The 115,343-nt window shown below is 56.2% G+C and carries 101 protein-coding genes, 2 tRNA genes and 1 pseudogene (2 of these 104 cut by a window edge); 68 read left to right on the plus strand and 36 right to left on the minus strand.

From position 1 onward, the window contains the following. The 3 genes in view from HMPREF1627_RS08165 to HMPREF1627_RS08175 are tightly spaced (at most 36 nt apart) and all read right to left on the minus strand, a layout consistent with a single transcriptional unit that may run on beyond the window. Positions 1-664 carry the 5' portion of an LCP family protein gene (locus tag HMPREF1627_RS08165; RefSeq protein WP_034502802.1) on the minus strand. The gene continues 602 nt to the left of window position 1, outside the view, so only the first 664 of its 1,266 coding nucleotides appear in the window; the start codon lies at positions 662-664; its stop codon lies beyond the left edge, outside the window. A gap of 36 nt (positions 665-700) precedes the next feature. Then, positions 701-2,053 carry a hypothetical protein gene (locus HMPREF1627_RS08170; RefSeq protein WP_234305293.1) on the minus strand — a complete coding sequence of 451 codons (1,353 nt, stop codon included), beginning with the start codon at positions 2,051-2,053 and terminating at the stop codon, positions 701-703. Positions 2,054-2,057: 4 nt separating this feature from the next. Then, positions 2,058-3,689: a C39 family peptidase gene (locus HMPREF1627_RS08175; protein WP_234305294.1), complete on the minus strand. Its 1,632-nt coding sequence runs from the start codon at positions 3,687-3,689 to the stop codon at positions 2,058-2,060. A 41-nt stretch (positions 3,690-3,730) separates the two neighbouring features. Between HMPREF1627_RS08175 and HMPREF1627_RS10575 the strand changes: the two genes are divergently transcribed. The 12 genes from HMPREF1627_RS10575 to HMPREF1627_RS08235 all read left to right on the plus strand — a co-directional run bounded on the left by HMPREF1627_RS10575 (position 3,731) and on the right by HMPREF1627_RS08235 (position 16,416). After that, positions 3,731-3,985, plus strand: a complete 255-nt coding sequence (locus HMPREF1627_RS10575) for a hypothetical protein (protein ID WP_199805892.1) — start codon at positions 3,731-3,733, stop codon at positions 3,983-3,985. A gap of 91 nt (positions 3,986-4,076) precedes the next feature. Next, positions 4,077-5,084, plus strand: coding sequence for a glycosyltransferase (locus HMPREF1627_RS08185; protein WP_034502805.1), 1,008 nt, complete (start codon positions 4,077-4,079; stop codon positions 5,082-5,084). Then, positions 5,081-5,941 carry a glycosyltransferase gene (locus tag HMPREF1627_RS08190; protein WP_034502806.1) on the plus strand — a complete coding sequence of 287 codons (861 nt, stop codon included), beginning with the start codon at positions 5,081-5,083 and terminating at the stop codon, positions 5,939-5,941. Before HMPREF1627_RS08185 ends, HMPREF1627_RS08190 begins: the two co-directional genes overlap by 4 nt. 58 nt (positions 5,942-5,999) lie before the next feature. Then, complete coding sequence (gene glf / locus HMPREF1627_RS08195; RefSeq protein ID WP_034502807.1) at positions 6,000-7,166, plus strand: UDP-galactopyranose mutase; 1,167 nt, start codon at positions 6,000-6,002, stop codon at positions 7,164-7,166. After that, a complete protein-coding gene (locus tag HMPREF1627_RS08200) occupies positions 7,163-8,041 on the plus strand; it encodes an ABC transporter permease (RefSeq protein ID WP_034502809.1) in 879 nt (292 codons plus the stop codon). Before glf ends, HMPREF1627_RS08200 begins: the two co-directional genes overlap by 4 nt. After that, the gene (locus tag HMPREF1627_RS08205) at positions 8,041-8,769 is read left to right on the plus strand and encodes an ABC transporter ATP-binding protein (RefSeq protein ID WP_034502811.1); all 729 of its coding nucleotides are present in this window, start codon (positions 8,041-8,043) and stop codon (positions 8,767-8,769) included. The genes HMPREF1627_RS08200 and HMPREF1627_RS08205 overlap by 1 nt, the downstream gene beginning before the upstream one ends. 29 nt (positions 8,770-8,798) lie before the next feature. Further along, on the plus strand, positions 8,799-10,799 hold the full coding sequence (locus tag HMPREF1627_RS08210) for a DUF6541 family protein (protein WP_034502813.1): 2,001 nt from the start codon (positions 8,799-8,801) through the stop codon (positions 10,797-10,799). 92 nt (positions 10,800-10,891) lie between these two features. Then, complete coding sequence (locus HMPREF1627_RS08215; RefSeq protein WP_052040903.1) at positions 10,892-12,850, plus strand: glycosyltransferase; 1,959 nt, start codon at positions 10,892-10,894, stop codon at positions 12,848-12,850. A gap of 97 nt (positions 12,851-12,947) precedes the next feature. Next, positions 12,948-14,084 carry an acyltransferase family protein gene (locus HMPREF1627_RS08220; RefSeq protein ID WP_081940801.1) on the plus strand — a complete coding sequence of 379 codons (1,137 nt, stop codon included), beginning with the start codon at positions 12,948-12,950 and terminating at the stop codon, positions 14,082-14,084. Between the two features lie 172 nt (positions 14,085-14,256). Beyond that, positions 14,257-15,228: a glycosyltransferase gene (locus HMPREF1627_RS08225; protein ID WP_052040905.1), complete on the plus strand. Its 972-nt coding sequence runs from the start codon at positions 14,257-14,259 to the stop codon at positions 15,226-15,228. A 17-nt stretch (positions 15,229-15,245) separates the two neighbouring features. Continuing rightward, positions 15,246-15,686 (plus strand): GtrA family protein, encoded by a 441-nt coding sequence (locus HMPREF1627_RS08230; protein WP_034502819.1) that lies wholly within the window; start codon positions 15,246-15,248, stop codon positions 15,684-15,686. A gap of 49 nt (positions 15,687-15,735) precedes the next feature. Beyond that, positions 15,736-16,416 (plus strand): hypothetical protein, encoded by a 681-nt coding sequence (locus tag HMPREF1627_RS08235; protein WP_034502820.1) that lies wholly within the window; start codon positions 15,736-15,738, stop codon positions 16,414-16,416. A gap of 34 nt (positions 16,417-16,450) precedes the next feature. Here HMPREF1627_RS08235 and HMPREF1627_RS08240 read toward each other — a convergent pair whose 3' ends face one another. Next, positions 16,451-17,215, minus strand: a complete 765-nt coding sequence (locus tag HMPREF1627_RS08240) for a TIGR03089 family protein (protein ID WP_034502822.1) — start codon at positions 17,213-17,215, stop codon at positions 16,451-16,453. A 274-nt stretch (positions 17,216-17,489) separates the two neighbouring features. Between HMPREF1627_RS08240 and HMPREF1627_RS08245 the strand changes: the two genes are divergently transcribed. The 3 genes from HMPREF1627_RS08245 to HMPREF1627_RS08255 are packed head-to-tail and all read left to right on the plus strand — an operon-like array spanning position 17,490 to position 22,217. After that, entirely contained in the window at positions 17,490-17,786 is a 297-nt protein-coding gene (locus tag HMPREF1627_RS08245; RefSeq protein ID WP_034502825.1) for a WhiB family transcriptional regulator, read from the plus strand. After that, positions 17,786-20,827, plus strand: coding sequence for a glycosyltransferase family 2 protein (locus tag HMPREF1627_RS08250; protein ID WP_034502826.1), 3,042 nt, complete (start codon positions 17,786-17,788; stop codon positions 20,825-20,827). Before HMPREF1627_RS08245 ends, HMPREF1627_RS08250 begins: the two co-directional genes overlap by 1 nt. Positions 20,828-20,846: 19 nt before the next feature. Continuing rightward, entirely contained in the window at positions 20,847-22,217 is a 1,371-nt protein-coding gene (locus tag HMPREF1627_RS08255) for a DUF5719 family protein (RefSeq protein ID WP_234305296.1), read from the plus strand. A gap of 29 nt (positions 22,218-22,246) precedes the next feature. On the opposite strand, the gene HMPREF1627_RS08260 is transcribed toward HMPREF1627_RS08255, so the two are convergent. Further along, positions 22,247-22,666 carry a metallopeptidase family protein gene (locus tag HMPREF1627_RS08260; protein ID WP_034503642.1) on the minus strand — a complete coding sequence of 140 codons (420 nt, stop codon included), beginning with the start codon at positions 22,664-22,666 and terminating at the stop codon, positions 22,247-22,249. 94 nt (positions 22,667-22,760) lie between these two features. On the opposite strand from HMPREF1627_RS08260, the gene HMPREF1627_RS08265 reads away from it, so the two are divergent. After that, complete coding sequence (locus tag HMPREF1627_RS08265; RefSeq protein ID WP_034502828.1) at positions 22,761-23,270, plus strand: DUF3499 domain-containing protein; 510 nt, start codon at positions 22,761-22,763, stop codon at positions 23,268-23,270. Here HMPREF1627_RS08265 and HMPREF1627_RS08270 read toward each other — a convergent pair. Continuing rightward, positions 23,267-24,106 (minus strand): RDD family protein, encoded by an 840-nt coding sequence (locus HMPREF1627_RS08270; protein ID WP_034503644.1) that lies wholly within the window; start codon positions 24,104-24,106, stop codon positions 23,267-23,269. The two genes, HMPREF1627_RS08265 and HMPREF1627_RS08270, sit on opposite strands and share 4 nt — an antisense overlap. Before the next feature lie 19 nt (positions 24,107-24,125). Between HMPREF1627_RS08270 and HMPREF1627_RS08275 the strand changes: the two genes are divergently transcribed. Then, positions 24,126-25,115, plus strand: coding sequence for a stage II sporulation protein M (locus tag HMPREF1627_RS08275; RefSeq protein ID WP_034502830.1), 990 nt, complete (start codon positions 24,126-24,128; stop codon positions 25,113-25,115). A gap of 1 nt (position 25,116) precedes the next feature. On the opposite strand, the gene HMPREF1627_RS08280 is transcribed toward HMPREF1627_RS08275, so the two are convergent. The 5 genes from HMPREF1627_RS08280 to HMPREF1627_RS10880 are packed head-to-tail and all read right to left on the minus strand — an operon-like array spanning position 25,117 to position 30,512. Continuing rightward, positions 25,117-26,415 (minus strand): DUF58 domain-containing protein, encoded by a 1,299-nt coding sequence (locus HMPREF1627_RS08280; protein ID WP_234305297.1) that lies wholly within the window; start codon positions 26,413-26,415, stop codon positions 25,117-25,119. Positions 26,416-26,450: 35 nt separating this feature from the next. Further along, positions 26,451-27,428, minus strand: coding sequence for an AAA family ATPase (locus tag HMPREF1627_RS08285; protein ID WP_034502834.1), 978 nt, complete (start codon positions 27,426-27,428; stop codon positions 26,451-26,453). After that, complete coding sequence (locus HMPREF1627_RS08290; RefSeq protein WP_052040906.1) at positions 27,425-28,579, minus strand: DUF4350 domain-containing protein; 1,155 nt, start codon at positions 28,577-28,579, stop codon at positions 27,425-27,427. The genes HMPREF1627_RS08285 and HMPREF1627_RS08290 overlap by 4 nt, the downstream gene beginning before the upstream one ends. Then, positions 28,576-29,208 carry a DUF4129 domain-containing protein gene (locus tag HMPREF1627_RS08295; protein WP_034502836.1) on the minus strand — a complete coding sequence of 211 codons (633 nt, stop codon included), beginning with the start codon at positions 29,206-29,208 and terminating at the stop codon, positions 28,576-28,578. Before HMPREF1627_RS08295 ends, HMPREF1627_RS08290 begins: the two co-directional genes overlap by 4 nt. After that, positions 29,208-30,512 carry a glycerophosphoryl diester phosphodiesterase membrane domain-containing protein gene (locus HMPREF1627_RS10880; protein WP_034502838.1) on the minus strand — a complete coding sequence of 435 codons (1,305 nt, stop codon included), beginning with the start codon at positions 30,510-30,512 and terminating at the stop codon, positions 29,208-29,210. Before HMPREF1627_RS10880 ends, HMPREF1627_RS08295 begins: the two co-directional genes overlap by 1 nt. A gap of 173 nt (positions 30,513-30,685) precedes the next feature. On the opposite strand from HMPREF1627_RS10880, the gene mtrA reads away from it, so the two are divergent. The 5 genes from mtrA (at position 30,686) to hpf (ending at position 36,365) form a co-directional block, all read left to right on the plus strand. After that, positions 30,686-31,369, plus strand: coding sequence for an MtrAB system response regulator MtrA (gene mtrA, locus HMPREF1627_RS08305; RefSeq protein WP_034502841.1), 684 nt, complete (start codon positions 30,686-30,688; stop codon positions 31,367-31,369). Next, positions 31,366-33,060 carry an MtrAB system histidine kinase MtrB gene (gene mtrB / locus HMPREF1627_RS08310; protein ID WP_234305298.1) on the plus strand — a complete coding sequence of 565 codons (1,695 nt, stop codon included), beginning with the start codon at positions 31,366-31,368 and terminating at the stop codon, positions 33,058-33,060. The genes mtrA and mtrB overlap by 4 nt, the downstream gene beginning before the upstream one ends. Before the next feature lie 4 nt (positions 33,061-33,064). Further along, entirely contained in the window at positions 33,065-34,783 is a 1,719-nt protein-coding gene (locus tag HMPREF1627_RS08315; protein ID WP_052040907.1) for an LpqB family beta-propeller domain-containing protein, read from the plus strand. A 173-nt stretch (positions 34,784-34,956) separates the two neighbouring features. Next, complete coding sequence (locus HMPREF1627_RS08320) at positions 34,957-35,535, plus strand: hypothetical protein (RefSeq protein WP_234305299.1); 579 nt, start codon at positions 34,957-34,959, stop codon at positions 35,533-35,535. Positions 35,536-35,708: 173 nt separating this feature from the next. Further along, positions 35,709-36,365 (plus strand): ribosome hibernation-promoting factor, HPF/YfiA family, encoded by a 657-nt coding sequence (gene hpf, locus HMPREF1627_RS08325; protein WP_034502843.1) that lies wholly within the window; start codon positions 35,709-35,711, stop codon positions 36,363-36,365. 65 nt (positions 36,366-36,430) lie between these two features. Here hpf and HMPREF1627_RS08330 read toward each other — a convergent pair whose 3' ends face one another. Beyond that, positions 36,431-37,105, minus strand: coding sequence for a FadR/GntR family transcriptional regulator (locus HMPREF1627_RS08330; RefSeq protein ID WP_034502845.1), 675 nt, complete (start codon positions 37,103-37,105; stop codon positions 36,431-36,433). Between the two features lie 427 nt (positions 37,106-37,532). Here HMPREF1627_RS08330 and secA point away from each other — a divergent pair, with 427 nt between their 5' ends. After that, positions 37,533-40,343, plus strand: a complete 2,811-nt coding sequence (secA, locus tag HMPREF1627_RS08335; protein ID WP_034502847.1) for a preprotein translocase subunit SecA — start codon at positions 37,533-37,535, stop codon at positions 40,341-40,343. Positions 40,344-40,416: 73 nt separating this feature from the next. Here secA and HMPREF1627_RS10815 read toward each other — a convergent pair whose 3' ends face one another. Together HMPREF1627_RS10815 and HMPREF1627_RS08345 are read right to left on the minus strand one after the other, a co-directional pair. Further along, positions 40,417-40,884: an Rv3235 family protein gene (locus HMPREF1627_RS10815; RefSeq protein WP_034502848.1), complete on the minus strand. Its 468-nt coding sequence runs from the start codon at positions 40,882-40,884 to the stop codon at positions 40,417-40,419. A gap of 426 nt (positions 40,885-41,310) precedes the next feature. Continuing rightward, on the minus strand, positions 41,311-41,517 hold the full coding sequence (locus HMPREF1627_RS08345) for a helix-turn-helix domain-containing protein (protein WP_034502850.1): 207 nt from the start codon (positions 41,515-41,517) through the stop codon (positions 41,311-41,313). A 258-nt stretch (positions 41,518-41,775) separates the two neighbouring features. On the opposite strand from HMPREF1627_RS08345, the gene HMPREF1627_RS08350 reads away from it, so the two are divergent. Continuing rightward, positions 41,776-42,249, plus strand: a complete 474-nt coding sequence (locus HMPREF1627_RS08350) for a DUF6912 family protein (RefSeq protein ID WP_034503654.1) — start codon at positions 41,776-41,778, stop codon at positions 42,247-42,249. A gap of 40 nt (positions 42,250-42,289) precedes the next feature. Here the strand turns inward: HMPREF1627_RS08350 and HMPREF1627_RS08355 are convergent, their stop codons facing one another. Genes HMPREF1627_RS08355 through HMPREF1627_RS08375 form a run of 5 tightly spaced genes read right to left on the minus strand, consistent with a single transcriptional unit; the run spans position 42,290 to position 49,430 of the window. Continuing rightward, entirely contained in the window at positions 42,290-45,349 is a 3,060-nt protein-coding gene (locus HMPREF1627_RS08355) for an AAA family ATPase (protein ID WP_034502852.1), read from the minus strand. After that, a complete protein-coding gene (locus HMPREF1627_RS08360; protein ID WP_034502853.1) occupies positions 45,346-46,554 on the minus strand; it encodes an exonuclease SbcCD subunit D in 1,209 nt (402 codons plus the stop codon). Before HMPREF1627_RS08360 ends, HMPREF1627_RS08355 begins: the two co-directional genes overlap by 4 nt. 47 nt (positions 46,555-46,601) lie before the next feature. Then, entirely contained in the window at positions 46,602-47,672 is a 1,071-nt protein-coding gene (gene rsgA / locus HMPREF1627_RS08365) for a ribosome small subunit-dependent GTPase A (RefSeq protein WP_034502854.1), read from the minus strand. Further along, a complete protein-coding gene (gene aroA, locus HMPREF1627_RS08370; protein ID WP_034502856.1) occupies positions 47,665-48,975 on the minus strand; it encodes a 3-phosphoshikimate 1-carboxyvinyltransferase in 1,311 nt (436 codons plus the stop codon). Before aroA ends, rsgA begins: the two co-directional genes overlap by 8 nt. Next, positions 48,972-49,430, minus strand: a complete 459-nt coding sequence (locus tag HMPREF1627_RS08375; protein ID WP_034502858.1) for a hypothetical protein — start codon at positions 49,428-49,430, stop codon at positions 48,972-48,974. Before HMPREF1627_RS08375 ends, aroA begins: the two co-directional genes overlap by 4 nt. Before the next feature lie 223 nt (positions 49,431-49,653). Here HMPREF1627_RS08375 and HMPREF1627_RS08380 point away from each other — a divergent pair, with 223 nt between their 5' ends. The 3 genes from HMPREF1627_RS08380 to HMPREF1627_RS10950 all read left to right on the plus strand — a co-directional run bounded on the left by HMPREF1627_RS08380 (position 49,654) and on the right by HMPREF1627_RS10950 (position 50,734). Further along, positions 49,654-50,271 (plus strand): sigma-70 family RNA polymerase sigma factor, encoded by a 618-nt coding sequence (locus HMPREF1627_RS08380; protein ID WP_106406403.1) that lies wholly within the window; start codon positions 49,654-49,656, stop codon positions 50,269-50,271. Next, positions 50,261-50,566, plus strand: a complete 306-nt coding sequence (locus tag HMPREF1627_RS08385; RefSeq protein WP_034502859.1) for a hypothetical protein — start codon at positions 50,261-50,263, stop codon at positions 50,564-50,566. Before HMPREF1627_RS08380 ends, HMPREF1627_RS08385 begins: the two co-directional genes overlap by 11 nt. Positions 50,567-50,659: 93 nt before the next feature. After that, entirely contained in the window at positions 50,660-50,734 is a 75-nt protein-coding gene (locus HMPREF1627_RS10950) for a 50S ribosomal protein bL37 (protein WP_106406425.1), read from the plus strand. 73 nt (positions 50,735-50,807) lie between these two features. Here HMPREF1627_RS10950 and HMPREF1627_RS08390 read toward each other — a convergent pair whose 3' ends face one another. Together HMPREF1627_RS08390 and HMPREF1627_RS08395 are read right to left on the minus strand one after the other, a co-directional pair. Then, positions 50,808-51,410: a GDSL-type esterase/lipase family protein gene (locus HMPREF1627_RS08390; protein WP_034502860.1), complete on the minus strand. Its 603-nt coding sequence runs from the start codon at positions 51,408-51,410 to the stop codon at positions 50,808-50,810. 15 nt (positions 51,411-51,425) lie between these two features. Further along, positions 51,426-55,142: a multifunctional oxoglutarate decarboxylase/oxoglutarate dehydrogenase thiamine pyrophosphate-binding subunit/dihydrolipoyllysine-residue succinyltransferase subunit gene (locus HMPREF1627_RS08395; RefSeq protein ID WP_034502862.1), complete on the minus strand. Its 3,717-nt coding sequence runs from the start codon at positions 55,140-55,142 to the stop codon at positions 51,426-51,428. A 225-nt stretch (positions 55,143-55,367) separates the two neighbouring features. On the opposite strand from HMPREF1627_RS08395, the gene HMPREF1627_RS08400 reads away from it, so the two are divergent. The 4 genes from HMPREF1627_RS08400 to HMPREF1627_RS08415 all read left to right on the plus strand — a co-directional run bounded on the left by HMPREF1627_RS08400 (position 55,368) and on the right by HMPREF1627_RS08415 (position 59,461). After that, positions 55,368-56,681, plus strand: coding sequence for a hemolysin family protein (locus HMPREF1627_RS08400; protein ID WP_034503659.1), 1,314 nt, complete (start codon positions 55,368-55,370; stop codon positions 56,679-56,681). Continuing rightward, a complete protein-coding gene (locus HMPREF1627_RS08405) occupies positions 56,678-57,739 on the plus strand; it encodes a hemolysin family protein (protein ID WP_034502864.1) in 1,062 nt (353 codons plus the stop codon). Before HMPREF1627_RS08400 ends, HMPREF1627_RS08405 begins: the two co-directional genes overlap by 4 nt. Before the next feature lie 61 nt (positions 57,740-57,800). Continuing rightward, entirely contained in the window at positions 57,801-58,667 is an 867-nt protein-coding gene (locus HMPREF1627_RS08410) for a M23 family metallopeptidase (RefSeq protein WP_081940804.1), read from the plus strand. A gap of 2 nt (positions 58,668-58,669) precedes the next feature. Further along, positions 58,670-59,461 (plus strand): glycerophosphodiester phosphodiesterase family protein, encoded by a 792-nt coding sequence (locus tag HMPREF1627_RS08415; protein WP_034502866.1) that lies wholly within the window; start codon positions 58,670-58,672, stop codon positions 59,459-59,461. A gap of 58 nt (positions 59,462-59,519) precedes the next feature. Here HMPREF1627_RS08415 and HMPREF1627_RS08420 read toward each other — a convergent pair whose 3' ends face one another. Further along, positions 59,520-60,935, minus strand: a complete 1,416-nt coding sequence (locus HMPREF1627_RS08420; RefSeq protein ID WP_034502869.1) for a sodium:proton antiporter — start codon at positions 60,933-60,935, stop codon at positions 59,520-59,522. Between the two features lie 173 nt (positions 60,936-61,108). Here HMPREF1627_RS08420 and HMPREF1627_RS10955 point away from each other — a divergent pair. Continuing rightward, positions 61,109-61,792, plus strand: a pseudogene (locus HMPREF1627_RS10955) (sulfite exporter TauE/SafE family protein); the annotation flags it as partial. A 40-nt stretch (positions 61,793-61,832) separates the two neighbouring features. Here HMPREF1627_RS10955 and HMPREF1627_RS08425 read toward each other — a convergent pair. Further along, a tRNA-Arg gene (locus HMPREF1627_RS08425) sits at positions 61,833-61,905 on the minus strand. A 110-nt stretch (positions 61,906-62,015) separates the two neighbouring features. Between HMPREF1627_RS08425 and HMPREF1627_RS08430 the strand changes: the two genes are divergently transcribed. Then, positions 62,016-62,453, plus strand: a complete 438-nt coding sequence (locus HMPREF1627_RS08430) for a ribose-5-phosphate isomerase (RefSeq protein WP_034502870.1) — start codon at positions 62,016-62,018, stop codon at positions 62,451-62,453. Positions 62,454-62,461: 8 nt separating this feature from the next. Here HMPREF1627_RS08430 and HMPREF1627_RS08435 read toward each other — a convergent pair whose 3' ends face one another. Further along, the gene (locus HMPREF1627_RS08435; RefSeq protein WP_034502872.1) at positions 62,462-63,694 is read right to left on the minus strand and encodes an Nramp family divalent metal transporter; all 1,233 of its coding nucleotides are present in this window, start codon (positions 63,692-63,694) and stop codon (positions 62,462-62,464) included. Positions 63,695-63,809: 115 nt separating this feature from the next. On the opposite strand from HMPREF1627_RS08435, the gene argS reads away from it, so the two are divergent. Next, positions 63,810-65,489 carry an arginine--tRNA ligase gene (gene argS / locus HMPREF1627_RS08440; protein WP_034502874.1) on the plus strand — a complete coding sequence of 560 codons (1,680 nt, stop codon included), beginning with the start codon at positions 63,810-63,812 and terminating at the stop codon, positions 65,487-65,489. A gap of 104 nt (positions 65,490-65,593) precedes the next feature. On the opposite strand, the gene HMPREF1627_RS08445 is transcribed toward argS, so the two are convergent. The 3 genes from HMPREF1627_RS08445 to HMPREF1627_RS08455 form a co-directional block, all read right to left on the minus strand. Further along, entirely contained in the window at positions 65,594-66,976 is a 1,383-nt protein-coding gene (locus HMPREF1627_RS08445; RefSeq protein ID WP_052040908.1) for a dihydrolipoyl dehydrogenase family protein, read from the minus strand. A gap of 90 nt (positions 66,977-67,066) precedes the next feature. Next, on the minus strand, positions 67,067-69,568 hold the full coding sequence (gene hrpB / locus HMPREF1627_RS08450) for an ATP-dependent helicase HrpB (protein WP_052040909.1): 2,502 nt from the start codon (positions 69,566-69,568) through the stop codon (positions 67,067-67,069). Between the two features lie 22 nt (positions 69,569-69,590). Continuing rightward, positions 69,591-70,469: an aldose-1-epimerase gene (locus HMPREF1627_RS08455; protein WP_034502878.1), complete on the minus strand. Its 879-nt coding sequence runs from the start codon at positions 70,467-70,469 to the stop codon at positions 69,591-69,593. A 211-nt stretch (positions 70,470-70,680) separates the two neighbouring features. Between HMPREF1627_RS08455 and HMPREF1627_RS08460 the strand changes: the two genes are divergently transcribed. Genes HMPREF1627_RS08460 through HMPREF1627_RS08470 form a run of 3 tightly spaced genes read left to right on the plus strand, consistent with a single transcriptional unit; the run spans position 70,681 to position 73,364 of the window. Then, positions 70,681-72,006, plus strand: coding sequence for an aminopeptidase C (locus tag HMPREF1627_RS08460; RefSeq protein WP_034503665.1), 1,326 nt, complete (start codon positions 70,681-70,683; stop codon positions 72,004-72,006). A 21-nt stretch (positions 72,007-72,027) separates the two neighbouring features. Beyond that, positions 72,028-72,738 (plus strand): gamma-glutamyl-gamma-aminobutyrate hydrolase family protein, encoded by a 711-nt coding sequence (locus HMPREF1627_RS08465; RefSeq protein WP_034502880.1) that lies wholly within the window; start codon positions 72,028-72,030, stop codon positions 72,736-72,738. Next, positions 72,735-73,364, plus strand: a complete 630-nt coding sequence (locus HMPREF1627_RS08470) for a sugar O-acetyltransferase (RefSeq protein ID WP_034502882.1) — start codon at positions 72,735-72,737, stop codon at positions 73,362-73,364. Before HMPREF1627_RS08465 ends, HMPREF1627_RS08470 begins: the two co-directional genes overlap by 4 nt. 76 nt (positions 73,365-73,440) lie before the next feature. On the opposite strand, the gene pflA is transcribed toward HMPREF1627_RS08470, so the two are convergent. The 3 genes from pflA to pflB all read right to left on the minus strand — a co-directional run bounded on the left by pflA (position 73,441) and on the right by pflB (position 76,904). Next, entirely contained in the window at positions 73,441-74,322 is an 882-nt protein-coding gene (gene pflA, locus HMPREF1627_RS08475; RefSeq protein WP_034502883.1) for a pyruvate formate-lyase-activating protein, read from the minus strand. 137 nt (positions 74,323-74,459) lie between these two features. After that, positions 74,460-74,711, minus strand: a complete 252-nt coding sequence (grcA2, locus tag HMPREF1627_RS08480; RefSeq protein ID WP_009409237.1) for an autonomous glycyl radical cofactor GrcA2 — start codon at positions 74,709-74,711, stop codon at positions 74,460-74,462. 72 nt (positions 74,712-74,783) lie between these two features. After that, entirely contained in the window at positions 74,784-76,904 is a 2,121-nt protein-coding gene (pflB, locus tag HMPREF1627_RS08485) for a formate C-acetyltransferase (protein ID WP_034502885.1), read from the minus strand. Positions 76,905-77,119: 215 nt separating this feature from the next. On the opposite strand from pflB, the gene HMPREF1627_RS08490 reads away from it, so the two are divergent. The 26 genes from HMPREF1627_RS08490 to HMPREF1627_RS08610 all read left to right on the plus strand — a co-directional run bounded on the left by HMPREF1627_RS08490 (position 77,120) and on the right by HMPREF1627_RS08610 (position 102,083). Then, a complete protein-coding gene (locus HMPREF1627_RS08490) occupies positions 77,120-78,559 on the plus strand; it encodes a homoserine dehydrogenase (RefSeq protein WP_234305300.1) in 1,440 nt (479 codons plus the stop codon). A 20-nt stretch (positions 78,560-78,579) separates the two neighbouring features. Continuing rightward, positions 78,580-79,545 carry a homoserine kinase gene (thrB, locus tag HMPREF1627_RS08495; protein WP_034502886.1) on the plus strand — a complete coding sequence of 322 codons (966 nt, stop codon included), beginning with the start codon at positions 78,580-78,582 and terminating at the stop codon, positions 79,543-79,545. 254 nt (positions 79,546-79,799) lie between these two features. Further along, on the plus strand, positions 79,800-81,458 hold the full coding sequence (rho, locus tag HMPREF1627_RS08500; protein WP_234305314.1) for a transcription termination factor Rho: 1,659 nt from the start codon (positions 79,800-79,802) through the stop codon (positions 81,456-81,458). 106 nt (positions 81,459-81,564) lie between these two features. Continuing rightward, positions 81,565-83,238 carry a DUF5129 domain-containing protein gene (locus tag HMPREF1627_RS08505; RefSeq protein WP_081940806.1) on the plus strand — a complete coding sequence of 558 codons (1,674 nt, stop codon included), beginning with the start codon at positions 81,565-81,567 and terminating at the stop codon, positions 83,236-83,238. Positions 83,239-83,441: 203 nt separating this feature from the next. Continuing rightward, positions 83,442-83,663: a 50S ribosomal protein L31 gene (gene rpmE, locus HMPREF1627_RS08510; RefSeq protein ID WP_034502888.1), complete on the plus strand. Its 222-nt coding sequence runs from the start codon at positions 83,442-83,444 to the stop codon at positions 83,661-83,663. Between the two features lie 88 nt (positions 83,664-83,751). Next, a complete protein-coding gene (prfA, locus tag HMPREF1627_RS08515) occupies positions 83,752-84,852 on the plus strand; it encodes a peptide chain release factor 1 (RefSeq protein WP_034502891.1) in 1,101 nt (366 codons plus the stop codon). Continuing rightward, positions 84,849-85,718: a N5-glutamine methyltransferase family protein gene (locus HMPREF1627_RS08520; protein ID WP_034502893.1), complete on the plus strand. Its 870-nt coding sequence runs from the start codon at positions 84,849-84,851 to the stop codon at positions 85,716-85,718. Before prfA ends, HMPREF1627_RS08520 begins: the two co-directional genes overlap by 4 nt. Before the next feature lie 6 nt (positions 85,719-85,724). Beyond that, on the plus strand, positions 85,725-86,369 hold the full coding sequence (locus HMPREF1627_RS08525; protein ID WP_034502894.1) for an L-threonylcarbamoyladenylate synthase: 645 nt from the start codon (positions 85,725-85,727) through the stop codon (positions 86,367-86,369). A 19-nt stretch (positions 86,370-86,388) separates the two neighbouring features. After that, complete coding sequence (locus tag HMPREF1627_RS08530) at positions 86,389-87,522, plus strand: glycosyltransferase family 4 protein (protein ID WP_052040910.1); 1,134 nt, start codon at positions 86,389-86,391, stop codon at positions 87,520-87,522. Then, positions 87,519-87,950, plus strand: a complete 432-nt coding sequence (locus HMPREF1627_RS08535) for a hypothetical protein (protein ID WP_052040911.1) — start codon at positions 87,519-87,521, stop codon at positions 87,948-87,950. Before HMPREF1627_RS08530 ends, HMPREF1627_RS08535 begins: the two co-directional genes overlap by 4 nt. A 98-nt stretch (positions 87,951-88,048) precedes the next feature. After that, positions 88,049-88,936 (plus strand): F0F1 ATP synthase subunit A, encoded by an 888-nt coding sequence (atpB, locus tag HMPREF1627_RS08540; protein ID WP_234305301.1) that lies wholly within the window; start codon positions 88,049-88,051, stop codon positions 88,934-88,936. A gap of 48 nt (positions 88,937-88,984) precedes the next feature. After that, positions 88,985-89,188 (plus strand): ATP synthase F0 subunit C, encoded by a 204-nt coding sequence (gene atpE / locus HMPREF1627_RS08545; protein WP_009409252.1) that lies wholly within the window; start codon positions 88,985-88,987, stop codon positions 89,186-89,188. Continuing rightward, complete coding sequence (locus HMPREF1627_RS08550) at positions 89,188-89,751, plus strand: F0F1 ATP synthase subunit B (protein WP_009409253.1); 564 nt, start codon at positions 89,188-89,190, stop codon at positions 89,749-89,751. Before atpE ends, HMPREF1627_RS08550 begins: the two co-directional genes overlap by 1 nt. Next, on the plus strand, positions 89,751-90,539 hold the full coding sequence (locus HMPREF1627_RS08555; protein WP_034502896.1) for a F0F1 ATP synthase subunit delta: 789 nt from the start codon (positions 89,751-89,753) through the stop codon (positions 90,537-90,539). The genes HMPREF1627_RS08550 and HMPREF1627_RS08555 overlap by 1 nt, the downstream gene beginning before the upstream one ends. A gap of 38 nt (positions 90,540-90,577) precedes the next feature. Then, on the plus strand, positions 90,578-92,218 hold the full coding sequence (gene atpA / locus HMPREF1627_RS08560; RefSeq protein WP_034502899.1) for a F0F1 ATP synthase subunit alpha: 1,641 nt from the start codon (positions 90,578-90,580) through the stop codon (positions 92,216-92,218). A gap of 2 nt (positions 92,219-92,220) precedes the next feature. After that, positions 92,221-93,150: a F0F1 ATP synthase subunit gamma gene (locus HMPREF1627_RS08565; RefSeq protein WP_034502900.1), complete on the plus strand. Its 930-nt coding sequence runs from the start codon at positions 92,221-92,223 to the stop codon at positions 93,148-93,150. Between the two features lie 26 nt (positions 93,151-93,176). Then, on the plus strand, positions 93,177-94,625 hold the full coding sequence (gene atpD / locus HMPREF1627_RS08570) for a F0F1 ATP synthase subunit beta (RefSeq protein WP_019126158.1): 1,449 nt from the start codon (positions 93,177-93,179) through the stop codon (positions 94,623-94,625). Between the two features lies 1 nt (position 94,626). Beyond that, on the plus strand, positions 94,627-94,893 hold the full coding sequence (locus HMPREF1627_RS08575) for a F0F1 ATP synthase subunit epsilon (protein WP_034502902.1): 267 nt from the start codon (positions 94,627-94,629) through the stop codon (positions 94,891-94,893). Between the two features lie 64 nt (positions 94,894-94,957). Then, positions 94,958-95,356 carry a DUF2550 family protein gene (locus HMPREF1627_RS08580; protein WP_034502904.1) on the plus strand — a complete coding sequence of 133 codons (399 nt, stop codon included), beginning with the start codon at positions 94,958-94,960 and terminating at the stop codon, positions 95,354-95,356. Positions 95,357-95,386: 30 nt separating this feature from the next. Further along, positions 95,387-96,085 (plus strand): endonuclease NucS, encoded by a 699-nt coding sequence (gene nucS, locus HMPREF1627_RS08585; RefSeq protein ID WP_034502907.1) that lies wholly within the window; start codon positions 95,387-95,389, stop codon positions 96,083-96,085. A 7-nt stretch (positions 96,086-96,092) separates the two neighbouring features. After that, entirely contained in the window at positions 96,093-97,169 is a 1,077-nt protein-coding gene (locus HMPREF1627_RS08590; RefSeq protein ID WP_234305302.1) for a DNA glycosylase AlkZ-like family protein, read from the plus strand. Between the two features lie 86 nt (positions 97,170-97,255). Further along, positions 97,256-98,446, plus strand: a complete 1,191-nt coding sequence (locus HMPREF1627_RS08595) for an N-acetylglucosamine-6-phosphate deacetylase (protein WP_034502909.1) — start codon at positions 97,256-97,258, stop codon at positions 98,444-98,446. Between the two features lie 68 nt (positions 98,447-98,514). Next, positions 98,515-98,739, plus strand: coding sequence for a hypothetical protein (locus HMPREF1627_RS10820; protein WP_072455524.1), 225 nt, complete (start codon positions 98,515-98,517; stop codon positions 98,737-98,739). A 115-nt stretch (positions 98,740-98,854) separates the two neighbouring features. Beyond that, the gene (locus HMPREF1627_RS08600; protein WP_034502910.1) at positions 98,855-100,132 is read left to right on the plus strand and encodes a hypothetical protein; all 1,278 of its coding nucleotides are present in this window, start codon (positions 98,855-98,857) and stop codon (positions 100,130-100,132) included. 1 nt (position 100,133) lies between these two features. Next, a complete protein-coding gene (locus HMPREF1627_RS08605) occupies positions 100,134-101,147 on the plus strand; it encodes a hypothetical protein (RefSeq protein ID WP_034502913.1) in 1,014 nt (337 codons plus the stop codon). A gap of 15 nt (positions 101,148-101,162) precedes the next feature. Continuing rightward, a complete protein-coding gene (locus HMPREF1627_RS08610) occupies positions 101,163-102,083 on the plus strand; it encodes a tetratricopeptide repeat protein (protein WP_034502915.1) in 921 nt (306 codons plus the stop codon). Positions 102,084-102,168: 85 nt separating this feature from the next. Here HMPREF1627_RS08610 and glgB read toward each other — a convergent pair whose 3' ends face one another. From glgB to glgX, 4 genes are all read right to left on the minus strand, one after another. Beyond that, positions 102,169-104,355, minus strand: coding sequence for a 1,4-alpha-glucan branching protein GlgB (gene glgB / locus HMPREF1627_RS08615; protein ID WP_034502918.1), 2,187 nt, complete (start codon positions 104,353-104,355; stop codon positions 102,169-102,171). A gap of 36 nt (positions 104,356-104,391) precedes the next feature. After that, positions 104,392-106,446 carry a maltotransferase domain-containing protein gene (locus HMPREF1627_RS08620; protein ID WP_420705313.1) on the minus strand — a complete coding sequence of 685 codons (2,055 nt, stop codon included), beginning with the start codon at positions 106,444-106,446 and terminating at the stop codon, positions 104,392-104,394. Positions 106,447-106,524: 78 nt separating this feature from the next. Next, positions 106,525-107,625, minus strand: a complete 1,101-nt coding sequence (gene trpS, locus HMPREF1627_RS08625; protein ID WP_034502922.1) for a tryptophan--tRNA ligase — start codon at positions 107,623-107,625, stop codon at positions 106,525-106,527. 18 nt (positions 107,626-107,643) lie between these two features. Next, a complete protein-coding gene (glgX, locus tag HMPREF1627_RS08630) occupies positions 107,644-109,926 on the minus strand; it encodes a glycogen debranching protein GlgX (RefSeq protein ID WP_034503684.1) in 2,283 nt (760 codons plus the stop codon). Positions 109,927-110,028: 102 nt separating this feature from the next. Here glgX and HMPREF1627_RS08635 point away from each other — a divergent pair, with 102 nt between their 5' ends. Genes HMPREF1627_RS08635 through mnmA form a run of 4 tightly spaced genes read left to right on the plus strand, consistent with a single transcriptional unit; the run spans position 110,029 to position 114,208 of the window. Then, a complete protein-coding gene (locus HMPREF1627_RS08635) occupies positions 110,029-110,838 on the plus strand; it encodes an electron transfer flavoprotein subunit beta/FixA family protein (RefSeq protein WP_034502924.1) in 810 nt (269 codons plus the stop codon). Then, positions 110,835-111,827 carry an electron transfer flavoprotein subunit alpha/FixB family protein gene (locus tag HMPREF1627_RS08640; RefSeq protein ID WP_034502928.1) on the plus strand — a complete coding sequence of 331 codons (993 nt, stop codon included), beginning with the start codon at positions 110,835-110,837 and terminating at the stop codon, positions 111,825-111,827. The genes HMPREF1627_RS08635 and HMPREF1627_RS08640 overlap by 4 nt, the downstream gene beginning before the upstream one ends. 12 nt (positions 111,828-111,839) lie before the next feature. Next, positions 111,840-113,033: a cysteine desulfurase family protein gene (locus HMPREF1627_RS08645; RefSeq protein WP_034502932.1), complete on the plus strand. Its 1,194-nt coding sequence runs from the start codon at positions 111,840-111,842 to the stop codon at positions 113,031-113,033. Then, positions 113,030-114,208, plus strand: a complete 1,179-nt coding sequence (gene mnmA / locus HMPREF1627_RS08650) for a tRNA 2-thiouridine(34) synthase MnmA (RefSeq protein WP_034502936.1) — start codon at positions 113,030-113,032, stop codon at positions 114,206-114,208. Before HMPREF1627_RS08645 ends, mnmA begins: the two co-directional genes overlap by 4 nt. Before the next feature lie 22 nt (positions 114,209-114,230). On the opposite strand, the gene HMPREF1627_RS08655 is transcribed toward mnmA, so the two are convergent. Continuing rightward, positions 114,231-114,311, minus strand: a tRNA-Leu gene (locus HMPREF1627_RS08655). Between the two features lie 90 nt (positions 114,312-114,401). Here HMPREF1627_RS08655 and bcp point away from each other — a divergent pair. Then, positions 114,402-114,878, plus strand: coding sequence for a thioredoxin-dependent thiol peroxidase (bcp, locus tag HMPREF1627_RS08660; RefSeq protein WP_034502939.1), 477 nt, complete (start codon positions 114,402-114,404; stop codon positions 114,876-114,878). Positions 114,879-115,025: 147 nt separating this feature from the next. Here bcp and HMPREF1627_RS08665 read toward each other — a convergent pair whose 3' ends face one another. Next, on the minus strand, positions 115,026-115,343 hold the 3' portion of the coding sequence (locus HMPREF1627_RS08665) for a hypothetical protein (protein WP_034502943.1). It continues 237 nt past the right edge of the window; only the last 318 of its 555 coding nucleotides appear in the window; its start codon lies off the right edge, out of view; its stop codon occupies positions 115,026-115,028.

The following is a 115,343-nucleotide window of genomic DNA, read 5'->3' on the forward strand; positions in this document are numbered from 1 at the left end:
CATCGATGTCTTCGGGGATGTCGAACCAGACCCCACCCAAAGCGTCGATGAGGCCTCGGAAACCGTGGAAATCAACGACGACGAAGCCGTCGATGTTCACGCCGGTCAACTGTTCCGTGGTCGCCTCGGTGCAGGCAATACCGCCTGCGATATCGGTGTCATTCGAACCGGTAGAGAAAGCAGAGTTGAACATTCCGGTGTAGGCGGAAGAAACCGTGCCATCTGAGCGCTTACACGCGGGAATGTCCGTAATGAGATCTCGGGGAATTGATACGACCTGAACCCGCGTGCGATCTGCGGAAATGTGCATAAGCATGGTCGTATCGGAGTGAATTGATGAAAGCTCCGCAGCGTCACCATTGGCGTCATCACCTTGGTTCTGGCGTGAGTCAATTCCAGAGATGAGGATATTGACGGGGCGTCCCTCGAAGGAATCGGAAGGCGCGGCGGTCTCGGTGGAGTTCGCGTTGCCCAGACCCTGGGTATTGATGGAGTTTGACGCAAGCTGGTTGCCGAAATCGCGGTAAATGAAGAAAGCGGTGGAAACCAGCAGGAGGACGCAGGAGAAGGCAACCAAAGAAATCACTCGTGCTGCACCACTCTTAAATGGGAGCGTTGCCGAGTGAGCAATCGGTCGCGCAATGCGTGATTGTGGAGTACTCATCGCCTTTATCATATCGTTACTTGAAGAAAGGGCGCGCTATTTTTCGGCGAATTCTCCAAGTTTCCACTCAACGGCACCCGTGGCGGTGAGGGAAGGAATAAGGACTGCTCGTCCCTGCGCAGCGATGACAGGGCGTGAGTAGCCGGGGGTTTCCCCTAAGCGCGTGATCTGGCCGCTTTCCCATGAACGCAGGTACATCTGTGCATTGTTCGCCTGCGATCCGGCGCCCCACACGATTGCCTCTTCACCGATGGACACCCAAGGAGTTCGGGAATCGACCATGATCCACTGCGTGGGATAGTCCGCGGACTTACTGTCCCAGACTCCGAGGTAGGACGAGGCCGCGGAAGACGTCGTTGATGGACTAACGAGGACCGCATGGTGATCTCTGGCGGCGTAGAGCCCACTGATTCGATAGTCCTGTGATTTCAGGTCGAAGTGGGTGGTGACCCCTGAGAAATCCGTGCCGCTGAGCGTGACAACGCGAGAGGGGGCCGGTGAGTCCTTCGTAGTTGCAATCACGCTGAGTCCCTGCTCAGAGAGCGCGGGGTAGGCCCCAAAGAGAAGAATCTGCGGTTTGTTGGAGCTCGTTGAAGCGTCCAGGCTCTGAGTGACGATCAGTGAGTAATCTCCGTGATCAGTTGAGGCTTTTGCGCCGTAAAACGCATGTGTCCCATCGCTGACAGGGGGCAGCTCACCTGAGCTCCGGGGACTGTGAGCGGGAAGATCCGACCACGTCATCACGGTATGCAGACGTTGCTCGTCCATATTCCAGGAGTAAATCGTCCACGGAGCAAAGACATTGTCCTCTTGGTGGTCTCCGGTTGAGGAAGAAGAAACCTGCCGTCCGAGGAAAGTAATCCAGGGACCGCTTTGTGTCCCGTCGAGGGGTTCAACGTAGTTGCCGTCTTCTCGAAGTAAATCCGGCGAGAGCTCGCGTGTCCCTTGTGGGGAAAGAATCGCTGGCTTGTAGGAGTACAGGTCGCTCGGGTCATGTGTTGAGGACCCAAAAACCTGGGAGCCGTCGATGGGAAGAGAAGGAATCTGCCGGAAATCCCCGCCTAGTGTCCATTTCTCATCTACGGAAGATGCCTGGCTTTGCCCCGATGGAGACAATTCGCATGGCTGATCGCTTGCGTGCATCACGACAAGATCAAAAGGAAGAGAGAGATCTGTGCATACACGCTCGCGAGGATCCTCCAGCGCGGACTGCGCAACGAGAGGCTCGAAGACGCCGTCCATCTGACGAGGCGATACACTCGCGCTCGCCGAGGCCGAGGAATCCCCACTCCCTCCGCTTGCGCAGCCGCTAAGGGCGACAAGAGCGCAGGCACTGAGGAAAGCAAAGCGACGCAGGGATGCGCGGCCTCGGCGATGAAGGGAAGGCACCGACTTAGCGGGCACTGTAGATGCCAATGTGTTCGCGGCCGTCACGCTCAACCTCGGTTTGGAGGAAGTTTTGCGTGAAGGAAGGGAGGTGGTACCAGAACTGTTCCTCGCCGCCCCAGAGGTAGTGGACGCCCGGATCGGCAATACGCATCGAATCAGTGTTGGCGTCGTATGAGGTAACAACCATGATGTGGGAGAAGGTGGAGTTCGGGTGACCGTTGTAGTGGGGGCCACCTCGGCGTTCTTGAGCATCAACAGCCGTCGGCAATCCCTTGGAGAAGGATGCCTTCACGGAATCGCGGACCTGCTCAACCGAAGGAGTGTGAATCGTCGTATAGGCATCGCGGCCCAGCCAACGATTCATCCCGTACTCGAAACGACGGTCATGGAAGCTCGTGTAGCCGTATCCCACGGTGTTCATATAATCGCGGCTTGCTACGGCGTTGATGCTGAGCGGCGTTCCCTGTGCGGAGTGGTGAGCGCCGATCGCGTTGAGGATCATCCAACCACTGGTCGGACCGCAGAAATAGTTATTAGGCTGCCCGGCCCACGTGACATTGAAGTCATTGGTCTTCTCTAGAACTCCGTCTTCGAAGTTCTGCTTGTGACGGTTTCCGTCCCAGTAGGGTTCGGAGGTCGGGTATCCCAGGTGGCCACGTTCGTAACCGTGATTGCCGTATTCGGCAAGCAAATCCAGGGGAACAGCGTGAGAGCCAGAGCGCGGTGACCAGTATGCGGTTCCGCCTTGGAAAATTTGGTAGACGCCGCCGTTCGCGGAAGGCGTTTCATCTGAGGAGGGATAGCCCAGCTCTCCGCGCTCCCAGTTGTAGAAACCGTAGGTCCCCATGATTGCGTCGTGGACGAAATAGGAATCCGAGCCGGGGTGCCAGTATGCGGTTCCACCTTGGAAAATCTGGAACACGCCACCGTTAGCGGACGGGGTTTCATTGCTCAGCGGGTAGCCGTAGCGTCCCCATTCATATCCGGCGCGTCCGTATGCTCCCAGCATTGCGTCGTGCACGTAGTAGGTGCCAGTGCGGGGGTGCCAGTATGCGGTTCCACCTTGGAAAGTCTGATACACGCCGCCACCTGCGGTAGTGGTCTCTTCGCCCGTCGGGTAGCCCATCTGGCCGCGTTCCCAGCCCTGAGCTTCCCACAGGTTACGGATACCACCGGTCACCCGGTGCGCGCCGGTGGATGGGTGGAAGTAGATTGAGCCACCGGTAAAGTGTTGGTATGCGCCGCCATTGGCAGCGTCCTTCATCTCATCGCTCAAGGGCCAGCCTAGAGAGCGCCCCTCCGCTTCTGCGGTTTCGTAGCGTTCGAGGATTTTGCCCCAAATAGGGTGGGCGCCGCCTTGGCTGCTCCATCGAATTTGGCCGTTTTCATAGCTTTGGAGCGCGCCGCGAATTCCTGCGATCGTCTGGTTCTCTTCGTCAGAGGTCGGGAAACCGAGGGGGCCGTTTTCCCACTTTTGTGCGCTGTAGGCACTGTGGATTCCGTCGCGCGAGGCATGCGCACCGTACTGAGCAGTCCAGTAGATTTGGCCGCCGCGGTAGAACTGGATGAAAGCGCCGTCGCGGAGGGGAACTAGCCCAGAGGTGGCGCTGCCAAGTACGCCGTTTTCTCCGCCCAAGTCCTGCCAACGCTGACGGATTACGTCAGCGGGGGAGATCGATGTGGGGGGGGGGTGCAGTAACCGTGGTAGTGGTGGGCGCGGCCTCGTCAGGGGTTGCGTGTGCCGAGGCCGTGGGGGAAGTTGATGGCGTCGCCTCACTGGCCGCGGTGCTGACCGACGGGGAGGGGGATGGTGAAGCGGAAGAAGAATCTGCGTGTGTTGTAGGGGCAAGTGTAAGCGCAAACAGTGCTGACACTGCACAGGTTGATGCGATAGATGAACGCTTCATGAAGAAGTCTCCCGGGGGGCAATGAAACTTACTCTTCAAACACCCTAACTCAAGCGATATCGAGACAGGTGAGCTTGGCTTGGCAATTTCATCACAATTGCCCGTAGGCTTATCTCATGAGCAATCCACGAGTCATCGCCGTCGTCGTTGCATGGAACCGAGCAGCACTTTTACGTGAAACTCTTGATGGGCTTGCCGCTCAGACCCGCCCTCTCGACGGCGTTGTTGTGGTTGATAACGCGTCCAGCGACGAGACTCCGCAACTCATTGCCTCTCACCCCGTTGTTTCCAACGTCGTCACTTTGCCGCAAAACTACGGTGGCGCTGGTGGTTTTGCTGCCGGAATTGCTAGGGCAATGACTGTGGGTGCCGACCTCGTGTGGATCATGGATGACGACACGATCCCGACCCCAACCGCGCTTGAAGTTCTCTTGCAAACCCGCGAGGCCTATCCCGGCACACCGGCCGTTTTGGCATGTCGAGCCGATTGGATTGACGGACGCGAGCACCCGATGAATGCGCCTCGTGAGCGCTTCTTGATCTCGCGTGAGCTTCGTGAACACGCGGCTGCCGTTGGTGCGCGTCAGATTCGCACGGCCTCTTTCGTTGCGATCATGATCGATGCTCGCGCGATTGAGGAAGAAGGGCTTCCTGAAGCCGCCTACTTCTTGTGGAATGACGATTTTGAATACACTGCGCGCCTACTCAAGGGACGGGTGGGGCTTTACGTGGATGGCGCACGCGTTGAGCATCGGACGAAGACTTTTGGAAACTCCACTGCCGACCCGGGGCCGCGTTTCTACAACGAAGTTCGTAACAAGGTCTGGGCGCTTGGTACCTCGTCTGGTTTTGGGCTCTTTGATCGCTGTGCTTTTGGGGCGGCGACCGCACTGCGCTGGGCAAAGATGCTTGCGGCGTCTTCCGATCGCTCGGCTGCTGTGGATTACCTGCGAGAGGGTTTGCGTGATGCGTGGCGTCCGCCTTTGCGCTCAAGCGAGATCCTTCATCTGACGGAAGTTGCCGATGAAGTCGCTGCTCTTGAACAGGGCCGGCGCGCTTGCGGGTGCGGCTGCGGATGTTCCTCTTCTGGAGCGCGTGAGTGCTCTAAGGGGGAGCATCAATGACAGTCGGCGATTTCTCAGTACTTCTCCCTGTCTATGCAGGTGACCAGCCGGAGTTTTTCTTCCGTGCTGTTTCCAGCGCAACGCGGCAACAGGAGCTCTCTCCCAAGCAACTCGTGGTTGTGTGTGATGGCCCCGTTGACGAGAGCATTTCCGACTTCCTTCACCGTGCCTCGCGAGGGGAAGAAACCGATGTACTGGGGCACATCGACGTTCGAGTCGTGCGACTCAAGCACAATATGGGACTGGCGAATGCGCTCAATATCGGCCTTGCGCACTGCTCCCACGACATCGTCGCTCGCGTTGATGCCGACGATATTTCGCTTCCTCAGCGCTTCGCGATCCAGATTCCTCTGGTTGAAGGAGGGCTTGGGCTCCTGGGATCTGCGATTCAAGAATTCAGTGACGACGAGGCCGAGGCTGGGCTTGTGCGCTCCATGCCAACCAGCGAAGAAGAGATCCGTCGGGTCATTTCCTATCGTTCGCCTTTCGCGCACCCCTCAGTTGTGTACCGCAAGAGTGCGGTCGAGGCAGTTGGAGGATATGAGCATCTCCAATTGATGGAGGACTACCTTTTGTTTGCGCGAATGGTGGCTGCAGGTGTTCCCTGCGGGAACGCCCCTGAAGTTCTGGTCCGTTATCGCGTGGGATCGGGCGCCTATAAGAGGCGTGGGGGGAGACACATGTTGCGCTCAGAAATGCGTCTGCAAAAGATCTTCCGCAACGAAGGCATCGTTTCCAATGCTCAATTTGCCCGAAACCTGGCCATTCGCGGTGGCTATCGCCTGATTCCCACCGATCTACGTCAACTGTTGTATCGAGGCGTTGGAAAGATGCGTTGGTTCGTGTCGAAGGGCTAAAGAAACGATTCACTCAGTTCTTTCGCTTATACTGACTGGGATTGAAAGGAGTTCGACCGTGAACTATGACCTCGTTGTCGTCGGATCTGGCCTTTTCGGCCTGACAATTGCTGAACAGGCCGCATCCCGCTGGGGCCTCCGTGTCGCAATCGTTGAGCGTCGCTCGCACCTTGGTGGCAATGCCTACTCTGAGATTGATCCGGAAACCGGTATCGAAGTTCATAAGTACGGCGCACACCTCTTCCACACTTCCAATGAGCGTGTGTGGGAGTACGTCAATCGTTTCACCTCTTTTACCTCTTACGTTCACCGCGTATGGACCACCGTTGACGGCGTTGTCTACCCGATGCCCGTGAACCTGGGAACCATCAACCAGTTCTTCTCCGCCGCCTACGGCCCGGACGAGGCCCGTGCGCTCATTGCCCAGCAGGCAGCAGAAGTTGACGGCCAAGAGATCACCGACTTCGAATCCAAGGGCGTTTCCCTGGTAGGTCGCCCCCTCTTCGAAGCCTTCTTCAAGAACTACACCGCCAAGCAGTGGCAGACCGATCCCAAGGATCTTCCCGCCTCGATCATTTCGCGTCTTCCCGTGCGCTACAACTACGATTCGCGCTACTTCAACGATAAGTACGAAGGCCTGCCGGTGGATGGCTACACCGCGTGGATGGAACGCATGGTGGCCTCGGACCTCATCGATGTCTACTTGGATACCGACTTCTTCGATCCCGAGAACCCGCTGAACAAGGCTGCGGTCGTCGGCAAGGTTCCGGTTGTCTACACCGGCCCGGTTGATCGCTACTTCGACTACTCGGCAGGTGACCTGTCCTGGCGCACCGTCGACTTCGAAAAGGAAGTCGTCGACACCGGTGACTACCAGGGCTGCTCCGTTATGAACTACGGCGATATCGATGTTCCCTTCACGCGAATCATCGAATTCCGCCACTTCCACCCTGAGCGTGACTACCAAGACAAGAAGACCGTGATCTTCCGCGAGTTCTCACGCTTTGCTGATCACGGCGACGAGCCCTACTACCCGGTGAATACCGCGCAGGATCGCGAGCGCTTGGAGCAGTACCGTGAGCTTATGAAGAATGAAGACCGTGTCTTCTTCGGGGGCCGCCTGGGTACCTACAAGTACCTGGATATGCACATGGCCATCGCTTCGGCACTGACGATGCTCGATAACGAGCTTGCCCCCTTGTTCGAGGATGGGACCACTCGTTGAGTAACATCGCATCGCAGCAATTCCAAACCCCGGGCAAGTCATCGGGACTGATCGAGGTTTTCCGTCAGCCCTATCTGACCAGCCTGATCGTTCATAAGGAACTGCGGGCACGCTATCGCGGCTCGATCTTTGGAATGCTGTGGAGCTACGCGAAGCCGCTGACCCAATTCTTGGTCTTCTACTTCGCGCTGGGCGTTTTCATGAAGATGAACCGCGCCGTGGAGAACTATGTGATCTACATGTTCTCCGGCGTGGTTCTCATGAACTATTTCTCGGAGGTTTTTGGCAACGCAACCCGATCTGTTGTCGGCAACGCTCCGCTGGTGAAGAAGATCTATCTTCCCCGAGAGCTCTTCCCGATGTCGGCGATGTGGGTCGCACTTGTTCACTTCCTCCCACAGGTCGCTGTTCTCTTCGTTGGTGCCCTCCTTTTTGGCTGGCATCCGACGGTGTGGGGAGTTCTGGCAATCCTGGCGGCCTTCCTCATCGTGTCGATGTTCGCACTGGGAATCGGCCTTTTCTCTGGCGCACTCAACGTGTTCTACCGCGATTCAGAGAACTTCGTCGATCTGATCTTGATGATGGCCACCTGGGTGTCTCCCGTCTTGTACACGTGGTTTAGCGTGCGAGACGTTTTGGATGCCCACGGCTGGCACTGGCTGTGGTGGGTGTACGAGGCCAATCCGCTGACCATTGCGGTTGAGCTTTTCCACTATGGTTTCTGGCAGCCGACGCTGGTTGATACTGCTGCGAATCCCTACCTCCCCAATCTGGGACTCTGGACGGGAATTGCTCTTCTGATTTCTCTTGGCGCCGTCATCTTTGGCGAGGTCTCTTTCAGGCGCATGGATCCCAAGTTTGCCCAGGAGCTGTGATGACTGAAGTTATTCGCGTTGATGATGTTGTCAAAGAATTTGCGTTGCGTAATACGCATACCTTGAAGGATCGTTTGGTCTGGAGCCTGACGGGGCGCCGCAACCAATTGGTCAATCACTTCCGTGCCCTTGACCACGTGAGTTTCACGGTTGAACAGGGGGATTCGATTGGCCTGATCGGCTTCAACGGTTCGGGTAAATCGACCATGCTCAAGCTGATCTCCGGTGTCATCACGCCGGATGAGGGCTCGGTGGGATACCGCGGACGCATGGCTGGCCTTATTGAAGTCGGTGCAGGCTTCCACCCGGACCTAACGGGCCGCGAAAACGTCTTTCTGAACGGCGCAATTCTGGGCATGAGTAAAGAGCAGATCGAAGCTGCTTTTGACGATATTGTCGCCTTTTCAGAAATTGAGAAGTTTATCGACACCGAGGTGAAATTCTATTCCTCGGGTATGTTCTTGCGTTTGGCTTTCGCCGTTGCGGTCCACACCAGCCCGGACATCTTCTTGGTTGATGAGATTTTGGCTGTGGGCGACGAGCCCTTCCAACGCAAGTGCCTTGACCGTATCCATGAAATGCAAGAGCAAGGGACCTCCTTGGTGATTGTGAGCCACGACCTTGACCTGATTGCGCGCCTGTGCAATAGGGGAGTGCTGCTCCACCACGGTGAGCTTCTTGTAGACGGCACAGCACAAGAAGCAGTCGATCGACTGCGTTCCTTGTAACAGGCTTTTCACGTAGATCAGGAGAGAAAATGGCATGGCTCTCGGTGATCGTTCCGGCGCTTGTGCTGGCTGCGATCCTGTACGTTCCCGGAATTGCGGTTAACGCTCTTTTCCTGCGTAAACGTCTCTATACGGTCGGTTTCGCACCCGTGACGGGAGCGGCGATCTTGGGCTTCGCGTCACTTGCGAGCGGCGTTATTCCAGGACACTGGAGCCTGAAGTTTGTGCTTTGCTGCGAAGTCGGTGTCTTCGTCGTGGTTGCGGGGATCATGTGGTTGTGTGGTTCGAGGCCGAGGCATTGGCTTGAAAATTATAAGAGGCTTTTCTCGGGCTGGGCGGGTTCGCGCGCCATCGCTCTGGTCGGTGCACTGATTGTTAATGCCGTGATCGCAATCGGAGTTTTCATTCGCTCCGTTCCTTCTCCCCAGGCTTTCTTCTCAACCTACGACACCCCCTTCCATATGTCGGTGATCCGCTGGCTGATCGAAAGCGGTGACGGATCCTCACTTCATAGCGCAGCTGTTGACGGGACCGTTGGCTCACACTTCTATCCCGCTCTGTGGCACGGCTGGGTATCTATGGTGATTTCCGGCTTGGGAACCCCAATGACGGTTGCGATTAACGCATCGTGCTTGGTGGTTTTGCTGACCATTTGGCCTCTTTCTTCTGCCGTGCTGACGGACGTGCTTTTCGGGAAGAAGGTGCGTCTGTCGCCGGTTTTTGCTGTTCTGGTTTCTTCTCTGTTTGCGGCATACCCGTGGGGATTGCTTGCTTTCGGCGTCTTGTACTCAAACTTCTTCTCCTACGCGCTTGCGCCTGCTTACCTTGCGGCATTTGTTGTTTTGCTTCGAGGCGTGCTTATGAAGCAATTCAAGGGTGCTGAGCTCTGCGGTCTGATTCTGATCGCTATTGGTGGTTTTGCAGCCATCGCTTTGGCTCAGCCCAACTCGGTCTTCACCCTTGCGGTCATTCTCTTCCCCTATGTGGTTGCTCTTGCCTTCAACCAGGTGCGTCGTCGCAGCGGGAGCATGATTAAGGCAACTTTGACCGCACTCGTGCTGATCGTTCTTGCAGCTTGCTTGTGGTATGCGCTGTATAAAGCCCCGTTCATGCAACGCACTGTGACGTGGCGTTGGGATTCCTTCCAAAGTCCGAAACGCGCGATTGCAGCGGTCCTTCTTCTCTCCACGAATGCAGCATCCGTGCGTTTGGCTGCCCAGTGGCTTCTTGCTATTGGCGTCGCCATCGGTGGTCTTCTTGCCATCCTCAAATATCGACGGGCGTGGCTTGTTATTTCCTATGCATCTATCGCTGCCCTCTATGTGTTGTGTGCGGGCTTTGAAGGGCACATCCGAAATATAGCGACGGGCTTCTGGTATCACGACTCCTATCGCCCCGCCGGTGCGATGTCAATCCTTGCAGTTCCGCTGATGGCGCTTGCTCTTGCGTGGCTGAGTGAAAATCTTGTGAAGACATCACATCCCAAGGGAGCTGCTCTTCGCTTGATTTCCTCGGCGCTCGTCTATGCTCTGATCGCTGCGGTCACGCTGACTGGGGGGAATATCAAGTGGCGCATTACTACGATGCAAGATAATGCCGAAGACCGAGCAAGCCACTACACCTATTCTGACGAGATTGCTTTTATGGATGAAGCGCGTCAGATCACCGGTACCCGCGACAAGGTGGCGAATGATCCCTTCGATGGATCGATGTTTGGATACGCGACCAGCGGATTGCCGGTCGTCTTTACGTCGATGCCAGGTAACTGGATTGGGCAGATGAAACCGGATACTACTGTCATCATAGATGACTTGTACAAGGTTTCCGAAGACCCTCAAGAAGTTTGTCCCGTGATCCAACAGGAAAATATCCGCTACGCGATTGTTCTTGAGCGTCATCGACAGATCTTTGATGAACACTCGCCTTGGACCGGCATTCGGAATATTACTCCGGAAACACCCGGTTTTGAGCGTGTTCTGGAACGCGGACCATACAGCCTTTACAAGATCACTGCCTGCGGTCTTGGCTAAGAGTCAACGCCTCTGCGGTGCTGTGACATAGATTTTCTTCCGTTTTCTCACATAGACTTGCCACATAAGTGCACACATTGAAGGAGTGTCGCGTGAAAGAAAAAAGTGAAGCGGTCGCTGAAGGAACTGTGACCGAACAACAGTGGGTTCCTGTTCAGCGCGTAGTGTTTCCAGGAGAAAGCGACACTTCGTTGTGGCCGCTCTATGTGGACTGGGGAGTTGCCCCTTCCAGTGCGGCGCTGAGTGCTTCGCAAGGAGACGAGAAGGCCCTGACTCTTCGTCAGTTTGAGATGCCGCGCGGCGTCGATGCGACACGCACGTCAATGCTCATTCCTGCTCGTGAACGTCTCTCGCTTGCAACCTACTTCAACGCATTCCCTGCCTCTTACTGGCAGCGGTGGACGGATGTCCGTAACATTCGTCTGACTTTGAAGCTGTCAAAGAGGGCCGTTGTTGAGGTCATGCGTTCTTCTGCGCGCGGTACTTTTACTCCCGTTGCAACTCGCGCTGGCTCTGGTGAGCTGAGCTTTGACATTCCGCTGAACCGTTTCGGTGACGGTGGTTGGATCTGGCCGGAAATCACCGCTCTCAAGGAAGACGTCGAACTTGAATGGGGAACCTGGTCAGTTCCTTCTCGTGAAGGTGACCGCCACGCAAATGTGACCGTGGGTATTACCACCTACAACCTTCCCGAGGACTGCTTGACTCAGGCTGAGCGCTTCCAAGCTGAACCCGAGGTCCTTGACCACATTGCTGAGATCCTGATCGTTGATCAAGGCAATAAGAACGTGAAGGACTGCGAGCGTTACCCGCGTCTGCAAGAGGAACTGGGAAGCAAGCTCCGTGTCATCGAGCAGGCGAACCTCGGCGGTTCTGGTGGCTTCTCTCGCGGCATGTACGAGATGCTCAAGAACCCCGATTCGGACTATGTCTTGCTGCTCGACGATGACGCCGTCATCGAGCCTGAAGGCTTGCTTCGCGCCCTCGCCTTCGCAGAGCACACGCTGACCCCGACGATTGTCGGCGGCCACATGTTCAATGCAAATGAGCGTACGATCTTGCACTCAATGGGTGAGACTATCGATGCTCACAAGTTCTGGTGGGGAGCTGTCAACCCGGAACTTGCAACGGTTGACTTGGCTCAGCGCACCATCCGCAATGATCCTCGCCTGAACCGCCGCATCGATGTCGCCTACAACGGTTGGTGGATGTGCTTAATCCCCAAGCCCGTTGTTGCTGAGATTGGCCTGTCCCTCCCCTTCTTCATCAAGTGGGATGACTCCGAATATGGTCTGCGCGCCGCAGAGCACGGGTTCCCGACGGTCTCTTTGCCTGGCGCTGCCGTGTGGCACGTGCCGTGGACCGAGAAAGACGACGGTCTGGACTGGCAGGCTTACTTCCACCAGCGCAACCGTTGGGTTGCAGCGCTGCTGCACTCTCCCTACCCGCGCGGTGCATCCTTCCCGAAGACTTCGCTGGCCTCGGACGTTCGCGCGCTGCTCTCGCTGCAGTACTACAGTGCAGATCTGCGCCGCCAAGGACTCAAGGATGTCTTGCTTGGCCCGGGTCACCTGCACCCGTCGATGCACACCCGAGCTGCAGAGGCACGCGCAAAGGCAAAGGAATACACCGACGCACGCCTGATGACCGAGGCTGCAGACTTCCCGGTAGTGCACCGTAAGAAGCCCGCTCCGGTCGGCACCAAGCCTGATTCACGCGCCCAGTTCATCTCGAAGGCAATCGCTGGTATCACCAAGCAATTCCTGCCTGAAGGTGAACACCGCGAGGATCGTGTTGAGGATGTTCTCTCCAGCACGGATGCTCGTTGGTGGAGGCTTGCAAACCTCAACTCTGCTCTGGTGTCGAACGCGGAAGGTTCTGGTGCGTGGCGCTACCAGCGCGATGCGAAGCACTACCGTCGTGCTCTGGCAGAGAGCATTGCGCTCCACGCGGAGCTCATTCGTCGTTGGGCCTCGCTGAGCCGTGAGTATCGGGAAGCTCTTCCCGAATTGGTTTCTGTCCAGGCTTGGGAAAAGACTTTCGGTCTGTGAGATAAGGGAAGGTGTGAGCAGCTCAAACTGCTCACACCTTCCCTTATTCGCGCGAATCTAAGTTCTTGATCTGTCGATCAGAGGTGGAAAGAACAAAATGAGTGCTGCACAAATAGGGAAGCCAGCGACGAAACGTCATTGGGAACTCGAACTTCTCCGCATATTTTCGATGTTTCTCATTGTTGCGACGCACTATTTTGCTTCTGATGATTCTCCCTCACGCATAGATCCAGCACTCGCCCAGTCATGGAAATCAGCGCTCCACGCGGTCACAATCATGCCGGGGCAAGTAGGCGTGACAATTTTCGTTCTCATCTCGGCCTACTTTTTATCGCGTAGTACACGCAGCCCGTTCACACGAGTAGCAAAGATCTGGATTCAGACCTTCATTTATTCATGTGGATTATGGGGTGCTTACTTTGTTCTGTCGCACTTTGTGGGATCCAGTCAATATTTTGTCAATCCTCGTTCTATCCTGATGTCTGTTTTCCCGGTGACATTCGGAGCGTACTGGTTCATCAGTGCATACGTTGTGATGGTGATTGTCGCGCCTTATATCAATATTCTTCTTGACGCGACCTCAGCTCGCCAGCACGGGGCACTGCTGTGCCTATCACTATGGATTACCTTTATCTGGCATATTCTGAATCCTGCGAACACATGGGCTTTTACTGATGCGTCCTATCTGTGCACTCTCTATCTCATCGGGGCTTTGATTCGTCGACACGAAGATCGCTTGCCTCGCGTACGTTGGTATTTCGCGATGGCGATCATGATACTCTGCGCGCTCATTTGCATGGTTGGTACGCATACAATTGCTGTTTCTTCTTTCCTTAGGGAACAGTTGTACTACCCAGGAAATCTCTTCACAGCCGGTACAGGGGCGTCTCCGATCCTTTCCGTGATTTGTGGTGTGCTCATTTTCCTCATGACACTTCAGTACATTTCAAGCCGTACGCATGCATCGACGCATGAGAGAATTTCCTCCCTTGTCCTGACACTTTCTCCGGCGACTTTTGGTGTCTATCTTCTTCACGAGAATTTTATTTTTAAGCCCCACCTGTGGGGACTTGTTTTCTCGGTTCCCAGCCCTAGCGGAGTATGGCGACTTGCATATGCCTCTTTGAGCATCGTGCTCATTTACCTCGTGCTTTTAGCTGTATGTTTCGTAATTTTCCGGCTCGTTGTCCAGCCTTGCGAAAAGGCTTTTCTGAAAGTGCTTTCCCGGTCTTAGAGTGTGGGGGAGCGGTTGCTTCTTCCTTGACGAATACCTGAGCACAAACAGTCGTTGGTTCCCTTGGGTGTCAAATAAGTTAACTGTCCACGCGAAGCGCTGTTAGAAAACAGACTTGCCGGGGGTGCTGTCTCGCTAAATTGCAGTGATCTTCGCTAGGCTATACGCATGAGTGCAGGTTCTGCCTGCAACCCCCGATGTCGGAGTAAAGGAATTCAAGGTGCGTATCGCAGCAATCGTCCCGTGCTACAACGAAGAAGCCGCAGTTGGCACAGTTGTCACGGACCTGAAAAATGCAGTTCCCGGAATTGAAGTCTACGTTTACGACAACAATTCTTCGGACCGCACCGCTGAAGTTGCAGCCGCAGCAGGCGCAATCGTTCGCACCGAAACCCGCAAGGGTAAGGGCAATGTTGTGCGTCGTGCCTTCGCAGACATCGACGCCGATGTTTACGTGATGATCGACGGCGACGATACCTATGATGCTTCGGCCGCACCCGAGATGATCGATCTGCTCGTTCGTGAAAACCTTGATCACGTTCTGGGCTGCCGCGTTGACGACAAGGACAACTCCGCCTACCGCCCGGGCCACGCCCAGGGCAATAAGATGTTCAACTCCCTAGTCGGATTCCTCTTTGGTGACACTGTTACCGACATGCTCTCCGGCTACCGGGTTTTCTCTCGCCGTTTCGTGAAGTCCTTCCCGGCGCTCTCTCGTGAGTTCGAAATCGAAACCGAACTCACGGTCCACTCCATGGCATTGCGCGTTCCTCAGGCCGAGTACGGCGTCGGCTTCAAGGACCGCCCCGCAGGCTCAGAATCCAAGCTGCGTACCTTCCACGATGGCTTCCGTATCCTCGGGCTGATTGGCCGCCTGGTTGCGCATGAGCGCCCCATGGCCTTCTACGGAATCTTCTCCGCAATCTTCATGCTCCTGGCCCTGTGCTTTGGAGGCCCTGTCATCTGGCATTTCATCCAGGCGGGCAATGTCCCCAAGCTGCCCAGCGCTGTACTGGCATCCTCACTGGTAATAGTCGGCGTTTTGTCCTTCGTGGTTGGACTACTTCAATCGGGTAACTTGAAGACCCGCCGAGAGGCCATGCGCTTGGCGTACCTGCGCTACTCCTCGGTACTCCCGAACTGATAAGCGACAACGCATCTATGAACGTCTTTCAAAAGGCGTGGAAGCGTCTTCTTGAAGCAGGTTCCTTCTACCGTTACCTCTTGGTGGGTGTTGGAACCTCGCTTCTGGACTTTTCGCTCTTCTCGCTGCTCTCGGTGGGCTTCGATCTGCCGGTGATCCCGTCGAATATCACCTCAACGATTATCACCGTATGCGTGAGCTACTGGATTAACCAGCACTTCGTCTTCCAAGCAAAAGGTTTTTCCTGGGCCTCGTTCTTCTCTTTTGCGGGATTAACGCTGTTCACGGGAATGGTCCTTCAATCTGCCATCATTTGGGCGATTGTCCACGGTCTTCCCGCTCTTGGATTGGGACTCTCGCTGTCCTTACTCAAACCAGCGGCAAAGATCGTTGCCATGGGCACTGGAGCGGTGTGTAACTACTTGGGGTATAGGTTTATTTTTACGCGCAATAAGTAGATATACTTCCTTCCAACGCATCCCAAACAATGCTGTTGGAGGTTCTGTCATGCGTGCTCCCATCATCAAAGTGTCTGCCGTCGCCTTCATTGCTCTGTTTAGCCTTACTCTGACTTCCTGCAGGGCACACACAGACGGCGGGAGTGCGCAGAACTTGCCGGTGGCCTCGGCAAGCGAAAACGGAACGCAGGCGGGCGCGCAAAGCGAGGCTTCCCAAGGTTCTTCCCCCACGGCCTCGACGCAAAGTGCCACGGCGAATACCCAAGGTGGGGGAATGACCCCAACTCTCGGCACGATTCCCCAGGGGGCAACCCGCTTGGATGATACGGGGGATGCCAAAGGAATCTGGGTGAATTCGCCCTCTGGAAACATTCATTGCTTGTTCTCCAGCGACCTTTTGCAACTATGCGTGGTTGATTCCTATCGAGTAGATAAGCCCTATGGCGATGCGGTGCTATTCCCGGGTTCGAAACCGATAGCGAAAGATACCATCGTTTTTGCAGGTTATTCCGAAGATGAGGAAATGCCAGAAATTGCCGCTCGTCGCGATGGGCCGCTTCCCACGAACCAGGGTGAGCGTTTGCGAACCCTTGCCTATGGCGAAACCGTTTACGCAGGCAATGACGTGTGTGCCAGCACAAACGAAGCAATGGTGTGCTGGGATATCGAAACCGGTGACGGTGCTCGCATCAATCGTGCGGGAACAGAGATCTTCCACCTGAAGAAGTGATGAGGTTATCCTCGCGCCACTCAAGGACTGCTGATCAGCCCCTTGCATGCGGCGCTTTCAGCTCCTCATCCACAGTAAGTTGGACCTTCTCGCTGGCGAAGATCTCCTGAGCCTTCTGGGCGCCATAATGCGACTTGTCGACGACCACTACGCTGTGGCCATCCATCCACAGGCGCGTAAGTAGGGGAGCACTTGGGAAGTTCTCGGTGTACAGGCCGAGGCGCGTCGGCATTCCCAGTGCCGAGGCCGCATTGAACAGGGCATCTTCGTCGGCGTCTACTTGTGCGATGTAGTCATCTAGGGCAGGCGCGCTCTCCAGTGCCTCGTACTCAAATTGATCGCTTTGTGCCATGAGTTCGGCCAGTGCGTCAAGGATCCCAGCGGGTAAAGAACCTCTCCAACGCATTGCCAGGGGAGCGGTGGAGTGGGCCAGGCGCCATGCTGCAGTGCTTGCTTCAAGGGCCGCAAGATCATCACACACGTACACATCGAAGCTGAAAGTGATGCTGGGGGAATCCTGAGAAATAGTGTCAGTCCGGGTCTCCCAACCCATGAAATTAGCGCTGACCTGCCAAAACGTACTCTGCCAGCCCGCTGGGAGGTTAATGAGGATGCGCGGAGTATTTTCATCGCCGCCAAAGAGGTCGGGGCTCAGGTCTGATGCAAGTAAATTCGCCATTTTCGCGACCCAGCGAGCTGCCACGGGACCCGAAATTTCATCTCGAAAACTGTGATAGTGGGTCAAAATTGGGCGATTCGCGTTCTGGGTAACGGAGAGAAAATGTGAGATAGCTTGCATGGAAAAAGGGTAGCTGAAACGGCGGAAATATGCTGTTTTTGCCTCAAATTCTCAGGAACTGTTCAGAAAGATGTTCAGGTTTTGGCTTAATTCCGCGGAAACGGCGGTTTCATGCGCTTTTGGACTTGCGCAAAGTGTCAATTCGTGCAGTGTTTTCAAGCCCTATTTTCGCCGCCTTCTTTAACCTCAATCGGCTTGACAGGTGCGAACGACACGCGTGTAATTCTCGTATTGACCTTTTTGTTACAAACCATCACACAGAGGGGAAAATATCGTGTGGAACATTCTGGGTGAAGGACCAATCCAGTGGTCCGACACTTCCGATGTCGAAGACCTTCCCTTCTCCGACGGCCCCCTTGCCTGGCAACAGCACGCGCTGTGCGCGCAGACCGATCCGGAAGCATTCTTCCCTGAAAAGGGAGGTTCAACTCGCGAAGCCAAGGCAGTTTGTCAGTCCTGCGAGGTGCGTCAGCAGTGCCTCGAATATGCTCTGGCCAACGATGAACGCTTTGGTATCTGGGGCGGCCTGTCTGAGCGCGAACGTCGTCGTCTGCGTCGCTCGGCCATCTAATGGTGCGCACGAGCCCCTCCTATGAGGGGACTGTTGCAGCAATCATCGTCGCACGGGGAATGACCCCCGCGCTGCGTTCGCTTCTTGACGCTCTCGACAAACAATCTCGACTCCCAGACCAGCTCATCGTCTGCGATGTTCGTGCTCCCCGCACTTCACCGTTATCCTCCGGTCAGGTCATCGTCGCTGAAGACCTCCCAGAAGGAGCGCTTCTTTTTTCCGCCGGCCGAACTCGAAATCTCAGCGATACCCTTGCCAAACTGGCTAAGGACAAAGAATGCGGGCAATCGCTGCACGGTCATGATTGGCTCTGGGTCTTACATGATGACTGCGAGCCATCCCCGAACTGCCTCGAAGAGCAACTGAAAGCTGCAGGCCAAGGCCCCTCTATCGCAGCTGTTACTCCAAAGATTTTTCGCCCGGATGGAACTCTGTGCGAGTTGGGAATCCACGCGACATCTTCGGGACGTCGAGTCCCCGAAGTTTTCGATGGTGAGATCGATCAGGGCCAGTACGACGGAACAAGCGATGTGCTTGCCGGAGGCAGTGCGGGACTCCTTGTCCTAGCAAAGGCATATTCGCACGTTGGCGGTTTTGATCGCGCACTCGGCCCCTTTAATGAGGGCCTCGAACTGTGCTGGCGCCTCCACCGAAGCGGCTACCGCGTTGTCGCAGCCCCCGACGCTCACCTCACGCACCTTCAGCTGTCCTCCCCGCGCAAACTCCGCACGGCCTCGGCACTGCGTATTCGTCGCTCAAGTGAGTTCTACTTTGCAACGCTGATTTCCAGCCCCGTGTCTCTCATTGCGAAGGCCCTGGCCTCCCTCGTGTGGATCCCTCTCACGTGTCTGGGTCTTCTCCTGTGCGGGCGAGCATCATCAGCCTATGCGCGCTTCTTTGCATGGCTCGGGCTCTTCGCTCATTTCCCCCACATTCTTGCCGCCCGCTCGCGCCACAGTCGTTGCGCAAGCCAACCGCGCTCCAGCTTGCGCCCCCTGCTCACAAGCCGCTGGGATGCCACGCGAATGCGGCGCGTACGGCGCAGTGCTCACCTTGACGATACGCAGGGATCATGGAAAGACACTCTGCGTGAAAAACGCAGGAGTGATCTTGGAGTGCGCCTCATCACCTGCGTGGGTCTTCTCTTCCTAAGCTTGTGGATCTTCCGCTCGGACCTCGGCGGGATCAGCGGGGGAGCGTGGCGGAGCCTACCCGAAAGCTTCACCGACCTGTGGACCTACGCTTGGTCCGGCTGGCTTCCTGCAGGCGATGGAAACGCGCACGCGCTCGATCCGATCGTCCTGATCTGGAGCATCGTCTGCGCTCCCTTTGCGCTAATCCGCATCGCCCCTACGACTGTTCTCCATATTTTCCTTATCTGTGCCCCCGCATGGGCCGCATGGAATATGGACACTCTTGCGTCGCGCTTCACGAGTAACTCGACCATTCGCGTCGCGCTCATGTGCCTTTGGGCGGCAATGCCCAGCGCACTTATGGCGATGATGAGCGGGCGAATGGCCTCGCTCATTGTCCACGTCTTTCTTCCCCTGTGGTTTGCCTCCCTGCATGATCTCTCCCGCGGTGAGAGCTTCACAATGCGTCGCCCGTGGGCGCGCGCCGCGATTGTCGGAGCAATCCTCATCACCGCATACCCGCTTCTTGCTCTTATTGCACTGCTTGCATTGGCGCGTGTGCCCGCGCGCGCCTCGACGCTTCTTCCGGGCCTGCTTCTGATCCTTCCCTTCCTTATCGACGCCGCACTCACGCGCGCATGGCCGGCCCTCCTCGTCCCTGCCGAGGCCGCTGCTTCCTTCCAGCGATCGCCCTATGGTTTGGGCGCGTGGGGACTCCCCGCAGCTTCCTCGCTTCAGTGGATGGGCATTTCAACGCTGGTTCTGGCCTGCGTGTGGGCCTGGGCTGTGTTCGCTCTCCTTCGAACAATTCGTCAGCGTCGAGGCGAGGATTCCTTCCCCGCGACTCTTCCGCTCCTGATGGCCGGAGTTGTTGCAGCTGGTTTGGCTGCGCTCCTCGTTTCACACCTTGCGGTTGACTCCGATAGCTCCGCGATCTTCGGCTGGGGAGGCGCACTGACCAGTCTCCAAATGCTGCTCCTGATTCTGGTGGTCCTCAGTTGCGGCGAGGAAACACGATCCGCGTCAAAGTTTGAGCGCCTCGCATTGACAAGCGTGGCGTGCATCGCCTTGATTCCCTTCCTTGTCATGAGTGCCTCGGCTTGGCTTCCTCTTATTCCTTCAGATCAGTGGAGCGCGCGCTCCGCGGGCACCCAGGTCCCGCTCGTGTCCCGCTACGCGCAAAACTCCTCGAGGGACGCGCGAGTTATGGCCATCAACATTGGCGCCGACGGTGACCTCGACGTACGAATCTGGCGCGAGGCGGGTCCAGCTTGGAGCGAGCACTCCACCGTGGCCTCGTGGATTAAATTGCAGGAGCGACTGAACGCGAGCAGCGACGCTGCATCCGCACAATTGTCCACATCAATCGCAACGCTGGTTTCATTCCCGGATGATGCGACTGCCAGGCACTTGGCTCTTCACGACATCGACACGATCATCGTGAAGTCCTCAGGCCCCGCCGCCGCATCCATGACACAAACCTTGGATCGCGCGCCGGGAATTGAAAAAATTGGTGAAACAGAAGCGGGAAGCGCATGGAGAGTGCGCCCCGATGGAAGCAAGCCCGCGCGGCTGTGCTTTGCCGAGGCCTCGAAAGATGCTCCCTGCGGTGAGCTTGCTAGCGGGGTTATCGGCGCCCGAACACACGTTCCTGGCCCAGGCGTTATGCGACTTGCTGAACGATCCAATCCTCATTGGACTGCCACGCTCAACGGGAAGCGTTTGAGCGCAGCTGAGCCGACGAACGGCTGGGGACAAGCCTTCACGATTGCCGAAGCTGGCGAAGTGACTCTTAGCTACTACTCTCCGCTGATCCTTGCATGGAAGATTACCTGCGTAGTGGGCGCAGTGATTCTTCTTGCCGCGTTCCTTCGAGGAAGAAAGGACGAGTATGACAACGCCGAATAGAAAGCGCATACTCGCCCTGATGAGTGTTCCAGCCGCACTTGTGCTTCTGGGCGCCGGATCCTGGGGAGCGGGCCGCGTATTTCATGATCCTTCGCTTCCCTCTGCGCAGGTCGTTCACGCCAGTCCCGAGACCCTCAATTACGCATGTCCGCCAGGGATCATTAACCCCTTTGATCTTGACGGAAAAGTTGCTTCTCCTACCCTGTGGAACTCGGCTGGAACAATAGAGAAAAAGCGGAATTTTGAGGTATTGCACGCAGATACATCTGCCAAAACGCTTCCTGCATCGCTGGGAGTTCTTGGCCAGGGTGGGGGAGAACTGCGCGGTTTGAGCATGAGCTCGTGTCAGCTGCCTTCAACAGATCAATGGAGCGTTCTGGGGTCCTCAACGACGGGCGAAGACCTTGTCCTCACTTTCGCCAATCCCAACTCTTCTCCTTCTGTGGTGAGTGTGGAGGCCTTTGGACTCAACGGGCCACTTGACGTGAAGACTCACCAACTCACTGTTCCCGCACATTCGACGCAATCCGTGCTGGCTGGCGGCCTCTTCCCTGAAGAAACTGCCCTTGTTCTTCACGTTCGCGCTGATGGACAAGGAGTGGCCACATGGACTCAGAGCTCAGCCATGCAGGGGGAAACGCCCAAGGGGACGACGACAATTCCCGCCGCGCGGCCTCGTGAAGAGACCTTGCTGCAAGGCGTGTCCATTCAGGGGACAAGCACCCTGCGCCTCTTTGTTCCTCCCTCGGGAAACTCCGATGATGCTAACGCACATGTCAGCCTGAGCTACACGAGCGAGGCCGGGACCTTCAACCTCCCCGGTGGAGAGATGGATATCAGCACGGGAACGGTCGTCGATGTCCCACTGAATGGAATGACTGATGACCGCTATACGTTGCGTGTCCGCGGTGATCGAGCCTTGGTGGCACAGATTGTCACGAACACAGAGCAAGAAGAATATGCGGAAGGCTCCCGCTGGACAATGCGTTCCAGCATCGCGGCTTCTCCCGCTCTGATTCGAGCGGAGCTTCCCTCCTCACAGCGCGTTGAATCGATGGTACGCGAAAGTCTGAGCGCCACCGCACTTCGAGCAACTGCCCAAGAAAAACCCAGCGGTGTCAGTGAAATCCACTCACGGCTCATTATCACTCCCGTGCATTCGCAAAGCGGAGTCCAGCTCAGCGTTGGTACGCAGACGGTGACCGTAGAAGCGGGGAAGACCCTGAGCATGGATCTTCCATCTAGCGATTCTGTGGTCCTGGAATCTCCCAGCCAAGTCGCTGTAGCACTCGAGGTAGAGGCGCAAACTCCCAGCGGAACTTTGCGCGCACTGTGGCCACTGAGCGCGGATGATGTGGAGCAGGCCTCGGCTGCAATTACCATCAACTAGCGCCCGGCATGCGCAAGATACTCGCGCACCTAGGAAAGCGAATCCAAGTCCTGCGGGGAAATGTAGAGAACGTGTGAGATTCTCTCGGCGATCAGGGTGCGAAGCGCCCCGTAGAGGTCCTGGGAGGGAACACGCATAGCCACCGGGAGCCGGTAGATAACAATGCGGTCTCCCAATCCCTTGCGGCGGTCGGCAGGAAAAACTCGTGCAAGAACAACGCCGTGCTCTTCCCAGGAGGCCGGATCTGAGGGCGGAACATCTTCCGTGGCAAATTCGATGCGGGCAACTTCGGGCCAACGCTCGCTGAGCTCGTTAATGACCGCAGCAACAGTGGCATCAAAAATCTCCCGACGAGTCTTCCACGCGGGGAGCGCTGGAAAAAGACGCACATAGCGTGGGTGACGACCGTGCCGATCGCGCGAACGAGGAAAAGCTGATGGGAGAGCCATAAACACAAGCCTAACCCGCGTGGAGGCCGACCCAGCTCAAGACCTGCCGACGCGGGGGACCCAAGGGGACGTAAAAATGCCGTATTGTAGAGCGGTGATCTCGGTTCGACACTGTTCTAAACCCGGCTGCTCACGGCCGGCTGTTGCCACATTGACCTACGACTACTCGGATTCCACCGCAGTCGTCGGGTCCCTGTCAGCTTCCGCAGATCCTAACGCCTACGATCTATGCGAGAACCACGCCAATAGCCTGACGGTTCCTCGTGGATGGCAGATCGTTCGCCTGCAGACCAACTTTGAGCCGGCACCACCCTCGGGTGACGACCTCATGGCTCTTGTCGATGCGGTGCGTGCGGCCGCCGCTCATACCCGCAATCGATCTCACGAGGCCGAGCAGCAGAGCGCGCAAACGCAAGCTTCACCGTCTACCCCGGCCGCGGCCTCGTCCCCGGCTGAATTTGGTCCTTTTGCGCAACGTGGTAAAGAAGAAGTGGCAGAACCCTCGAGTCCTCTTGATCCAAATTCCCCGTGGGCGCGTAGACGCGCGCAATTCCGCCTGATCACCGATGAACAAGCGGAACAAGGAACAGATACGGAAAACTAAATTCCGAAGGGCGTACGCTCGATCTGCTCGCGACGGCGCTCAAGAACATCCTGCCTGCGCAGTTCCTTCGCATACTCGCGATCCCGCAAAACCACGAGGACAGCCGCGATGAAACGCTCAGGGTTGACGGTCGTGGGAGGCGCAGGAGAAACGAAAGCAGCAAGTCTTCCAGCTAGAGCATTTGCAATTGAGATGCGAAGAGGCGCGGTGATTTCACGGTTTGTCCGCAAGAACTGCATGCACTCGTACTGGAGGCGATCAGGGATGGGCATCACTTGCGCATGAGAAGCCCACTCGGCACAGTCGGGAGGCATGACCAACGGGGGATAAAAGACGGGTTCTGGGACCTTCACAACAATCGTGCCAGCAGCAAGGTCCCCCAAACGAGTGGCTTTAGGGGAGAACATCGTGGACATGAAAGCGATGAAACCCAAGCAAATGTAGGTCTCGACGATTGCGGTCAAAGAACGCACCAGCGTATGTCGAACGGTGATGATCCCACCGTCACGGCGAACAACCTTGATGTTAAACGCCCACTTTCCCAAAGAATAACCGCGCGTGAAGGCCTCGATGAGGAAGGGAAGGAGGACAAAGGAGAAAAAGATCAGGAAAACGGTCAACGACCTACCGAGGGTCGATGGGAGTCCATAGACGATGTCGTAACGGACGGCGGCGAACATTAAAATGAGGAAGATTCCCGCATAGAGCGTGAGATCCATGAGAAAAGCGCCGGTCCTCATGAAAGGTGAGGCGGGGTTGAGATCGAGTTTAACGCCCTCACCACTGACGAAAGATTCGTCAGAGATTCGCCGGACGGTTACAGGAAGCTCGCTCATGTATGACACTATATCTTGTATGGATATCGACGCACTAAAAGCTTCACATTTGCGCCACTGGGATCGCTTTCACCAATTGGCGCACTCGCGTCGACTCACCGGCCCGGAAATTGATGAACTCGCGGTCCTATATCGCCAGGTGACTAGTGACCTTGCAAAGGTACGTTCTGAAAATCCTGATCCGGATGTTATTTCATATCTTTCAGGGGAGCTTCTCCAGGCCCGAGGAAGACTGACCGGAACCGAAGGGGCATCGTTGTGGGTGATCTCTCGCTGGTTCCGCTACGATTTGCCAGCGGCGTTGTACCGCATTCGATATGTGACGATCGCGGTCATGCTTGCTTTTATCGCCATGACGGCGATTCAAACGTGGTGGATTCTTCGAGACCCCGCGAATATGGCTCTTCTGGGAAGCCCCGAGTCACTCAAGACCTATGCGAACAAATCTTTTGTCAGCTACTACAGTCAAGACACTCATGCGCAGTTCATGACCTATGTGTGGACGAATAACGCATGGATCGCGATTCAAGTAGTTGCCGGTGGAATCACCGGATTCTATCCCGCTTTTGTACTGTGGGGGAACGCCGGAGCGCTTGCCCAAAGCGCTGCAATCGTCATTCACTTCGCAGGCCCTGGGCAGTTCTTCCGCTTTATTCTTCCCCATGGAATCCCAGAGCTCACCGCAATTTGGATTTCAACAGCAGCTGGACTTCGCCTGTTTTGGGCGTGGATCGTTCCTGGAAAACGCACGCGCACTCAGGCACTGGCAGAAGCGGGGCGTTCGATGATTACGGTTGCTCTGGGCATGGTGATCATGCTGTTCTTCTCAGGCCTTATTGAAGGCTTCGTGACCCCCTCTGATCTTCCCACCTGGGCAAAGATCACCTGCGGCGTTGTTTTAACCGCACTCGTGTGGATTTACACCTTTGTCGTTGGGCGCCGGGCCTATCGAGCGGGTGCAACAGGAGACCTAGAAGAGGACGCGGGCTACTCGACCCCCGTCATCTGATTTAGAGCTTGCCCGCCTTCTTCAAGGCGATGTAGGTGTCGGCAAGTCGCGCGGGTAAGAAACCCGCATCGCAGTCGATCACATATGCCCCCACGCTGCGCGCATCGCGTGCCCCCGCGTCCAGATCGCGACTTGTGGCGCTTGCTGCTGCCGCCGTGAAAGCTGACGGAGCGTCGGTCCAATCTGTACTCATGCGACCCAACTCAGGATCGCGTGCGCCGGCAACGATGACGCGGTGGCGCTTGCTGAGGGTCGCGATGGCCTCGGAGAAATCAACGTCCGTGGCGGCCGGGGGAATCTCGGTGAGCAAGACAACGAGGCCGGGGTGGTGCAGGCGCTTATCGACCGCGTTGATGACCAACTGCCAGTCGAGGGGAAGCAAGGAAGGCTGGACGCGCGAAAAGGCCTTCGCGGCCTCGCGAATCAAAGCTCCTGCACGCTGCTGCGCAAGATCTTCGTGAATCTCACGGTCGACGACAAGCATATGCACCTGATCGCCCGCTCGGTCAGCAAGAACTCCCAGCAGAAGAGCAGCTTCGATCTGAGCGTCTAAACGGGGAGCAACTCCCAGCTCGACGAGGTCCTTATCACCCAAATCTGCTTCTTGAGGCTCTCCCAAGAGCATTGCTCCTGATCGTCCGGCATCGACCACAATCATGACGTGGCGATCGCGCTCAGGACGCCACGTACGCACCACTAACTCAGATGAGCGGGCCGAGGCGCGCCAGTCGATATCTCGCGGGTCATCACCGCGGACATACTCGCGAAGTGAATCAAACTCGGTACCGGGACCACGCAAAACCGTCGCGGTCGTTCCCTCAAGTTCATGCAGGCGCGCAAGACGCGAAGGCAAGAGCCTCTTCGCACGGAAGGGGGGTAAAACATTGAGATTGAGCGGCGCAGCAATTGAGGTCTGACGCGCTGCCATACGCAAAGGACCCCAGGAACGAACCGTCACATAGTCAGCGCGAATACTGCCTCGACGTTCAAGGTGGAGGGTTGTTGTTACTCGAGATTCCATCTCAGGCTGGGCGAGAAGGGAATGCGAGTAGGGAGAGGGGTGAGTCGAGGGCGGCCACGCATCACGGAGGTCAAGGCGCATCGGGACGGGAGTGCGAAGGACGATGCGCGAGTGGGCGGGGTTTCCGACCGGAATCGGAGTATCGATCGAGCGCTCGATGCTCAATTGTCGCGGCGAAGGCGCCATCGTTGCATCAAATGCCCACAGGAGGGCGCACAGGACCAACCACCCGAAGAAGAAGAGCGACGTCGGGAAGAAAAAGAGGGGAATGATCCCCACAAAAACGGGGATGCTAGCGCGCCATGACAGAGCCATCAGCGAGGTACCGGGACCTGTTCCAGGATCGAGGAGATGACAGAGTGGGCGTTGAGGCCTTCGAGTTCTGCTTCTGCCTTCAGGCTCAGGCGGTGGGCGAGAACAGAGTGGGCCATTGCCTTGACATCGTCGGGAGTGACGAAGGAGCGGCCCTGGAGGAACGCCCAGACGCGGCACACGCGGAGCAAAGCTGTAGCGCCACGAGGCGACACACCGATGCGCACCGCGGGGGAGGTGCGGGTGGCTCGGATCAGGTCAACCATGTAGGTCAGCACCGCGGGAGAAACCTCGATGCGTGCGGCGCTCTCGCGTGCGGCGAGGATATCAGTGGCGTTGGCGACCGGATGCAGGTCAGCGGAGGCAAGGTCGCGCGGGTTGAAGCCGTTTTGGTGGCGCAGAAGAATATTGAACTCTTCATCGCGTGAGGGCAGCTCAAGGTCGATCTTGAGGAGGAAACGGTCCAGCTGGGCCTCGGGGAGGGGATAGGTGCCCTCGTATTCGACGGGGTTTTGCGTCGCGATCACCATGAAAGGTGAGGCAAGGGGACGCGTCTGTCCATCGACGCTGACCTGGTGTTCTTCCATTGCTTCAAGAAGAGCCGACTGGGTCTTGGGAGGCGTGCGGTTGATTTCGTCCGCCAGGAGAAGATTCGTGAAGATCGGACCGGGGCGGAATTCGAATTCGCTCTTGCCGTTGTCCCACACGAGTGAACCCGTGATATCGGCGGGCATGAGGTCTGGAGTGAACTGGACACGAGTCATTTCCAAGTCCACACATCGCGCTAAGGTGCGAACCAAGAGTGTCTTGGCGACGCCTGGCACACCTTCAAGAAGCACATGTCCATCGGCGACGAGGGCAATGATCAGGCCGGTGAGTGCGCCTTCTTGACCGACAACGGCCTTGGCGATTTCTGAGTGCAAGGACACCAAAGCGTCACGAACGTCGTGACCTTGGGGCGGGGTTGCAGGTTGAGTCATCGGTAATCAATCTCCTGTGTGAGCGCGGTCAGTTGTTCGGCCAAAGTGACCAATTCAGCGTTGGATGTGGGAGGAGGCCCCCACAGTAGTGCGGTGACGCGGGAATTGAGCAGGCCACGAGCTTCGAGTGCGCGCTCGAGGGTTTCCCGTGGTGCTTGTGGATCGAGTCCGAGATGGCGCGCAATGTTTGTTGCAGCCTCGATGCGCAAAAGGCGTGCCGCGTGGCCGTGCTCGTTTTGGGTGGCCATGAGGCGCCCGCGTCCACGTGTCGTCTCCGAGGAAGGAACGTAAGAGGGAAGATCTTCGGGCACGAGGCGACCCATCCGTTGGCCTCGGGAAATACCAATCACCGTGATCCCAGCCCCCAGCATCATGACCATGGGGAGGAACCAGGAGGGAGTGAGGGACGCGGTGTCTGGTTCGTCAAGGCTGTCCGAGTAATTGGCGTTGTACCACAAGATCACGGGCTTTTGAGCCATTGCATTGATGAGCATCGAGGCGTTGCCTTCTTGGTCGATATTCCCATTCGTTGCAATTTCAGAATCGGCAAAAACAGCACGGAAGTAGGTGCCTTCGCTCTTCTCGAGGTAGGCGTAGGCGCCGTTTGAAGGGAAACACTTCGTCCAGCCGCTTTCGGTCGTGTCGATGAGCTGTCCGTTAGGATTCTCGATCTGCTTTGCGGCGCGTGCAGATTTGAGTTCGCACTGTGCGGTGAGCGTGTCGGGATTGTACGACTTCTTCTCGTAATTCGTTGTGATGTGAAGAGGCTCAAAATCGGTGCTTGGGCGCTGCAAAAGATAGACGGCTCGCTGAAGCTGATCGTCGAGTTTTTGAGCGGTTGTCGTGGTCAAATCCTCGGGATCGGTGATGACCGCGGTTGTTTCGGGAGTTGAGCGTGCCACCAATTCTTGGATCGAGTGAACGTGAATGACCTTGACCCCGTGATGACGCATGGCATCCGCAAGAGCTTGGCTTCCCGAATTACCTGGATTCGACGGTGAGAGGGAGGAATAATCCGCCTCATTACGGGGAATGAGGGCGGTTGCAATCATGACTGATAGCGAAAAGAAGAAAACCATCACCAGCGGACGGATAGCTTTCCAGCGCTGAGTGAGAGTGGGGGTGACGACGGCAGTTTGAGCACTTTTCATGCCGAGGCCCGCTTCTTTGCAGCCGGCGTGTAGGCGGAGATCAGTTGATCCATCTGTTCACACTCTGATGCGCTGGCGTGTGCATCACCGTAGCGCACCGCAGCGAAAGAGGAGGTTGCCTGATTGATGGCCACGGAAAATTGAGGGAGTGCGGAAATTGCTGCTTGGGCAGCCTCGTTGGCAGTTAAACCCGGAGTGTCGCGAAGGATTCCACCGCTGGCCAGGTGAAGAACGAAAAGTCGGTAGGACCAAATAAGGACGGCATCGAGATCGCCCTGCGCGCGTGCTTGGGCGATCTTCTCTTTGACGTCGACAAGTGAGAGCTCAGAATCGGCATCAAACACTGCTGCGTGTCGAAGGCGTCGGCGCATGCGGATGGGATGCGTTGCGACAATGACGATCAAGGCGACAAGGACAACGCATAGAAGAAAGATAAAGAAACCTGCGATGGGGAAAGAAGCAGGTGCGGCGTGTGCTGCGCCTTGAAAAAGGCGATCAACAAGCCATGAGAAGAAGCGGGAGAGGGGAGAGGGCTGAGTGGGTTGATAGTCCGGACGCGAAAGCTCCGCTGACACCCACGACCGAGCTTCCTGGTCGTCGGGTGTCAGCGGAGCTTCGCAAACGAACATCAGATGCGTGCAGCTTCTTCAGCGATCATGGGGGCAAGGTTTTCCTTGCGCATGCGCTCATCGAGGTACATCAGCGTCTGGTACGAGGACTGAACCGGGATGATGACCGCGGAGACCAGCGTGGTCAGGAAGGACGAGATCAAGCTGGTGGTCATGGCGGTAGATAGCGAAGCGCCAACTCCCAAAATGGCCCCGATGATTGCGCCGAGGACCATGCCAATCACACCAACGACAAGGCCGATGATGATCAATCGGCCAAGGACTCGCCAGAAGGAGCCCTTGGACAGGTTCCACGAACGCTTGAGTGCATCAACCGGCCCCAAGCCTTCAAGGATCACTGCGAGCGAAATGAAGGCGAACTTCACCGAGAGGAAGCCCACGACGCAGAGCAAGGTGATGAACATGAGGAAAATCAACAGGCCGATCGAGCCTGCGCTTGACGCAAACGAACCGTAATCTCCACTGTTGGCGTATCCGGCTGCTCCCGCGCCGACCACACCAATCAGAAGGAAGAACACGATCATGATCACCAGAGTGACACCGAATTGAATGGCGGCCAAAAGCAGAGTTGCGAGCAGCACCGGAACGATACGAGGTGAGAAACGGTTCCACGCATCAGCCGGCGTCGACTTGCGGCCAAGAACTGCGTCCCACACGGTCAGGGCCAGCATGCCGGCCAAGAAGGTCGTGCCGACGAAGCTGAAGAGCGATGAGACAAGGGTGCCGCTGAAGCTCGACATCATTGAGTACACGGAGAAATTACCCGACATGAGCGAGTTCGTCAGAGCCTGAATGCTGATTGCGGTGAAGATCGTCTCAACAAGGGCGACGACTGCCATAACCGCGAAGGCAAAACCGAACATGGTCTGCGGATTGACGCGAACCGCCTGGAAAGCGCCGGTCAGGATCTCGCCAACGGTGAGAGGACGCAGAGGAATGATGCCGGGCTGGGCAACGGTCCACGCAGTTCCGCCCTGTCCTTGGGCTCCCTGCCATGCTGCTGCAGGCTGAGGAGCTGCGCCCCACTGCTGCTGGGGCTGTGCGGGCTGGGGCTGGGGTGCTCCCCAGGGCTGCTGGGGCTGTGCGGGCTGAGCCTGGGGTGCTCCCCACGGCTGCTGAGGCTGAGCCTGCTCGGGCTGAGCCGGAGCCTGAGGTGCGTCCCACGGCTGCTGTGCGGGCTGAGCCGCTTCAGCGGCTTGAGGAACCTGCGGTGTCGAGGGGACCGAACCCTGTGCAGGGTTCTGCTGAGAAGGGGACTGGGGTGCCCACGGATCGTTTGCGGGCGTGCCCTGAGGGTCAGACATTCTTACTCCTATATGGGTTATGTGTCTACCTTTACCGTGCCATTGTGCCATGTATTCAAGTAATCAGAAACAACCCAGAGTCGTGTCAGGTGATTTTCAGTCTTTTGAAGCCCTAAATATAGAAGAGGTCGCGTCTTTCGACATATCAACTGGATTCGTGACACAATCGTTATATGAGCTCACGGATCTTGGTTGTCGACGATGATGTCGCGCTGTCCGAAATGATCGGAATTATGTTGCACGCAGAAGGCTTTGAAGTCGCTGATTGTGCCGATGGCGCTCAGGCATTAGACGTATTTCACACAAGCGCACCAGACTTGGTGCTTCTCGATCTGATGCTGCCCAATGTCGACGGAATTGAAATTTGTCGTCAAATACGCCGTGAGTCGGATGTCCCGATCGTCATGCTGACAGCCCGCTCCGATACGACGGATGTTGTTTCTGGCCTCGAAGCCGGTGCCGATGACTATGTCCCAAAGCCTTTTAAACCCAAGGAACTTGTCGCGCGAGTTCGCGCACGACTGCGCGGGCGCGACGATAGCGGGGAAGAACTGGTACGCCTCGGGGATCTCACGATTGACGTCCAAGGCCACAGCGTTCATCGCTCCGGACAAGAACTTCCCCTGACTCCTTTGGAATTTGATCTACTTGTGACGCTTGCCCGCTCACCGTGGAAGGTCTTCACTCGCGAAGAACTCCTTGAATCCGTTTGGGGGTACCGTCACGCTGCGGATACTCGTCTGGTGAATGTCCATGTGCAGCGCCTGCGCTCCAAAGTTGAACGTGATCCAGATAATCCAGAGGTTGTGGTGACTGTCCGCGGTGTCGGCTACCGCGCGGGTAACGCCTCGTCATGACCGACAATGCTGGGGGGCCACTACTCCCGCACCCGCTCCCAGAGCACCGCTTAGCTCTACTCGAACGGATCACTCTGGCTTTGCGCGCCATCACGCGTCCCGTGCGGCAATGGAGCGGATGGAAACGCATTTCTCAGTGGGAAGCTCTTCAAGCAATTCGTAATTCAGCTTCTTTGCGTGCGGCCTCCTATCTTGCCGCTGTATCGATGGTCTTGATTCTGGTCGCGGGGACGATCGTTGCGGGGCAATTGCGCTCCAGCGTTTTTGAATCTCGTCGAAGCGCGATCTTGTCCGATGCTGCCTTACGTTTTTCCTCAGCTCAATCGGTTTTTGATCAATCAACTGCATCAACGCCAGACCAAATCCAAGAATCAACGCGTCAATTGGCGACTTCTTTGAGGGTATCGGCGGCGGGCACGGGAGCTGTTTCTGTGCTGCTGTTACGCTCGCCCGCTCAGAGTCAAACACTGAGGATTAACGAGATTGTTGATCCTTCGGTCCAAGGAGTGATTGGGAATGACATGCGACAAGCTGTTGCAGAGTCATCGGATCCCCAGTGGCAATCGGTGTCTATCCCTTCCGCGCAAGACTCCAGCGTTCGCCTCCCCGCGATTCTTGTCGGGACGAAAGTGCAGGTTCCTCGAGCAGGAACCCACCAGCTCTATATTGTTTATTCGCTCCAAGGCGATCAAGAGCGCATCAACACTGTCATGGGGATTTTGATCTTTGCAGGAATTCCTTTCCTTCTGCTCATTCCCGTGATCACCTTCATGCTGATCTATCACATTTTGGGACCTGTCCGACGAACTGCAGCTGCGGCTGGAAGACTTGCTGACGGAAATCTTGATGTGCGCATTGACGCCAGTGACACCCGCGGCACCGATGAAATGGCAAACCTTGGTCGTGCCTTCAACAACATGGCGCAGTCCCTAGAGAAGAAGATCGATGAATACGACGAGCTTGCCAGGCTTCAGCAACGTTTCGTTTCCGATGTTTCTCATGAGCTGCGTACTCCTTTGACGACGATCCGTATGGCCGAAGAGATGATTTGGGATCAGCGGCAGAGTTTCGATCCTGTAACGAATCGGAGCGCTGAATTGCTCCACGAACAGGTTGAGCGCTTTGATTCCATGCTTGCCGATCTTCTTGAAATTTCTCGACATGATGCCCAATCGGTCGATCTGGTCGCCGAAAGCGTTGATCTGCGAAGCTTGGTCGCACGCGTTGTCCAGGCAAATAGCGAATTGGCACAAAGGCTTGGGGTTGAGGTGATCGTCGAATCGCCACACTACCGCTGCTCCGCGGAAATCGATGATCGCCGTATCGAGCGTGTGATCCGCAATCTTCTGGTGAATGCCTACGAGCACGCAGAGTCCAAACCTGTTGTTGTCACTCTCGCCGCCAATGACAGCGCAGTTGCCGTGCGCGTGCGCGATCATGGGGTCGGTATGTCTCCGGCAACTGTTGAGCGGGTTTTCGATCGGTTTTTCCGGGCAGATCCTGCGCGGGCTCGCACAACCGGCGGAACCGGCCTCGGCCTCGCAATTTCTTTGGAGGATGTTGCACTTCACGGGGGGACATTGCGCGCATGGGGTGAGCTAGGAGCTGGCTCATCCTTCATGATGACACTGCCCAGGAAAGTGGGAATTGCGATTGAAGCGGAGCCCCTTGAATTATGGGGACAGGAGTGAATCGATGAAGTCCAGAATCCTTACCTCGCACAAGCTCTCTTGTCTCAAAATCGCTGCGGCCTGCATGACTGCGTTGATCTGCGCGAGCGCCTGCACGTCTCTTCCGACCTCGTCTTCTCCTGAAGCCTTCGATGTCGACGCTCCCAACGCCTCGCCGATCGAATTGTCTGCAGGCGGGCCGATCGCCGACGCGGACCCCGAAACCCTGCTCAACAGTTTTTTGCTTGCCTGTGCCGCGGGAGCCTCCGATGACTACGCAACCGCGCGTCTCTTCTTAACGTCGTCCTCGGCGCAAACATGGGATCCTCACAAATTAGTGACGATTTACTCGACAGATTCGACCCCCAAGGTTGCATATTCCTTCGATCCCTCGAAGGCCGATACTCTCAATGCGTCGATCACTGCGGTCGGAGTTGGTTCCGTCGATCAAAATGGAGTCCTGTCTCCCGCCGAAACCTCATCCCTCGAAGCACGTTTCCACTTGGTCCACGAAAACGGTCAGTGGCGAATTGACGCGCCGGCAGATGGCGTTGTGGTATCACAGGCTTCCTTCACCGCCTCCCACGAGCTTGTTTCCTTGATGTTCCCCTCAGCGACGGGAGATGCCCTGATTGCGGATCCTCGTTGGTATCCGACGCGTCGCCTCGAAACACACATGGTCGAAGGGCTGATCGCTGGGCCTCAGTCCCATTTGGGGGAGGCCTTGGTCAATGCGATTCCATCGGGCACCTCTATTTCAAGTGGCGGTATTGAGCTTTCGGACCACGTTGCGAAGGTTTCCTTGAACGGCTCACTTCCCGTAGATGAGCGCGCCAAGCGCCTTCTTGCGTGGGAGATTTCTCAGACACTGCAGCGATCTGGACGTGTGAATTCGGTGGAAATTGCGATGGGTGGGGAAACGCTGGAGACGAATGATCTTCCCACGCAGCCTTCCTATGATCTCGACACTGCGGTTGCTTTTAGTTCCGAGGGGCTGGTTCGCCTTGATGGGCGGACGACGTCCTTGCGTTCCCTGCCGGTTGCTCCCTCGTCTTCTGCTTCTCTTCCTGCGGTTTCGCCGGTCTCTTCCTCTCTTGTTGCTTGGCGAGAAGATGACCGCATGATGATTGTTGATTCTGCTCTTCCTTCGATGCGCGCGGTTGATGGATCGGTGGGGAACTATTCACCTTCTATTGATCGCTTCGGTTGGGTGTGGGATGTCTCCCAGAGCAGGGGAGCGCGTGCGTCTCGACTTGAGGGGCAAAGCCTTGCAGTCGTGCCACCGAATCAATCGCTCAATGACGTTGCTGAGATTCGTGTTTCTCCCGACGGTGCGCGTGCGGTGCTTTTGCGCTCATCGGGTGGCACTTCGAGCGCGTGGATTGTTGGAATTGTGCGCCGAGGCAATGGTGAGCCGACCGGGTTTACGGATCTTGAGCCCCTCACTGGTTTGTCGACGGGGGTTGACGATATTTCTTGGGCTGGGCGCTCGACTTTGGTTGCGGTGCGCCAAGGTGGTGCACGAGGCGTTGGCGACCAGGCTGATGAGGTGTCCTTGGTGACTCTTCCTGTGGGTGGTTTCCCCTCTGTTTTAGCTCTTCCAACGGGAACTGAGCGTTTGAGTGCGGGTTCTTCTTCGACAACGATGGTCATTCGCGGTAAGGATGGAAGCTATCAGGTGCGTTCGGGTGCTTTGTGGCAGTTGCTCGAGGGGAAGCTGCGCGATATTTCCTATCCCGGCTGAATCGTTTTTTCCACAGATTGTGCGTTCCTGAGGCCGCGCCTCGGCTTGTATGCTGTGCTTCCCCTATGGGTTTTCTTCACGAGGCCGCGCATGAACTTGTGAGTGTCTGCATTCCCAGTGCGTGCGTGGGGTGCGGGAGATGGGACTACTCTGTGTGCCCACGATGCGCAGCTTTGTCTTATTCGCTGCTGCCGCAATGGGAATTGCTAGACGCGGGAAGTGTGGAATATCCGCTGTGGGAACTGAGTGATTATTCGGACCCGATGCGCTCGATCATTGTGGCAGCAAAGCACTCGTCTCGACTTGATCTGTCGGAGTTTCTCTTTGATTGCGGGGTCAATATTGGTCTATCGATTGCGCAAAGCGGGATGTTGAGCGTGGGCAGTGATGCGACATCGCTTTGGGTAGTTCCTGCTCCTGCCAGCTGGAAGAGGCGACTCTTTGGGCAAGGAATTACGATCCATGTTGCCCGCGGAGTAGCAGCAGCTGTGGGAGGACACAGCGAGGTGGCATGCTGTGTGCGCGATGCCTGTCGCCTTGACCCGTGGGTTTCTTCCCAAGCAGGAAAGAGCTCCGAACAAAGGCGAGAATCCCGCCGCGGTCGCATGTATATGACGGAAGAAGTTCCCCGGGGAGTGGGTGTCATTGGCGTCGATGATGTTGTTGCAAGTGGGGGAACGATGAATGAGATGTTTCGCGTGTTTGAGAGTTCGTGGGTGGCTGGGGCATGCATCGCGCGATCGCGACAATAAGCCTCATTCTTATGACGCAGATCACCGTATTCTGCTATACTCGATGCATCTCTTCCAATGATGGCTCGCCATCGGTTGCTGATAGGGGGTGGTAGTTAAAGACACTCCGGGGCAATGACGTCGCCGGGTTTTCAATCGCGGCTCAGTCCGCATACATGATGTGGAGAGAAACCATGGACATCACAGTTGCTGCACGTAATGCAGAGATTCACCCCAACTTCCGCGAATACATTGAGGAAAAACTGGCAAAGGTGACGCAGTTTTATCCTCGCGCGCAGCGGGTTGACGTTGAACTGACTCACCAGAGGAACCCACGACAGGCAGATACTGCTGAGCGAATCGAGCTCACCGTCTTTGGCAAAGGCCCGATCATTCGCGCCGAGGCAGAGTCTGCGGACCGCTATGCCGCAGTCGATATTGCGGCAGGAAAGCTCTTTGAACGTTTGCGTCGTATGCGTGATCGTGCGAAGGACCACCACCGTAGCGAAGAAATTCTTCCCCCCGATTTGGACGTCCTTCCCGCAACGGTTCCCCCAGTTGAGGAAGTGGAAGAGGCTACCCCTGCATCTCTCAAGAGCGCCGGAGACCTCAAGGTTGGTGAAGCTCGCGAGGAACAGCTGGGCGACACCCCGATCATCGTGCGGCAGAAGGTCCATGAAACTGTTCCAATGAGCGTTGATGAAGCGCTCAACCAGATGGAACTGGTCGGACACCCCTTCTTCCTCTTCGTTGACGAAGAAACGATGCAGCCCTGTGTGGTTTACCACCGTCACGGATGGACCTATGGCGTGCTTCGTTTGAATGCAACAGTTATTCAAACTGGCGAATAGAAAACTCGCCTATCTTGACACTTGGGGGCGGAACTTCTCAGTTCCGCCCCCAAGCTTTGTCTTTATTACGCTTGATCGTTGTCGCTGCGATTCGCGCTCAATGCGTCGCTGAGCGGGTGATAGTGAGCGAAGACCGCACGTCGGTAGCCCTCAAGGTCACCATTTTCTGCACTCACCAAGATGGCCTCGTGTGCGCGAGCAGTTTCCAGCAAACCTTCGAAGCCGTTGTGGAGCGAGGGAAGAGCCATCATGTGAATCATCCACATTGCATTGACCAACTGCTCCGCAAGAGGGTTATTGATCCTCTTAAGAAGTGTCGTGTGGAATTCGATGTCTTCATCCATAAAGAACTCGCACTTTTGCGCTTTAGTGATCATCGTGTCAACAAGCTCATGAAGGTGCTCGTCGTGAGTTCCCTTCAAGGATTCGATCGCTTCGTATGCCAAGCCAAGATCCAGAACCTGGCGGACCCGCAAAACCTGAGAAAGCGCCTCGGCAGAATCGGGGGCAGTGGATGAGCGCAGGAAAACTGTCTTGATCAATGGGCGAAGTGTCATGTCTCCCACGAATGCGCCGCGTCCTTGTTGCACAGTGACGATCTCGAGGGCCTTGAGCTGACGAAGAGCTTCCCTCACCGAGGAGCGCGAAACTCCAAGGGACTCGCACAGTGCTGATTCTGTGGGGAGAGGATCACCTGGTTGGAGATGATTTTTCAGGATGTACTGCTCGATCGCGTCCATCGTGGTCTCGGTGCGAGAAGGTAGCGTAGGTGCTGTCGGCTGTATTGCGCTTCTTTGTGCAAATACTCCGCCGTCCGGGGAAGGTGATTCAAATTCGGGCATAATAACCGAGCTCTCTGACTCCTTGAGACCATGACTTTTCAGCAGATCAAAAAGATCGGGGAGAAAGCGCTACACAGAAGTTCTTCCATGAATCGCTGTGTCCTGACGGTGTACAGAGTAGCATTTTTTGCACACAAATTTGTCCGATATCTGTTGATGAGACGGACGCATGCCTATTCATCGCGGTGAAGAGGAAAGATCGGCTGACAGAGAAAAAAGACACGGCGGAGCCAAAGAAGTCGAAAGCAGAGTCGGAAATTCGTAGACTAGAAACAGTGTGCGCGACGCACGCCCGGATCATCCGGTCACAATCCCAGGAGCCCTCGTGTCCATTATTGACAAAATCCTTCGAGCTGGAGAAGGACGTACCCTGCGTCAGCTCGACCGGCTTGCTTCCCAAGTTGATGCTCTTCAAGAAGATTTTGAAGCCCTGAGCGATGAGGAACTGCGCGGTAAAACGGACGAATTCAAGGAGCGCCTCGAAGAAGGCGAAACTCTGGACGACATCCTCGTCGAGGCCTTCGCGACCGTGCGTGAAGCCGCGTGGCGAACCCTGCGTCAGCGCCCCTTCCACGTTCAGGTCATGGGCGGCATTGCCCTGCACCGCGGCAACATCGCCGAAATGAAGACCGGTGAAGGCAAGACTCTGGTTGCCACCATGCCTTCTTATCTGCGTGCGCTCACAGGCAAGGGCGTTCACGTGGTGACCGTGAATGATTACTTGGCTAAGTACCAATCAGATCTCATGGCGCGCGTCTACAACTTCCTGGGAATGACCGTGGGCTGTGTGCTGGTTGGGCAAGAACCCGCCGAACGCCGTGAGCAGTACAACGCAGATATCACCTACGGTACGAATAATGAATTCGGTTTCGACTACCTGCGCGACAACATGGCACAGCGCCCCGAAGACATGGTCCAGCGTGGACACAACTTCGTGATCGTCGATGAGGTCGACTCGATTTTGATCGACGAGGCGCGTACCCCCTTGATCATTTCTGGCCCGGCCTCGGGTGATGTGAACCGCTGGTACACCGAGTTCGCGCGCATCGCCAATATCCTGGTGCGCGATGAGGACTATGAGGTCGACGAAAAGAAGAAGACTATCGGCGTTCTGGAACCCGGCATCGATAAGGTTGAAGATCAACTTGGCGTTGAAAACCTTTACGAGGCTGCAAACACCCCGCTCATTGGTTTCTTGAACAATGCAATCCGCGCCAAGGAACTCTTCCACCGCGATCGCGATTACATCGTCGACGGGGGAGAAGTCCTCATTGTTGACGAGCACACCGGGCGCGTTCTTCCGGGGCGTCGCTACAACGACGGAATGCACCAGGCCATCGAGGCAAAGGAAGGGGTGCAGATCCAGGCTGAAAATCAGACCCTTGCGACCATTACCCTTCAGAACTACTTCCGCCTCTACCCCGAAGGCTCGCGTTCGGGCATGACCGGTACCGCCGAAACCGAGGCTGCGGAATTCGCATCGACCTACAAGATCGGTGTCATCCCCATTCCGACGAACCGTCCGATGATTCGAAAGGACCAGCCTGACTTGGTCTACCCGAGCGAGGCCGGTAAGTTCCGTGCAATCATCGATGACATTGAAGAACGGCACGCGGCTGGCCAGCCTGTCTTGGTTGGTACCGCATCGGTTCAAAAGTCCGAACTCTTGTCGAAGATGCTCAAGGAACGCAAGATTCCTCACCAGGTCTTGAATGCGAAGCAGCACGCTCGCGAAGCTCAGATCGTTGCAATGGCAGGCCGAAAGGGTGCTGTGACCGTTGCGACGAATATGGCTGGTCGTGGTACCGACATCATGCTGGGTGGCAACTCTGAGTTCCTCGCCCAGGCTAACTTGGCAGCTCAAGGTCTTGACCCGAAGACGGACGCAGAAGAATACCGCCGCGCGTGGCCGGAAGCGCTTGCCGAGGCCGAGGCCGCAGTTGAGGCTGAACGCGAAGAAGTTCGCGAGCTCGGTGGCTTGTACGTCCTGGGTTCCGAGCGCCACGAGTCCCGTCGTATCGATAACCAGCTGCGAGGTCGTAGTGGTCGTCAGGGCGATCCCGGTGAGTCGCGCTTCTACCTGTCGATGCAAGACGACCTCATGCGTCTCTTCTCCTCAGGTTTGGCACAGCGCATCATGGCCTCGGGCGCATACCCCGACGACATGCCGCTGGAAAACCGCGTGGTGACGCGTTCAATCGCCTCCGCTCAACACCAAGTTGAGGCACGAAACTACGAAATTCGTAAGAACGTCTTGAAGTACGACGATGTGATGACTGATCAGCGTGAACTCATCTACGCTGAACGTCGCCGCGTTCTGGAAGGCGAAGACTTGAAGCCCCAGATGAAGGGCTTCATGGAGTCTTTGGTTTCCGGAATCATTGCGGAGAAGACCAACGGTCTATCGCCTCGTGAATGGAACCTGAAGGAAGTGTGGGATACCCTGCGCGGATACTACCCGCCATCGGTCACCGCCGAAGAGGTTGCAGAGCAATACGGCGGCGTTGGCTCGCTGACGCGCGAGGACCTTATGCGCGAGGTTCTGGGCGATATTCACACGCAGTACGAAGAAGCCGAAGATCAGCTCAATCAGAATCCGCTGGCGATTCAACAATTGGGCGATGAACCCATGCGTACGCTTGAGCGTCGCGTGGTGATCGCAACGGTTGATCGTTTGTGGCGCGAGCACCTCTACGAGATGGATTACCTCAAGGAAGGTATCGGTCTTCGTGCAATGGGTCAGCGTGATCCTCTTGTTGAATACAAGGACGAGGGCGCGCAGATGTTTAACGCAATGATGGACCGCATTCGTGAGGAATCCGTCCAGCAGGTCTTCTCCTATGCGCATCAGTTCCAGCTTGCCTATGAACAGGCTCGTGAGCGTGCCGCCACAGAGGAAGCTGTTCAGGAAGGCGACAGTGCTGAAGCTGAGCTCAGTGAAGAAGCCCGTCGTAAGGCCGCGGAAACTGAAGAACGAGCCATTGAACGTTCAGCTTCTGTTATGGGAGACGTCGGCCAAGAAAAGAACTCGACTCGCCTGAGCTACTCTTCCGCTGAGGAAGAGGAAGGGACGACTTCTTCTGAGGGAGCCAATCGCGCTCAGCGTCGCGCAGCGAAGAAGCGCAAGAAGCGCTGATTCATCGCTGCAACCGGCCTTTTGTGGCGGCGTGCACCATGTGGTGCACGCCGCCACTGTTTTATCTGCTCCCCTAAAGGACATCCAAGGCGGTGACGATCCATCGATTTTTGAAAGTCTGGAGGCGCATGGAAACAACATGACGACCTTCTCCTTGCGCAACGATCACGCAAGATTCGACAACTGTGTGCGAGGTCTGGCTAATATGCCACTGCACGGGATGACATGCTTCTCGTCGAAAGGCGCGTCGATCCCTCTCGACGATCGTCACGAGGCGTTTGTACAGTGGCGGTATCAACCATCGTTGGAGTTGCTGATGCGGGCGAATGTGTAAAAGAACTTCCATAATTCCTCGCGCCAAACCGATCGACCACTGACATAGATTTGTGATCTCTGGCCTCCTGGGAAGTAAAGGGCTTTCTGTGCTCATGTAGGTTTTCATATTCTCTTGGACGCTGTGCGTTGTATCTCGGCTGAGATCCCAACTGATACGGAAAATATGATCGGCTGGGGGGACGAATACTCGCGAACTTCGTGTCATGGAAATGCTCCTCGAATATCGTGTGGGGATGGGGCCGCTTCGTCATTGAGGCGTTAATTTGGAGTCTTCTCGCATGAAGGCGATGTGTCAATCGACTTTTTCGCCCCTCATGGAGGCAGATTGAAAAGCCAACTGAATGTGTGAAGTATGGAAAATATGTCTGTTTTATGTGGAGTGCTCACGGTTCTTGAGTAGCGCGAGTGAACGTCTTGCAGTGGTAGAACATTCAGTTTCGCTGCATAAGTATCGATTAAAATTGAGAAAACGTGCAGAGAGTGTTGGGAAAACTTTCAGAAATAGTGTTGTGGATTGCCGGTATTCACTTGCTCGCATGTTCTACAATCGCGCGATGCTTAAGCAACCACGCATAAGAAGACGGGCAGAAACTCTTGTTTCTGCCCGTTTGTTGGAATTAAGAGAAGGTCTCTAGGCGCTGTGGCTTAGGCGCGCACGAGATTCTGCATATTGTTCTTGGATAAACTCTTCGAGGACAGATTCTTCAACACGCCACATACGCTTTCCGCCCAATTGGATTGCGGGCAGTTCACCGGAATTGACCAGCGAGCGCGCCGCGGAAAGCGTGATGTTGAGTGTCTCGGCGACCTCGGCGAGAGTGAGGAATCGTTGATTCATGGGTTCTATTTTGCCATTTTTTCTGGCGAATTTGCAGGGGGAGAAGCGCTTAGTTTTGACCTATTTGTGCAGATCGAAAGCGATTAGGCGTCGTGCATTACGGTTGATGTAGGTGTATTAAATTCTCCTTATGTCATTCAAGTCAATTTGCTTTTATTCAGTTTGTTTTAGTTTGTGCTAGTTGGTTTCCGACTGTGTATGGAGTGCAGAGGAAGCGGCATAAGGGACATGGCGCAAAATTGTGCATACACTGGTGCTATGCGCATCTATTACCCCTTCCTGGGAAGTGAACTGGCCCAGGGAAACTTTCCTCCCCGCAATGCCTATTGCGTCCGTCCCGACGCTGGTTTGCACGGCGAAGATTTAGAGGTTGCTGAAGACGATGCGCGTACACTTGCCGCGCTAGACTCACTTGCCTTTCTTCGAGATGAAGAATCGGGTAGTTTCAGCAGATGCATTATTGCTGCTGACATCGAGGGGCTTTCTTGGGAAGAGTGCGATGGCGATGTCGCTCAAACCTCCCCGTGCGCGCCCGATAGTGACTCGATCGCCGCCTACTTCATTGATCCTCCAGATGCTGCTCCTGCTGTGCGGAAGGTTCTTCGTGCTCAGACACAAGATGACGCCGACGAGGCCGTCGCGCAGCTGTGGGAAGAGAGCCTGGAGTGGTACGCGCCCGAAGAACGCGAACTGCTGCTACGCGTGCTGGAGTCGATGAACGAGAGGGCGTGACTGAGCTGTTATCGCGGCTAAGGGTCTGAGCTATGCGCGGCTAGGAAGCTCGGATTGAAAGCGTCGAGCCTTCACCTTCGCGCCACCTCACTTCGATCTGGTCAGGAATCTGTCTGGCCATTTCGTCGACATGACTGATCACACCGATGCAACGATCGCTTTCGCGAAGCGCAAGAAGCTGGGACATGACGATGTCGAGGGTGTCCAAGTCCAGGGATCCGAATCCCTCGTCGATGAACATGCTTGACAGAGTAATTCCGCCGCTTTCAGCCATGACGACATCTGCAAGTCCCAATGCAAGGGCAAGAGAGACATAGAAAGTTTCACCACCCGAGAGCGTGGAGGGATTTCGTTCTTCTTCAGACTCATGATCGAGGATAGACAGCCCGAGGCCATTCTTACGCGAACGGGTCGCGTCTGTATCGCTTCGGCGGAGTTCATATCGCCCATGAGATATTTCGGCTAGGCGTGGATTTGCTGCGGCGATGAGCTCTTCAAAACGAGACATGAGAATCCACGAACTTAAGGGAACCTGGTGAAGGCTGGGGCCTGTTCCACTTGCTAGTTCTGCGAGGCGTTGCTTGGGGTATCCGCTTTCAAGGGCAGAAGTCAAAGCTGAAAGAGCATTTTCCACATTGCTCAGTGAACGTTGGATTCCCTGACGATGTGCCTGAATCGAGGCGACGTGATCTGTTGCAGTAAGGAGAGCATTTTCTGCGTCCTCGAGTGAGGAGGCAATAGCCTGGCAATCAAGCGGAGATTGTCCTTCAAGCCCCTGCAAGCGCTCGGATTCAAGGGCTTGTCGGGTCGCAAATAGATCCTGATCGTACTCCTGGAGGATTGTGGTGCTGGCGCTCAGCTCAGACAAACGGGGGAGTTTGCTCCGCAAGAGCTCGATACCGGTGGAATCCGGACTCAGCCCTGCACCTTCGAGGGCTTCTAGTAGGAAGTCTTGAGTTTCCCTTAGGCGTTGTTCTGCTTGCTGATAGCGTTGAAGCGCTTCACGAGAGCGCTGATGCGCCTGAGTGCTGTCTTCGAGGGAAGAAGTCCACTCTTCGAGTGATGTGTGACCCTGCATGAGCTGAGTAAACACGCTTGTCTCTTCATCGATGCGCAAGAGAAGATCCGTGTTTTCTTGGCGCAGATGAGAGAGTCTCTGCGTTTGTGAGGCCTTGGTGGCGATCAGGTTCTTTTCGCTTTCCTCGCATTCAGCAAGGGAATCTTGAATGGACTGCTGCGAATCTGCGAGTGAACGTAGATCCGCGATCCGTGTCGTGAGTTCGTTAAGCTGGGCTTTCACAGAAGCGCTATCACCTTGAGCTTGTTCATCCAGCGTTGCAATCTGAGCCGAGCAGCTCGAGTACTGAGTAGTAAGTTCGTGGAGACGCTTGTCAGCAGCCGTTGTGGCCTTCTCGAGAGCCTCAAGTTGCTCACGACTCATGCTTTCTTGCCCCTCGAAACGAGCGGGCTGGGGATGGGTCGTAGAACCACAGACGGGACACGCATCTTTTTCTCGCAGGGTAGACGCAAGCGAAGCTGCGGTTTCACGAAGCCATAGGTCTCGCGCGGCATGTGATCGCTCTCCGCACGTGTGGGCAAGGCGTGTCGCTTCTTGAATATCGCTTTCAAGATGAACGAGCTGCTCGCGGAGATGATCTACCCGCTCTGCAGCCTCAAGGCGCGTGGAAAGCTGATGACAGCTGGCTTCAATATCGTGAAGCGTGGAAGCCGCCGTGCGTGCAGCCTCTAGTTTGTCGCGGAACTGCGCAGTTTGCATCTGCACCGATTGGATCTGGAAATTAGTGTCCTCCACAGTCTTTGCACATTGTTCGTACTGAGTCATGCACTCTTTCTGCTCAGTGCGGAGGCGCGTCAGTTGAGCCTGCGCCTGCAACGCGTGTGTCAAGGATTCACGTTGCTCCTGGAGATTGCGCTCGCGTTCATCAAGAAGAGCCTGGAGCTCATCAAGCTGAAGATTCTCAGGGGTGACTTGCAGGGGCGCAAAGCACTCAGTGAGCGCGTAGAAGGCCCGCTCGCGTGCATCACGAGCTGAATCATGCTGACGGAGTGGAAGTTCGAGTGGCTGGAGAAGACGAAGCTCTGCGACGCTGCTGCGCACAGCATCGATGTCCTGAGCGCGCTCAAGCAGCTCAGCAAGGTAGCCAACAAGTTGCGCGCGTTCAGTGAGACGGTCATTGAGGTCGCGGGCGTTTGCCAGTTCCGCACTCAGCTGGCGAGAGACCTCTTTTTGTGAGAGACGGGCAGCGTTTGCCTGTTGCAAATCGTCCTCAAGCTGAGCATCTAAGCGAAGGCGAAAATCAGAAAACTCTGTAATGAGAGACGAGGCCGCCGTGAAGGTGTCAAGGGAATCCGCAAGAGTGTGAACTGTACATGCCCACTCTTGGCCAAGATGAGAATGAGAGACATCATCGAGCAAAGAATCCAATGAGGAACGTGCGTATTGCCTGGCCTGAACGATTGAATCATGTGCGTCTTTCGCCTGTTCACGGAAGGCATCTTGCAGGCTCTGGAAAAACTGAGTTCCGAAAATGTCACGAAGGATCTCTTCGCGTTCGATGGATTTCGCCGTCAAAAAACGAGCAAATTGCCCCTGAGGGAGAACGACGGTTTGGAGGAATTGGTCTTTCGTCAGTCCGATGAAGGTGGTCATCATCGATTGAGCATCCATGATCGAGCGACTCAGGGGCTCAACCGTTGAAAAACCGGATGGGTCATCCGAATTGCGTACGACGCGCTCAAGAATCAGAGTCGGATTGACCGGGGTGCTCCGTCCTTCTTTTACATACTTTGGTGTTCTGCGAACTCGGTAGATACCCGAGGACACTTCAAAGACAAGGGTGACGAAAGACGGATCATTGGGGCCGCAATATGAAGAACGCAAACGGTTTTTTGCCCCCTCGCTGCCACTTGCCACATCCCCATAGAGCGCGAAAACAATCGCATCGATCAAGGTTGTCTTCCCCGAGCCGGTTGATCCTCGAAGAAGGAAAAGACCCGAATCAGTGAAACGCTCAAAATCGATGTATTGGCGCTGTGCGAAAGGACCGATACCAGACAATTCCAAGGTTAAAAGTTTCATTGCCGTTGGCCTTTCACCGCATCGATTACGTCACCAACAATTGTCCGCTCGCGCTCTGTCAAAGACTGTCCCCCTGCTTGCTGGAAGAATTCGGCGAGGGTCGCGTTCATATCCACTGTTTCGAGTTGGATACGTGGTGCCCGTAGAGGAGAAACATGCGCGGGGGAATGAAGGATAGAGAGTGCATGAGGATAAACAGCACGAAGACGGGCGACCATTTCCTGAGGCCGTGAATCATCCGTTACCGTCAAGGACACATATGCCTGCGGTAAAGTCTCCTTCGCGCCTTCGAGTAGAGACTCCATCGAGCCTCGCAAAACAACAAGAGGGTGCGCAGTGGGAATATCGATGAGGGAAACGTCCACGGCCTTGTTCCCCTCCGCGCCGAGTGTATCAATCACGACCGCGCTCTTATCTCCGGGCGCTTCCGAGAAAGAGTAAGCGATAGGAGAACCGGAATAGCGCATAGGGACGCGGGCAGCTAAAACTTCTTGGGGACGATGCAGGTGCCCGAGGGCAACGTAGCTCAGGCCTGGTTCAGGCAGTACTTTTGCTCCGCCGAAAGTTTCGAAAGTCTGGGCCGAGACGGAAGCGACTCCGCCCACCTCAATATTGCGTTCGGAATCGGAGGGAGCTGCTCCCACGATGAAAGCGTGAGCCATCACGATTGCCGGACGCATATCGCCGGAATTTCGCCGAGCCAATAGATCATTTCCAATGCGACGAAGCGCAGCATCCATCACCGCCTGATGGGTGCGTTCGAGGGCTTCGTTATCATCGGATAGCTCTGTCCGAACTAAGTCCGGCTCAAGGTAGGGGATCGGGTAGACCAATACACCCGGATCATTGTCTTTACCTGCGTATTCGCGAGCCTTACCAACCTCTTCCACACTTGCGCAGACTTGAACATTTCCACGTAAAAACTGCGAATAGACACCAAGACGACCTGCTGAATCATGATTTCCGGGAGTCAACAGGACCTGTGTGACTGAAGAAAGATCGCGGAGAAGGTCCATCACTTCATTGAGTTGTGAAACCGCAGGGATCGAACGATCGTACACATCGCCGCAGACAAGGACTAGGTCGATCTCATGTTTCCTGACTGCGTCAAGAAGCCAGTGACAAAATGCGGCGCGAGAATCACCCAAATCTTGGCCGTGGAGATTACGGCCAAAATGCCAGTCTGAGGTGTGAAGAATACGCATGTGCTTAGTATGACCTGCTCCACCTGCAACTGCGTGCAGTTTGAACTCTAACGGGCAGCTTTCGACACCTTCATTGCGCCAGCGACCGCATCCAGGAGCCGGCGAACCGAAGCCACCCGGGAGGAACGCCGCCTGCGCTCCTGATCCGCGGCCTCGTCAGTGGAAGAAATAACGAAAGGATCCTTTCCCTGCGCCCAAGCATCGAGGGCGCAAGAAGTTGCGTCTTCAAGGTGCGTACAGAGCGGCAGACACCAGCGTGAGGCCTCGGCGACATCAGGGAAAACTCCCAGTACATCATCGATGTCAACATGTCCCAAACCAAAGGAACGCACACCAGGAGTGTCGACAATCCACCCTCCACCAGGAAGCTCAAAGGCGCGCGAAGACGTCGAGGTGTGCCGACCTCGTCCAGTCACCTGATTCACAACACCCACTACGCGTTCGGCTTGGGGGATCAAAGCGTTGATCAGTGTTGATTTCCCGACGCCGGAATGGCCGACCAAAACGGAGAAATGACCGGCGAGGATTTCTTTGAGCTCATCGAGGCCTTGGCAGCCTGCCTCAACTGAGGTGACGACCGTCGTGACATCAAAGTCAGCGTAGGCTTCCAAAAACTCGGTAGCAGGAGCAAGATCGGCCTTGGTCAGGCACAAGACGGCACGCATTCCAGCTTCGTGAGCGGCAACAAGGCAACGGTCGATCATCCCCATTCGAGGGGGCGGGTCAGCCAAAGCCGTCACAATCACCATGATCTGAGCGTTGGCGACGATAATTTTCTCGCCTTTTTGATCCGGCGCGTCCTCGAGAGAACGGCGGAGAACGCTGCTGCGCTCATCCGTGGCGACGATTCGCGCAAGGGTATCGACGCGGCCGCTCAAATCTCCAGTGAGGCGAACCCGGTCTCCTACGACGACGCTGCCCTTCTTGAGCTCGCGGGCTAAGACTGCGCGAAGGTCTAGGCCCTCATAGCGAACAAGGTAACGACCGCGGTCAATGCCAATTACCTGCCCGATTGGCTTATTGCCCCAATCGGGTCGGACCTTAGTTCGCGGCCGCGAACGCTTTGAAGGACGAACTTTTACGCGGGGATCGTCAGTTCCAATATCGCGTCTAGACATTGTCGTCACTCTCTGCGCACATGCGTGCCCACATCGATTCAAACCCGGGGAGGGTCTTGGATGTACAGGAAATATCGTCAACGCTGACCCCGTCAACAACCAAGCCAACAATCGCGGCGAAAGTTGCCATCCTGTGGTCCGCGAAGGACCGCAGATGGGCACCGTGAAGGGCAGTGGGGGTGATCCGCAGCCCGTCTGGGAGCTGTTCGATTGAACCGCCCAGAGCGCTGACTGACTGAGCGATTGCGTCCAGACGGTCGGTTTCATGTCCACGCAGATGGGCGATGCCGGTTAGTGTCGAGGGACTTGACGCAAAAAGAAGGAGAGCCGCAAGGGTTGGAACCATCTCACCCATGGCCGACATATCGCGTTCAATTCCGGGGAAACTCCCCGGTCCGCCCCCGCGCACTGTCAGCTCGCTGCTTCCCATTTCGTTTGTTTCCAGAGAAGTTTCAATACCGATCTCGGCGAAAAGAGACGGCCACTGTGCGCCGGGCTGGGTTGATGCAAGCGGCCAGTTAGGGATTGTGACGCTTCCCGCGCTGAGTATTCCCGCGCATAGGAAGGGACCCGCATTCGAAAGATCCGCTTCGATTGCGATTTCCGAGGCCGTGGGCGCTCCCGCATCGACCTTCCATTCGCGATCGCCCAATCGCATCCATGAAAGGCCAACTTCTTGCATCATTTCCAGGGTCATTTCGATGTGGGGCAAAGAAATGAGAGGAGCATTGCTTCGAATAATCGCTCCACCGATAAGAGGGGCAATAAGAAGCATCGCAGAGAAAAACTGCGAGGAAGCGGAAGCATCAACAATGATCGGCGATGATGGAGGCGTGAGCGGGCCGGAAATCGTGAAAGGAAGATGTCCCTTTTCACCGTGGTAAATCAGTGAGGCTCCCAGGCCTTCGAGGACATCTAAGAGAGGAGCAAGCGGGCGCACATATGCCTGCTCGTCTCCATCGAAGCGCGTGGGAGTGGAAGAAAGGGCAGCTAAGGGCGGGAGGAAACGCATGACGGTTCCCGCAAGCCCGCAGTCGATAACTCGCTCAGAAGAAGGGGAATCTGAAGAAATCGGGGTGACCCGTGCACAAGAGTCGCCCAGCATCTCGATCTGAGCGCCAAGAGTTCGCAGCGCTTGGGCAAAAAGATCAGTATCGCGAGAGCGAAGAACGCCCTCAATCACACATGGTTGGCGATCGATCGCAGCGAGGTAGAGCGCACGTGCGGTCTGTGATTTGGAGCCGGGGATTGAAACCTTCGCATGGATAGGGGAGCGAAGTCGAGGAGCACACCACGAGCTCACTGGGCGGCGCCTGAGGAATGCGCTCCGCGAGTCGAGGCAGCCTCGATGAGCTGATTGCGACGCCAGGAATAGCTGGGCCGTCCGTTCCGATCGACACTTGCGAAGAATAATCCCGCACAATTGGCAAGCTTCAGACGAAGCGAGGCAGGCTGTTCATGATTGATGACGGCCATGGGAAGCGCAATGGCCGTTAAGACCGCAGCACAGGTACGAGGCGCTTTCCCCAACGCGAAGGCTCCCGCTGCGAGGAGAGTAACGCCGGCGCTGATTCGCGCGCTGCGGGAGAGATAAGGATCAATATCCTCAATGTTGCCTCGCTCTTCGATGCGCGAAAAAACGGGGCGGAGTGCGTCGAGTTTGGCGACGTGGCGATCCGGATGAATCAGGGCATCGATTGCATCGAGAGCGAGGGGAGCGGCAAGGAGAGGACGGGCAATACCACGCAGAAGAGACATGACTCCATTGTGTCAAAAAAAGTCGATTGGCACCCTGCGCTCGGCAAAAATTCTTGTAAACAGCTGTCGTGAATCCACATGCAGGGAATAATCGTCAGCTTGCGGCGTTGAAGTGGATATGAAACTTGATGAGGAAGTGACAAGGCGAGGAAGAGCATGGGGCCGTCCCGCTTTCGCGCGTCCACTTTCGCATCCGAGGCGTTCACGATTAGCCTTGACATCAATGAGCGAATTACATGACACTCTTGAGCCTGCACCGCAGGAGTTGAGTCAGGACGATCGGGACCGTTTGTTTGCCGAACAAGCGATTCCCCTCATCGATCAACTCTTTGGTGCCGCTTTGGGAATGACTCGAAATCGTGCTGATGCAGAAGACCTCGTGCAGGAAACTTTTATGAAGGCCTACACGAAGTTTCATCAGTATCAGCAAGGAACCAATATCAAAGCTTGGCTCTACAGGATCTTGACCAACACCTACATCACCCACTACCGCAAGGCGCAGCGTTCTCCTAAACGCAGTGGCGGTGAAGAGGTTGAAGACTGGCAGCTCGCCGCTGCTGCTTCTCACGATGAGAAGGGTCTTGTTTCTGCGGAAGCAGAAGCATTGGATAACATTCCTTCCTCCCAGCTGCGAACTGCATTGGAGTCGCTTTCGGAAGATCAACGTGTTGTCGTCCTTCTGTCTGATGTAGAGGGTTTTGCGTATAAAGAGATCGCAGACATGCTGGATATCCCGATCGGGACCGTCATGTCCAGGCTTCATCGAGGACGCAAGAATCTACGCGAAGGCCTGTCAGCACTCGCGGCTGAATATGGAATCGGGGAGAACCATGCAGATTGACGATAAGCGCGCATGTCGTGAGCTACACGAACACCTTTTTGAAGTGATTGACTTCCTCGACCGCGAGGAATGCCGCGACTATATTTCCGCTGAATGCTTGAAGAGCCCGGAGTTTCGCGAGCAACTGCTTGACCATATTTCCCGCTGCAAGCACTGCCAGGATTCGATGTACACCGAGCGCTTTGTTCGTTCTCTCCTTGCGCGTTGCTATTGCGACCAAGCACCTCAATCCTTGCGCGAGCGCATCATTGCTCAGACCTACGTTGAGGTAACGTGGAGCTCCACTGAATCGTGAATTTCGACTCTGTAGGCGCGCTCTGTTTGGAGATTAGCCTCGGGTGTGAAAAACTGTGCAGGTTGGATATCTCAGTTTTTAGAGGAGACGACAATGTCGAAGAGGGGTCGTAAGCGTCGCGATCGTCGTAAGCACGGCGCGAACCACGGCAAGCGTCCTAACGCCTGAATCGTGTTTAACGGGTGGGGCTCCGATGCAATGCATCGGAGCCCCACCCGTCTCTTCTTGACAACTCTATGCTTTAAACGTCGCTTTCTTCGGCTCCGATCCACTCAAACCAACCCTGGTGCAGGACAAGCCAAGCCATGAGCGCATAGCCCGACTGTCCAGGCATCGAAGCGCCGCGAGCAGAACGAACAGCAGAAGAAGCCATATCCTCAAACCACTGATCGTGTGCGACAAGGGGAGTGAAAGTATCGACAAAGGGAATATCCCTGCGCTCGCACACCTGCTGACACGACAAGGAAACTTCCTTCACCGCGCTGGATTGGACTCCCGCAAGAGGAGGCGGACCAACAACCATCGAGGGAATACCGAGCGTCGAAGCTCGGTCGGTGATGTTTGCAAGATTCAGCCGAGAGCGCGGCGTTGAAATACCCGCGGGAATATCCGCGCAACCAACGGCAATAATGAGCGCACAGGGTTCATCGGGCGCAAGACGATAGCTCACTTCGTTTTCCCACCGAGAGGCAAGCTGCGTTGTCGTTTCCCCGGGAACAGCCAAAGTCATGACGGTCGGAGGGGAAGGGAAGTGCGAGCGCGCCAAAACGCGCCCGACCCAGCCCAGGCCTCGGGGATCACCCATTGGGGTAATCAGCTCATCGCCAATCACACAAATACGCATCTGCGTGCCCCCTTCTTAGGAAAAAGCTCGGCGCAAGATATCCGCAGCCTGCTCACGGTGCAAACTTGCGCGTCCAGCAGCGGTCGTTGCGCTCTCCGGACGGGACACAAGCGCCGGAGTGATTCCCAGCTCAGGGAACAAGTTCAGCGCAAAGTAGGGCCAAGCTCCCTGGTTCTTCGGCTCATCCTGGACCCAGACCACTTGGGCGTTCGGGTAGGTGGCAAGAGCCTTGCGAAGCTCATCGACGGGGAGGGGATAGAGCTGCTCGACGCGAATAATCGCCGTATTCCACGCGCCTCGCTCCGCGCGTTCGTGGATGAGGTCGTAGTAAACGCGGCCAGAACACACGAGAACCTTTGTCACCTCGTGGGTGCTCACCCGAGAATCAACTTCGGAGTAGACCGGAGTGAAGGACCCCGACGTGAATTCTTCGATGGGGGAAGACGCGGCGGGAAGGCGCAGGAGCTGCTTGGGGGTAAAAGCAATCAGAGGCTTACGAGGCCGCTTGTAGGCCTGTGTGCGCAGCATGTGGAAGTGGTTCGCCGGGGTTGAGGGCTGAACAATCCACATGTTGTCCTCTGCTGCCAGCTGGAGGAAACGCTCAATCCTGGCAGAAGAATGGTCAGGGCCTTGTCCTTCCTGGCCGTGCGGCAAGAGCATGACCAGAGAAGAGCGCTGCCCCCACTTCGTTTCTGCCGAAGAGACGAACTCATCAATGATTGTTTGGGCGCCGATCGCAAAGTCACCGAATTGCGCTTCCCACAGGACCAATGCCTCGGGGCGCTCGATGGAATACCCGTATTCGTAGGCAAGAACTGCATACTCCGACAGAGGCGAATCGAAGACATCGAAGTGGGCTTGATCGGGAGTAAGGAAGTGCAGAGGAGTGAATTCACGCCCGTCATTGTGGTCGTGGAGGACCGCGTGGCGTTGAACAAAGGTCGCGCGACGTGCATCTTCACCCGAAAGGCGAATCGGCGTGCCCTCCATGAGTAGCGAGCCGAAAGCTAAGAGCTCTGCGAAACCCCAGTCGATCGAATCGTGGCCGGAAGCCATTTCATAACGCTTGTGGCACAGCTTCTCGATCTTCGGATGGACTGCAAAATCCGGTGGGAAGTTCACATAAGCTTCGCCGATACGGCTCAGCGTTTCGGCACTCACAGCGGAAGTCCAGCCGATCATCATTCCCGCACCGGGCAGCTGACTTTCGGGAACCTGCCACTGATCGTCTTCGTCCTCGCTGCGATTTTGCGGAGACCAGCCGTGCTCGCGGGTGTGATCCAGGATCTCACTGAGCTCGGCCTCGTAAGCGCGGATGGACTCGCGTGCGTCTTCTTCGGTCAGCTGGCCACGTCCCACGAGGTTACGGATATAAACCTCACGTGTAGAAGGCAACTTCGAGATGAGCGAGTACATGACCGGCTGGGTCATCGAAGGATCATCGCCCTCGTTGTGACCACGCCTGCGGTAACACACCAAATCGATGAGGACATCCTTGTGGAAAGCCTCGCGATAAGCCAATGCCAAAGCGCCCACACGCACGACCGCTTCGGGGTCGTCGGCGTTGACGTGGAAGATTGGGATCTGCAGGCCCTTTGCCAAGTCCGTCGGATAGCGTGAGGAACGCCCCGAAGCCGGTCCCGTCGTGAAACCGATCTGGTTATTCACAATGATGTGAATAGTCCCGCCGGTCTTGTATCCGGTCAGCTGGGACATGTTGAGGGTTTCTTGAACAACGCCTTGTCCGATGAAAGCCGCGTCACCGTGGATCAACAGAGGGACAATGGGCAGATCAGGATCGCCCAAAACATCCTGCTTCGCGCGCACGATTCCTTCGAGCACCCCATCAGCAGCTTCAAGGTGAGAGGGGTTAGCCGCCAAGGACACCTTGGTCGCAACTCCCGGCTCGGCTGAATACACTCCCTCAGTTCCCAAGTGGTACTTGACATCTCCCGCGCCCTGAACGGTTCGCGGATCCTGATTTCCTTCAAACTCGGAGAAGATCTGGGCATAGCTCTTGCCCGCAAGATTCGCCAACACATTCAAGCGCCCGCGGTGGGCCATCGCAATCGCAACCTCGTGGATTCCGCGACGTGCAGACTGGCTCAAGATCTCATCAAGAAGAGGAATCAAAGATTCGCCGCCTTCAAGAGAGAATCGCTTTTGCCCCAGATACTTGGTCTGCAAGAACTCTTCGAATGCTTCAGCGTGAATTAGGGTCGAAAGAATGCGGCGTTGCTCCTGGGAAGAAGGAGCTTTGAAAGGTCCCTCAATGCGTTCTTGCACCCAGTGGCGCTGCTGCGGATCTTGGATATGCATGTATTCGATACCAATGGATCGAATGTAGGTATCGTGCAAGCGCGACAAAAGATCGCGAAGAAGCATCTGCTCCGTTCCGCCAAAGCCTCCGGTCGGGAAAGAACGGTCCAGATCCCACACGGTTAAGCCATAACTGGTCAGGTCCAGATCGGGGTGACGGCGCACGCGGTACGCCAGGGGATCGGTATCGGCCGCGAGATGACCGCGCGAGCGGTAGGCGTGGATGAGCTCAGCGATACGCGCAGGCTTGCCCTTCTCGCGTTCCAAGTCGTACTCGAAGTCTGCTTCCCACGCGTAGGGCTGGATAGGAATATGCAGAGCCGTAAAGACACGTTCGTAGAAACCATCGCGACCCGACAGCTTAATGTCCACGAGACGGAGGAATTCACCGGAAGCAGCACCTTGGATGACGCGGTGATCATAGGTCGACGAGACAAACATCGTCTTGCCAATTCCCATGAGAGCAAGTTTGCGCGGGGAGACTCCAGCGAACTCGGCTGGATAATCCATTGCCCCCACACCGATAATCAGCCCCTGGCCACTCATCAAACGCGGAACCGAGGTCGTGGTGCCGATGGTGCCCGGATTCGTCAGGGTGACAGTGGCACCCTGATAATCCTCAGCCGTAAGTTCGCCCTTCTTTGCCCGAGTGATAATGCCCTGATAGGCGTCAACAAATTGCGTGAAGGTCAAGGTATCAGCATCGTGGATAACCGGAACAACCAGACGGCGTTCGCCACCGTGCTGGATATCGATCGCCAAGCCAAATCCCACGTGTGCCAGTTCTTCAACCGCGGCTTTACCGTCTTGAAGAACATAGCGAACATTCAACTGTGGCATCTCGGAAAGCGCCTCAACGATGGCATACCCAATGAGATGCGTGAAAGAAACCTTGCCGCCAACAGTGCGCTGCAAGTGAGAGTTCACAACCGCGCGGTTCTCAATCAGGATCTTTGCGGCAATCTGGCGCTGAGAAGTCGCAGTCGGGACGCTCAGTGACTCGTCCATATTGCGTGCGGTTGCGCGCGCGATTCCTTTGAGGACACGGATATCGTCTTCAGCTTCCGTGCTCATTGAACGCGAGGCTGGCGTCTGCGTAGCGCGGTGGCGTCGTGCATAGGGCGACGAGGCCTCGCTCGCCTGAGCGGGGGGAGCGGGAGGAAGATCGGAGCGGGTGACGAGAACTTCGGGCTGCTCGGTTGCGGGATTGTCTGCCTGGGCGGCAAGGGCAGCCTCGGCGCTAACAACTGCGGTTGGTTGCGTCGGGAGAGGAGCCTGCGGACGGTGAAGCTGGGTGGGGACGGTGTCTCCCTCAAAGTAGGCGCGCCACGAGGCGTCGACGCTGTGGGGATCGGCCAACCACTGCTGGCGCATTTGTTGAACCCATTCTGGTGAACGTGGGGATTCCACCACAGCTGTACCATCCTTTTTCTGAACACTGCTATGTGACTTTAGACAACAGTTTAGGCCCTAGGGCCGTGAATGCCTCACCTGCAACGGGCCTTTCTCACACTTCGAAGAACTCCAACTACCGATAGACTGGAGGAATCATGGAAAGTGACAGTTGTTGCTCTGATCAAAGTCTGATGTGTCAATACCGCCTCGATGCGGGAGGCCAACGTGCTTCTTGATATCGCAATGCTCCTTTTAGGAGTCATCCTCACGGCGGGAACTTTTGTCTTTGTTTCCGCAGAATTCTCTCTTGTCGCACTCGACCAAGCCGTCGTTGAAAGCCGAGCTGCGGCCGGAGACGCTCGTGCTCGCCAAGTTTCCACCGCGATTAAAAATCTGTCGACGCAGCTGTCCGGCGCACAAGTCGGAATCACGCTGACGACAATTCTCTTGGGTTATACGACGCAGTCTGCACTCGCGGATATGCTGAGTGCGGCCGGGGTAGGACTTGGCTTATCGACGGCGGTTTCTTCTGCCGTTGGAGTCGCTGTTGCGGCGGTTTTGATCAATGTTCTCTCCATGGTTTTTGGAGAGCTTGTTCCAAAGAATCTCGCTCTTGCGCACCCGCTTAAGACTGCGGGACGGATCGTCCCCTTTAATTCCCTGTTCACCGTTGTGTTCAAACCGGTGATTACGGTTCTCAACGCGTCAGCCAACGGCATATTGCGCCTGATGGGTGTTGAGCCTCAAGAAGAGCTCTCTTCTGCGCGCTCCGCCTCGGAGCTTGCCGCGATGGTTCGTCACTCGGCTCAAGAGGGAACTCTGGATACCTCGACGGCATCGCTGTTTACGAACTCCATCCGAATCAGCGAATTGAATGCAGCGGACGTGATGACAGACCGCGGTCTTCTCCATACGATTCCTGAAGATGCAGTGGCTTCCGATGTTGTCCGTGCGGCCCACGAAACCGGGCATTCGCGTTTCCCGGTGATCGGAGAAGACCGGGATGACATCATCGGTTTCGTTTCTTTGCGTCGAGCAGTCGCTGTTCCTTTCGAGAAACGCGATGAAGTTCCCGTGATTTCGTCTTCCTTGCTTGCCGAGGCCCCGCGCGTGCCTGAGACCCTTGACTTGGGCACACTGCTTGTTCAGTTGCGCGAAGAAGGTCTCCAGATGGCCGTCGTCGTTGATGAATACGGTGGTGTGTCGGGAATCGTCACCCTTGAAGATGTCGTCGAAGAAATTGTTGGCGATGTCGCGGACGAGCATGATCAGCGTCGCTTGGGTATTCGTCAACGTCCCGATGGAAGTCTTTTGGTACCCGGACGATTGCGCATCGACGAACTCGCGCAGCGAACGAAAATTTTCCTTCCCGATGATGGTCCCTATGACACTCTCGCCGGTCTGATCATGACCGAGCTTGGAACGATTCCACAGGTAGGAGACCGCTGCGAAGTCGCAGGCGCCAGCTTAGAAGTCATCCAGATGACGGGGCGACGAGTCATGCAGGTGAGCATCATTCCTCCCGCGCGTGAAAGCGAAGGGGAGGTGCTCTTGTGAACGCCACTTTCGCCGTGATCGTGACCTGCATTCTTCTTGCACTCAATGCGTTCTTTGTCGCGGGCGAGTTTGCGACTACCTCGTCTCGTCGTTCACAGATCGAACCCTTGGTTGAAGAAGGAGTTCGCGGTTCGAAGTACGCGCTTTTCGCGCTCGAGCACGTCTCTTTGATGCTGGCGATCTGTCAGTTGGGCGTGACGGTAGCGTCTACCTCCCTTGGCGTGGTCGCAGAACCCACTTTCGCCTCGTTAATCGAAGGACCAATGCAGCAGTGGGGACTGCCGCACTCGTGGGTACACGTCGTCGGATTTACCTTCTCCCTCGCGCTGGTCCTGTTCTTGCATGTTGTCTTCGGCGAGATGGTGCCGAAGAACCTCTCAATTGCAAACCCACAGCGCCTACTCCTTGTGCTGGCACCAATTTTGGTCAATATTGGACACGTTATCAGTCCAGTGATTCACGGCATGGATCACTTGGCGAATTGGTTCTTGCGCATCGCCGGAGTGGAACCGAAATCAGAAATCTCGGCGACTTTCACCGTCGAAGAGATGGCAACAATCGTTGAACACTCCCAACAAGAGGGAATGATTGACGACGACCTGGGTCTGCTCTCAGGAACTCTTGAGTTCTCGACGGAGAACGCCTCCGACGTCATGGTTCCCTTGGAAGAACTCATTATTTTGGATGAGTCCACTACTCCGGATCAGGTTGAAAAAGAAGTCGCCCGAACTGGGTTTTCGCGTTTCCCCGTTGCGGACGCTCAGGGAGTGCTCAAGGGCTATATTCACCTTAAAGATGTCCTTTATGCCGATGAAACAGAGCGTTTTGAGCCCATCACCTCGTGGCGTATCCGCAAGATGGAGGCGGTGCCGATGGACGCAGAAGTTGAAGACGCTCTTCGACATATGCAACGCGCCGGTGCTCACCTTGCCGAAGTCATGGGAGCAGACGGGAGCGTTACCGGAGTTCTCTTCCTTGAAGATATTCTTGAACGACTAGTTGGTGAGGTCCGCGACGCCCTCCAGAAGGACACTCTTCCCGGAAACTATCGTTCCTGAGGTGAGCACTAGGACACAAGTAACTGCGATCCGGCTTTTCATTTGGCATGATGGAAGAACTATGACACCTGAAGCACCGAAGTTCCCGACGCGTCGAGAGCGTGCCCACGAGCGCGCTCATGACGCGCGCATTCACGGTGCCCCCGTATCTTCTTCCGCCGAGGCCTCGCCCGCCAAAGGATCAAAGTTTGGTGCTGTTATCGTGCGTTCGGGCGTTCTTCTTGCACTTGGTGCAATGACAATTGCGGTCCCCTTGAGTGGTTTTTTGCGTCCGGATGTGTCGATTTCGATTCCCTCTCGAGAATTTGGCGTCGCCGCTGGTTCCCAGTCATGGGCAACTGATACCAACGCAGTCACGCTCTCTTCCGGTCTTAACGCCCAGGTTGATCCGGCCTCGCGTTCACGAGTTCGTTCGCCTCTTGCCGCTCAGTGTTTGAGTAGTGACGGCGCTGCCGATGGAACTCGAACGCTCACTAAAGCTGACACGCTCTATTGGCCGCTTCAGCAGGGGACCTATCAGGTGACCTCGCCTTTCTCGATGCGTATTTCTCCCGTCTCCGGAACCCTGCTCATGCATGAAGGCACGGATATGGCTGCCCCCCTTGGAACACCGATCTACGCTGTGTATCCCGGGGAGGTCATCGAGGTCTCCGAGAATTCACGTTCCGGTGCTCTCATCACTATGCGCCATACCCTCAGCGATGGAACCGTTTTCTATTCTGCTTACCTGCATCAATACATGAAAGACATCAAGGTCAAGGTTGGCCAGCAGGTCAATGCGGGTGAACAGATCGGTGCAGTTGGCTCGAATGGATGGTCAACGGGACCGCACCTTCACTTCGAGATCCATAACTCGAAGAATGAACCGGTTGATCCGGAAAAGTGGATGGTCGAGCACAAGGCCATCTTTATCGGCAAGGAGTGCTGACAATGTATCGGGTTCTCGGTGAAGGCCCTCTGATTCTTGCACATCGTGGCGGGGGTGCCGAAGCTCCCGAAAATACGCCGGAAGCTTTTCAAGCTCTACGTGATATTCAGGTTTTCCACGTTGAGACTGACGCGCACCTGAGTGCGGATGGCCAAGTGGTTCTTAATCATGATCCTAAAGTGGATCGTACCTACCCAGCCAAGGGTGAGATCCGCCAGATGCCCTGGTCGCAGTTGGAACAGTTGCGCGGGGTAGATGGCGGTCGAATGATCCGCTTGGCAGATGCTCTTGAGAGTTTCCCCGACATGTATTTCAACGTTGACGCCAAGAGCGCGGAAGTCGCGCTTCCTTTGCTTGACGTTGTGCGTGAGCACGAGGCCCTGGGCAGGGTTCTCATCGCTTCTTTTGATGAGTCACGTCTTCGCCTTCTTCGCTCCCGTGAACCGCGCTTGGTCACTTCACTGGGGGTTGCCGCGGTGACGAGGCTCGTTGCCGCGTCCCAGCTCGCCCAGCCTGCTACGCGTTTGCGAGTTCCGGGTCCTCTTGAAGGGGTATGGGCAGTTCAGGTTCCGGAGAAGATGAGTGTAATCCGCGTGGTCGATCGCCGTTTCGTTGCGACTGCACACGCCTTGGGTTGTGCCGTGCACGTGTGGACGGTCAATGAAGAGTCGCAAATGCATCGTCTCCTCGACCTGGGGGTTGACGGCCTCATTACTGATCACCCGACCCTCGCTCGTCGGATATTGGAAGAACGAGGCCAATGGGTCCCGATCGCGCCAGCAAACGCAGAATAAATAATTGAGGCGTGACCCCAGAGAAAGGGGACCACGCCTCAAAGTTTTGCGACTTGGACTAGATATCGATTCCTTGAGTGCGCGTTGCTAATTCGATAGTACGAGCACGCGCAATTCGCCAGAGTGAAATTCCCACCAGCACGACGCCCAAAACGATACCTGCGATGCGCACCCAGCCACTGCCAATGAAAATCATTGCCATTGCTGCGAGCTCGGGAACAAGCAACATGAAGGAATCAACAACGTAGCGACCGAAGCTGGGCATTTCAACGCCATCGGCCTCGGCAACGGACTTAACCATGAAGTTCGGACCATTGCCGATGTAGGTGATAGCGCCGCACAGAACCGCACCCAAAGAGATCGGGATCAAGTAAGTCTCGGGAACTCCGGCAATGAGCGTTCCATCCCCACCCAGGGTCTTTGCCATTCCGAAGAAGGTCATGTAGGTCGGTGCGTTGTCCAAGACCGAAGACAAAGAACCAGTGAAGACGAAGAAAGTCCCGCGGTTCAAGGGGAGCGAAGGGGCAACCTCTTCCAGGACGCGCAGCGCGGGGGCCATCGTAGCGAAAATACCGATGAAGAGGGCTGCGACCTCGGCAATAGGGGACCACTGGAAGGAATTTTCCTCGTAGCGGACCTTCTTGTTTCCGATGGTCAGTGACAGACCTGCCGCAAGCAACATGACGATCTCGCGCCAGGGGACCAACTCACTTCCGTGCGCATGGCCTTCGATGATGGCCTCGGCATCCCAAGAAGGAAGGAAAGCAACGGAGCAGATAATCGCCGCGAAGAACAGGAGATTAATCGCGCCGTGCAATCGCAGAGGTTCGATGTCCTCGTTGTCCTCTTCGATGGCCACCTTGGGTTCGCTTGCGTAGTACAGGCGATCAAGCGAGTAGTACGACAAAAGAAGGATCGCCAAGACGAAGGCCCATTCTTTCCACAGGTTAAGGGTCCACGTGAAGGGGACACCGTTCAAGAAACCAAGGAAGAGCGGCGGGTCGCCAAGGGGAGTGAGTAAACCACCGCAGTTTGCGACGATGAAGATCGTGAAGAGGACGGTGTGAACCTTGTTTACTCGCTCGCGGTTCGTCGCCAAGAGCGGACGGATGAGCAGCATCGCTGCGCCGGTTGTGCCAATGAAGGACGCAAGAACACCGCCGATTGCAAGGAAGAGCGTGTTGTTACGAGGAGTTGCCCGGATATCACCTGCGAGGTGGATGCCGCCCGATACTACGTAGAGCGAGAACAGCAAGCAGATGAATTGGAAATACTCAATTCCCGTGTCAATGAGCGGAGCACTTCCGGCCTTCCAGAACATCCAGGCGGTCGTCGGGACCGCTAAGACCAGTGCAACCGTCAGCTGGCTGGAATTGCGTTCCCACCAGTGCGAGGTTGCAGGGATTAACGGCAAAACAGCGATGCAAGCGAGCATCGCGACGAATGGAATAAGTGACCACAAGGGGTATTCCAAGGCAACTCCTTGACGTAAAAGCTATGCGGCAACATGCCATATTCATCCTAGGACATGCGTGCATCGGCGGCAGTGAGTGTCTTTGCATACGGTTATGGGGCATCCATCACGCGTAAAATTGAGGTGTACAAGGAGGAGGGATGTCACAGGCAACGCGAAATGCCCTGATCCTGATGAGTGCGGGGCTCTTCGCTGGTTTTCTTTCGGGAATGTTTGGGATCGGCGGCGGGACAGTCATTGTCCCTGCGCTCATGGCGGTCGGGTTTTCTCAGCGTCAGGCCTCGGCTTCAAGTCTTCTTGCAATTGTCCCCACGTGTTTGTCTGGAGTTATCTCCTACTCGTGGTCGGGGCGCATTGCTTGGGTTCCGGCATTGTTGATGATGATTGGAATGCTCCTTGGCGTGCAGGGAGGAACCTGGCTGCTCGCTCGTATGCGTGAAGTGACCCTGCGCTGGTGCTTCGTCGCCTTCATCCTGACGCTGATCGCGCTTCAAGTCCTCTACGTTCCCGCACGTGAGGGAGTTTTGACCCTTAATCCTGCTGTCGCCTGCGCTTTGGTCGCGATCGGCGGTCTCTGCGGTTTTCTCGCGGGGCTACTTGGGATCGGTGGGGGAGCAGTTGCAGTACCGGGGCTGACTTTGCTTGGAATGTCTGACCTGGGCGCGCGCGGGGTCTCTATGGTCGTCATGCTCCCGGGCGCGCTGAGCGGTACCTTCACGAATTATCGCCGAGGCCTCCTGCGCTTGGGGCCAGCGCTGACGGTGGGCATCGCTGCGGTATGCGCAGTTCCAGTGGGAGCATGGTGCGCCTCGGTGTTGTCTCCGCGCGTGGATGCTCTGCTTTTTGCAGCATGGTTCGCGGTGCTTTTGGTGCGCTCAATTATTGCGGCGCGAAAAGTGCCCCGAACAGGATTCGAACCTGCGACCTTTCGCTCCGGAGGCGAACGCTCTATCCACTGAGCTATCGGGGCAACCACGTCAGTTTATCAGTCTTTAGCCCCAGCTCAAACGCTAGTCTTTAAGGTGGGCTACCCCCTATCATGTAGGGGTTCGCAGTCCTCACAATCGAATGGAACTTCATATGCGCGTTCATATTGCGACTGATCATGCAGGTTTTGAACTCAAGGAACACCTGGTAGGCGTCCTGCGCGATGCCGGCTACGAAGTCGTGGACCACGGTGCAACTACCTATGACCCCAACGATGACTACCCTCAGATGTGCATTGCAGCGGCCGAAGGCGTCGCTGCTGAACCGGGCTCTCTGGGCGTTGTTATTGGAGGCTCTGGAAACGGTGAGCAGATGGCTGCAAACCTGGTCAAGGGAGTCCGTGCAGCACTGGTGTGGAATGAAGAGATCGCGGTTCTTGCTCGCGAGCACAACAATGCCAATGTCATTTCCGTTGGCGCACGCCAGCATTCCCTCGAAGACGCCACTCGTTTCGTTCTGACCTTCTTGTCCACGCCCTTCAGTGAAGATGAGCGTCACAAGCGTCGCATTGCCGTCATGGATGCCTACTGATAGATCCTCTAGCCCTGGCCGGTGATGGTTAGGTAAGCAAGAAGAATATTGAGCAGAATAATTGCCGCTGCAATCACGGAAGCCACTGTGATTGTGAGCGGCTTATTCGCGTACTCGCCCATGACTTCTTTGGAGCGGGTGAGTCGCATGAGAGGGACGATCGCGAAGGGAATTCCGAAGGACAAGGCCACCTGAGAAAGGACCAAAGCCCAAGTCGGTTCTGCACCCATTCCCAAGATGATCAGTGCCGGAATAATGGTCACCAGTCTGCGTGCCAGCAGGGGAACGTTCACATGGAGGAGTCCGTTCATGATTTCAGAACCCGCGTAGGCGCCAACTGAGGTCGAGGCCAAGCCCGAAGCCAGAAGACCGAGTGCGAAAATTGTTGAAACCGTTGGACCCAATGCGTGTGCGATCGCGTGGTAGGCGCCCTCGATCGTGTCTGTTCCTTCAACTCCGGATAGTGCAGATGCCGCAAGGAGGAGCAGACCGATGTTCACGATTCCCGCAATGCTCAGTGCCCACAAAATATCGTGACGTGTTGCTCGAAGGAGAGCTCTCTTGTGGGGGTGCTCAACTTCAGGATCGGTGTGGTGGTCATTGACTAAGGACGAGTGCAAGTAAATCGCGTGAGGCATGACCGTCGCGCCAAGCATTGATGCGGCAACCAAGATCGAATCGGAGCCCTTGAAGCGTGGGATCAGCCCCGAGGCCACTTCCGACCACTGTGGGGGAGCGAAGAAAAGTCCCGCAAGGAATCCGGCTGTGATGACAACAAGCATCCCGATGATGACTGCTTCGAAGATATTTTGACGGCGTCCTTGGAAGAGCAAGATCACGATGGATGCGCCGCCGATGATGACGCCCGACCACAGGAGCGGAATGCCGAAGAGAAGATTGAGGGCGATCGCTCCGCCGATGACTTCTGCGAGGTCCGTTGCCGCCGCGACAAGCTCAGCTTGGAGCCAGAAAAGAATACGGTTGCGGGGACGAAGGCGCTCGCCAAGGAGGGTTGGAAGTGATCGACCAGTGACAATACCTAGTTTCGCTGAAAGGTATTGAACGAGCATCGCTGCGATATTGGATAGGACAAGAACCCAGACCAAAAGGTAGCCGTAGCGAGCACCAGCTGTAATATTCGCTGCTACGTTTCCGGGATCAACGTAGGCAATTGCAGCGATGAATGCAGGCCCCATGAGTGCAAAAAGCCGATGTTGTTTGAGACGGTGCCCGCTTGCCATTGTTCCCCCGACAGTCGTAAATCTTCGTATAACCGAACTTTACTCCACTATTTTGTGAGCTGTCACAGATCAATGCGTGTGGCACAGGTGCAAGGCAAACTATTACCCTTAAATAGTGACTCCAGAAGAACTTGCATCCCATATTCATGATTTATTGCTCGCCGAGATCGCTCAGGGGCATCTGTCTCTCGATCCCGCCGACGTCCCCGACACAGTGAAGGTTGAGCGTCCTCGAAATAGAGATCACGGCGACTGGGCAAGCAATATCGCTATGCAGCTCGCCAAAAAAGCAGGGATGAACCCGCGTGAATTTGCGCAGATCCTTGTCAACGGTCTCAATGAACTCGACGGCATTGACAGTGCCGAAATCGCCGGCCCCGGCTTTATTAATATTCGTCTTGCTGCAGCTTCTGCAGGCGAGCTTGCCCGCAGCATCGTCGAGGCCGGTTGCGCTTTCGGCCGCGGCGAGTCCATGAAGGGCCTGCACATCAACTTGGAGTACGTCTCCGCCAACCCGACGGGTCCGGTTCACTTGGGCGGTGCGCGCTGGGCAGCCGTTGGTGACTCCCTTGCACGCCTAATGAAGGCTTCGGGGGCGAAGGTCACCCGCGAGTACTACTTCAACGATCACGGCTCGCAGATTGATCGCTTCGCTCGTTCGCTCTACGCGCGTGCGATGGGACACGAAGCCCCCGAAGATGGTTACGGCGGCCAGTACATTGCTGATATCGCTACCCAGGTGCGCGAAGACGCGGTCGCGGCAGGAGAGCCCGATCCGGTCACGCTTCCCGAAGAAGAAGCCGTTGAGGCATTCCGCGCGCGTGGTGTTGAGCTGATGTTCGATGAAATCAAGCAGCGTCTGCGCGATTTCCGCTCTGAATTCGATGTCTTCTTCCACGAGGATTCGCTGCACAATTCCGGTGCAGTTGACGCCGCAATCGAAACCCTGCGCAAGCGCGGTGAGGTCTTTGATCAAGATGGTGCCGTGTGGCTGCGGACAACCTCTTACGGAGACGACAAGGACCGTGTGCTCATCAAGTCTGATGGTCAGGCTGCCTACTTCGCCGGCGACGTCGCCTACTACCTTGATAAGCGTCACCGTGGTGCCGACGTTGCGATTTACCTGTTGGGCGCCGACCACCACGGCTACATTGGTCGAATGATGGCAATGTGTGAGGCTTTCGGTGATAAGCCGGGCGTCAACATGCAGATCCTCATCGGACAGATGGTGAACTTGGTGAAGGACGGCGTTCCCGTCCGTATGTCTAAGCGCGCTGGAACCATTGTCACCCTTGATGATCTTGTCGACGCTGTGGGTGTGGACGCTGCTCGCTATGCACTTGTTCGTGTCTCAATGGATTCAAACCTCGATATCGATCTGGATCTCTTGGGATCGAATACGAATGAGAACCCTGTGTACTACGTGCAGTATGCGCATGCTCGCACCCAAAATGTTGCGCGTAATGCTGCCGAACACGGTGTGAGTCGCGAGGCTGGTTTCAATCCTGCAGCGCTTGATACCGCAGCTGATAGCGACCTTCTCGGAGTGCTTGCACAGTTCCCAGCGCAGGTTGCACAAGCCGCTGACTTGCGTGAACCGCACCGCGTTGCGCGTTACCTGGAGCAGCTCGCAGCCGCCTACCACACGTGGTATGGCCAGTGCCGTGTCACTCCTCGCGGGGATGACCCGGTGGATGAAGGCCACGTTGCACGCTTGTGGCTCAACGATGCCGTCGCCCAGGTTCTGCGTAGTGGCCTGGACCTTCTCGGTGTTGCGGCTCCTGAGCGTATGTAAGGGCAGTCGATAGATGCCGTTGGCCCCGTAGTTTCGTGCGAAACTACGGGGCCAAGGTGTTTCAGCCTTTGACGGGAGCACATTCCCTGGGCATCGGGCTTAAATTAGGCAAGAGAATCAAAGAGGATGTTCAATCCCTCTCCCATGGTCGGGTGCGCGATGGGAAGCATGCGCAGCTGCTCATAGGTCAGCCCTGCTTCCATTGCGACTTGAACCGCGGTAATGACTTCACCGGATTGGGGACCCACAAGGGTTGCTCCCAAAATCTTGTGGGTATGCGCATCAACAATGGCTTTCCACTTTCCAGTCGTATCGCGCATAGTCTTTGCGCGAGGAATTGCGGCCGTGTCAATTGATGCGACAAGAACCTCAAGACCGCGCTGCGCGGCTTCGGTTTCGTTGATGCCAATTCGTCCCAACTCGGGGTGAGCAAAGAGTGCCCAGGGGATCACTCGGCCGGCCTTCGAGGTGCGTGGGTCGTCCAGGGAAACGCCGTCCAGCTGCTCGCGGATAATGCGGTAGTCGTTCCACGAGGCGTGAGTGAACATCGGGGTTCCCGCGCAGTCGCCTGCTGCCCATACGCCCTCGACGGGGGTACGCAAATGATCGTCAACCTCGATGAAGCCTCGTTCGCTCAAGCGAATCCCGGCCTCGGTAAGGCCAATGCCATCGGTGTTGGGAACGCGTCCTGCCGCAACCAATACACGCTCGGCACTGACTTCGCGTCCATCGGAAAGCTCAATTCGGATATTGTCGCCGTCCTTTGCGGCCGACTGCGCGCGGGCACCGGTGAGGACAGTGACGCCCTGCGTGCCGAGCACTTCCTGGTAGATTGCAGCGATATCTGGGTCTTCACGATCAAGGATGTGCTCGCCCGAAGCGATCACAGTGACCTGCGAACCGAAGGCCGCCATCATCGAGGCAAACTCGACGCCGATGTATCCGCCGCCAATGATTGCCAAAGAGGAAGGAATTTCTTCAAGACGCAGGATATCTTCGCTATCCCATGCGCCGGCTTCCCACAGACCTGGAATCGGCGGGTGTGCGGGGCGCGTTCCGAGGTTGAGAAGGACTTTGTCGGAGTGGAGCTGGCGTGTCGTACCGTCTTCTAAGGTCACTTCGACGCTGTGCGCATCGAGGAGCCTGGCGCTTCCGCGCATGAAGTCGATGCCGGGGGCAGCGAAGAACTTCTCATGCGCGGCGATCATCGCTGAGACGATGCCATTCTTGTGCGCGCGCAGCTTCTCAATGTCGATGTGAACGTTCCCAGTCCCTTCGACACCGAAGACGGAATCATTGCGGGCCTCGTCGAGGCGACGTGCCGAAGCAACGAGGGACTTGGTGGGGATACACGCCACGTTAATGCACGTGCCGCCGATGAACTGTCGTTCAATGAGCGCGACCTTCCATCCGTGTTTCGCGCGGTTCATTGCCAGTGATTTGCCGGCCTTTCCGCCGCCAACAACGATGAGATCAAAGTTCTCCATGGCCCGTCCTTCCGTTTCTAAGGCCCGTTTCATCCAGTTCAACGACATGGATGGAAGGACATTCCCTATTTCGCAGGAAGGTGAGGGGGATCACTGAGATTTTTGGCTTTGGCGTTTTGTCCGCGATGTTGGGGCAACAGAGAAAGGATCTTCAGGCCAATGATGTTTGGGGTATCTACCGCGAAGCTGAGAACGAACCTGCTGATATGGTCCCTTCCAAAAGGAAGCAAGATCACTGGTGATCGCAACGGGGCGGCCTGCAGGATCAGTCAGCTCAATTCGAAGCGGAAGGCGCCCTTGAACAAAATGCGGAGTATCGGTCCAGCCGAAGGCCTCTTGGACACGCAAGCGTACGTATGCTCCGTCTTCGTCCCATTTCACGCTTCGATGAGTTCCCGTCGGAATCGTGATCTGCTGTGGTGCCTCTCGTTCAAGATCCATATTGAGTGGCCAGGGGAGCAGCGCATTCAAAGCTTCGCTCAGGTCCAGCTGGGAAAATGCCACTCCCTCACTCCACTGCTCGCTCAAGTGATCAATGCACGCGGCAATGATGTGGGCGTCATCAAGTGCGGGCCAAGGCTCGCCGATGAGTCTGTGACACGCCATGATTCTCATACGAAGCTGTTTCGCATTGTCATCCCACGGAAGATCACTTGCGCTCATTTCCTCTAGATTTCGCCGCGCCACCTCGCGCATTTCAGATCGGTCAGGGGAAGGCAAACGCGTACTAGAGAGCACGATGGTTCCCAGTTTTTCTTCCACAAAGCCAATAATTACGCCATTTTCGACACGTAACGACGAGGCTTTCTCACGCAGATGCGAAGCTGCCAGATCCACATCATCACCGTCAATGGGCAGAGCTGAACGGATAATGGCATCCGCATTGCCCGCAGATTGAAGCTCAGCAATCGCAATCCACTCGCTGCCTTCCAAAGAAGAAGACGGAGGAAGACTAGCTCCCTGTCCAGAAGTCAGTAGATAACGCGCGCTCTGTGCGCGTTTACGTGCAATTCGCAGCGGGTATGCACAGGCAACAAAAAGAGGGAGCGCCTGCGAAAGCGCCTGCCTCGTACTGGCATTGAGGTGAGGGCGAATATCGGAAGTTAAACGTGCAGCTGACTCTTCCACTCGCTTTCCCTGAGGGCTCGAGGGGGAGAGGGAAAAGACAGCACTCAATAAATCAGCACCCTGCGGGCGAAGATCTTCAGATACAAGCGCGGCGCACATGGCTGCGATACCGCTTGGAATATTCCCCTGAAGCGTACTCAGAGCATGCGCGATTCGAGGATCAACGGGGGTAAGGACCAACTCGCGGCCGTGGGGAAGGGCAAGTCCCGCCTCGTCAATCGCGCCCAAGGCCTGAAGGCAGGTGCGCGCGTAGTCTTCGTAGCCCGCGCTTGGGGTATCCAAAAGTTGCAGGGAGGAGAAGTCTGCTTGTGACCAACACGCTACTGAAAGAAGCGGAGGAACGGGGTCGCAGGTGGTGATTTCAGGGGAAGGATGCGCTGGACGCATAGCCCAAGTAGATTCCTCCATCGCGCGAATGCACACGCCCGGCCCCACTCGTCCCGCACGTCCCGCGCGCTGAATCATTGAAGAACGAGGCGATGGGATCGTGACCAATGAGCTTGCCTCGCGGGAAGGGGAGAAACGAGTCTGACGGCTCAGGGTTGAATCGATGACAATTTGCACTCCGGGGACAGTCAACGCACTCTCTGCAATAGCCGAAGAGACGATGATTCGTCGTTCACTGGATGGCGCAAAGATCTCATCTTGGCGATCGGGAGAAAGCTGAGCATGCAGAGGAATCACCTGTGCATTCGCGCCATCAAGAAACTCACAAACCCTTTCGATCTCCCACACTCCTGGAAGAAAAACCAGAACATCACCGGGATAAGTGTCAAGGGAAGCCCGAGCGAGCGAAGCAATATGACGCAAGAAACCGCGGCTGATTCGATCTCCTTGAAAGACCTCAATGCCACGCGGCGGCGCCTCCCACAGGACAGAAACGGGGAATAACTCGCGTGTGAGTTCAAAGAAACGCGAAGGAAGATCGACTAGAAGCTGCCCCAGAGCGACGTCATCGATGGTCGCGGACATGACAACTAAACGCAGATCTTCGCGCAACAGAGAGCGAATATCGATAAGAAAAGCCAAAGACAGGTCGCTATCGACAGCCCGTTCGTGGAACTCGTCAAGGATCACGCAGCCGATCCCGTCAAGCCCCGGGTCAGAATGAATCATTCGCGCGAGCACTCCCGGGGTCACGAATTCAATACGTGTTTCCCTACTGCGTTGACTTTGCCCGCGCACGCTAAACCCCACGAGATTGCCGAGGCAGTCGTTGAGTAGGCTCGCGAGGCGCCGCGCGCACGAGCGTGCACTCATTCGCCGCGGAGAGCACACAATAACGCGTTGTCCGCTCGCTATGAGATCCGCGCAGGCAAGAGGGATAAGCGTTGTTTTGCCGCTTCCCGCGCTCGCTGAAACAACAGACACACTGCCCGGGGTGAAAGCTTGGGAGAACTTAGGGAGCAATGCGTGGACGGGAAGATCCGCTGCGCTCGCAATCGCTTCCTGAAAGGTCAACACCGCATCAGTATCGCACGAAGCTTCACAGCCCGCGGATGGACATCGATAAACGATGCCTCTGGCCCGGAGCAAGAGAAACCACATCGATACCCGAGTTAAAAGCGTCCGGCGGGCAGGTCATGGGCTCGACTGCCAAGCCGGGGCGCCCAAGAGCATCCGCAGTGTGGAGCTGAAGCCAGGGGGTATCCGAGGACAAGGAAACTCCCTGACCCTCATCGTTCGTTAGGTGAACTTCCCACTGCCCTTCAAGGCCACCGAAGCAATGATCGATGAACAGATCGCCAATCTTGTGGGCAGTGCGGAAATCGTAGGCACCGTGAACTGCTTCGATACCGGTGGGGAGAAGATTCTGATCCGTCATGACGATTGTCGAAGCCGGTGAGTACAGTGTGCATTCATCCACGCTGCTCGCCGCAAGAAGGTACGGGTGAAGAGAAGAACCGTAGGGGGCGGGGGAGTCTCCCAGGTTTTTTGCGGAAATGTCGATGCTCAGCCCCTTTTCCGCATCAAGATGAAGATCGAGGCGTGCGCTCAGTGGCCACGGATAGCCTTCCTGGGCAGCGATGAAAGCCTCGAGGACCACGTGCGAGGCCGTCGCATCAACAAACTCCCAAGGAACCCATCCAGCCAGTCCATGTAGGGCCGTGCCGGTCCCGCGATCGTTGATCGGAAGAAGATATTCCCTTCCATCCCAGGTGTAACGTCCATCGGCAATGCGGTTGGGCCAGGGGAGAAGTACTTTTCCGGACCAACCGGGAGCGACCTCGGCGACGTTATGAGGGAAAAGCAAATCGCGTCCGCGCCATTTGAATGAAGAAATCCCACCGCCGACGCTGACGACACTGAGCGTATAGTCCCCGACTTCGCAGGAAAACTCGCGGCCAGAAGCATGGAGAGACATTGTGCACCTCGCTGTGACACCTGCGTGGCCCTTCCACGCTGACCTCACTAGTTTAGGGGCACTGAGTAAGGAGGCGATAAGACTTCAGGCCCGTGTTCGAAGGCACAATGCAAAACGCTTCGGTCATGGACAAATACCTTCACGATCTGCCGATACGCGTACTATGAAGGAAGCAATGGCGCTGATAATCAGGACACACGAGAGGATTGACATGCCTGAAATTACGAACGGACTCGTTGACGATCTCCGCCACGCACACGCGGATGAGCTCACCCTAGCGAGGAATGCCGCAACTCAAATGGGAATCGAAACAGCATCGCTGAACCGTGAAGCTATCCAACACACGACGACGGCGATCTCGCACCGACTCGATGAATGGAAGGCTACCTCGCAGAAGAAATCCGGCCGTTGCTGGCTTTTCTCCTCGCTGAATCTGCTGCGCTCGCGGGCGCGCGTGAGCCTGGGCGTAAAGAACTTCGAGTTTTCCCAGAGCTACGTCTTCTTCTGGGATAAGTTCGAGCGCGCCAACTGGTTCCTCACCGACATCATCGCAACCGCAGATGAGCCCGTTGACGGACGCCTTGTGCAGTTCCTGCTTGCTGATGTCTTGGGTGATGGCGGTCAGTGGGATATGGCCGCATCAATCTACATGAAGTACGGACTGGTTCCCAAGGAAGTTATGCCCGAGAGCGAGGCCTCGACCAACTCTCGCCCCATGAACGCGCGTTTGCGTGCGGTTCTTCGCGTTGGAGCACTTCGTTTGCGTGAGGCCATTGCCGGCGGTGCAGATGCAGAAGAGATCGATGCGAAGCGTCGTGAAATCCTTGCCGATGTTTGGAAGATCCTCGTTGTTTCCTTGGGCGAGCCGCCAGCACGCTTTAACTGGCAGTGGCGTGACGATGAAGGGAATTTCCATCGCGATGGCGAGGTGACCCCCCACGAATTCTACGAGGCTCACGTGGGCGTTGATCTGAGCGACTACATCTGCTTGGTCGATGACCCGCGCCCCGAAAACCCGAAGGGCTCAATGGAAACCGTTGAGCACCTGGGCAATGTCGTGGGTGGCCGTCCGATTCGTTACCTCAACGCTCCCATCGATGCGATCAAGCGCATTGCGGCCGAGCAGATCGTTGCTGGCGAGCCCGTCTGGTTCGGTGCCGATGTCTCCCAGCCCTATGACCGTGGTCTTGGCTTCTTCGTGACTGGAATCCACGATTACGACCGTCTTTTCGGCGTTGATTTCTCTTCGACCAAGCTCGAGCGTGTACGTTCGGGAGAATCCGCGATGGATCACGCAATGCTCTTCACCGGCGTTGACCTTGACGAGGCCGGTGCACCGCGGGCATGGAGGGTCGAAAATTCCTGGGGTGAGGAGCCGGGTGACTCGGGCTTCTTCACGATGGATGATCAGTGGTTCACGGATAACGTTTTCGAGGTCGTCGTTCGTAAGAGCGCCTTGCCTGCAGAACTAGCAGCAAGTCTGGATAAGGATCCGATCGTGTTGCCCGCATGGGATCCCATGGGAACCCTCGCCTAAGGTTCATCTCAAGGAGACGTGATGATTCGCCCTCGCCTTCTGGTCAGTGCCCTGACTGATCACCGTCCAACGTGTCGTGAGCAATCGCTGCTCGAAGCCCTTCAGGGAAGTGTGCTTTCCCAAGCGGTTACTTCGTGGGATGTTCAGCTCCATATCGCCGATAGCGATCCTCGGCCAGCGTCCGAGGTTGTGGAGGGAATCGATGCGGTGATTCTCCTCGGTGGCCCCGATGTCCATCCTGAGTTCTACGGTATGGATACCGGTTACCCCCGTGAAGGTCAGCACTGGCCAGATGGCGACCGCAGGCAAATCGAATTGGTTCTGCAGTGTCGACAGCGAGGACTTCCTCTTCTTGGTATCTGCAGGGGACACCAAGTCATCAATGTCGCTTACGGTGGAACGCTCATTCAAGACATGGATGGGCATGAAAGCCCGACGCTCTTGGATGACCACCGTTTTAGTCGTCATCAGGTCATTCTTGAAGACGAGTCGTCTTTGACTCGAGCGGGCTTTGGTCATGAGCTCACGGTGAGTTCTGCGCACCACCAGGCAATCGATCGTCTGGCAACGGGACTGCGCTCGATTGCGAGCAGCCCCGATGGCACGATCGAGGCCGTGGAAGACCCGCACGCTCCTATCGTGGGTGTCCAGTGGCATCCCGAAGATCCGCGTTCAGACCGCTATTCTTTTGAACTGCTCTTAGGGATGCTGAGCGAAGGACTTCATTCATGAACCGCGATCACGGTGCTTTCCAAGCTGATGGGCGGAGCAATTGGGAACGCATGATCGCAGGGGACTGGTATATCGGTGATGATCCGAAGATGTCTGAGGTCAGCAGACGTGCTCAACGTCTTCTTAAACTCCATGAAGCCGCCTTTCCGGAAGATCCCGACATTGCACACTATCTGCTCGAGCAAATATTGGGCAGTGTTGGACAGCGAGTGACGATTCGTCCGCCCTTCCGAGTCGATTACGGAATCAATATTCATATCGGTGAAGGAGTCTGGGCGAACTACGGGTTAACCGCACTTGATGTCGCCGAGATCCGCATTGGTAATGATGTCCTGATCGGCCCGAATTGTCAGCTGCTCACCCCAATTCACCCATTGGAACACGGCCCGCGTCGCGAGGGATGGGAGAGCGCCGAACCCATCACCATCGAAGACAATGTGTGGCTGGCCAGCGGCGTGACGGTGTGCCAAGGCGTCACTATTGGCCATGACAGTGTTATTGGAGCTGGCGCAGTTGTGACACGTTCGATTCCGCCTCGCAGCCTTGCCGTGGGTAATCCAGCGCGTGTTATCCGTGAGCTACGTGAAGATGAAGACCGCCAGGTAGCCCTCGATACTTTGAATTAAGGTTCGACCTAATAAACTTTGGGCCACTGCCGAGCGTCACACGCTGGTGCAGTGGCCCAAATATTGACGGCGCTACTTAGTGGACTTCGAAGCCCAGAGAGCGGAAGTATTCGCGGACCTTTTCGGTCGCCTCGGGCGACGGGGGCTTCGTATCCTCCAACTTGTATTCCAGTCCCAAGCTCTTCCATTTGTCGGAACCGAGCTGGTGGAAGGGAAGCACCTCAACGCGGTCAATGACGTTCGTCCAGCGCTGAACGATCTCTCCGACCTTGTGGATGTTCTCGGGATCGTCTGTCAGGCCTGGAACCAGAACAAATCGGATCCACATACGGGTAGGGCCACCGCGCTTTGCGATGCGGTCACCGAAGTCGATAGTTGGCTGCAGATCTCGTCCCGTGACCTCCTTATAAGTCTCAGGGAAGCCAGACTTGACGTCCAAAAGAACAAGATCAAGGTTGTCCAACATCTCTTCGTCGCAGTTGGCGCCCAGATAACCTGAGGTATCGATGCAGGTGTGGATCCCCATTTCCTTCGTGCCCAAGATAATGCGCTTGGCAAAAGCTGGCTGCATCAGTACTTCGCCACCAGATAGCGTGATGCCACCGTTTGTCGCCTTGAATACGCGGCGGTAGCGACGGATCTTGTTGAGCAGCTCGACATCTGAAATGGGAGCGCCGTCCTTCATAAGGAAGGTATCAGGATTGTGGCAGTAGAGGCAGCGCAGGGGACAGCCGTTCAAAAAGACCGTCATGCGGGTTCCGGGTCCATCGACGGCAGTGACCAATTCCCACGAGTGAATTGAACCCAGGGTACCTTCGCGCATTCGAGCGAGGCGGTCTGAGCGCTCTAGATCGGTCAATTCTTCGAGGCCTTCGACGCCCTGGCCAGCTGTGCGAGCTAAGGGTGCCTGAAAGTCTTGATCACGAAGAAGATCAGTATCACTCAATGTCATGGTCATCGTGTACTCCGTGGGGTGTGCCCTTGACGTTCCTATGGGGAAGAACGATCAAGGTACGGAAAAAATTTCGTCAGTGGGCTGAGAAAGCGAATGGGGCGCGGGCCCTGCGGCCAGCGCCCCATTCAGTCAAGCTACTCTCAGGCAGAGTGGTGGAAGGTGCGGGAAAGCACGTCCAGCTGCTGCTCGCGGGTGAGCTTCACGAAGTTCACTGCGTAGCCCGAGACGCGAACGGTCAGGTTCGGGTAGTTCTCGGGGTGCTCCATTGCGTCCTCGAGGGTTGCCTGGTCGAGAACGTTGATGTTGGCGTGGTACAGACCAGCGCCTTCCTCACGCTCTTCGCGGGCGGCCTTCATGGAAGCAAGACGCTCTTCGTAGGTCTTAGTTGCCATTTCATTTCTCCTTTTCTTCCGGGTGGGGCCGGATAGACAAGCGGTGTTCCGTTTGCCTAAGACTTGTTTCTATCAGTAGCCCTTGGTTGCATCGACGCAGCAGGAATCGTCGGGAACGAAACCTGCATCGAGGATGCCCACCAGGTTGGTGATCTGCTCGTCGCGCGTACGACCAAGACCCTGAGGGGTAATGGTGTTGGTCAACGAGATACCGTCCAGCGCGTCGTTGTAGTCGAGCTTGGCAACGGAAAGCATGGAGGCAACCATGCCGTGAGTATCGATGCCGTTTTCCGGGTTCGCGCCAGGTGCGAAGGGGGTGCCCTTCTGGTGGCCCGAGGGGAAGGAACCGGTTGCCTTACCGTAAACAACATTCGAGGTAATGGTCAGCACCGACTGGGTCGGGATTGCATCACGGTACATGGGGATCGCGCGGATCTTATCCATGATGGTGTGAACGACGGTTGCTGCAATGTCATCTGCGCGGTCATCGTCGTTGCCGTAGGTCGGGAATTCGCCCTCGGTACGGTAGTCAACGACCAGTCCGGTTTCATCGCGGATCGGGTAGACCTTTGCGTACTTGATTGCAGACAGAGAGTCGGCAACGATGGACAGGCCGGCAATGCCACAGCCCATGGTGCGGACGATCTCCGAGTCGTGCAGAGCCATCTCGACTGCCTCGTATGCGTAACGATCGTGGCAGTAGTGGATGATGTTCAGAGCCTCGACGTAGGTTCCGACAACCCAGTCCAGCATCTCTTCGTACTTCGCCCAGACCTCGTCAAAGTCGAGGGGGCCGTCACCCTTGATGGGCTCGTAGCCTTCCATGACCTGCTTTCCGCTCATCTCATCACGGCCACCGTTGATGGCGTAGAGGAGAGCCTTTGCAGAGTTCACGCGGGCGCCGAAGAACTGCATCTGCTTGCCGACACGCATGGGGGAGACGCAGCAAGCGATGGCCGCATCGTCGCCCCAGTGCTCACGAATCTGCTCATCAGATTCGTACTGGATCGAGGAGGTCTCGATGGAGATCAGTGCACAGAATTCCTTGTAGCCCTTGGGGAGCTTCTCATCCCAGAAAATGGTGATGTTCGGCTCGGGTGCGGGGCCGAGGTTGCGCAGGGTCTGGAGCAGACGGAATGCGGTCTTGGTGACCAGGGTGCGACCGTCTTCGCCGAAGCCGGCATCCGACCAGGTTGCCCAGTAGGGGTCACCGGAGAAGATCTGGTCGTAATCGATGGTGCGCAGGAAGCGGGTAATGCGCAGCTTAATAACCAGGGAGTCAATGATTTCCTGGGCATCGAGCTCGGTCAGGGTACCGTTCTTCAGATCGCGTTCGAAGTAGCAGTCGAAGAAGGCGGAGAGACGGCCGATGGACATTGCCGCACCGTCCTGAGACTTCACGGATGCCAGGTAGCCGAAGTAGGTCCACTGCACTGCTTCATGAGCGTTACGAGCAGGACCAGAGATGTCGTAGCCGTAGTCGGCTGCCATCTTCTTGAGCTTCTTCAGAGCCTTGATCTGCTCCGAGTGCTCCTCGCGGTAGCGTGCCCAGTGCTCGGAGAAGGGCTGATCTGCGTAGCGATCCTTATCCTTCTGCTTCTGCTCGATCAGGTAATCGACACCGTAGAGTGCGACGCGGCGGTAGTCGCCGATGATGCGGCCACGGCCGTATGCATCGGGAAGACCGGTGATGATGTGTGAGGAACGCGCTGCACGAATGCGAGGAGTGTAGATATCGAAGACGGCATCGTTGTGGGTCTTGCGGTACTGGGTGAAGATCTTCTTGACCTCGGGGTCAACTTCCTTACCAGCTTCCTTGATGGCGGTTTCAACCATGCGCCAGCCGCCATTGGGCATCATCGCACGCTTGAGGGGGGCATCAGTCTGCAGTCCGACGATAACGTCGTCGTCCTCGCTGATGTAGCCGGGCTTGAAAGCGTCAATATCCGCGGGGGTGTGGGTGTCAACATCGAGGATGCGAACCTTACGTTCCTCCGACAGGTAGTTCTTTTCAAGGGTTTCCCACACGCGCAGGGTCTTTTCCGTCGGCCCGGCGAGGAAGGAAGCATCTCCTTCGTAAGGGGTGTAGTTGTGCTGAATGAAGTCACGCACGTCGATTTCTTCGGACCAGTGGCCCCTAACAAAACCGTCCCATGCGTCGGTAGTGACGTCGGCGGTCTGCTGATCAGTCATTTTCCCTCTTCTCGGTTGCCGTGGCTTTCAGGCTGAAAACCTCCGGTTGATGAGGTTCGGCCTCATCTTTGGTGCCGTGTTGGGCATCTGGTAATAGTGTCCCTCACTTGATGCCCGGACAGCATCTTTATGCACCTTTCGCCTATATGTGGTGTCTAACAATCTGGGACTTTTGTCGCTCCGGTCACTATGAGTATAGGACAAAAGTCCCTAACGTGAAGTGGTTGAAAGTTGCGTATCTCAAAGTGCTTGTTGAAACCCGTAGGGGAGAGCTTGGCACAGTAGACTCATCACAGTTCAAGGAAAGAAATGTCCGCATTGATGCGTGCGTGACACCTGATGCAGGGGGAAAAATGAGCGCAGCTACGCCGATTCGTATTGGTGTCCTGGGAGCAGGAACGGTGGGTGGCCACGTTATTCATTTGCTCGACCAGTGGGCGGATGAATACGAGCGACGCCTAGGGGTGCGTCTCGATGTCGAATCTGTGCTCGTTCGTCGCCTCGAGGCCAAGCGTGCTTTCCCCATCGCCTCGGAACTATTGTCAACGGATCCTTATGCGGTGATCGATGGAAAAGACATTGTTGTCGAATTGATCGGTGGGGTTGAACCCGCCTTTGACTATGTGATGGCTGCCCTGCGCAATGGAAGTGCTGTTGTTACAGGAAACAAGGCATTGATTGCCTCGCGTGGTCCAGAGCTTTTTGAAGCTGCTCGTCAGGCCAATACTCGCTTGTATTTCGAGGCCTCGGTCGCGGGTGCAATTCCCGTGATCCATGCACTCTCCAGCTCGCTACGCGGAGATCGCGTGCGTCAGATTGCGGGAGTCGTGAATGGTACGACGAACTTCATTCTCGATGCGATGACGACGCGTGGTGCTGACTACAACGAGGCATTGGCTCAGGCGCAAGAGCTCGGCTTCGCTGAAGCGGATCCCAGTGCAGACGTTGAAGGCTACGACGCCTCGGCAAAGTGCGCGATCATGTCCTCCTTGTCTTTCGGCCGCTGGGTCAGTGTTGATTCTGTTCCGAGGCAGGGTATTACGACTTTGTCGACCAAGGACATCGCTTTTGCTGCCGAGCTTGGATGTGTGGTCAAGCTTGTGGCGCGTGCGCAACTCAGGGTTGAAGCAGGGGAGCAGGTATTAGCTCTTGGAGTGGAACCGACCTTCGTTCCTTCCGACCATGCCTTTGCCTCGCTTCATGGTCCCGCAAACGGTGTCTATGTTGAGGCTGAAGCTGCCGGCACGCTCGCCTTCCTCGGTTTGGGTGCGGGTGGTTACCCGACGGCCTCGGCAGTTCTGGGGGACATTGTTTCCGCCGCTCGTGACCGCGTTGATGGTCAGGGGGCGCTGCGCCTCGAAGAGGAAAGTGATGTTGTCCTCGCCTCTGAATGGAGCGTTGCTTCGCCTTTTATTATTCGTCTCGGCGTGCGCCAGGGCGCTAGTGTGTGCGAAACGATTGCGGCCGTTTGTGCCTCCCGTGAAGTGTCGCTGTGCAGTCTCGATGTCGTGAAGGGTGATACTGAAGGGGAGCAAATCATCACGCTACGTACTCAGTCTGTTTCGAGAGACCGTGCCCATGGCCTCGTCGATGCCCTTCAAAGTGCGTGTGACGCGCTCACTCCGCCCGTAATCTTCCCCATGCTGGATATCTAAAATCTGGAAAGTGACCCTCCATGCGTATCACCCAAGACTTCGTTGCTGTTCGTGTTCCGGCAACTTCGGCGAATCTCGGACCGGGTTTTGATTCTTTCGGTCTTGCCTTAGATCTGTGGGATCAGGTCAGTGTCCACGCCACCGCAGGTCCGACGCATGTCGCGATCGAGGGTGAGGGGGCCGGGGTCCTTGACGAGGGCGAAGACCATTTGGTTGTTCGCTCGCTTCGAATGGGACTTGAAGCCGCTGGGGTTGCTCAGGTCGGGATCCAGATGCACTGCACGAACCGTATCCCTCATTCCCGAGGCCTGGGTTCTTCTGCGTCGGCAATTGTTGCTGGGCTTGGGCTTGCGCGCGCCCTTATTGGTGATCCTGAGGCGCTAACCGCTGAAGATATTCTTGCAATCGCAACGGAAATTGAAGGTCATCCCGATAATGTTGCACCCGCTATTTCGGGCGGCGTCACGGTGTCGTGGATGGATGATGATGGGGCACCCGGAATGGTGCATTTGTCGGGAGAATCTCCCATTGACCCCGTTGCTTTTATTCCTGACTTCGAGCTAGCGACTTCGAAGGCGCGGGCTGTTTTGCCTGAGCAGGTTCCTTTCAATGATGCGAAATTCAATCTTTCAAGGGCTGGGGTTTTGGCCGCAGTCTTGGGAGGGCAGACGCGCGTGATCGGGGCAGGACATGATGTGCATGACTTGCTCATGGCCGCGACAGAAGACCGCCTCCATCAGGACTATCGTCGTCAATCCATGCAACCTTCGCATGCTCTGGTTACGTGGCTTCGCGGTGCGGGTAAAGCGGCTGTTATTTCGGGGGCTGGGCCGACAGTTCTCAGTTTGGAAAGTATTGATCCGAAGGTCCAGGCTGATGCTCAGGCTGCTGGTTGGAAGGTTTTGCCTCTCAAGCTGGCAAAGTCTGGTGTGCAGATTACTCGGGGTAATCTTTCAAAGATTGACGATGGGCGAGTGTTTGTGTGATTTAGCGCGCAGACTGAAGAACTCTGCCGCGAAAAGTAGTGAGAAAACCTGAGCGACTTGCTACTATCGCACTGAAGGAAATCCTTCGCTCTTCCATATTCCTGTTGGAATGTGTCTTTTTATTGATCTCATGTTGATTGAGAAGTTCACCTGGCCTTTGAATGGGCCATGCATGTGAGGATTATCAGTTGAGCAACGATGTGACCACCCAAGAGCGCGAACTTTCGCGACTGAAGTTGGTGGAACTCAAAGCTATGGCCACTGAATTGGGTCTCAAGGGCGTTTCTGCTATGCGCAAGCCCCAGCTCATCGAGGCAATTAGCACTGCCCAAAGCAACAGCAGTCCAGAAGCTTCTGCTCCGCGTCGTCGCCGCGCGGAACGTGAGGAGGCCAGCGAAGCCCCGCAGGTGAGTATCGAACTCCCCGAGGCCTCGGTGCAGGAAAGTGCTTCCGAAGAACGTTCTTCGCGTGAAGCAAGCCTTCCGCGTAAGAGCCGCCGTCGCCGCGTCGTCTCCAGTGAAGCGGCTGAGCCTCCGACCGTCACCCTGGATCTTCCTGCCCCCGCTCAGCGTGAAGAGGAAGAATCGGCACCCAGCCAGCACATTGAAATTTCGCTCCCCGATAGCGACGATCCTGAATCCCGTGAGCGCTCGCGTCGCGATCGCGAAGGGCGCCGTCGTGGGCGTGGTCGAGAAGGCCGCGAATCCCGTCGCGAACGTGGCGACCGCGGTGAACGAGGCGAACGTCGTGAAGCTGCAGCGCAAGCTTCGGCCTCGGAAGAAAATCTGGCACCGATCGCGGGCATCTTGGACGTTCAAGAAAACCATGCTTTCGTGCGCACCTCGGGTTATTTGCCGGGTCCGAACGATGTTTATGTCACCCTCGGCAATGTCCGTCGTTGGGGACTGCGCCCCGGTGACGCGGTCGCAGGCGCCGTCCGGCAGCCTCGTGAGGGAGAACGTCAGCGCCAGAAGTACAACGCACTGGTTCGCGTTGACTCCGTCAACGGTATGAGCATTGAGGATGCACAGGCTCGTCGTGAGTTTTCCAAGCTCACCCCGATCTACCCCGATCAGCAGCTGCGCATGGAGACCTCTGCTAAGGCTTATACCCCTCGCGTCATCGATTTGGTTGCTCCCATTGGTAAGGGACAGCGTGGCTTGATTGTCTCGCCGCCGAAGGCCGGTAAGACCATGGTCATCCAGCAGATCGCCAAGGCAATCGAGCTGAACAACCCCGAGGTTCACCTCATGGTTGTTTTGGTTGATGAGCGCCCTGAAGAAGTGACCGATATGCGTTCCATCGTCAAGGGTGAGGTCATTGCATCGACCTTCGACCGCCCGGCATCGGATCACGCAATCGTTGCTGAACTCGCGATCGAGAGAGCCAAGCGTCTGGTCGAACTCGGCCAAGATGTCGTCGTTCTTCTTGACTCCATCACCAGGCTTTCTCGTGCCTACAATCTTGCGGCACCGGCCTCGGGGCGTATTCTCTCCGGTGGTGTTGACGCCTCTGCGCTGTACCCCCCGAAGAAGTTCTTTGGTGGAGCGCGCAATCTGCGCGAAGGCGGATCGCTGACCATTATTGCCTCGGCACTGGTTGAGACCGGTTCGAAGATGGATGAAGTGATCTTCGAAGAGTTTAAGGGCACCGGCAACATGGAACTGCGCCTCTCGCGTCAGCTCGCTGACCGCCGAATCTTCCCAGCTATTGATATCAATGCATCGGGAACCCGTCGCGAAGAGATGCTGCTCAAGCCCGAGGAACTGCGCATCATGTGGAAACTGCGTCGAGTTCTGGGCACCCTCGATCAGCAAAGTGCATTGGAAGCGGTTTTGGATCGTTTGAAGGAAACGCAATCGAATGCGGAATTCCTCATGCTGGTTCAAAAGCAAGTTCCTTCCGCAGACTGAAGATAAGCGACGAGCGGGGCGAAAGACTAGACGGTCTTTCGCCCCATTTGTTCTGCCTTGGCAAGGTCACTATTCTGCTACTAGTTGACAACGAAATGGGATGGTTATGGCTGATACGCCTCAAGTGATTGTTCGAGACGACCCCTCAGGCAAGAAGAAGGCAACTGCGCGGCGCGGCATGATGCGAATGCTTTGCGGGCTGCTCGTCATGCTCTCTGTTCCGGCTGTGTGGCTCTTCCCGATTGTCATGTCGAGTATTTCAACCGCGCGTGCTGCTAACCAGTACTATCCCAATGTTGAAATCTATGATCAGACCTCAAGCTTTGGCGCTATCAACGGGCAGAGTCTTCAAAGCGAGCTCGGGCAGGTGCCCTTCAAGCAGCCGGTGAAGCTTGTGGTTCTATCCACCGACACTGTGCCCACTGGTAACTTCAATGAAGCGGTCTTGAACTACGCGCGAAGTTCTCATAAAGAATGGCTCTCGGCAAGCGGAAACAAGTGGGCTGACGGCCTGGTGATCCTCGCGGTATCGCCGAGCTATCGAAAAGTGGGTACGTACTTTGGGGAAGACACCAAGGTATCTAGCAGCAAACAAGACAAGATCCAAGAAGCCGCCAAAGATGATTTCCGGGCCGGGCGCTGGAGTGCGGGAATGGTCGAAGCTGCAAAAGAAGCGGCGCACTACGTTCCTGACGCGAATGGAAATAGTACATATGATGGAGAGCTTCCTCCCGGGCCCGCATGGTTTGTCTCTTTCTTAGGTCTGGTCACCGTATGGAAGGGCTTCAAGCTCCGTCGCGAATCGCGTCGTAACTTGCGTCAGGCGCGCGAGCATTGGGAAAACGTCCAGGCGGACCACAATCGAGCCGAGCGAGCTTTTGCTTTAATCGGTGATAGCGGTAAGTATCACGATGAACTTGAGCTGCGCTACACCGAATATGAAGCGAATTTCCGCATCGCTCAAGAGAAATGGGCGGAAATTGGAACCCCCCGTTTCTGGGAGTACTTCAGCGCTGTTCTTAAGGACAAAACCGATACTCTTCTCAGTTTGACCAGCTCAATGGATTCAACTGATGACACAGTTTTCTCTGCCTCTGAGTTCTTTAACCTCGGCAGTGGATGGGTCGACGCTTGGATGAAGGAAATCGGCCCGGTCATTGAGGACCTGACTGCGCTTGGGGAACTCGTCACCTCGGTGAGCAAAGAAATGGGAACCCCCGACGCAATGCGAGGCCAAGAAGAGATCCTCCGTTGGATCGTTGATCAGCAGGCACTCATCGTCCAGCTCAAGGACCAAATCGGTCAGGGCGCGGTTACCCCGGTGAACGCTTTGGAAACACTTGATCGTATTGCGAATGAAACTCGAAATTGGGTCAAAGGCGTTGTCGTGGCATCTCTCAAAGCTGATACCACCAAACTCGGGCAAGAACGCTACGAAAAATGGGAAACCATGCAGGACAAATCCGATGGCGCCGCAACGGTCGGTTACAAGGGCTCGTATCGCCTGAATGGCACCCTTCATACCTATGATCCTGCCTCAACCATTCGCCTGAATACCCAGAGCGCAGGGGTGAGTGCGGACACTCTGAAATCCATAGCTTTTGGAAGCTACCGCATGCCCGGATGGGAATCGGATACGTACATTTACCAGTCGATGTGGTATCAACAGCACACCTACAACACGGCTCACACGTGGACGCACAGCAGTGATTCCAGTGATGGAAGCTATGGAAGTTCAGGCGGAGGCTTCTCCGGTTCGGGCTCGTCCTCGTCCTTCTGAACTCGCCGCCCAAACATTGCCCATTTCACGCTCAGCGAATGGTGTGGGCGTGGCAATCATGGGGGAGGACATGGCATAATGTCATGTCGGCTTCCGCTTCACCGCTTCGTCCCGCTGATTTTCAGTGGAAGGTGACTCATCGCCAGATGCGATGGGCACTGCGATTCGGACCCGGGGCACCAAACGATCCAGGAGATATATCCATGAAGAAGGGCATTCACCCCGAATACGTGGACACCGTCGTGACCTGCACGTGCGGTAACACGTTCCACACCCGTTCCACCCTCACCTCCGGTGAGATGCGCGTGGACGTGTGCTCGGCTTGCCACCCGTTCTACACCGGCAAGCAGAAGATTCTTGATACCGGCGGCCGTGTCGCCCGTTTCGAGGCGCGTTACGGAAAGCGCGTGCGCCCCTCCAAGTGAGCTCGCAGTCGGCGCCGGCGACACGATGTCGTCGGCGCCGACGTGTGTCAACAGCTACCCTTGAATCAGGTCTAGGGAAGGATCAGTCATGAGTGCTCTCGGAGAAGAATTCTCCGCATTAGATGCGTTGCTCGAGGAATATACAGAGCTTGAAACGCGAATGTCTGATCCTGAAGTCCTTTCCTCCCCATCACTTCTCAAGCAGGTTTCCCGCCGCTACGCTGAGCTTTCTCGCATTAAAGCAGCAGCCGATCAGCTCAGCCATGCGCGAGATGATCTTCAAGCAGCACAAGAACTTGCGCAAGACGATCCCTCTTTCGCAGAGGAAATCCCCGCGCTCGAAGAGGAAGAAAAGTCTGCGCACGAACATCTCCTCTCGATTCTTGCTCCACGAGATCCCGATGATGCCTGCGACGTGATCTTGGAAATCAAGGCCGGCGAAGGTGGAGAAGAATCTGCGCTTTTCGCCGCTGACCTTGCCAGAATGTATTTGCGCTACGCGGATTCGAAGGGCTGGAAGACAAGCGAGCTATCCGCCACCTACACCGAATTGGGTGGGTATAAGGAAATTACACTTGCCCTGCGAGCAACGGGTAACCCGACTCCCGATGAAGGCGTGTGGGCACACCTGAAGTACGAAGGGGGAGTGCACCGAGTCCAGCGCGTTCCCGTAACCGAATCACAGGGACGCGTCCATACCAGCGCTGCCGGTGTCTTCGTCATGCCCGAACTCGAAGTCGATGACGAAATTGTTATCGACCCCAATGACTTGCGAATCGATGTCTACCGTTCATCGGGCCCCGGCGGTCAGTCGGTGAACACAACCGATTCCGCGGTGCGTATCACCCACCTTCCTTCGGGAATCGTCGTCTCCATGCAGAACGAGAAATCGCAGCTGCAAAACAAAGAAGCAGCACTGCGTGTTCTTGCCTCGCGATTGGCTGCTGAAGCTAAAGCTAAGCGTGAAGCTGAAGCTTCTGCGCAGCGTCTTTCCCAGGTGCGCACCGTCGACCGATCCGAACGCGTCCGTACCTACAATTTCCCGGAGAACCGTATCGCCGATCACCGCAGTGGATTTAAGGCCTACAACCTTGATCAGGTTCTCGATGGCGCGCTTGATCCCGTGATTGCTTCTCTCCAAAGCGCAGACGAGGCCGAGCGCCTCGCATCTGCAGATGCACATGTATGAGCACTCAATCTGAGCTCCTCACTTGGGGGAGCGCTCAGCTTAAGGAGCTCTCAACTGACAGTGGGGGAGCTTCACCTGCAGCCGAGGCCCGCTACCTTCTCGCGTGGGCACTGGGCGTGGATTCTCTCCTTCGCGCACCCCTTGAGGTCCCTCCCATCGCCGAGGCCAGCTACCGCACTGCCGTCATGAAGCGAGCGCGCCGTATCCCTCGTTCCCATGTCACTGGCCAGATGTATTTTCGAGGACTCAAGCTTGACGCGGGCGAGGGGGTCTTCACTGTTCGCCCCGAAACAGAAATGCTCGTTGAACACGTTCTGGAGCTGATTTCAAAGGATGGGATTCCAGAGGGGGAATGGGTTGATCTGTGCAGCGGATCGGCGGCAATTGCGCTTTCTTTGAGCCTCGAGGGAAAACATCACGTGACTGCAGTTGAAGTGGATCCCTCCGCGTTTTCCTACGCGCAGCGCAATGTTGCCGCGCACGCCCACGCCAGCGTCGGCCTCGTCAATGGGGACGCAACCCAGGCCTCGACGCTCAAGGAACTGGGCGGGAAAGTTGCGCTTCTCGTCAGCAATCCCCCCTACGTTCCACCCAACGAGGCACCGACTCAGCCTGAAGCACAGCGTGACCCGGCCGTGGCGCTCTATGGGGGAGGCGACGATGGTACACAGATCCCCAAACTACTGATTGACCGTTGCCGTGATTTGCTGATGAAAGACGGCCTTTTAGCCATGGAGCACTCGGCGTCGCAAGCCCAGACCTTGAGGGAATATGCGCGTGAGTGCGGCTTCACTCAGGTCCGAACCCTCAGTGATTTAGCTGGCATCCCACGCTTTTTGTTCGCTCGATATACCGAAGGAGAGTAGAAAACGGTGGAGCATATTCTTGATTGTCGCATGGGATGGGATCCGGCTGATCTCGCCTTTGTGAGTTCGCGAATTGCCAACGGAGACCTTGTTGTTCTCCCAACCGATACCGTTTACGGGATCGGAGTGCGTGCGGATAACCATGACTCAGTTCGCGCGCTGCTTGCCGCGAAAGGTCGGAATGAAACCATGCCCCCTCCGGTGCTGCTCGCCTCTGTCGAGCAGGCATACGAGGTCTCGACTGATTTGAGCGCAGACGCTATTCGGCTCATGGAATCATTCTGGCCGGGGGCGCTGACCGTGATCGTTCAAGCCAATCCGAGTGTTGACTGGGATCTGGGACAAACCGGTGGAACCGTTGCTTTGCGCATGCCCGCTCACGAGGCCGTGTGCGAGCTTTTGAGTGGTGTCGGCCCTATGGCGGTTACTTCCGCGAACCTCACGGGGCAGCCTCCCGCGACCAATGTGGAAGAAGCACGTGGATATTTCAGTGGCACTGTAGACTGTTACGTGGATTCAGGGCCGACCAAGAGCGCCGTTCCCTCAACAATCATCGATTGTGCGCATGGGGATGCGACACTGCTGCGCGAAGGCGCATGGGCCCTCAAAGATATTGCTACTGTGCTGGGATACCAGCCCGGAACGCGCTGAGGGAGGAGACATCGACGCCGTGAAGGTCTATGTCCTGCTGATGGTTGTCGCGGCCGCATTGACGGTCCTGTTGACTCCACTCGTGCGCTGGGCATGCCTGAAATGGGGGATCGTCCCCAAACTGCGAAGCCGCGATATCCAGGCTGCGCCGATTCCTCGGCTTGGAGGCATTGCGATCACCATTGCATTGGTCATCACAATGCTTATTAGTGCGCGCATTCCCTACATGGCACCGCTTTTTGAAACGAACGCGGCCTGGGCAGTTGTCGGCGGGGCGTGTGCGATGTGCGCCCTTGGCGTCGTCGACGATGTCGTAGAACTTGACTGGATGACGAAGCTGTCGGGGCAGATTCTCATTGCGGGATCGATGGCTTTCAACGGTGTCCAAATGGTCAGTTTCCCCATTTTTGGTCTGACGATTGGATCCTCGCGTCTGTCACTGATGCTCACTGTTCTTCTGATCGTCGGCATCATGAATGCGGTGAACTTTATTGACGGTTTGGACGGTCTTGCCGCGGGAATCGTTGGCATTGGAGCTGCTGCATTTTTCGTCTATTCCTATGTGCTCACCCGCATTATGGGAGCTGCCTCCTATGCGACCACCGCTTCGTTGGCGGTCATCACTTTGGTGGGAGTCTGCCTGGGGTTCCTCTGGTTTAATTACCATCCCTCGTCGATCATGATGGGCGGCGGCTCAGAAACAATGGGTCTTGTGCTTGCTTCCGCTGGCATCATCGTGACGGGCCAGGTTGACCCCTCGCTTCTGGGCAGTCAGCAACTCATCGTCTCCTTGCTTCCATTGCTATTGCCGATCTCCGTCATCCTCGTGCCCATCGGCGACCTCGTCGTGACCAGTGTTCGACGAATGCTCCGAGGAAAGAGCCCCTTCCACGCAGACCGTTCCCACTTTCATGACCGATTGCTTGAACGAGGCCACTCGCACCGCGGCGTTGTGGCAATTTTGTGGATGTGGACGGCTTTGGTTGCTTTCCCTCCCGTTGCTCTCTTGACGTATGACTGGAGGGTCGTCGCTTTGTGTACCCTCCCTGCGCTTTTCATCGGAATGCGTTTCACCGCATCGGAGTTCCCGACCTATTCCCTGTTATTTGGCCGCGGGCCTAGGCGCAGGCGAGAAAGAAGGAAGACGCAATGACTGACTTATTGCAGGCTCGAAGCGAAGAGCTTCTTCAAGCTGTTCGGCGCTTGGGATTCCTGATCCTCATTGGTGCCGGTGTTGCTCTGGGTTGGGCCCTGTACGCGGGGTGGGGACGCATGAGCCTTCTTCTTTCTGGCTGCATGATCGTTCTTGGTGCGGTCACAACAACCTGCGTTCGCAACATGATCTGTGCCGACTCTCTCAATCGTTCCGCATGGGTTTGGGCTCATATGGGAGGGACTTTTCTTGTCCTCATTATTGGGCTATTCCTGAGCAAAGCCTGGGGTATCTCGGCGATCGTCGTTGGACTTGTTCTCATTTGCGAGCATTTCCTCGTGTTCATCTTCCTTGGCGTTACTTTTTCGCGCATTATGCGTGGGGACTCTCGAACTGAGAGCACTTCGCATAACGAAGAAAGAGACTGAGGGATCTTTCAGAGGACAATCTCTGGACGTATAACTTCATCAATGCAACTAGCTGGGCTACACTAGACCGAGTTGACCCTAGTGAGGAAGTGAAACACGTGGAAGCGACAGTTCTCGGCGAAGAGAAAACCGCGCAGCGCAGCTACGCTATGCCTTTGTGGTACAAGGTTCTCATCGGTATTGTCGCGCTGATTGCTGCCGCAACATGTATTCCCGCTGTTACGCAGGCGCCCCACGCTCCCGGTATCCATGATTTCTTCCCCGATGCATTTTTCGGTGAGGGGACGCTCTTCCAATTCAACCGGCTGACGCTGGTGCGCGTGGTCGCTGGAATTACACTGTGCTTGGTTTTCTGGCTCGGTGCGCGCAGCGTCAAGCTCATGCCGGGGCGGGGACAGGTTCTCCTCGAAATGGCAGCCGAGTTTGTTCGCAATGGTATTTCCGTCGCGATGCTGGGTGAAGGACGAGGCCGTCGTTGGGCAGCCTTTATCGGTGTTGTTTTCTTCGGCGTCCTTTTTATGAATATCCAGGGGATTATCCCGGGAATGAATATCGCAGCTTCCTCTGTAATGGCTGTGCCGATTGTTTTCGCCATCATCGCCTACGTCTCTTTCGTGGGTGCTGGAATTAAACAGTACGGCTTCTTCCATTTCTTCAAGTCCCAGCTTTTCCCCAAGGGGTTGCCTTGGCCGATCTACTTCCTCATCACCCCCATCGAGTTCTTCTCGACTTTTATTGTCCGTCCCGCAACCTTGGCCATCCGTCTTCTGTGCAACATGATTTCAGGGCACCTGCTTCTTGCACTGACCTATTTTGGAACGTCAAATCTTCTCATCGCTGCGGGTATGAAACAGACTGGTGCCCTCTTAACTGGAGCTGGTGCGGTTGCGGCAACGCTCTTTGAAATTTTCGTCGCTGTCTTGCAGGCATACATTTTCGCCATGCTGACAGCGGTCTACATCAAGCTTTCAGTCGAAGAACACTAAAGGCTTCTTGCGCTTTCGACTGATTCACCAAAGGAAAAGGAAAGAAAAATGACCGGATCCCTTGCCTACATCGGCTACGGCCTGGCTGCAATTGGCCCTGGTATTGGTATTGGCCTCCTTGTGGGAAAGACCCAGGAAGCAACCGCACGCCAGCCTGAGATCGCCGGTAGGCTCTTCACCAACATGATTATTGGTGCAGCACTTGCTGAGGCTCTTGGCTTGATCGGCTTCGTTCTGCCCTTCATCGTCTGATGTTCGCACAGCTTGTTCCTATGTCCGAGGGATCGGTCGGAGGAATCGGCGTTGTTCTGCCCCCTCTTTATGAGATTTTCTGGTCAGCGCTGATCCTTCTGGTTATCCTCTTGGTCGTCGGTCTGTACGCGTTGCCGCGGATCTACTCCATGATCGACCAGCGGCGCGACGCCATTCAGGAAGGCCTCGACAACGCTGAGAAAGCTCGTGAAGATCTCTCTCTTGCTTCGCGTAAGAAAGACGAGATGCTTCGTGATGCTCAGGCTGAGGCTCACCAGATCCGTGAAGATGCACGCGCTCAAGCCCAGCAGATCGTCGCACAGGCACGTCTTGATGCGCAGGTAGAGGCTCAGCGCGTGCAAGATGCCGCTCAGCGTCAGATTCTTGCCGAGCGGCAGGCCGCGCAGATTAGCCTGCGTAGCGATGTTGGTCTGCTCGCAAGCGAACTCGCAGAGAAGCTCGTGGGTGAGCATCTGGAGAATACTGATCTCACTGCTCGCGTTGTGGATCGCTTCTTGGATGAACTCGAGGCTGAAGAAGTTCCCATTGGTGGTGTGAACTGATGACTCCTGAGTTGTTACGCGAACGTCTTGCGCAGGCGGGCGATGAGCGTATGAAGGTAGCGGAAGATCTTTTCGGCGTCGCAGATTTTTTGCGTACGAATTCTTCCGTCCAACGTGCACTCACTGACCCCTCGCGAGAACAGAGTGATAAAGACGCTCTTGTTGATCGTCTTTTCGCTCCGGTTGTATCTGCTGTCTCGATTCAGTGTCTGCATGACCTGGTAGCGGGTCACTGGTCCCGTCCGCGTGACATCGTGCACGCTGTCGAAGAAGCAGGCTGCGATGCAGTGCTGCTCAGCGCGCAATTTGATGGGGTATTGGAAGAAACAGAAGCTCAGCTTGTTGCGGTTTCTGTTTTCCTCCAGTCACATCGCGATCTCAGAAATGAACTCTCTGACCTGTCTGCCCTTTCTCCGAAGGGACGCGCAGATCTTGCCCAGTCGGTGTTCCAGAGTGTTCTTGGCCAGCCGAGTATGCGTCTTTTGCGCCGATGCGTGGGACGAACCTCGCATGGCCATCTCTTGGGAAAGCTGCGGGAATTGGCTGTCCGCGCGGCAAACCTCTCCGGTCGACGCTTCGTATTCGTTGAGTCGGCACACGAGCTGAGTGACGACCAGAAGATGCGTCTCGAGAAGATTCTTGAGACCAAGCTGGCCAGCCCCGTTTCGGCAACCTACACGCTGCGCCCCGAGCTGCTCGGCGGCCTCGTCATCCGAATGGGGACTGAGCGAGTTGATGCGTCGCTGGCCACACGAGTTGGCGCTCTAAAACGTTCGATCGTCGGTTAAGCCCGATGTGTCTGAGGAATAGATAGAAGGAATGCTCAATGGCTGATCTGTCCATTAGCCCCGAGGAAGTACGGGCGGCGCTCGACTCTTTCGTGGAATCGTATCAACCTGCACAGGTTGCGACCGATGAAGTCGGTCATGTTACCGAAACTGCCGACGGTATTGCCCACGTTGAAGGGCTTCCCGGAACTATGGCAAATGAACTCCTGCGTTTCGAGGACGGGACGCTCGGGCTTGCCATGAACTTGGAACAGCGCGAAATCGGTACCGTTGTCCTTGGGGATTTCTCCTCCATTGAAGAAGGACAGCCCGTTTACCGTACCGGTGAAGTGCTCTCAGTCCCCGTTGGTGATGGCTACCTCGGTCGTACCGTTGACCCGCTGGGCCGCCCCATCGACGGCCTCGGTGATATCACCGACCTGGAAGGTCGACGAGCACTGGAACTCCAGGCTCCCGGTGTCATGATGCGTAAATCGGTTCACGAGCCGCTGCAGACCGGCCTGAAAGCGATCGACTCGATGATTCCGATCGGTCGTGGTCAGCGTCAGCTCATCATTGGTGACCGTCAAACCGGTAAGACCGCAATCGCACTGGATACAATCATTAACCAGCGTGACAACTGGCTTTCCGGAGATGTCAATAAGCAGGTTCGATGCATCTACGTCGCCATCGGCCAGAAGGGCTCGACAATCGCTTCGGTTCGCTCGACTCTTGAAGACGCCGGAGCAATGGAGTACACGACGATCGTTGCTTCTCCGGCCTCGGATCCCGCCGGCTACAAGTACATGGCTCCCTACACGGGTAGCGCAATTGGTCAGCACTGGATGTACCAGGGTAAGCACGTCCTTATCGTTTTCGATGACCTTTCTAAGCAGGCCGAGGCCTACCGCGCAGTTTCGCTTCTTCTGCGCCGTCCGCCGGGGCGTGAAGCGTACCCCGGTGACGTTTTCTACTTGCACTCTCGCTTGCTGGAACGCTGTGCGAAGCTCTCCGACGAGCTCGGTGGGGGATCGATGACCGGTCTGCCGATTATCGAAACCAAGGCAAATGACGTTTCTGCCTACATTCCGACCAACGTTATTTCGATTACCGATGGCCAGATCTTCCTTCAGTCTGACCTCTTCAACTCGAACCAGCGACCGGCTGTTGATGTTGGTATTTCGGTGTCTCGTGTTGGTGGCGCCGCACAGATCAAAGCAATGAAGAAGGTCGCCGGTACCTTGAAGCTCACGCTTGCTCAGTACCGTTCGATGGCGGCCTTCGCGATGTTTGCTTCTGACCTTGATGCTGCAACACGTCGTCAGCTCACGCGCGGTGAGCGTCTCATGGAGCTTCTCAAGCAGCCGCAAAACTCGCCCTATGTTGTTCAAGACCAGGTTGCGTCCATCTGGGCCGGCACAAATGGTTACCTCGATGATCTTGAGGTCAGCGAAGTCCTTTCCTTTGAAAGCGGCCTGCTGGACTACTTGCGTGCAAACTCCACGGTGCTTGATGAGATCGCCGCAACCGGTGAGCTCTCGAAGGAAACCGAAGAAGCTCTGCGTGCTGCGGTTGAGACCTTCCATGGTCAATGGGTGAGTGCGAAGGCATCACCGGTCTCGCTTGATGACGCTGAGGTGCAGGCCGAGCGTTCTCAGGAAGAAATCGTTCGTTCGCGCCCGGTAGTGTCTGAGGCCTGAGTATGGGCGGACAACAAAGGATCTATAAACAGCGGATTGCATCTACGCAGACGCTGGCTAAGGTCTTTCGTGCGATGGAAATGATCGCGGCATCGCGAATCGGCGCCGCGCGTCGGGCAGCTACTGAACTTGGACCCTATGAAAAGGCTCTGACTCAGGCAGTTGCCGCTGTCGCTATCCATACTGACCTTGACCACCCGCTGACTCGTGAGCGTCACGATACGCCACGTGTCGCGGTCCTTGTGGTTGCTTCCGATCGAGGGATGGCCGGAGCCTACTCAGCAACGATTCTTCGCGAGGCCGAACGTCTTGTCGAACGCCTCGAAGAAGAAGGAAAAGTCCCGGTTCTGTACACCTATGGTCGACGTGCCCAGGCGTACTTCCGTTTCCGGGGCGTGGAGATCGAAGATTCGTGGGAAGGGGAGTCCGATTCACCTTCCCAGGAGATCAGCAATCAGATCGCTCGCGAGCTTCTTGAGCGCTTTACGGATTCAGATCCTATGACAGGCGTGTGCGAAGTTCATTTGGTCTACACGCGGTTCAAGTCGATGATGAGTCAGGTTCCTGAGGTTCGACGCATGATTCCTCTTTCCGTTGTCGATGCTCCTGAAGGGGATCGTGAACGCGATGAGGAACGCGGTGAGCACAAGGTGAATGCCGAGCTCTTCCCCGAGTACGAGTTCATTCCTTCACCCGAAGAAGTTCTTGACACCCTGCTTCCGCTGTATGTCTCGAGCAGGATCCGAAATGTTCTTTTGCAAGCTGCCGCATCAGAGTTGGCTTCGCGCCAGCGCGCAATGCATACGGCAACGGATAACGCAGAAGAGCTCATTACGAAATACACGCGTCTGGCGAATTCGGCCCGTCAGGCGGAGATCACTCAAGAGATCACTGAAATCGTGGGCGGTGCCGACGCATTGGTCCAGGGCTGAGGCCCGTGCACATGGAGAAAATAGAAATGACTACTACTTCAACGGGACAGGGACGGGTCGCACGTGTTGTCGGACCGGTTGTCGATGTTGAGTTCCCGCCGGACGCAATTCCTCCCTTGTACAACGCATTGCACGTTGACGTGAATCTTTCCGGGCAGAGCGAAGGTGAATCCGGCGTTCAGACGATCACCCTTGAGGTTGCTCAGCACCTCGGCGACAACCTGATTCGTGCGATTTCGCTCAAGCCGACCGACGGTATGGTTCGTGGTTCGGTTGTCACCGATACCGGTGCTCCGATCTCGGTTCCGGTAGGCGACATCACGAAGGGTCACGTTTTCAACGTGACCGGTGAGGTCTTGAACCTTAAGCCAGGTGAACATCTGGAAATCACCGAGCGCTGGCCCATTCACCGCCAGCCTCCGGCATTCGACCAGCTTGAGGCCCGTACGAAGATGTTCGAAACGGGCATCAAGGTTATCGATTTGCTCACCCCATATGTTCAGGGTGGCAAGATCGGCCTCTTCGGTGGCGCAGGCGTGGGCAAGACCGTTCTGATTCAGGAAATGATTCAGCGTGTTGCTCAGAACCACGGTGGCGTTTCGGTTTTCGCTGGTGTTGGTGAGCGTACCCGTGAAGGTAACGACCTGATTCACGAAATGGAAGAGGCCGGTGTCTTCGATAAGACGGCACTTGTCTTTGGGCAGATGGATGAACCGCCGGGGACCCGTCTTCGTATCGCGCTGACCGGTTTGACCATGGCAGAGTACTTCCGCGATGTTCAGCATCAGGATGTGCTGCTCTTCATTGACAACATCTTCCGTTTCACCCAGGCCGGTTCAGAGGTTTCGACGCTTCTGGGCCGTATGCCCTCCGCTGTCGGTTACCAGCCGAACCTTGCTGATGAAATGGGACAGCTTCAGGAACGTATTACGTCTGCTGGTGGTCACTCGATTACGTCGCTGCAAGCAATTTACGTTCCCGCTGACGACTACACTGACCCGGCACCTGCTACGACCTTCGCCCACTTGGACGCAACGACTGAGTTGTCGCGTGAAATTGCATCACGCGGTATTTACCCTGCTGTTGATCCATTGGCATCGACGTCTCGAATCCTTGATCCGGCACTGGTCGGTCGTGAGCACTACGACACTGCTACTCACGTGAAGGCGATCTTGCAGAAGAATAAGGAACTGCAAGACATCATTGCCATTTTGGGCGTTGATGAATTGTCTGAAGAAGACAAGGTCACCGTTGCACGTGCACGCCGCATTGAGCAGTTCCTCTCGCAGAACACCTACATGGCTGAAAAGTTCACCGGTGTTGAGGGCTCGACTGTTCCGTTGTCCGAGACCATCGAGGCCTTCAAGCGAATTGCTGAGGGCTACTACGATCAGGTCCCGGAGCAGGCCTTCTACAATATTGGTGGCATCGACGATCTTGAACGTCGTTGGCACGAGATCGAGAAGGATAACTGACGTGCCTGCCACCGATAAGTTGCAGGTCGAGATCGTTTCACACGAAGGTAGGCTTTGGCACGGTAGTGCATCTCAGGTCAGCTTTCCGGCAACGGACGGCTCCATCGGTGTGCTTCCTGGACGGCAACCGGTTCTTGCGGGTCTTGTTCCCGGACGTGTGAGTATCACGACTGAGCAAGGAGTTGTCGACTTCGATATCGATAAAGGTCTGGCTTCAGTAGATTCCGACTTTATTACGATTGTTGCGGAACACGCCTCCCAGATGTGAGTGAGCGGTGTGCGGGCTTAAACTGTCCGCACACCCTCATTTTCATTTTCTTCAGGAGGTTTTCATGGTTTTCGTTATTTACGCGATCGTGGTCCTCCTCCTTACCCTTTTTGCCCTCTGGGGCTACGTTAACGTGCGCGCTCGTCGCCTCGACCAGCAAGTCGGCGCCTTCCGCGCATGGGCACGTCTCGATTCGCATTCGGGCTGGATGTCAGGCATTGGCCAATATCAGGGTGATCGTTTGTGCTGGTATCGCCTCATTGCGCTTTCGATGAAGCCTCATGTTGTTCTCCCCAGGCACGGCTTTGAAGTTTCCCTTCCCCTGCAGCGCTCGACCGATGGCTCCATGGTCGAGGTTCGACTGACTTCAGGGGATGTTTTTTTGGATATTGCAATCGAACCTTTGACCTACAACGGTCTTGTGTCCTGGTGTGAGTCTGAACCGCCCGCAATTCAAAGTTAAGTTGTACTCGAAGTCCTGAAAGGCGGGCTTGTGCGCGTCCTTATTGCCTCTTGCACAGTTGATTACTCTGGTCGTCTCAGTGCGCACCTCGATCGTGCGGTCCGCTTGATTATGCACAAAGCGGATGGTTCAGTCCTCATCCATTCTGATGGTGGATCATACAAACCCCTGAACTGGATGAACGCGCCTTGCACTGTCACTACTGAAACCCCTGAAGAAGGCGAAGAACTCGACGGCGTCACGCAGATTTGGCAAGTACAAGCCGATAAAACGGATGACCGTCTTGTCATCCGAATTCACGAAATCATTAGCGATGTGAGCGAGGAATTCGGCGTCGACCCGGGCCTGGTCAAAGACGGGGTTGAAACGCACCTTCAGGAACTCCTCGCCGAACAGGTTCCTCAGATCCTAGGGGAGGGGTGGGAACTTGTTCGCCGCGAGTACCCCACACCGGTCGGCCCCGTTGACCTCTTAGTGCGAGACCCGCAAGGACTCCCAGTCGCGATCGAGGTGAAGAGGCGCGGTGGAATGGATGGCGTTGATCAACTCACGCGTTACCTCTCTCTTTTGGGACGCGATCCACTTCTTGACGGGATTCGCGGCATCTTTGCAGCTCAAGAAATCACCAAACAGGCCCGTACGCTTGCTGAGGACCGTGGGATTGACTGCTTGATCCTGGATTACGACGCGATGCGCGGTTTCGACGATCCCGACTCGCGTTTGTTCTAGCCCCGCGATGGACGCATCTACCCAGCGAAGCCTCGCTCGCATCATCAGCCAGGGCCTCGTCACATCCACCGCAGCTGAGGACCCTCATGATGCTGTACGCACGCTTCTTGCTCTCCAGGCACAGCAACCATCCTCAGTTCCTTGGGCGATCAATCTTCGCCTTCGCATGCCTTCGATTGCACAGATTGATCAGGCTTTCGACAACTGCCAGCTTGTGCGTTCGTGGCCCATGCGTGGCACTATTCACGTCACCTGTGGCGAGGACCATCATTGGCTCCGCTTGCTGCTACGGCATCGATATAATGGATGGCTACGCTCTTTTGAAGAAGAAGGATTGACTCGAGGCCTCCTCAATGAAGCGGCGCAGATCGCATGTAAGCAGATTCGCGACTTCGGGCCGCAAAGTCGAGAAGAGCTCTGCAAGGCCTGGGAGGACGCGGGGATCCGGACAGGGACGGGACCGCAGCGCGAGGCTGCGCGTCGAGCGGGGGAGAAGGGGATCTTCCTTGATCGCCGGCACCTCTTTTTGGACCTGCATATTTCTGGCTATCTTGCTGCAGGCCCGAGGCGGGGAAATTCTTTCCTTTTCATTGACGCGGGCAAGCTAGCGCCTGCGGAGGGCGTGGCTCAGGGAGAAAGAGATTACGAGGCCGCGCTGGTCTACCTTGCGCGCCGTTACGCCTGGGGACACGGGCCAGTGAGCGCTGAAGACCTTGCCCGTTGGGCGGGCATCCCCAAGCGCGAGGCCGCTCGAGCTTTAGACGGCGCTGCACAGGAAAAGCGCGGGCACAACTTTCCGATTATCCACACGCAGATGGGGTACCACCGTGCCGATCTTGACGCACTTCTGCGCGCTCATAGTGAGGAAGCACGTTCGCTCATTTCATGCCCGTCTTTTGATGAGATTCATGTTGGTTATGCAGACCGTTCGTGTCTAGCTGACGCTCAAGCAGAACACGCAATTTGCCCAACAAAGAACGGAATGTTTCGCCCTTTCATCATTGAAAACGGCCGTGTCATTGCGGTGAAAGACCCACGCGCGGTTATCAATTTGTCGATTCTTATGAAGGCGCGCTGTCCTTAGCATCTCTTGAACAAGCGGAGGCAATTGCTCAGGTGATGAGCGGAAATTGACTGCGAAAGCGCTGGCCAGTGTGACAAAATAGAGCTATGGATCAACAAATTATGCGAGGCCGCGTAATCCTGAAGGACTCCATCATTGACGATGGTGTTATTGAGATCGAAGGCCAATTCATTACCCGTGTATGTGCCGCTACAGAATATGAAGGAGATCTTCCTGCTCCCAGTGATTCAACCTTCCTTCCCGGGCTGGTTGATGTTCACTGCCACGGCGGCGGTGGAGAGTCTTTCCCCAATGCAACAACTGGCGAAGCGGCAATGGTTGCAGTCATGGAGCATCGTCGCCATGGTACGACCAGCCTGGTTGCTTCATGTGTGACGGCCGATGCCGATACTCTGAAAGCCCGTGCACGCACTCTTGCTTCTTTGGCGAAGCAGGGGGAACTTGCCGGAATCCACTTCGAGGGTCCTTTCGTTTCACACGCACGCTGCGGAGCGCAAGATCCCACCTATATCGTCGATCCCGATCCCGATCTCACTCGAGAATTGATCGAGCTGTGTGAGGGCTATGCCCTCTCCATGACCCTTGCCCCCGAAAAGCCTCGCGCATACGGTGAAGGCTCGGTCGCGGAAGCCCTGATCGACGGGGGAGCGCTTCCCTCATGGGGACATACGGATTCGACTTCTGTATATGCTCGCGAGGCATTGGAATATTCGCGTGCACGTTTTGCCCAGTCCAACACCAGCCGTGGCCCGCGCGCGACCATTACCCACCTCTTCAATGGGATGCGCCCGCTTCACCACCGCGACACCGGCCCGATCGCAGAGTTCCTCTCCGATGCCGCACGCGGCGGCGCTGTTGCTGAACTCATCTGCGACAACGTCCATGTCGATCCGCTTCTGGTTCGTGACGTTTACGAGTTGGTGGGCCGCGACCACGTCGTTTTTATTACGGATGCGATGGCAGCTGCCGGCATGCCCGATGGTGCTTACACCCTCGGTCCTCAAGACGTTGTGGTTCGTGATGGCATTGCCCGTCTCGCTCAAGGAGAATCCATTGCAGGTGGAACTGCACACCTGCTGGATTGTGTGCGTGTTGCTTCCACTCTTGGTGGGATTCCGCTGGTGGATGCTGTCTACATGGCCTCGGTACAGGGCGCAACCATCCTGGGTGATGATCGCATTGGCTGCCTTGAGGCCGGTAAGTTCGCCGATGTGGTCGAGGTTGATTCTGCTCTTAATGTGCGTCGGGTTTTGCGCCGTGGCACAGTAGTGGAGTGAGAGGAAAGCGATCTCGTAAGCGTCCCTGGGGCGAGAGCAGGCCACTTCAGGTCTCTGCTCTCGCCTCGATGGCGCACAGCGAAATTGGGCCCGATGGCGATTACTATCAGGTCCAGTATCTTCGGACATCCTCCAAAACCTACACATGTCCCGCGTGTTTGCAGCCCGTCACGGTGGGGAGTGCACATGTCGTCGCCTGGCCTGAAGAACGTGCTTACGGTTTAGAACAGGGTGTTCGCGCTCGGCGACACTGGCACCTTAACTGTTGGAAACGTGGTCTTCGACCGGCATAATGGGCGTGATCGGCTACGTGCACGTGGCGTGAGACACCTCCAGTATGCACTCGTGTTGTTTGCCCGTAGAGTTACAACTAGAGGTTGACAGTATCCCATTACTAGGAGAGTCCGAGTGGATCAGCTCAAGAGATTTCCAGGAGCAGTTGCTGCATGTGCAGTTGCGGTGATTGCAGCGATCGTTGCCGTGCTGGCTTTGACTATTTGGAAGCCTGCGCAGCAAATCAGTGCCACCGTTTCACCCGAGCAGCCGGTTGTTATCACCCGAGAGGGGCTTTTCCAACTTGAGGGCGGCGAAGTCACGGTTACCGCTTCCTCGGCATCTGGTCAACAAGTCACGATGGCACTGGGTACGTCTTCTGATGTTCGAGGCTGGGTTTCAGACCTGTCCTACGCTGAAATTACCGGTATTTCCGCCAACCGCAGCAATCTTTTGACCCAGGGACACGACGCGCAAGTAAGCGCTTCTCCCACGCCGACGCCTTCTCCTTCCCCCTCGAGCGAGCAGCCTCAGAATCCGGAGGCATCCCCCCAGCCTTCGCCTTCCACGAGCGCAACGCCGAGTTTGTCGGCAGCTGGCGGAGATATGTGGCTTGACGAGGCCACCGCCGCCTCGAGTGCGACCATGACTCTTCGCGATGTCCCCGCAGGCCGCTCCCTTGTCATTACCTCGGATGGAAAGACCGCTTCCGACCTGACCGTCACCATGACGTGGAAGACCCCGCACAAGAACGTCTTGGCCATCGCTTCGGGGATCATTGCTCTGCTCTTCCTGTTGATCGCTGGTGCACTGGTGGGATTCGCTCTTTGGCGCGAACGTCAACACTCGGATATGCATACTGACGAAGACGATCCTCAAGCTCCTTCGAAGGCGCTGTCTTTCTTTGAGGAAGAAGCTGCCGGAGAGCCGGAACTCCCGGCGAGTGAAGATGATGGCCTCGTGGAAGAAGAACTTCTCTCCAGTGAAGATGAGGAGGCTTTTGAGGAAGAGGAAAACGCAGGCAATGAGTATCCCTCTGAGGATCCAGCGGTTGTTGATGAAACTGAAGACAATACGCAGCCTGAAGAAGAACCACGGTTTGGTCGTCACGGGATTGTGAGCGAGGACGAACACGTTGATCCTCCCCAGCGTGAATCCACGGACACCGGCATTATCGACTTGTCGAGCATCCGACCTGGCGCTGTCTTGCCCTCTCGTCGTGCACTGCGTCAGGCGCGTGAAAATGGCGAGAATCGCGTGGTCATTGGCGGACAGGAATTCGACACTGGACTGATTCCACAGGTTTCCAAGGACGAAGAAGGAACAGGCGAAGAAACTGCCGAGAAACGTCCGTGGGGTCAGATTATCGGTGGATGGATGTCCTCTAAGGAACGCGGAAAGAAGGAGCAGTGATATGAGCGCACGACGTTTTCTTCCTGTTTTTGTCATTCCCGCTTTCGTTCTGGCTGCCTGCAGCAGCGGGGACTTGGTTGCTCCCGAAACCACTGCTCAGGCCTCGGCCAGTGCACCGAACTTAGATTCTGCCCGCGTCGAGCGCATTCTCGATTCGATTCAAGACACGCTCAACACGGCGGATTCCAGTCGCGATCCCGCGCTTCTTCAGGCTCGTCTTGAAGGTGGCGCTCTGCGTATGCGCGCGGACCAATACGCCGCAGCGAAAGCCACAAATACTGAGGTCTCCAAACTCATTGTGAATGAAGGATCGGTTGCGGTCTCAAATTCGAATGATTGGCCTCGCGTCATTGTGAATGTTTCGAATCCGGATCGAACCTCTTTGCCGGTGATCGCTTTCGCAGTCCAAGAGGATGCACGCTCACAGTACAAACTTCTGGGGTGGGCGCGTGCGCTGGGCGGTGCACAGTTCCAGCTCGATAACATGGAAAAGGGCTCCGCACCTTTGAGCGCGGATGCTCAGGGCTACGTCAAGACCCCGAAGGAAGCGCTGCAGGGTTACGTTGATATGCTCAACTCCGGCAACGCTGGGAACGACCAGTATTCCGGTGATGACTTTGCTCGCCGCTACCTTCAAGACGCAAAGAGCCTGAATGATGCTGTGCAGGCAGCAGGAAACGTTCAAGCTCATGCTGAAGTCTCGGACGAGTTCCCCATCGTTGGTGTCCAGCTGGTTGACGGTTCGTCACTGGTCGTTGCTTCCTTCACCTATACTCAAACCTATCAGCGTACTGTTGCTCGCTCGACAATGCGTCTGGGAGGAACGACTGCAGCCCTTGCTGAGGGCGACGATGATACCGTTAAGGGGAAGGCAACAGCGACCTACGTTGCAACGGTCCTCTTGCACATCCCAAAGTCGGGTTCTGATTCACAGGTGATCAGCGTGGTGGGTGCCGAACGTGCACTCGGCTCGGTCGTAAAGGACGATAACGCGGGCAACCCTGATCAACGTTAAGGGAGATTAATAGATATGAATAACGAGGCTCATAACCCTCAGCCTGCAGATTCTCACGGCGCAGTGGATCTGAGCGCCGCTACAGCGCGAGGTAACTCTTCGGGTGGAGTGCAGCCGGCAGCCCAGGGAAATCCTGCGATGCAGGCTCCGATGTCCCAGCAGGGGGCGGGCCTTGATATTCCTCTTGTCGATACCTGCGATGATTCGACTTTCGAGGCCGTCGCCGCGCGCTCGCAACAGGTGCCCGTGGTCATCGTGCTTTGGGCAGCTCAGTCATTGGAGTCCAAGCAGCTTCTGGCAACTTTGGAAGAACTTGCTCGGGACAAGATGGGCGCTTTCCAACTTGTGGAAATCGATGCCGCTCGTGCACCGCGCGTGGCGCAGGCCTTCCAGGTACAAGTTATTCCCACTGTTGTTGCTTTGGTCGGCGCCCGTCCGGTTCCTCTTTTCCAGGGAGTTGCTCCCAAGGAACAGGTCGCACCGGTTATCGAAGATCTTCTTCGAGCCGCCCAGCAAATGGGTGTAACCGGACGAGTTGCCGTGAGTGGAGAGGACGTCGCGAAGCCGATCCCCGAAGAACATCTCCCGGCTCTGGAAGCTGAAGAACGCGGTGACTTAGAAGGCGCGCGCGCAGCTTGGGACAAGATTATTGAATTGAATCCCCGTGATGAAGACGCAAAAGATCATCGTGCACGTGTGAATCTTCGTTTGCGTGAAAGCTTGGCAAGCGATGATCCCTCTGCCCGCGCCGATGCACTCTTTGCCGCAGGCCAGTACGCCGAGGCTTTTGAGGTCCTCTTGCAGCTCATGGAGGATGCTTCGGAAGAAGAAAAAGAAGACTATCGCGTACGTCTCTTGGATCTTTTCCGCATCGCCGGGAACACTCCCGAAGTTAAGGCGGCTCGTCGTCGTCTCTCATCCCTGTTGATGATCTGATCAGACGGCAGCTTACTTTAGAGCACGTTAAAGGGAGTGGGTGCGGATCCTAGGATCCGCACCCACTCCCTTTTTCTAGTAGCTGTTACTTTTCAGGAGCGAGCCAGAGACCACCCAGAGGCGGAACTCGAAGTTCGACTGAGAAAGGACGTCCATTCCACGGGACTTCTTCGGCGACAAGGTCTCCGATATTCACCACTCCAGATCCGCCGAAGGCAGGATCATCTGTGTTTACGACTTCGCGCCAGGTGCCGCCGTGTGGCAAACCAACGCGGTAGCCCTCGTGGGGGTTACCCGCAAAGTTCACGACGCACACAAGCTCATCGTGAGCGCTGTGTCCGCCAGCGGCCTCGGACTTACGAATGTAGGAAATGAGGTTGTGATCGCCATCGGAGGCGTCGATCCACTCAAATCCGGTGTAGGTATCGTTCCACAGTGCTGCGTGGGCGCTGTAGAGCTCGTTCAAACGCGAGACCAAGGCAGCCATTCCAGCGTGATCGGGGCGATCGTAGAGCCACCAATCAAGAGAATAGCTTTCGTTCCACTCTTGCTCCTGGGCGAATTCTTGTCCCATAAAGAGGAGCTGCTTGCCGGGGTGAGACCACTGGTAGGCATACAGTGCGCGCAGGCCCGCCATCTGTTGCCAATGATCGCCCGGCATCTTTGAGACAAGCGCGCCCTTACCGTGAACAACCTCATCATGAGACAGGGGCAAGACATAGTTCTCGGAGAAGGCGTAGACCAAGGAGAAGGTGAGCTCACCGTGGTGCCACCGGCGATTGACCGGATCTTCCGAGAGATAGCGCAGGGTGTCGTTCATCCACCCCATGTTCCACTTCATGCCAAAACCGAGGCCTCCGCCGGAAGTAGGAGCAGTCACTCCTGGCCAAGCGGTTGACTCTTCGGCAATCATGACGATGCCCGGGTGCAAGCGGTATGCCGTTGCAGTTGCTTCTTGAAGGAAGGAGATCGCCTCGAGGTTTTCACGCCCACCATACTGGTTGGGGCGCCACTGACCGTCCTTGCGGGAGTAATCGAGGTAGAGCATCGATGCTACTGCGTCAACGCGTAGACCATCGATATGGAACTGGTCGAGCCAGTAGAGAGCATTGGCAACGAGGAAGTTACGAACTTCCGTGCGTCCAAAGTTAAAGACGTAGGTTCCCCAGTCGGGATGTTCCCCGCGGAGAGGATCCGGGTCTTCATAGAGGGGAGTGCCATCGAAGCGAGCCAGTGCCCAGTCGTCCTTGGGGAAGTGGGCGGGGACCCAGTCCAAGATCACGCCGATGCCTTCTTGGTGGAGACGATCAACTAGGTAACGGAAGTCGTCGGGGGTTCCGTAGCGTGAGGTTGGTGCGTAGTAGGAGGTTACCTGGTATCCCCAGGAACCGCCGAAGGGGTGCTCGGCAAGGGGCATGAACTCAACGTGCGTGAAGCCCATCTTCTTGACGTAGGGGATGAGTTCATCGGCAAGACCGCGGTATCCCAGATCTTGCTTCCACGAACCCGCATGGACCTCATAAATGGACATTGGGCCTGAATGCGGATTTGTCTCTTCCCGCGCACGCAGCCATTCCTGGTCTCCCCATGTGTGGAATACATCGGTCACCACTGAAGCGGTTGCGGGAGGAATCTCGGTTGCTCGGGCCATCGGGTCGGCCTTTTGGAACCAATCACCCGAGGGGCCTTGGATTTCGAACTTGTAGCGAGCGCCTACGCCAACGCCGGGAACGAAGAGCTCCCACACTCCCGAGGCTCCCATGGAACGCATTGAGTGGGCGGTACCATCCCAGAAGTTGAAGTCGCCGACGACGCGAACCGCGCGAGCATTGGGCGCCCACACTGCGAAGGCAACGCCGTCGACCGGTCCCATGACGCCGTCGAAATGGGTGATATGCGCTCCCAAGACCTCCCAGAGACGTTCGTGGCGTCCCTCGCCGATGAGATAGGTATCCATCTCTCCAAGAGTCGGGAGGAAGCGATACGGATCGTCAACGACTTGTGAGTGATCTCCGTAGGTGACACGCAGACGGTAGTCGGGGATATCGTCTGCCTCGAAAGCACACACCCAGACCCCAGAATGCTCATGGGTCGCGGGGAGCGTCCTATCGGGAGTAATCACCTCGACAGAATCTGCTAGGTGGTGAACACTACGAATGGTGACGACGCCGTCACTAAGGTGTGCTCCCAACACATCGTGAGGAAGAGCGTAGCGTCCTTCGGCTACTGCATCGAGGACGTCTGTGGCCACTGATGTCGCTTGAGGTTCCATGTGTTCATCATCTCATGTTCGAAGGTGATCGTGTAATTACTCGGTTTCGATGGCCATGACATGGCCGAGTCGATCCCAGGGAGACAGTCGGACCCAGTTGGTCGTTGACCAGGAGTAACGCTGTCCGTCGAGTTCATCAACAACCGTGAAGTTAGCTGATGAGGTTCCCAATGAAAGCCCGCTCAAATCAACGTGAACTTCACCCTCAACCGTATTTTCCGGATCGAGTGAAAGAACGACGATGACGGTGTCGGGCACTCCAGTAGGAGAAAAACGAGCAGGAACGTGCTTTGAGAAGCACAGAAGTCGGTCCGATGTCGTGGGATGAATACGTAAGTCGTGGAGCTGACGCAATGCGGGGTGGCGCTCACGCGCACTGTTGAGCAGCGTCAATAGAGCAGGAATTCCTGTCCCTTGGGCAAGCTTGGGATCACGAGGCCTGAACTCGTACTTTTCGTTGTCATTGGGTTCTTCAGCTCCGGGACGCTGGACGTTTTCAACCCATTCGTAGCCCGAGTAGATTCCCCATGAGGGAGCCCCAAGGGCGGCAAGCATAGCGCGGATTGCAAAAATTGCAGTCCCGCCCGTCGTCATTTGAGGCGTGAGAATATCGTGGGTCGTCGGCCAGAACGTCGGGCGAATGAGGTGAGCTGTTTCTTGGGAGAGCTCGGTGAGATACTCTTCGATTTCTTCCTTGTAGGTTCGCCACGCGAAGTAGGTGTAGGACTGGTCAAATCCGACAGCACCCAAGGTTCGCATCATCGCAGGACGGGTGAAGGCCTCGGCAAGGAAGATCACGTCCGGGTAGCGCGTGTGAAGTTCTTCTAAAAGCCGCAGCCAGAAGGGGACTGGTTTCGTGTGCGGGTTATCAACGCGGAAGATCTTGACGCCGTGAGAGATCCACAGTTCAAGCATGTCGCGGATAGCCGTGTAAATCCCCTCGGGATCTCGATCGAAATTCAGGGGATAAATGTCCTGATACTTCTTTGGGGGATTCTCGGCGTAGGCGATGGAGCCGTCGGCACGCTGCGAGAACCAGTCGGGATGCTCACTGACCCACGGGTGATCGGGCGAGCACTGTAATGCGATATCGAGCGCGACTTCGAGGCCGAGTTCGCGTGACTGCTCGACGAAATAATCGAAATCATCGAAGTTGCCGAGCTCGGGATGGATCGCGTCATGTCCGCCTTCGGCTGAGCCAATTCCGTACGGGCTTCCAGGTTCGCCCTTGTGAGCGATCAGAGCATTGTTTTTACCCTTGCGGTTGGTCAATCCAATGGGGTGGATGGGCGTCAAATAGATGACGTTAAATCCCATTGAGGCAATCCTTGGCAAGTCCTCGACAGCGGTGCGCAAGGTGCCTGAGACCCAGCGTCCCTTTGAGTCTTGGAAAGCGCCGTGGGAACGCGGGAAAATTTCGTACCATGCACCGGCAAGAGCGCGGTTGCGGGCAACGAAAAGGGGGTAGGTGCGCGTCGAACCGTAGAGGTCTCTGAGGGGGAACTGCCTAAATACCGCGCGCACGGGCGCCGAGAGACCAGCTGAAAGACGACGCTGGGGAGTTTGCGAGGCATCGCGCAATCCCTTTGCCGCGTCCAAGAGAGTATCGATTGCTGAGCGCGTTGGCTGGGTTTGCGAGGGATTGTTGAGTGCCTCGCCTCGGGTGGCACGTTCCATCAAGAGCGCACCTTCCTCGAGCATCAGCTCGACGTCGACACCCGCGCCGATTTTGACCGAGGCGTCATGGCGCCACGTCGCATAAGGGTCAGACCAGGTATCGATCCTGAAACTCCACTGACCGACGGAATCCGGCATCACCCACGCTTCATAGCGGTCAAGGCCGGGAGCGATGTCGCGCATAAGCGCGCGTGAATGAATCGACCCACCCGGGCGCAGGAGAACTGCCTCGGCTGCGTAGCAATCGTGCCCTTCTCTAAAGACCGTCGCTCGGATAGGGAAAGCCTCAAAAGCAGTGGCTTTGGCGGGAAGATTTCCGTCCTCGACGACGGGGAAAACTTCAGTTGCGGGGATGCGGGCCAGAAGTGTCTCGTTCACATATCTAAGCGTAATCGAAATTGTGAGCGTCGACATACTCTAGCCACTGAGAGGTTGCTGAGAAGACAAAAATGGTGGTGATCCTTACGCGGATCACCACCATTTTTATGAACTTCAGTAGACCATGTGCATAGCCTGACGAACCTCGTTCAGTGTCTGTTCTGCCTGCTCGTTCGCCTTCTCATTTCCTTGGCGAAGAATGGAGAGCAGGTAACCCGGATCTGCGGCCAGTTCTTCGCGGCGAGCGCGGATGGGGGCGAGCATCTCATTGAGTGCCTCGGTAACGGTTGCCTTGAGCATTCCGCCGCCGCCGTCTCCGATCCTCTCGGCGATGGCGGCGGGATCCTCACCCGTTGCCAGTGACGCCAACATCAGCAGGTTGGATACCTCGGGACGATTCTCGGGATCGTAGGTGATATGACGATCCGAATCCGTCTTCGCACGCTTCAAGATACGAGCGGTCTCATCTGCACTCATCGCAAGCTCGATCGTGTTTCCACGCGACTTCGACATCTTTGTGCCGTCAGTCCCCAGGAGGAGGGGAGTCTCAGATAGGAGCGCATCAGGGCGCGGGAAGACTGCGCGCTTGGGGTCGACGCGCCCGTAACGCTTGTCGAAGCGTTGAGCGATCAAGCGTGTCTGCTCGATGTGGGGGAGCTGGTCTTGTCCAACAGGAACAAGATTTGCCTTGCAGAACAAAATGTCGCATGCCTGGTGAACCGGGTAGGTCAGCATCAAACCGGTCATCGCGCGTCCATCGGTTGCCTCAAGCTCAGCCTTCACCGTGGGATTGCGATGCAATTCTGACTCGGTGACCAGCGACAGGAAAGGAAGCATCAGCTGGTTGAGCGCAGGAATGGATGAGTGGTTAAAGATCGTTGTCTTTTCTGGATCGAGTCCAACTGCCAAGTAGTCGGTAACGAGGCCTAAAACGCGTTCCTCAATGGGGCCAACTGCGTCCCGGTCGGTGATCACCTGGTAGTCGGCGACCAGAACCCAGGTGTCAATGCCGCGGTCTTGAAGAAGAACGCGATTGCGCAGAGTTCCAAAGTAATGCCCCAAGTGGAGACGGCCGGTGGGGCGATCTCCAGTTAATACGCGGAATCGCGAGGGGTCCTGGTCGATGGCCTCTTCGATTTCCTTCGAACGTGCGATTGAACGTGCGAGGGATGCATCAGAGGTAGATTGCTCAAGTGTTTCTTCGCTGCTAGTCACTAGGCCAGTCTAGCGTGATCACCCCTGAGGCGAAGACTCTACAGCAGACAGGTAGATATGCATGCTGAAGGGGTCCAAAGAAATAGTGTCGCCTGGAGCCTTTCGATCAAGGGAAGCCGGCAATCGCGTCGCGTCGAACACAGAGCTAATGCCGCCGTCTTCGGGGTTACCCCATGCGGTGTCGAGGACCTGAACCCACGGGCAGCCGCGGCCTTGGGAAAGAACGACATCGCGGTCATCTGTTGTGCCATTGAATACGACCAAGGCGTCGCGGCCGTTGTAGGGGCTACCGGAGCGAAGCATCTGGAAGACTCGAGACTCTTGAGATCCCCAAATGTCATCCCTCATCGGTGAGCCATCGGCGCTATACCAAGAAAGATCAGCGATGACATCGCCATGAGGATCTGTTCCTGAGAAGAAAGCCATAGGGCGAAGCGCCGGGTGAGCGCGGCGCAAGGCCAAAAGCCAACGCACCGTCTGGAGCTGATCTTTCTGGAGTTCAGAAAGATCCCAATCGATCCATGAGATCGGAGAATCCTGACAGTAGGCATTGTTATTGCCAAATTGCGTACGAGAAAATTCGTCTCCTGCAACCAACATTGGAGTTCCCGAAGAGACCAACAAAGTTGCAAGTAGATTTTTCTGGCTGCGCTGACGGGCAGGGATAATGTCTTCGACAATGCCCGTTACGTCGCGGACATCGGGATCAACACCGATGATGGGGGAGGCAATTGCCCCCTCCAAACCGTGATTCCACGAGTTGTTGTTATCAGAACCATCACGGTTTTCTTCGAGGTTTGCCAGATTGTGCTTGTGATCGAAAGCCGTCAGATCTGCCAAGGTAAAACCATCGTGGGCGGTTACGAAATTGACCGAAGCGCTGGGACCTCGCAAATATCCCACGCCGTGACCGAAGACATCTTGAGAACCTGACAAGCGAGTCGCGAACTCGTTCGAACCGCCGGCGCCACGCCCGCCGGCCAAGGCGCGCATATCGGAGAGCCAGAAAGTGCGCACCGTATCGCGGAAACGGTCATTCCATTCACAGAATGGATCAGGGAAATTGCCTGTCTGCCAGCCGCCGAGGCCGACGTCCCAGGGTTCGGCAATGAGTTTGACCTCACGAAGAATCGGATCCGCGCCCATCCCGATCAGAACGGGGTGCATCGGAGTGAAACCATTAGCAAAGCGCCCCAAGGTAGCGGCAAGGTCGAAGCGGAACCCATCGATCCCCATATTCGATACCCAATAGCGCAAAGAGTCCAAGATGAGCGAAATAACCTGGGGATTATCCGTATTGACGGTGTTTCCAGTCCCTGTCGTATCGATGATGTGCGAGGGGTATCCCTCGGTCCGGCGGTAGTACAGGGGCGAATCAAGTCCGCGGAAAGACAAGGACGGACCGGCATCACCGTTTTCACAGGTGTGGTTGTAGACGACATCCAGGATGACTTCGATACCTGCTTCATGCAGGATCGAAACCATTCCACGAAATTCATCAATGACTGCCTGAGGTCCGCGTGCACGGGCAGAAGCGCTGGCATAGGAAGGTTCGGGGCTAAAGAATGACAGAGTCGAGTATCCCCAGTAGTTCGTGAGTCCACGTTCAACGAGGAAAGGCTCATCAGACTTTGCGTGGACTGGGAGTAGCTCGACGGAAGTGACGCCAAGTTCCTTGAGATAGCGCACTGAGGCAGGGTGGGCGAGTCCTGCGTAGGTGCCGCGAAGGTTGGGGGGAACCTCCGGCATATTCTGCGTAAAACCTTTGACGTGAAGCTCATAAATGACTGTCTCGTCCAAAGGAACCTTAGGCTGGGGTGCGAGCTTGAACGAGGTGTCGATAACCACGCTATGCGCGTTGTAAGGTGCGGAATCTGACTGCGAAGGCTCAAGCGGATAGGAAACCGGGTAGAGATCTTCATCAACGCTGTGTGCGTAAACTTCCGGGCAAATATCGACGCTGCCTGCGAGCCCGCGGCCATAGGGGTCAATGAGTAGCTTGTTGTAGTTGAAGAACAAGCCTGCGTCGGGATCCCAAGGTCCTTGAGCGCGGAAGCCGTAGTGGGTACCAACTCCAAGACCTTCGATGTAACCGTGCCAGATTCCGTGATCAGGCCCAAGAAGGTGGTAGCGCTCTTCGCTACCGCTTTGCGGGTCGATGACGCAGAAATCTACTTGAGTCGCGCGCGTGGAGACAACAGCGACGTTAAGGCCCGATCCTGCCACTGAAACGCCCAACTGACGAAAGTGAGGATTTGGCCGATTAACGGCACGGAACGCGTGTGTTTGCTGTTGTGACATTACCGCCTCTACATCTGTCATAACAGCTATAAGCATAGTCGCTCCTGTTCCTCAGCACACTCGGAGCTGCGCGCATGAGGCCTGATATGGCACTCTGGATACATGAGGATTGCAGTGCTGGCTAAGCAAGTTCCCGATACCAGCTCGGGGCGTCGTTTTGAAGGCTCGCGTCTTGTCCGCGGTGAAGACGATGTACTGAATGAATTTGATGAGAATGCAGTCGAGGCGGCGGCCGAGCTTGTTGCTGCTCACGGCGGTGAAGTGCTCGCTGTGAGCATGGGGCCGGAAGATGCCAGTGACGCACTGGTTCGTTGTCTTGCTCTCGGCGCCGATAGCGCGTACCTCCTTTCAGACCCCTTGCTTGAAAACGCTGATGTCACAGTGACAGCGCGCGCACTCGCGGCTTTGATCTCGCTCTTGGCCGAAGAAGAAGCGATCGACCTTGTTTTGTGCGGCATGGCGGCATCCGATGCAATGACCTCGATGCTCCCGGCAGCACTCGCCGCTGTCATGAATGTTCCTTTGGTATCTCAGGTTCGTGAATTGACAGTTGATCCCGATAGCGGTCACGTCCAAGCACTGCGCAGCGTGGATGGTGTTGATGAAACTTTGCGCGCGCCCCTTCCGGCAGTCATCTCTGTGACGGATCAACTCAATGAGCCGCGATTCCCCGGCTTTAAGGATTTGAAGGCAGCACGCATGAAGCCTCTCGTTCAGGCCGAACTCGATGACGTCGCTGGCTACGATCCCACTGGATGCCTCAGTGAATTAGTCTCCGGAGCTCGCTCCGAGATGCCTTTGGGCGTTGTCTCGATGACAGAACATAATCGCGGCGGCTCTGGTGAGGTCTTCACCGATACCGGGGACGGCGGGACGCGCCTGGCTGAGTTCATTGAGGAGAAGATGAAATGAGCACTTGTCTTAAGGACGCGATTGTCGTCATCGATTGTTCGGATACCGCTTCGCTGGGTTCGCGTTACCGCGACATGATTGCCCAGGCGCATGAGTGCGCCGAAGCTGTCCACGCGATTGTCGTCTCTCAGGAAGAGCGCGAGTCTTTGCGCGAAGAACTTGGACGCCTCGGTGTTTCTTCTTGCGTTTTCCTCCAGGTAAATGAATCGGTGCTGACTGCCTCGGCACTTTCCCCTGCACTTGCGTCGGCTTACTCGCGTTTCGGCAACCCGCAGGCCCCGCTTCTTTTTGCTTCGCGTTTCCTTGACCGTGAGTGCGCAGCGTCGCTTGCGATCACTTTGGGAGGCTGCGCGATTGCCGAGGCCCTGGCTCTTCGCGTAGAAGACGGACACTTGTGTGCGACTACGGATGCTTTGGGGGGAACGTGGCGCGCAGAGATTGCGACGCACAGTGCCCCAGCGTGCGTGTGCGTGCGTTCTCGTGGATTGGAAGTAGCGGCTGAGGAAAACGAATGCGTTGAACTCGCTAGTGAAGTCGTAGAGCCCGATCCTACGCGTACGCTCGTCGTCGAGCGGGTTGAAGCTAGCTCTGATGGGCGTCCCAGTGTCACTGATGCGCAGGTCGTTGTCGTTGGCGGTCGTGGTGCCGGAAATGATTGGTCTCTTGTTGAAGATCTCGCCGACGTCTTGGGCGCTGGAATTGGCGCGACCCGCGATGCTGTTGACGAAGGCTGGGCTCGCCGCAGTGCGCAAATTGGACAAACCGGTCTCACGATTGCTCCCAAGCTCTACATCTCGCTCGGCGTCTCGGGCGCGATTCATCACACAGTGGGGATTATGTCCTCGCAAACGATCGTTGCAATCTGTGATGACCCCGATGCGCCAATCTTCGAACTCGCGGACTTTGGCGTAGTGGGCGATATGTACGAAATCGTTCCCCAGGCTCTGGAACACTTGCGCGCATGGCAGGCATCTAGAGCCGACAACTAGTGAAAGACACACGTGTCGCATTACCTTGATCACGCGGGATCAACGCCTCTGGCCCCCGGTGTTTGTGAAGCATGGATGCATGCCCAGGAAGCACTGAGTGAACGCCCTGGGAATCCGGCTGCGCTACATGCCGGTGGACGCGCTGCACGCAGGATGCTTGAAGATGCGCGAGAACGTGCGAGTGCTGCCCTTGGTGCCGAGCGTGCGGAGCTGGTCTTCACATCGGGCGCAACAGAATCTGATGCTCTTGCACTTCTTGGGGCTTCTCGGGGAATGCGAAACAAAGATGCGACGCGCAGCGATGTGTGGATGTCGCGCCTTGAACACGACGCAGTCAGCGAACAATCTGAAGCGCTGGGGCGTGAGGGCTTTAACATTCGCAAGTTTGATGTCGATTCACGGGGTGTTACGACATTTGAGAATCTGCGTGAAAACCCGGAGATGCTTCAACGTGCCGCGCTCATGTCCCTGACGTGGGTGTGTTCTGAAGTGGGAACTATTCAACCGATCGGGGAACTATCTGAACTCGTCAGGTCACACTCCCTAGACGTGCAATCTCCTCTTCTTCACTCCGATGCAGCGCAAGCAATTGGATACTGCGATGTCAATTTCAGCGAGAGTGGCCTCGACCTGCTGACAGTGGGAGGCCACAAAGTTGGGGCCCCCGTCGGCACTGGTGCATTACTTGTTCGCCGGGGAGTGAAGGTCGTAACCGACCGCCCAGGTGGAGGACACGAAAGGGGGATCCGCTCGGGTACCCCAGATGTTGCTGGCGCATGTGCACTGGCAACTGCACTGGAGTACGCAGCTGCACACCGCCTCGAACGGGTTCAGAGGGCGCAAGACCTTCGTCGCCGTCTCCTTGCTGGTCTTCCCAGCGATGTGCGCATGACGGTGGACCCCCACGCGGCCTCGGCGGCGATTATCCACTTGATGATCCCGACTCACCATCCCGAAGCGGTCCTTTTAGCAATGGATATGGCGGACATTGACGTCTCGGCTGGATCCGCGTGCCATGCTGGTGTTTCGCGGCCTTCAAGAATCGTCATGGAACTGGGATACGACGAAAACCAGGCTCTGGGGGTGTTGCGAGTATCGACGGGAATTGAAACTCAGGCAGAAGATATCGATGCTTTCTTGGCAGCACTTCCCGCAGCCATTCGAGCCGGGCAAGCCTTGGATGAACGAGAGGGAACGGGCGCATGAGGGTCTTAGCAGCTCTTTCAGGCGGAGTTGACTCTGCAGTCGCAGCCGCGAAAGCCGTAGAAGCAGGTCACGAGGTAGTCGGTGTCCACATGGCTCTTTCCTCCCAGCCTCAAGAATGTCGCCTTGGCTCACGCGGCTGCTGCTCCGTTGAAGACGCGGCAGATGCTGCGCGCGCAGCTGAGATTATGGGGATTCCCTTCTACGTGTGGGATCTTGCAGAAGAGTTTGAGCAGACAGTGATCACCGACTTCGTTGAGCAGTACGCGGCCGGGCACACCCCGAATCCCTGCGTGCGATGCAATGAGTTTGTGAAATTCAGAGAGCTCGCGCAGCGCGCGCGGGCGCTTGGCTTTGACGCAGTCTGTACGGGACACTACGCGCGGATTGTTGAAGGGCCGAATGGGCCGCAGCTGCACCGAGGCAAAGACGAAGCGAAGGACCAATCCTACGTCTTGGCAATTATGGGACCGCAGGAACTACCACGCGTGATCTTCCCGTTGGGCGAGGCGCCTTCGAAAGCCTGGGTGCGTTCAGAAGCTGAAAGAATGGGGCTGGGGGTTTCCAACAAGCCCGATTCTTACGATATCTGTTTCATCCCCGATGGAGATACCCAAGGCTTCCTCAAGTCTCATCTGGGCTCAAAGCCCGGAGAAATCGTCGATACCGATGGGCAAGTTGTTGGCCGCCACGAAGGGTACTGGAATTTCACGGTCGGTCAGCGTCGTGGTTTGAACTTAGGGAATCCGGCTGCAGACGGTCGACCTCGGTATGTGGTGGAAACACGCCCCGAGACCAATCAAGTGATTGTTGGCGCTTCAGAACTCTTGTCGGTGGACCGTATCACTTGCTCGGATATCGTCTGGCTAGCAAACGACGATCAGGGAGACGTTGACGAGGCCGCGACGAGTGCCTTTGGCGCATCGATCGGGGAGCGGAGCCTGGGCGAGGTTGACGAGCGTGTGCTCACCGCGCAGATCCGTGCCCACGGCACGCCCAGCGTTGTTACCTCTGTCCAGCGCTTCGGGGAAGAGGAAGAAAAGCTTGAGCTCTCCCTGGCGCTGCCAATTCGTGGTGTGGCAGCTGGGCAATCCATGGTTCTGTATCGGGGAACTCGCGTGATTGCCGAGGCGACAATTGAACGTGCAAACCGTGGTGAGGGAAGCGTGGCCTCCTAGGGGAGGCGCGGGAATTTATCAGTGCGCAAGATGGGACTCGAACCCACACGTCAAAGACACTGGAACCTAAATCCAGCGCGTCTACCAATTCCGCCACTCGCGCAACGCTCCGAGTTTACCTTATCGATGGTGCGATGCACTCCTCGAAGCACTACGCGAGCATGGGGCCTCTCTCACGACTAAGCTCGTCGCTATGGCTCAACTTCACGTAGGGGACAAGGCTCCCGACTTCACGCTCGAAACCACGCAGGGAACTCTTTCTTTGCACGACCTCTTAGGACGGGCTCGCGTCGGAGTCATCGTCTATTTCTATCCCAAGGCCTCGACACCCGGGTGTACGAAGGAAGCATGTGATTTTAGGGATCACTTCAATTCTTTTAAGGCACAGGGCTATGAAGTCATCGGCGTCAGCGCCGATTCAATGAAAGCCCTTGAAAACTTTTCGCAGAAACAGTCTTTGAACTTTCCTTTGGCCTCGGACCCGGATAAGACAATGCTTGCCCAGTGGGGAGCATGGGGAGAAAAGAAGAACTACGGCAAGATCTTCTTGGGCATTATTCGCTCAACCATCGTTCTTGACACCAGCGGCGTCGTCACGCATGCCTTGTATAACGTCAAGGCAACCGGCCATGTTGCCCGCTTGCGTAGAGACCTCGGTCTTGATGACTAAGTAAAAATTGGGCCAAACCGCTTCATCGTGGTTTGGCCCGATTTCTATTTGTGATGAGGGATGAATGACTGCGGAGCGCGGTGCGCCGTTGAACCCCACTCCGCAGCCGGCTCTTGTAGATGAGCTGCGAAGGTGAGCGTGTCGCGGTCACAGTGATGTTGCTTGGATCTCCGGATCAAACAGCGGGACCGGCGAAGGACGGCGTTCTTCGGCGGTTGCAAAGGATTCGGCAGCACCAACGAGGGTGTGCAGGTCGTGCCCTTCGAGCATCCACTGTGCCGGGGTCGTCTGATCAAGTACCTCGAGGGGACGTTGGAACCACGAAGCAGCGGTGAGCTGGTGAACCCGACCGCGCAGGCGACCGAGAACATCCGACATATCGTCAATGACGGAGTGATTGGCCATAAGCTGCCACGTGGGGTAGTACCAGATTGTTGAAGGGGATTGGACTGCAAGAATGCGATT

The organism is Actinomyces sp. S6-Spd3, assembly GCF_000758755.1.
Taxonomy (GTDB): Bacteria; Actinomycetota; Actinomycetes; order Actinomycetales; family Actinomycetaceae; genus Pauljensenia.

What these genes read in the sequence shown, in the direction of transcription:
- rho (WP_234305314.1), top strand. Translation starts at nt 79,800, where the DNA reads ATGGCCACTGAATTGGGTCTCAAGGGCGTTTCTGCTATGCGCAAGCCC.
- pflB (WP_034502885.1), bottom strand. Translation starts at nt 76,904, where the DNA reads ATGACTGATCAGCAGACCGCCGACGTCACTACCGACGCATGGGACGGT.
- mnmA (WP_034502936.1), top strand. Translation starts at nt 113,030, where the DNA reads ATGAGGGTCTTAGCAGCTCTTTCAGGCGGAGTTGACTCTGCAGTCGCA.
- HMPREF1627_RS08430 (WP_034502870.1), top strand. Translation starts at nt 62,016, where the DNA reads ATGCGCGTTCATATTGCGACTGATCATGCAGGTTTTGAACTCAAGGAA.
- HMPREF1627_RS08400 (WP_034503659.1), top strand. Translation starts at nt 55,368, where the DNA reads ATGCTCCTTTTAGGAGTCATCCTCACGGCGGGAACTTTTGTCTTTGTT.
- HMPREF1627_RS08205 (WP_034502811.1), top strand. Translation starts at nt 8,041, where the DNA reads ATGACTGAAGTTATTCGCGTTGATGATGTTGTCAAAGAATTTGCGTTG.
- HMPREF1627_RS08360 (WP_034502853.1), bottom strand. Translation starts at nt 46,554, where the DNA reads ATGCGTATTCTTCACACCTCAGACTGGCATTTTGGCCGTAATCTCCAC.
- mtrB (WP_234305298.1), top strand. Translation starts at nt 31,366, where the DNA reads ATGACCGACAATGCTGGGGGGCCACTACTCCCGCACCCGCTCCCAGAG.
- HMPREF1627_RS08210 (WP_034502813.1), top strand. Translation starts at nt 8,799, where the DNA reads ATGGCATGGCTCTCGGTGATCGTTCCGGCGCTTGTGCTGGCTGCGATC.
- HMPREF1627_RS08250 (WP_034502826.1), top strand. Translation starts at nt 17,786, where the DNA reads ATGGTGCGCACGAGCCCCTCCTATGAGGGGACTGTTGCAGCAATCATC.
- HMPREF1627_RS08505 (WP_081940806.1), top strand. Translation starts at nt 81,565, where the DNA reads ATGGCTGATACGCCTCAAGTGATTGTTCGAGACGACCCCTCAGGCAAG.
- HMPREF1627_RS08605 (WP_034502913.1), top strand. Translation starts at nt 100,134, where the DNA reads ATGAGCGCACGACGTTTTCTTCCTGTTTTTGTCATTCCCGCTTTCGTT.
- HMPREF1627_RS08255 (WP_234305296.1), top strand. Translation starts at nt 20,847, where the DNA reads ATGAGTGTTCCAGCCGCACTTGTGCTTCTGGGCGCCGGATCCTGGGGA.
- HMPREF1627_RS08350 (WP_034503654.1), top strand. Translation starts at nt 41,776, where the DNA reads ATGCGCATCTATTACCCCTTCCTGGGAAGTGAACTGGCCCAGGGAAAC.
- HMPREF1627_RS08190 (WP_034502806.1), top strand. Translation starts at nt 5,081, where the DNA reads ATGACAGTCGGCGATTTCTCAGTACTTCTCCCTGTCTATGCAGGTGAC.
- HMPREF1627_RS08580 (WP_034502904.1), top strand. Translation starts at nt 94,958, where the DNA reads ATGGTTTTCGTTATTTACGCGATCGTGGTCCTCCTCCTTACCCTTTTT.
- HMPREF1627_RS08445 (WP_052040908.1), bottom strand. Translation starts at nt 66,976, where the DNA reads ATGGAGAACTTTGATCTCATCGTTGTTGGCGGCGGAAAGGCCGGCAAA.
- HMPREF1627_RS08345 (WP_034502850.1), bottom strand. Translation starts at nt 41,517, where the DNA reads ATGAATCAACGATTCCTCACTCTCGCCGAGGTCGCCGAGACACTCAAC.
- HMPREF1627_RS10575 (WP_199805892.1), top strand. Translation starts at nt 3,731, where the DNA reads ATGTGGGGGGGGGGTGCAGTAACCGTGGTAGTGGTGGGCGCGGCCTCG.
- HMPREF1627_RS08620 (WP_420705313.1), bottom strand. Translation starts at nt 106,446, where the DNA reads ATGTCGACGCTCACAATTTCGATTACGCTTAGATATGTGAACGAGACA.
- HMPREF1627_RS08565 (WP_034502900.1), top strand. Translation starts at nt 92,221, where the DNA reads ATGGGCGGACAACAAAGGATCTATAAACAGCGGATTGCATCTACGCAG.
- HMPREF1627_RS08415 (WP_034502866.1), top strand. Translation starts at nt 58,670, where the DNA reads ATGTATCGGGTTCTCGGTGAAGGCCCTCTGATTCTTGCACATCGTGGC.
- HMPREF1627_RS08260 (WP_034503642.1), bottom strand. Translation starts at nt 22,666, where the DNA reads ATGGCTCTCCCATCAGCTTTTCCTCGTTCGCGCGATCGGCACGGTCGT.
- rpmE (WP_034502888.1), top strand. Translation starts at nt 83,442, where the DNA reads ATGAAGAAGGGCATTCACCCCGAATACGTGGACACCGTCGTGACCTGC.
- atpD (WP_019126158.1), top strand. Translation starts at nt 93,177, where the DNA reads ATGACTACTACTTCAACGGGACAGGGACGGGTCGCACGTGTTGTCGGA.
- HMPREF1627_RS08375 (WP_034502858.1), bottom strand. Translation starts at nt 49,430, where the DNA reads ATGTCTCTTCTGCGTGGTATTGCCCGTCCTCTCCTTGCCGCTCCCCTC.
- HMPREF1627_RS08550 (WP_009409253.1), top strand. Translation starts at nt 89,188, where the DNA reads ATGTTCGCACAGCTTGTTCCTATGTCCGAGGGATCGGTCGGAGGAATC.
- HMPREF1627_RS08535 (WP_052040911.1), top strand. Translation starts at nt 87,519, where the DNA reads ATGACTGACTTATTGCAGGCTCGAAGCGAAGAGCTTCTTCAAGCTGTT.
- HMPREF1627_RS08330 (WP_034502845.1), bottom strand. Translation starts at nt 37,105, where the DNA reads ATGGACGCGATCGAGCAGTACATCCTGAAAAATCATCTCCAACCAGGT.
- HMPREF1627_RS08635 (WP_034502924.1), top strand. Translation starts at nt 110,029, where the DNA reads ATGAGGATTGCAGTGCTGGCTAAGCAAGTTCCCGATACCAGCTCGGGG.
- HMPREF1627_RS08460 (WP_034503665.1), top strand. Translation starts at nt 70,681, where the DNA reads ATGCCTGAAATTACGAACGGACTCGTTGACGATCTCCGCCACGCACAC.
- HMPREF1627_RS08285 (WP_034502834.1), bottom strand. Translation starts at nt 27,428, where the DNA reads ATGACTCAACCTGCAACCCCGCCCCAAGGTCACGACGTTCGTGACGCT.
- HMPREF1627_RS10815 (WP_034502848.1), bottom strand. Translation starts at nt 40,884, where the DNA reads ATGACACGAAGTTCGCGAGTATTCGTCCCCCCAGCCGATCATATTTTC.
- HMPREF1627_RS08295 (WP_034502836.1), bottom strand. Translation starts at nt 29,208, where the DNA reads ATGTTCGTTTGCGAAGCTCCGCTGACACCCGACGACCAGGAAGCTCGG.
- HMPREF1627_RS08465 (WP_034502880.1), top strand. Translation starts at nt 72,028, where the DNA reads ATGATTCGCCCTCGCCTTCTGGTCAGTGCCCTGACTGATCACCGTCCA.
- HMPREF1627_RS08230 (WP_034502819.1), top strand. Translation starts at nt 15,246, where the DNA reads ATGAACGTCTTTCAAAAGGCGTGGAAGCGTCTTCTTGAAGCAGGTTCC.
- HMPREF1627_RS08520 (WP_034502893.1), top strand. Translation starts at nt 84,849, where the DNA reads ATGAGCACTCAATCTGAGCTCCTCACTTGGGGGAGCGCTCAGCTTAAG.
- HMPREF1627_RS08235 (WP_034502820.1), top strand. Translation starts at nt 15,736, where the DNA reads ATGCGTGCTCCCATCATCAAAGTGTCTGCCGTCGCCTTCATTGCTCTG.
- HMPREF1627_RS08380 (WP_106406403.1), top strand. Translation starts at nt 49,654, where the DNA reads ATGAGCGAATTACATGACACTCTTGAGCCTGCACCGCAGGAGTTGAGT.
- HMPREF1627_RS08435 (WP_034502872.1), bottom strand. Translation starts at nt 63,694, where the DNA reads ATGGCAAGCGGGCACCGTCTCAAACAACATCGGCTTTTTGCACTCATG.
- grcA2 (WP_009409237.1), bottom strand. Translation starts at nt 74,711, where the DNA reads ATGGCAACTAAGACCTACGAAGAGCGTCTTGCTTCCATGAAGGCCGCC.
- HMPREF1627_RS08385 (WP_034502859.1), top strand. Translation starts at nt 50,261, where the DNA reads ATGCAGATTGACGATAAGCGCGCATGTCGTGAGCTACACGAACACCTT.
- HMPREF1627_RS08290 (WP_052040906.1), bottom strand. Translation starts at nt 28,579, where the DNA reads ATGAAAAGTGCTCAAACTGCCGTCGTCACCCCCACTCTCACTCAGCGC.
- HMPREF1627_RS10880 (WP_034502838.1), bottom strand. Translation starts at nt 30,512, where the DNA reads ATGTCTGACCCTCAGGGCACGCCCGCAAACGATCCGTGGGCACCCCAG.
- HMPREF1627_RS08220 (WP_081940801.1), top strand. Translation starts at nt 12,948, where the DNA reads ATGAGTGCTGCACAAATAGGGAAGCCAGCGACGAAACGTCATTGGGAA.
- HMPREF1627_RS08595 (WP_034502909.1), top strand. Translation starts at nt 97,256, where the DNA reads ATGGATCAACAAATTATGCGAGGCCGCGTAATCCTGAAGGACTCCATC.
- HMPREF1627_RS08315 (WP_052040907.1), top strand. Translation starts at nt 33,065, where the DNA reads ATGAAGTCCAGAATCCTTACCTCGCACAAGCTCTCTTGTCTCAAAATC.
- pflA (WP_034502883.1), bottom strand. Translation starts at nt 74,322, where the DNA reads ATGACCATGACATTGAGTGATACTGATCTTCTTCGTGATCAAGACTTT.
- HMPREF1627_RS08275 (WP_034502830.1), top strand. Translation starts at nt 24,126, where the DNA reads ATGGATATCGACGCACTAAAAGCTTCACATTTGCGCCACTGGGATCGC.
- HMPREF1627_RS08390 (WP_034502860.1), bottom strand. Translation starts at nt 51,410, where the DNA reads ATGCGTATTTGTGTGATTGGCGATGAGCTGATTACCCCAATGGGTGAT.
- HMPREF1627_RS08590 (WP_234305302.1), top strand. Translation starts at nt 96,093, where the DNA reads ATGGACGCATCTACCCAGCGAAGCCTCGCTCGCATCATCAGCCAGGGC.
- HMPREF1627_RS08555 (WP_034502896.1), top strand. Translation starts at nt 89,751, where the DNA reads ATGACTCCTGAGTTGTTACGCGAACGTCTTGCGCAGGCGGGCGATGAG.
- atpE (WP_009409252.1), top strand. Translation starts at nt 88,985, where the DNA reads ATGACCGGATCCCTTGCCTACATCGGCTACGGCCTGGCTGCAATTGGC.
- rsgA (WP_034502854.1), bottom strand. Translation starts at nt 47,672, where the DNA reads ATGTCTAGACGCGATATTGGAACTGACGATCCCCGCGTAAAAGTTCGT.
- HMPREF1627_RS08640 (WP_034502928.1), top strand. Translation starts at nt 110,835, where the DNA reads ATGAGCACTTGTCTTAAGGACGCGATTGTCGTCATCGATTGTTCGGAT.
- prfA (WP_034502891.1), top strand. Translation starts at nt 83,752, where the DNA reads ATGAGTGCTCTCGGAGAAGAATTCTCCGCATTAGATGCGTTGCTCGAG.
- HMPREF1627_RS10820 (WP_072455524.1), top strand. Translation starts at nt 98,515, where the DNA reads ATGGCGCACAGCGAAATTGGGCCCGATGGCGATTACTATCAGGTCCAG.
- bcp (WP_034502939.1), top strand. Translation starts at nt 114,402, where the DNA reads ATGGCTCAACTTCACGTAGGGGACAAGGCTCCCGACTTCACGCTCGAA.
- HMPREF1627_RS08355 (WP_034502852.1), bottom strand. Translation starts at nt 45,349, where the DNA reads ATGAAACTTTTAACCTTGGAATTGTCTGGTATCGGTCCTTTCGCACAG.
- HMPREF1627_RS08455 (WP_034502878.1), bottom strand. Translation starts at nt 70,469, where the DNA reads ATGTCTCTCCATGCTTCTGGCCGCGAGTTTTCCTGCGAAGTCGGGGAC.
- hpf (WP_034502843.1), top strand. Translation starts at nt 35,709, where the DNA reads ATGGACATCACAGTTGCTGCACGTAATGCAGAGATTCACCCCAACTTC.
- HMPREF1627_RS08270 (WP_034503644.1), bottom strand. Translation starts at nt 24,106, where the DNA reads ATGAGCGAGCTTCCTGTAACCGTCCGGCGAATCTCTGACGAATCTTTC.
- HMPREF1627_RS08410 (WP_081940804.1), top strand. Translation starts at nt 57,801, where the DNA reads ATGACACCTGAAGCACCGAAGTTCCCGACGCGTCGAGAGCGTGCCCAC.
- atpA (WP_034502899.1), top strand. Translation starts at nt 90,578, where the DNA reads ATGGCTGATCTGTCCATTAGCCCCGAGGAAGTACGGGCGGCGCTCGAC.
- HMPREF1627_RS08185 (WP_034502805.1), top strand. Translation starts at nt 4,077, where the DNA reads ATGAGCAATCCACGAGTCATCGCCGTCGTCGTTGCATGGAACCGAGCA.
- mtrA (WP_034502841.1), top strand. Translation starts at nt 30,686, where the DNA reads ATGAGCTCACGGATCTTGGTTGTCGACGATGATGTCGCGCTGTCCGAA.
- glgB (WP_034502918.1), bottom strand. Translation starts at nt 104,355, where the DNA reads ATGGAACCTCAAGCGACATCAGTGGCCACAGACGTCCTCGATGCAGTA.
- glgX (WP_034503684.1), bottom strand. Translation starts at nt 109,926, where the DNA reads ATGTCACAACAGCAAACACACGCGTTCCGTGCCGTTAATCGGCCAAAT.
- HMPREF1627_RS08470 (WP_034502882.1), top strand. Translation starts at nt 72,735, where the DNA reads ATGAACCGCGATCACGGTGCTTTCCAAGCTGATGGGCGGAGCAATTGG.
- thrB (WP_034502886.1), top strand. Translation starts at nt 78,580, where the DNA reads ATGCGTATCACCCAAGACTTCGTTGCTGTTCGTGTTCCGGCAACTTCG.
- HMPREF1627_RS08240 (WP_034502822.1), bottom strand. Translation starts at nt 17,215, where the DNA reads ATGCAAGCTATCTCACATTTTCTCTCCGTTACCCAGAACGCGAATCGC.
- HMPREF1627_RS08610 (WP_034502915.1), top strand. Translation starts at nt 101,163, where the DNA reads ATGAATAACGAGGCTCATAACCCTCAGCCTGCAGATTCTCACGGCGCA.